The sequence below is a fragment of the Rhodococcus sp. NJ-530 genome (genome assembly GCF_003860625.1).
Taxonomy (GTDB): domain Bacteria; phylum Actinomycetota; class Actinomycetes; order Mycobacteriales; family Mycobacteriaceae; genus Rhodococcus_F; species Rhodococcus_F qingshengii.
Genome location: NZ_CP034154.1, coordinates 1 through 115,343 on the forward strand (window position 1 = coordinate 1; position 115,343 = coordinate 115,343).

The following is a 115,343-nucleotide window of genomic DNA, read 5'->3' on the forward strand; positions in this document are numbered from 1 at the left end:
GCCAGTTCAACGAATTTCGCGAAAATCTTGCCCTTTATCGAGGCCTAAACGGGGGAGCTGCAACACCGCAATCCCCATGGCTGTCACGTTCACGGACAACGTGGCCGTCACCCCGCTACCGCCGAGCACATCGCGATCCTTACTGCACTCGCTGAGCACAAACTTCCAGCTGGTCTTGAGGCCGCAAATCAAGCTCACGAAGCCTTGAATTGGCTCATGGACATGGTGTTCACACTCCAGATTCATATTCTGCGATTGGTGTGGGGACATAGTCGGCTGTTCCGCGGTGCTGTGAGAGTTGGCCCTGTCTACGCGGACGACTGGACGATCATCGGCGACGGCCTCATCGACGCAGTAATGGGTGAGGAAAAGGGAACCGTAGTCCCTGCCATTCAGCTTCCGAATGGATGGTGCAGGCATATGAACTGGATGCCAGCTTCTACAAAGACCACACAGATTCCTCGCTGTACCAGACACTTGGACACACGAAATTCACTGCAGGAGAAGTCGACTACTCGTTCGTGTTCTTGAACTACCTCACATGCCCCGACCGCCGAGTACGCGCTGTGGCGTGACGAGGTCATCCCCGCCCACAAGGACATGGTGATCAAAGGTCTAGACACGACCAACGACAGTCATGTGCGATTCAAATTCCTGTGGACGGCCGTGTACCACAACTGGGTTGTAGCCGACAACGGTCTCGAAGAGTCCCTCCAAATAGATCTCGAGGACGAACTCGCAGCACGCTCCATCGTCGTCCAGTCGCTCGACAAAGCCACGTAACCGCACGCGTTCTCCGCCCGCAAAGAAATCCGGGCAGTTTTCGGGTTGCGAAATAGCCTGTGGACAACGGCACTCGATCTGCCGTTGCCCACAGGCGTCGAGGTGCGTTCTCCAGCCTCAAAGCAGCTACCGGACAGAACACTCCGACGACGGATACCCTCCCATATTGAGCGAACCGCGATAAGCAACTGCCAAGATCAGCCACTATCGGACGACCAGATTGATTCTCTCGCACGCGCCAACTGCCAGATCTGGGCGCCTCACCGGCTGATTCCGCCAGCGTCGATCGCACCGACGAAGGCTTAAACACCACTGCGGGTCCATTGCCGCCTAGGAATCGTCAATGCGACGCACCGCAGCACGAAATCACGAGGCTACCGATTCGACCGCTCGGGAAGCGCTGTGGAACTGCTACCCGTAGTTCACTTCCCATGTGGGCATCCTCATTGGGATACCTAGTTGCCGAATCCACTGATCAGATTGACGGCGAAATCGTAGGCATTATTCGCTGCTGTCGTGGCGATTCGGAGAACTGTTCCAGCGCTGCATCCTGCAGTTCCCCCTTGACGTAATCGAGTGCCTGATCCGCGCCACGAGGACCGCCGCACCGGAATAGGTACAGCGCGCGCTAGGTCTTGGAAAAGTAGTTCCAAGTTCCGCTCGTGACCTCCGCTTTCGGCGTGAAGATGGTCGAGATGCCCGTCCCGTATTCCCCTGGCATACAGTCGCGCAGCGGTGACGGCGTCTGCGATTCGGCTGGATTCGGTTGCGGTGGCCAACGGCAGTCGATTGGCGAATAGACCACGAGGTAGGGAATCGTTGCACGTTCATGAGGTGTTGCGCTTGGCATGTCGTCTGGTGCCGAACGGTAGCCGGTGAGTTCCAGCGCGCGGGGAGATGGTCGTCGACGTACTGTGCGGCACGAACCCAGTCAGTGTCGACGATCCGAATCATTTCCGACTCCAAGAACACGAACATGACGAAATAGTGAGGATCATCGATCAACCCGATAGAGATCGAGTCGAGTGCTTCAGCGAACAGCGGCCGATCTTTCAAAGTGAGTGCTGAGCTTGCGGCCCAGTATCTCATTGAGTATTTCGGGATTGCGGAATGCCGCTCTGCCATGCGGGCAGACTTCATAAACGCCGCATGAGCTTGCAGATGACGCCCAGCTCCGCGCAAATAGCTTGCCTCTGCGACGTAGCATTTTTCTGCCGCAGCGAAGTTGTCATTCGCCTCGAATAGCTTTCCGGCACGGTCGAACACGTCCGATGGTTCGATGCGCGAGGGATCTGAAACGACATTCGTCAAGAGACCTGCACCGAGGCTGTACAAGTATGGCGCGATCTGCAAATCAACTGGTTGAGAATCAGTCGAGGACGTCGTCGCTGGCCGAGCCAGATTTTCGATTTCTCGCGCGTACAGGACTGCTGTGTGCGCAGCCGCCACAATCTGATCGCCGCCTTGAGCATCGATCATCTCTCGCTCTGCGAGACGCAACAATTCCGATCCGCGGTCATACTGACCCGTTGCGAAAGCGATCGCGCTATTGGCTGCAACTTGGCGGGGCACGTACGCCACCTTCGGAACTGGCGTGCGCCGCATCAAGTAGATCGACACGGCATGTGCTCTTGAAGCCTCATCGAATCGACCTAGGTAAGTCGCACTTCGAGCTATTTCAACCCAGTTGCTGATTGCGTCGTAGTCGTTGGCCGGCGGATTTGCGAGCAGTACTGCGGCCATTCGGTAGCGAAAATCAAGCGAGTCTGCGACTCTGCCTTCCGCATAGACTTCCTCGATCCGAGCCTGAAGTCCACCAGCTGAATCAGTCTCTGCAGGTGTCGGACTCACACACGAATGGACATACGAGTTCAGATCGAACGGTCCATGAAACGGATCGCCGGGCGTACTTGGCCACAAGAATGGGCCTGTCTCTGTGCTCATTCGTGATCTCCCATGGACAGCTGCAGGCCTACACCGCTCGTTGAGTGGCTGAGTTTAACGGCCTTCGCAACCTAATCGCTGAGCTTTCGCCAAGTCGTCTAACCAATTCTTTACCGGCTGAAGCGTCGGCGATGAGGCTAAGGGATTCGGCCGGCTAAACAGCAGCGGCCGTGCGACGCTGCTGTCGGCGTCCGCCTTTGCCGTCTGAACGGCGTCGTGCAGGAATCCGGTTCGCTCGCCGGTAAGGCTAGTTCGTGTTGTAGTCGTCCGACAGCTTTCCTGGGCCGTAGATTTTCGATCCGTTCGCGGTTGTGATCGTTGATGCCATCTTGTCTCTCCTTTCGATCTCTCGGTGTCTGCCCAACAGTACGAACTCACGTTCGGACTTGCGGCACTCATCCGCTGGTGGGTCTTACGGTGCTCGTAGTTGTGTGTGTCGAGGCCTTCGCGCCTTGTGTTTCTACAGCGGCCACTCGGCGCATTGCGGCTGACCAATCGCAGTGCCCGCCGCTGTAGGTCGGGAAGCGCCCGTACAGGTCTCGCACCGGAGGACGGTTTCGCCGTGGTGGTGCGCGCCATTCGATCTCGCTGCACCACCACGCCCAGACTTTCGACTCGCGGCGGTACCTGGTCTGTCTACGTTCGAGCATCCCTGAGACACCCAGATAGCCTGCGACACCTGCATACACGCGCTCGCGGTTCACCGCCTGCCCGCGATGGATCAGACGATTCGCCGTCAGCACGGTCAGAACTCCCTCAAACACATCGATCGAAACGCCCGTCGTGTGTCGGAGCCGAGCCCGAGACAATTCCGGGGCAACGCTCAGGGTCCAGTGGACCATCGCGGCTACAGGTCCGAGCTTGTGATGTTGCCAGACGTCCCGACCCAAGTGATTGAGGTATGCCGGGACCGCTCGAGAGCGTGTTCCGGAGCGAGTGGCAGGGGTGGGTAACCTTGTGTCCGACCTTCTGGACTGCAGGTATGACTAACCGGTATGCGGCGGCCTTCGGGCCTGAATGTGGTCGGGTTCTTACGAGCCAGCCGGCATCTATGAGCTCCCAGACCGTAGGCGAGGATAGTTTTGGTGGTGGCGGCCGCGATTGCCCAGCGGCGTACGTCGAGTTCGAAGTCGTCGGTGCTGTCAGCTCGGTACATGAGGTCTGCGATCACTGCGAGTGCTGCCCAGCGTCGGAAGCCTTGTGCAGATCCACGGAAGAATGGCGTGTTCTCGGCGGCCGCCAGCGCGGCACGGACGTGTTTGCGTGCATGACTGAGGACGTCGGCCTTGGGAGTAGCTGGTGCGGCTGCTACCGCGTTCAGGGGCGCTCCCACTGGTGTGCGATGTGATCGTGGGGGTCTTCCGTGTTCTGCGGCCGCCATGTCCGGCGCCGCCAGATTCAGTGCGAAGGTGTTCGAGGCCGGGGAGTTGGTCGGTGAGCGCTGCGGCGGTGATGTCGTCGAGGGACCAGTGCGCGTGCGCGGCGGACAACATGATGGACCACGAGATTCGGGACGTGTCGGCGGATGCGGTTGGGGCGGTGTTTGCGAGAGCCCGAATGTGTTCGGGAGTGGTCGTGTGGTGCCGGGGATCATTCCGCGGGTGCAGTCGATTGTCCGCAGGCGTTTCGTCAAAGTGACGGAATCGCAATGGCGGTCTGTACGCGTGGAAGCTGGGATGGTGCCGCCCGCCCATGCGGTGAGGTTGTCGACGACGCTGGGGTCAGCGCCGGTGTCGGCCCATGCAAGTGCGTCGGCGGCGTTTCGGCCGGCAGTTCTCAGTGGCTGTGATGGCGCGCCGTAGCGGTGGGGTGATCCAGGTGCGCGCGGCGCAACCGGATGTGGGGTTGAGGAGGCCGGAGGCGTCGAAGGTGTCTTTGTACTTCTGCGTGAACGCCGCTGCGAGTGAACGAACTTGTGTGGCAGTGACGGTCTCGGCGAGTCGGATCCACAGGTGCCGACTGTGGCGGCCGCCGGAGGCGCAGAGTAGGTCGGGGGTGTCGAGTTGGTGTAGTCGACGACTGACTTGTTCGGCGGCTCTGCGTGCAGCGCCGGGCTGGTTACCTTGCCTGTCGTCGAAGTCGAGGCACAGCAGCCGGAAGCGGCCGCGCGAGTCTGCGAGGTAGAGAGCCCACGGCCCTCCGGTGCCTGGGAAGGCATCCGGGTGGGGGCGTAGGTGTGTTCGCCGGCGGTGTCGACGCGGATGGTGAGGCGCGGCGACCAGCTGCGCACCGTGTCGAAAACGGTAGTAGCGAATGTGCAGTTGTCGGGGTCGGTAGGTGTGACCGACCCGCCCGAATTGGGCAGGGAAGTGGACGCACACCGGGGTGCTTGTACCCTGGACATCACGTAGCAAGTGAGTCCCTTCTGGTGGGAGGGACACCATGTCGGATCACCGAGCTCCAACTCGGCCGACCTAACTCGAATACTCGAAACCCCGTTCCTGCAAGAGCGGGTTTCGTGCATGTCAGGGTGTGTTTTCTCCCCTGAGATGCTTGATTCTGTGGTGCCCTAATATTGAGTTATTGGGGCGCCGTCATCGGCGCAGAGACTAGATAGCCAGCGCCAATACCCCTGCTCTTCGAGACGGCGGGGAATCGAACTCTCACTCAGCATCTTGCGTGCGAGCTTCGGGTCGAGTGCGAGTTCGTACATGTCGGCGAGCGCACCGGTGAAGGCATCGCCCTCGCAGTTGCGTACGCCGATGGTCAGGAGCGTCGAGAACACGAGCATCATCGGGATCTTCCCGTGAGGGAGAGCGCGGAGCGGATTTCTCGGGCGCGGGTTTCGACGGGGGTCGGAGCGCGGCCTGTGATGCTGGTGATGGTCATGGGCGCTCGGGTCGAACTGCACCTGGCCGTCGACAGTGGTGCGTGTCAGCGGTAGCAGTTCCCTGAAGACTTCGTCGAACTGGTCGATGTGTCGGTGCCGATGAGCAGCATGGTGCCACGACGTCACCGAACGGGGTCTGGTGTGTCGGCGATGGATCGGATCGACGAATCGACATCCGCGCGGACGCGGGTGGCAAAACTGCCGGTCGCCCTTGGACGGGTCGTCCGCGCTACCGGCCGCGCTGCAATTTGCAGGCATGGCACGCCTTCAGATGTGGTTTCATCTCCGATGTCGGTGACTTTACATCATGCCGACACCTTTCGATAAGGCATGGTTGATTTCCGCGCGGGCTGCAGCGACACACCATTATCTGAAAATGGTTCGTGAGAGTGCGGCACGAATTGCCCGGCCCCTCAACACAGGCGGACCAGCAGCGATCGAATCCGCCAGGCACGGAACCTCGTGAATGATCGCGAAATCGGAGACACACCGCATTCGGGAGGTTGCAAATTCATGGGTAAAACGATTGGCGCGGACAGCGATCGGGAATCGGGGTCGAGTTCGAACGCACAGGCACGGTTGATTGCAGCGGTGCTGGCCTCGCAGCTCTCGCCGGTTCCCGGCTTGTCGTGGCAATCGTGTTCGCAGTCTTGGCATTCGAGATCCGGCGTGTCCGAGTCAAGATGTGGACGATATGGCGGCGGTGACCGCCATCATCGGCATGCCGCCGCTGGTTTCTCCCTGACTACTGGTTGTACTGGTCGACGTCCTCACCACCCGGATCTGGCTCCATACGCCGGCCGCAAATCTACCGCAGACAGTTCGGGCTACTCGGTTGGTCGCGGCAAATGCTGACATGAGCATCCTGCAATCATTTGGACCCAGTTGTGGTTCGGCGTGCCAGTAGGTTTCGTGCTCGCCGCCGTCTTGATCGTGCTGTTCCGTAGCCGCCACGCGCACTAAGAGGCCGAATCGAAGGCGCGGAGCACTCCAACATGCGGCCCGTGGGGATCCTCGATCGTCGGCGCCGTGACATCGAACGAAACAAAGTTGCCTCCGGGCACTACCTGAGGGCTGATATGTGGAAATCTCGCTTAGGCCGGTTGTCGCAGTTGGCCTCGGACGGTACGGGCAGCCAGTACTTCGCCCCCTCAATAGTTTTAAGAACGCCACGCTCATCGTCGGCGGATCCCGCACGGGTAAGACCCGACTGGCGTCGTCGATCAGCGATCAGCAAGTTCGGACTTTTGGCGGTGGTTCGGTGACGATCGACTACAAAGCGACGACGCGGTTGTAAAGGAGAAGGCCCGGCTCGCACAGCAAGAGGGCCGATCGTTCCTTCATTTCTCCTGCTTCCACCAATGGCAGCGGCGAGTACCCGCAACTGCATCCCTATGCGCCGCCAGTCCCCGCACCTATGACGGATTGGCGCGGGGCAATGGAAGTCCAAAGCCGAGATGTTTTCAAATCCGTACGCGAGACGGTGACGCCGCTGCCTACCTAAGGTCAGCGCAGGAGGTGAGCGAATTAGCCTGGAACATAGCGGCATTGACTGGTTTCGACAGGACTGTTGGCCAAGACGGCAAGACCGCATCTCTTCGCTGGAAGTGCTGACGAAGATGCTGTCGACGGCGACCGACGGGAGTTGGAGCGGCAAGCACAAGCACTCAGCATCGGCACAGTGCTCAAGTACTACCCGCACCTGTCCGAACGTATGCGGAGGTTCGGATCGACTCGCTTCGCGGACGGGTGCAGGCGGTCAGCGCGGAGTTGAAGAAATCAGGCAGCATTGTCGCGAAAGCCGTCTCTTCCACTCGCGAACTGGCCTCCACTTACGTCAATTCCTCGGCGTTCTATCCCGGAACCTTCGGCACCGGTCGAGCGCCTGCCGGTCAAATCGACCTGATTCGTGCGATTCTGCGCGGTGAAATCGTAGTTTTCAGTTTGCCCGCGCAGATCTATCCGGATTTCGCCGCCATGATGGGAACGATGATCCTGCTGGATCTGCAGAATGCGGTGGCGACCCTACGAGGTCGGCAGGCTGCGGTAGCCGCCTTCCTCGGTGTACCTCTTGGCGGTGCCGACAGCACCCCGTGGCCACCGTTCGTCGTACAGATCGAAGAACTCGGCTCAGCAGCGAATCAAGCATCAGCGGACGCCCTGATCAACCTGATCAACAAGAGCGCCGACGTCGGCATTCGTGTTGTCGTATCCACCCAGTCCCTGTCGGACATCCGCACGATCGATGATGGGAAGGGAGTGTGGTTGCAACGACTGTTGGGGCTGATCGCCAACCTGTTTGTACTGCAGATCGGAAGTCGCGACGATGACGAGGAGGTATCCGACTTCTCAGGGTCGGTCACCAAGCAGTACGCAACGAACGAGACATCAGTGTCGAACAATCGCTTTCGTTGTTCACTGGGGCATCGGAATCGAAGAAGGTGCGTGGCGCGAGCAACAGGAGAATCGCATCCCGGTCGGCACCGCACAAGCCTTGGACCGAGACCAGCGGGAAATGCTGTTCGTGACCAAAGATCCGAAACTGCAGTCCGTGCACACCACCGCGCCGGAAGGCCCGAACAACTGGTACGAGGTGCTGGAGATGGTGACAGTCCTGGAAGCAGCCCATGGCTACAACCCATTCGACGCTGATCCCGAAGTGATCCAACAGATGCGTGACGCTGCCCGCGAACTTGGCGCAGGGCTCAACGCTGAACTGGCAAAGCCGGATTCGCTGCTCTATCAGATCGTCGACAATTCCGATGCGAAGGTGGATGTAACACCGAAGGCCGTACCGACATCGTTCACGGCGGACGTTTCCGCTATTGGTGAGCCGCCACCGGAAGATCTCTACGCCGACCCTTACGATGCCGGCGCCACCGTTGACGTCTACGAAGATGTGCCACCCGCGCCCGACCCGCTGGATGGGATGCCCTGATCGCATCTGACCGCGAGATCGCTGACCTCGCGTTCTTTACCGAGTAGGGCCGGGCCTTCGACGCTGGGCCCTACTGATCTCATACCATTCACGATTCCTCCGCCGGAAAGTCTTGCGCACCAGCAGTTGCGAGGATCGCCGTCTTTCCATGAGGCGTTGCCCGCTCAGTCTCACGTCTTCCGTAGCAATCCGGTCACTCCAGCGACAAGGATCGCGGTGAATATCCAGGAGGAAATCCGTAGGACCGGAAACCCCCAGGTCACGAGGACTGACGCCTGTGAGCTCGTTGTCCAATCAGGTCGCAAGTTCGAGTTCGATGCCGGAATGACCTTTGTCAGTGCAAAATTCACAGGATTGAAGCACGGGTAGTCCGGGTAGTTGGCGCTGTCGTCGTTTGCCGTGATCGCACGCGGGAAGTTCACTCCCTGGGTTGATCGCGTCGTATGCGCTTGCTGCAGCCCGCGCGGCCGCCGGGTTCGTCGGAACGAAATCCGCGCGGTTGAAGGATACGAGTGCGATGCCGAGAACGAGCGTGAAGAGGAGCCACGCCGCATCACCTCAAGCGCAGGCAGTCTGCCTCGTGCAGGCAAGAACCGCAGGTCAAGGAATTCGATATCGCGTGTTACCGCGGCGGTCCCATCTGTGGGAGGGATGGCAGTTACAACAAAATCCGGCGATGACCGGAACACCGTCCTCTATCGTTTCCAGCATCGGAGTTGCATCACAGACAGAGGGCCTAAATTCACGCCTTTACCTGCAGTGATGCCTCATCATGACGGAAGGGGCGAGTGTGTCGCAAGACGCCGAACTGGATGGCCGGCTCGCGGTTGTTCTGCCAGACGGGTTCAATCCCGCACGCGACGACAAGCGGATCCCGGTGCGTCGTATCTACGGCATGTACAACCCCGCACGAGATTCCATTCGGGCTAGTGTCGACCAGCTGCTCGGGAGAAGCCCTGAACCAGTTTCGCAGGATGAGATGCACCGGCCGAGTATGGAGAAGGACCATGCCAGCGTTGTGGCACCCGTGCTCGAATCTGCAATCGCGCCAAACCCGAACTGGGACTACGACGGTGACGAGCGCGTCTACAAGTGGATGCTCAATCACCGCGACGGAGTGTTCGTAGCGTCCGACGAGGCAGGAAACGAGCTGCAGGACTCGGCCGGCAAACGAATCTTCGTCGACGACCTTGGCCGTCGGGTACTTGACCCGGATGCCGACACCGCTGTGGACAGCGCTGCCACGGGAGAGAACACCGACAAGGCCCCACGAAGAAGCGCTGGTTCGGTAGGGGCTCCTCGCTGCTACCTCGAAACAAAGGGAAAACAGACGAAATACCGGATCTGTATGACCAACACGGAGTTCAGCTCGTCGACTTCGATATTGCCAAAGTCGGCAAGTCCGGTGTCCTCGGTAGTCGATACCGTGGCCGGAAAGCTTTGGCGCTCTGCAGCTCAGCCCTCGCGTTCGTTGCAGTTGTCGGTTTGATCATCGGTGTTACCGTCGGGCGTTCAGCAGTGCCGGCCGAAGGCGCGATCTCGCCCTCCGATGCGGCCGCATATCGGCTCACCACTTTCCCTACCAACGCGGCGACAGCATTTGCACAGCAATACCTCACAGTGTGTTTGACCCACGGCGACGTCGAAGCTGTGAAAAAGCGAGAACAACTCCTGAAAGCGATGTCGACGCCGGGAACCGCACCAGGGTGTGGTTGGACATCAGGCGGCCTGCAGCAAGAACCCTCCATGATCGCGTGGACGGGACCGTTACTCCTATAACGGAATTCGCCACCGGTGAGGCCGCCTACTTGGGCTTTATCGTTTCGATGGCGGATGGCCAGTACCAAACCATGTCCGTTCCAGTCTGGGTGAAATCCGGCAAGACCGGTAACGACTTACGGATAGTCGGCGACGTCGGGGTGTCCGCGCCGATGCGACTGGAAAATCCACCACCGGCGAAAGCGAAGCTGACCGAGGACGTCCAACTCGCTGGCCAGGTGAAGGACTCCTTGTTGGCTCCGTTCTTCTCCGCATGGGGCGCCTCGAATGCTGGCCAACTGAACCTCGTCCTTGCAGATTCCGCAGGGCCGCGGGCGCGAACTGGTCTGGGTGGTGTCGTGACGAAGCCGCAGATCGAAAAAGTGACAGTCCGGTCACCGCGCGCTACCAACACGCCCTCGAATCAGTCCATCGTCTACCAGGACGGAGACATCGCAGTCGCCGAGGTTCGAGTCACATGGAATGTCCCGGCATCTGAGTCGATGCAGACCAGCGGATATCGCGTCGACATCGTCCGAAACTCGGGCAAGTGGCTAGTCACCGATATCCGTGCAGGCCTTGTCGACCGTGAGGGCGCAGCGAGTAGTGGATCCGGCCTCGGGTCAGCAACCGACCTCGTACCTGGTGCTGCATCGACCCGAGGATCGAACGACGGCGAATAGAACCGTCGTACAAACGCTTCCGGTAGACGCCGGCAGAGGAGAGAGGAAGATCCATGAAGACACACAGCGCCGCGCTAATCGTGGCTCAGGGAGCCGACGGCATCACCGAGTCCATCGGAAATCTGTCGACGATGTTGAAAGTCATCGGCGGCGCCATGCTCGTTCTAATGATGATCGTCATCGCGATCATGATCGCGGTGGCATCCGCGAAAGAGGGCGGGTGGCGATCGAGCATTCAGAAGCTGATCGGCGTCCTCGCCGCAGGTCTGGTCCTTGGTGGTGGCCCCATCTTCATCGGCTACATGGTCGACGCGGGCGAATCCGTGCCCGGAAACAGTGGTGGCGGAGCAGGTAACAGCCAGGTCGAGTGACAGCACTCTGACAGAACAGCAACGGCAGCGGAGGACAAACATGCCCGAAGGTCGGGAGGCACTTGACCGCACACATGTAATGAATCACCGAAATCGCATGTGGCAGTTAGGCAAAGAACTTTCACTTGTGTCGATCGGGGGTATTGACGCACAGCTCGCAACGGTGTCGGTGTCGGCGGCAGCGGTGGCAGGCGTCATTTTGCTGCCGATCGGATTCGCTATCGGAAAGACATTTCTCACTGTTGTTGTCGGAGCGTTGGTAGTACTCGCCGTGACTTACGCTTTCTGTCATTGGAAGTGGGGCAACAGCTACGAATCGCCCTTCCAGTTCGTTCGAATGTCCTGGGCGCGGATCTTCAGAAATCCTGACCTGATTTCGGGTGGCGCATCGAACAAGAACCCCGGAAAGCTTGAGTGGACTGCGATCGTCTGGCGTCCCGACTGGGCACAGGTCAACCTCGAGAGCCCCTTGCAACGACCAGTCTACGACCCGAAACCCGTTGGCACCGGTGATTTCTTCCCGAAACGGAAAGCGCGAGTGACCTTCGATCAATTGCTCGGAACATCAAACACCACAAACTACGGTCAGGAGACGCAACCATGAAGATCCTCGTCATCATGGTGTTTGTCGGGGCAGTCCTCGCTGGCCTCAGTTTTTGGGGCGTGAATCGGTGGCTTGCGCACAAGAGCGGCAACACAGTCAAAACCCCGAAGAGACGTACTGATCGCCAGCGTCTCGGCATCAGGTACGCCGAGGACGGTCTGTTTCTGATTGGAAACGGCGCGTGGACAGGTGTGATCCTTCCTGGAAACAGTGATGACTTCACCTCTGGCACCCAGCAGGAGTTCGCTTTCGACCGATCCACCGATTTCTACAAGCAACTCCTCATGTGGGTCGAAGCTGAACAAGGCCGCGATGCGTCACTGATCTGCCACGAGTTGGTGCGCTATCAGCCCGTCGATACCTCCCGTTGGGAAGACGAACTCGATCGCGCGATGTGGGATCCATCGAAGATGTTTCAAACGCTTACAGCCAAAAAGATGGCACCACACATTTCGGAGACCACGCCAGAGCCACGGCGCGTGCTGATGATTCGGCTGGGAACATTCACTGGCCCAAGCATGTCCGATCCGATAACAATGATCATCGGGAAGGCCGACCACGTCGCCGAAGAACACTTCCGGTCAAGTGACCTCGATCCATTCCGTGACGCCGCATCCACATTGTTAGACCGACTGTCTGCGTCCGGTGCTGAATTGGTCACCCGAGCCGATCTTGTTTGGCTCACTCGTAAACCGCTCTACGGACACTTCCAACCGCCGACAGAGCGCGACTACCAATCGACACGACCTTGGCGTGCAGGGTATTTCGATCAAATCGTAGATTTCGACGCACACAATCTCACGGATTGCGTCGAAATCACAGAACCGTTCCCGGAAACGGCGGAGGCACGGAAGTCGTACACGACGACCCTCGTTATCGCAGACGGCGACTCCGTCCTTCCCTTCCACTATCACCGCGCATGGGGGCGTGCTCTCCGTGCGATGCCGTTCCAGGTCGAAGTGAGTTGGCGCTACAAACTCATGACATCAGAGGCATGGAAGAAGCTGGCGAAACGTCGTATCGGGCTCATCAAGGACGAAGCCGAAGACCGCGGTGGCGCAGGCAAAATCGAAGATGCAAAATTCTCCGAAGTGCTTGGCGACGCCTTGGACCTCGAACGGGAACTCGATATCGAACCGACGCCCGCGATGATCGGACAGTTACGACTGACCATCTCGTGTCCGTCCCGGAAGGAACTCACCAAAGCCGTCCAGGACGTGCAAGCAGCCTTCACTGACTTCACCCTGCACGTCCCGCTGAACATTCAGCACGCGCTTCTACGTGAACAGATCCCGGGTGACCCGGACCCGACCTACGTCGGCAAGGTCAACCTCTGCGACGACACTTTGGGGTACGACCTCGGCACCCGGTGGACGAACCTCGAAGCCCTTGCACTGGCAAGGCTCGACTCGTCACCGAGTGTGGGAGACGCAGTGGAAGTGGGACGTAGCGGGCAGGCGCTCGGATGGCGCGGCGTTGCCATCGGGTACTGCATGGAAAACGGCGCAGTCGTGCACTTCGACCCGCACGTTCAGGTTGCACGTAACAACGGAGCGGGCATCGGCATCATCGGCGCGTCCGGTGGCGGTAAGTCGGCACTCGCACTGATGTTGTTCTTCTGGATGTCAGAGTCAGGCACTCAGGTGGTAGCTGCAGACCCGAAGAATGACATCGAAAGGTTCTGCTACTACATCTCATTCGGTCCGCAAGTTCTCGACCCGGACTTCGCCAGCCACGCCCGCGCCGGCACCCTCGGTACGCCTGAGTCGAAGTTTCAGCCGATAAACCGTGACTTCTGGGACCAAACTGACATCGTGGACCTCTTCGGTGGACCACGGGGAATGCTGTGCGCGTGGGCGCTGACCGATACCTACGAGGACGGTGAAGCACTGGCACGGGCTCAGCTCGAATTGCTGATCCCTGATCGTGCGGATCGGGATCGCCTTGAGCCAGGCTTCCATGCAATGAAGGAACACTACCGCAGCGCTGAGAGCAGCGGTGAGAGCTACGTCCCGACGTTGACCGAGCTGTCGCAGTCTCTCTACGAAGAGATTGAGACCCTTTCTGAGGCAGCCGGCAAAGATAATCCGGACTGGTCGTCACGACTGCCGGCGAAACACGAGTTGTCACGGCTCCAAGGATTGAAGTCACGCTTGGAAGGTGCTTCCGTAAATCCCTACTCTCGCCTCCTGTTCGGCGAGGCCGACAGGTCTGTTGGCTTCCGAAGCATCAAGAAGCGTCGCACGGTCATCACGCTCTTCCGGTTCACGCCACCCGACCCGGCGAAGACCCCTGAGCAGTGGAGCGATGCTGAGCGCGACGCTGCAGCAGCCATTTTCACCGCTCTGCACCGGATCAACAATTTTTTTGGTGACGTAACGGAATCAGTCAGTCCGCACTCCAAGCGGCGCGGGCGTCGACCGCGAGCGCTGTTTATCGACGAGGCATACATCGTCACGTCGATCCAGGCTGGACGCGAACTGATCTCGAGGGCTCTCCGCCAGGGTCGATCATTGAATTTCGTCGTCGTGTTCATCTCCCAGCAGGCCAAAGACATTCAGATGATCGAAAAGGCGATGACCGACGCTGCAGAGACTGATCAGAACCAGTTCTCTACGGTCTTTGTGTTCATGCAGAAAGGCACTGCAGAAGCCAAGCAGGCGTTGTCGCTGTTGCGGGAACCTTCTGATGCCAACGAGGGGGAGTGGGACGCCCTGGCAAAACGGTTGCTGCCGTACAGCAAGGGCGGTGATCTAGGTAACGGCGTGTGCGTAATGCGAGATGTCGACAACCGAGTGAGCGTGGTTCAGGTCGATCAGATGTTCGTCGAAATCTCGAACGCATCCGAAACGAATGCCACTATTTCCGCCCACGCGCAGTCCACTCCGATCTCGGCGGACGCGATGGATTGGTCCATCGACCCGGCAGCCCGTGATCACGTGCGAAGTGGTGTCAGTACAAAGGCGATCGCTGTCGCCGACGTCGACGACCACAGCTACGAGTTCGACGATTTCGCAGAACTCCTGAGCAACTAATCATGATCGACGAGCGACAGGATCACCCATGGTGACGTTGAGTACGGTGGCACAGGCACCGGCAGCGGTCTATCCATTTTTCGCGCGATACGGCCGAATACTGGAAAAATGGGTGGTCCGCGCGTTGGCGACGCTGTTCACCGTGGCTGGACTGCTCTCGATCGCAGGCATACGAGGATTGGTCGCGTTCGCCATCGTCGGCGGCAGCGCTGTAGGAATCTGGTACGGCGCCAGGCGGCTACCTCAGGCGACCGGCGCTTTGTTGTCGACCCTGACATGGATCGGGTTGATCGGGTCGCTGGCTGTCGCAGTGGGCCCGGTGTACGCAATGGTGCATACCGATTTCCTCGTCCTGTACCCGATCAGCTTGCTGGCGGTTCTCGCCGTGACGTATGTGTTGCACTCTCCGGGTGTGCACCGCGGATGGACCGTCGCAGTAGCGCACGGCACCTTGATGGCGACCTTCCCTCTGTCTATGGTGTGGCCGAGCACGACAGTTTCGGGAACTGGCTTTCTGGTCGGCACATTCGGAGCTCTCGCGATCGTCCTCTGGCGCGACAGGAAAGGCACCCGGATAAGGCCACAGCGCACAGGGGGCCGCCGGTGGGTCACTCGGATGGCCCGTGCGACGGCGTACGGCTTGATCTCGGTCGTTCTTTTCGGATCCATCGCTGTCGCGAATCCGATTCCAGCTGACGCCAGCCCAATCAGTTGGGTCTCGGACAAAATCGGTGGCGCCGCATCCGGCGCTATGTCTGACGTGGTGTGCTCGATCACGCGCCCTGACCTCGGCGGGCAAGGCATCGGGACGGGTCCAGAAGGGTTCTTGTCGAACCGCAACCTCGGCAAGGTCGAGAACCGGAATCGAGAGGTTCCAGACTTCGCCAAGGACGCAACGCAATTCACCCGTGCTGCAACGGCCACCGATCATTCGATGGATTCGTACACGCTCTACGAGATCTCCGGGCTTCGAGGCGTCAAGTGGGTCAACTGGCAGTTGAACGCCGAAGGCGAAGAATCGTGCGCGATGATGCCCTGGATCTCCACGATGGTCGGGAATCTGATCATGCAGGGGAACGTGTACATCCTGCAAGCGACTATCGCCTTGAAAGAATATGCGCAGGCGAAGAACCCGATTCAGGGTGTGTACCAGAATGTTTCACCCGTTGTCTCTAATCTATACAACTACTTTTTCATCCCTATGGCGGGCGTGATGATTCTCATCGCCGCCATTTCCATGGCAGTACGGGCAGCGAGTGCAGGCGGGGTGCGCCAAGGGATCCAAGACGCGGGCCTGACAGCAATGGTCGCGATGGTCGCGGGGTCATGTACGGCGGTGTTGCGGTAGCTTCCTGGGCCAAACCGGACGGCAACGGGTTCTACATGATCGCCTCACTCGGAGACCACATCGGAGGAACGCTCAGCAGCGCAATCGCCAACACCGTATTCGGGACATTGGACCAGCAGGCACAGGGCCTGATGTGCCAGGCACCGCAAGCACTTCCAGGCGCGCAAGCAACCGACCCTGGTCACCGATTCACCTCCTGCGTTCTCGCAGAAACCTTGGTTTACCAGCCGTGGGCCGTAGGACAATTCGGCAAGGCCGGCGAGGAACCGATCACTCCCCCTGCCGAGCCGAACCGCTTCGGCAATCCCATCGCCCGTGAAGGGGCCATCAGCCGCAGCGGCGACGAAGACGGGTTGCCCTGCTACAACAACTACCGCGGCTGCAACGACATGCGGTCCTATCTGCTGGCCCAGACCGGCGGCCCGTCAATCGACCGGGCCCGGGCCGATTGCCTTGACGGCGATGACAGCTTCGAAGCCCTCAGCAGTTGCGATCCGACCTACGCCGTAGCCGCGAGCCTGAACAAGATATCCGGGTCTGACGGCAACGATCCCGTTGGGAAATCGAATCTCACCCCAGACGAGGCGGCGGCGGCGTTGTCAGCGTTCTCCGGCAGCGGCACTATGCCGCACGTCGCGAAAGCCATCTCGGCTCTCTTCGGGACCGTGATCGCTTCCGTCGGAATCGCAGCAATGTCCCTGATTGCCCTCTGGTGGCACGTGATGTTGCTGGTGGCGTTCATCCTCGGGCCGATGAGACTCGTGTGGGCGGCGTTCCCAGGCAAGTCGAAAATGATGAAGAACTGGATAGACGACATCGTCTACGCACTGCTGATGGCCACCGTCTATTCCGTTCTGTGCACGTTGATGGTGTTCATGCTCGGAATCATGTTCACCTCTAGCGTCGCTACAGGTTTCAAGCTGCTGTGGAGCGTCGCCGTTCTGGTGTGCATGTGGGTTGCGATGAAGAAGATCGAAGCCGCAGCCCGGCCAGAAGGTGCTGCACAAGTCGGTGCTGCCTCGACTGTCCAAGGTGCGGCTCTCGGAGCGTTGAGCACCGCAGCGGTGATGTCCGCGGCCGCTCGCCGACGCGGCGGTTCGGGACGTGGAAAGCAAGCGGAGGGCGAGACAGACGAGACTGCGAGCCCTGCTCGCGCACAGCGTCGCCCCAATCGACCGTCCCCGTCGAGGCCGAATGCTTCCGGCCCCGGTAAAACGTCTCCGTCAGGCTCAGGCCAGTCGGGGAGCGCTACGAAGCCCGGCGGTGGGAAGGCTGCTGCGGCCGCGCAGGCAGCGGAATTCTTGTCACGGCCTGTCGTCCAAGGCGTCAAACGTGGCGCTGGACGCGCCGCGGCCGCCACTGGTGCTGCAGTCCGAAACAACCCGCTCGTCGCGGGTGCCGAGCAGCTGGGCGGACAAGTCGTGGGCGGCGTGCGAACAGCCGGCGGACGCATCGTCGATGCGGGCCGTGGTGTGGCACTGCGAACCTACGGCGGACAAATCCCATCGGCGACCAGAGATCGATGGCTTCAGCAGAGCGACGGAAACCTGGCAGGTGCCGGGTCCAGGGCTCGTGCGAGAGCAGTCCGAAGCGCACAAACCAGACAAGCACATGAGCAGGCCATGGCCGGATACCGGGAAGCAATGCTCGGCGCTCGAAACCGGAACGACTGAGAGTAGGCAGCGATGAACGAATACAACCCTGATGACTCACGGCTACCCGGTAACGGCGCGATACCCGCAGATACCGAACTGCATGCCCGTATGGCTGCACTGCAGACCCGGCGAGAGGGGTTGACCGTAGCCGGAACGAACTTCGGCATCTTCTACGACGAGAGCGATCCGCGTGAGGCTGAACTGCAGGTGACTTTCGACGACGGCACCGCCCTCAGCCGTGTCGTGCTCGCGCTCGATCCTGCTGCCCTCGTGGAGCTCTCGGATCAAGCCCGAGAGGTATTGCAGGCGCAACGCGCCGCTATCGAGGCAGACCTTCCGCCTGGCTATGTTCTCGCTGTCGCCGGGCAGGACGCACCTGAGCCCTTGGACGCAGAACATCAGACCGAAGAGGACGAGGAGAACGACGACAATCGCAGCAAGTACGCCCGGGCATCCGATCCCATGAACCTGCGTGGACTCGTTCAGAATCTCCCCCCGATAGCCGGCGTGCCCAGCAGTCGGTGGTTACCGATGGTCATAGGCCTGGTCGTGATTGTCGTCGTGCTCGCCGCGCTCCTGGGCGGCGCTTTGTAGATGGCTGAAAACCGCTGCCACAGCGGTCCCATCGCGCGGTGGCGGGCATGCAGGGAGGTCACCGGAACCGCGACCGCCAGAATGAGGGCTATCGGAGGTGCGTACGAATGAACGATAGGCCGAAGAGCCCAGAGAAAACACTGACGTGGGGTCAGTACGGTCAGTTGCTTACAGCGACGATCGCGACTTGGCTGTCCGCTGCGCCTGGCGGCATCGTGGTTGCTGCGCAAACATTTTGGAGAAGTCGCCCTACACGCGTAGTCGTGTTGGCGTTGATCGCTGGCATTGCACCCGCGTGGACATTCTCCTCCGATATCGCGCAGCACGCGAGCTACATCGTCGCATTGGCAGCAGCTGGATGGCTGGTCCTGACTCTGACAGCAGGTGGCGTTCGCGGGGCATTCAGCGTCACCCGACGACGGGGACGCCAATGAGTAGCGTCAGACGCGCGGCCGCGATTGCGTGCATGGGCGCGTTCCTTACAGCGTGCGGCGGCCAAGCTGCGGACCACCCGGAGTCGTCCGCATCGACCACCGCAACAATTCCTGGCTTCACCACAAGCGCTGAGCCATCGGCGCCGCACGAGTATGAGCCGCCGTACGCACCACCGACAGCTATCCGTGGGAACTCCGTCGAAGCGGCGGAAGCGACTGCGCAACGTTTCATCGTCGGGTGGACCACGTTCGTTCCCTGGGACTTCGAACCTGCTGATGACTGGTTCGCACGCTGGCAAGAAACAGCATCGCCAGAATTTCTGGGACAGATGCAGACGTCGGTGAACCAGATGTGGTCCTGGACATGGAATGAGAAGCGTAAGGCGTTCGATTCTCGAGTCGAGCGCGTCGACAGCACCTCGATCAGTCCGGATGGAAAGTCTGCTGTCACAAGGGTGACGATCAGCCGCTTGATTCTCGGGATGGATCAGCGCGTTGACCAAAGAGAGGAACAGATCCTCACCTACGACGTGCACATGGACCTGTCGCGTTCAGGAAAACCGAAAGTGACAGGTGCCGTCGAGATCCGGTCCGATTCTCCGCCGGCCGCTGCCACTGTTGGCGAGGGCAGGTAAGTGGCGGACAACGGAGGAATCCGGAAGATCCCGTCCTCCGGCGGAGCACGGAAAATCGGAGGAAAAAAGGCGGCAGGTGCGGCTGGCCGTAGAACAGGTGGAACCGGAGGCAACCCGCGCGGAGTCGGGGGGAACACCACCGGGGACCGTGCAGCACCAGGGGCACAGAAGCGAGCCGCCGGCAGAACACCGCCACCACCTAACGCGGCAACACCGTCACAGTCGAACAGCGCCCGGCGACCAGGATCTGCAGGATCACCACCGATCAGGCCCGCCGGTCAACGAGGAAACACTGCCACACCCGCTGGCCGCGGCGGTAGTACTCCTCGACGTGGCCGTCAGGGAGAACGTGAACAGCCCAATGGACCCGCCGGGTCGATGAAGGCCGCCGCCGGCAAAGCGAAAGACACTGCAGGCAAAGCGGTCAACCGCTCAGTGGAGACCGCCCTCGCAGCATCGACAGGCGGCACTGCCTCGTTCCTGTATCGGATCATCCCGAAACCGACGGACAGCAAAGCGGAACGACAGAAGAAGACGCAGCGACTGGTTCTGTTCGGTGGAGGCGCCGTCGCGCTGATTTCGATGTGGATGATTCTGACCTTCATCGTCTCCATGTCGTTCCTCGGACTGCTGAGCGGTACCACCGCAGCGATGGGTGCCGCTGGCACAGCGCAGAACGGGTCATGCACCGATTTCTCAGTTCCTCGGGTCACCCAAGGCGGGCCCGGGGGAGCGGCCGGTGTCCTCGGGTTGCCACTCGACGAAAAGAACATGGTCGTCTCGAGTCCGTTCGGATATCGCGAAATCGGGGTCGGCACAAACAGTCACGACGGAGCCGATCTGGCAGCACCGGGTATCGAGGGTGCCCCGATCTACTCGGTCGGTGATGGCGAGGTCCGCGAGGCCGGACCTGCGAGCGGGTACGGAAACTGGATCGTGATCCGCCACAACGTCGGTGGTCAGATCGTCGACTCGCTCTATGGGCATATGTACGACGGGCATGTTTTCGTCAAACCAGGCGATCATGTCACCGCAGGGCAGCACATCGGGGACGTCGGCAGCGCAGGGTGGAGCACAGGCGCTCACCTCCACTTGGGTATGTACCCGGGTGGGTGGATGGCCGGACAAGGTGTCGACCCGATGCCGTGGTTGAAGAAGTTCCAGGACGGCGCCAGCGCGCAACCAAATGCCCCACCCCCGTCCGAATCCCAGCCGTCAACCGGGGCCCCCGATTCGAAAGCTTCGGAAGCTGATCTCGCCGCGATGCGGCCGTACCCCTTGGACGGCGGCGCACAACAGGAACAAACACTCAACACCGAACAACAGGCCAACGTAGCCGCGCTGATCTCGTCGGCACGCGAATCAGGATTGGACCCCGCCGGCCGTGCCGCGGTTATCGCCACAGCGCTCAGTGGCCAATCCACGAATTTCATATCGCAACCTCGCGACGGCAACGAGCCGGTCGGTGTTTTTGCCGAACGCCCGCTTGGCGATTCGAAAATCGACAATCTGATCAATCCGAAGTACGCGGCCAAGCAGTTCTTCGGGAAGTTGAAGACTTACGGCGAAGCCCATCCGGATTGGGCAACTCAACCGATCGCTGACGTGATCATCGGTGTCATGCCCGAGCGGGCAAGTCTGCGTGATCAGTTCGTGTCGTGGGAACAGGCCGCTGTCGACACCGTTGCTGCCCTGTGGACCAGCGCTGACGCACAGTCCGGAGCGACTTCCCGGCTTACCTCGGCCACAACGAACCCAAATTGTGCGTCAGGTGTCGTCAACATGGGGTTGGCACCTGGTCTGGTGCCACCCGAGTACGTCCAGATCATCACCGAAGCCGGATCGATCTGTGCTGATATACCGCCTGCCTTCATCGCGGCGATCATCGAGCAGGAATCCGGATGGAATCCGCTGGTCACCAGCGGTGGGGACGGCGTCAATTCCGGTGGCGCTCAGGGCATGACCCAGTTCATGCCGGACACATGGACGTCAATGGGGAAAGACTCAGGCCTGGATCGGAACGGTAAGAAAGAAGCCCCCAATGCGCCGGACCCATTCAACGCGTACGACTCGATTCTCTCTGCGGGGCACTACCTGTGCTACATCGCAGACCTCTTGAAACCGAAGATCGCCAGCGGTGAGATCCGCGGTGACCTGCTCGACTTGGCAGCCGCTGGATACAACGCGGGTGAGGGCGCAGTTATGCAATACGGGGGAGTGCCCCCCTACGGGCAGACCCAGGCGTATGTACCAAGCGTGCGCGCCAAGTACGAGAAGTACTCGCAAGCTGGTACTGCCCCAACTTCCGAAGTGCAGTTGGTCAACTTCACTGGTGGTTCCCAATTCGGCCGCGGCGTCGTTGAAGCCGCCATGACCCAGATGGGAAAGCCCTATGTGTGGGGTGGTGGCGACCCGAATGGTCCGACAATGGGTATTTCACATCCCGAGAACCCGGGCACGCCAGGGTTCGACTGCTCCGGACTCGTCGAGTTCGCCACCGCACGGGCATCGAACGGCAAAGCGACAGCGACCGGAAACACCTGGGCACAGCTGTCACAAGGAAAGACAATCGACGTCAAGGACATTCAGCCTGGCGACGCTGTGTTTTCCAACGGAACCGGCCACGTCGCGATCTGGGTCGGTGACGGCAAAGTCATCGAGGCGCCCACCTTCGGACAGAGCGTGTCCATCAACAACTTCGACCTGTCGAAAGCAGAAAACATTCGGAGGTACGGATGAGAAACCGACTACGCGTCGCTTCGGCAGCAGCACTGATCCTGATGTTTCCGATTCTCGGGGGATGCAGCAACGGGAGCACTTCAGATCCAGATGAGACCACAACAACAACAACCGTGGCTGCCACACCCAGCGAGGAGTTGCCCCGGTCGCTGTCGCCTATCGACATCACGACGATCGACGTCCACGATCCCGATGCCGTCGCGGAGGCCGCGATCGCGGCCATGTACACGTATCTGCCTCGGGTGGATCTCAACCAGAATGCCGCCATGCTCCGCGCTGCCCCACTGCTCAACGAGAAGATGGCCGCCGGCGCATACAATTACGACCCACCGACGGGCCCTGGCCGCACCTGGGATCGTTGGGCGGACAGCAATACTCTCGTATCGGCGCAAGCGCAGGTCATACCTCAGCAGAGGCCCCCGGACGACACCTTCGCGTTGCGATATGTGACGGTGCAACAGACCACACGCACTCAATACAGCACGCAGAAACTGGCACCGATCTATCTGGTCGTTTCGCTGGAAAACACTCCCGATGGTTGGAGAGTGGCGCAGACCTTGCAGCGGTGACGGATCGGCGATCAAGCCGTGCCGCACTGGGATTGAGCCTTTCATACCGTGGTGGATGTCAGCTCGCCCCGTGATCGGAAGGATCCACCATGAGCACTCGAACCGCATCCATCCTGCACAACGCTGCGGTCGACCAGGAAGGTCGCCACCTCGGGTTCTTCGGCTACCAGCCGGGGCAGCCAATGGTTGTCGTGTTCAATGCCGAGATCCCCACGGGCATAACGGCTATCCAAGCTCTCGGCTTGTTGTTCGAAAAGATCCTTTTTCCTTTCTGTCCTTCCGATCCTGATCGACGGCGGTCCCGGCGCAACCCCTGGCGGCTTCGCCGGCCTCCGGCTCCGAAAACTTTTTCAAAGACGCTTCGCTGAAAAACTTTGCGGCCCAAGCATTGCGCCGTGCCCTCATACCGCCGATCCGGAGCTCCATGTCAGAACGGAAAAAAATTGTCAGGGGCCACCGAGGGGTCCGGACACCAACGGAAGGTCAAGTCAGTGAACGGTTACGACTTCGAACAAGGCAAAGACCACGACGCCGCGACCATCCACTACGCCGGACTGGCCTGCGGGTGCGGTGACTACTCCTGCCCTCGGATGCATGACAGCGCCGCACGGTGCGTCAACTGGGAGTAACGACGCTTTTCCTGATCACCGAATGTCGAACCAACCGAGAAAGAGGAAAACATGCACAGCACAAACGATTTCATCGTCAACGGAGTCATCACCAACAGCCCCGACGATGCCCGTGCCGAACTGGAACACGAAACCACCATCGAGCGAAAGGCTCTCAAAGTGCACGATCTGCAAACCGTCCTGTACAAGGCTGACAAGTGGGCAGAATCGTTCGACTCCGCACTTTCCCGCTACCACCTCGGTGGAGTGCTGAACTGCGACGAGATCGACGCCACCGCCGAATTGCTTGACGCGCTGGGGAAATCGGAAGAAGCCGAAGGACTGCGCGACCAACACCACGACTGGAGTGGGTGGCTCGGAGACGATCGGTCCGAGCTGGAGAAGGCACGGCACGCTCTCCACGCTCCTCGCAGCGACTAGATCCCCAAGACCTCCCGACACCCCGGAATCACATGTCACCGGGCAGCGACTATCTGCCCGGTGCCGTGAATCCAACCCTGACAACCGACAGAAGAGGAAACCTCATGCACACTCCCTCACTTTTCGACACCGTACGCACACTCGAAATCACCATGAACCAACCCAGGTGGAACACCACCGAACTGGACCCGTTCACCGAAGCGGACTTGGCCCGCATCGCGCAGGAATACGTCGATCACGAAGAGATCCTGTCCGGCATGGACCCCGACGAGGCCCGCAGCTTCTGGAAGCTCGAAGACGGCTATCTGGTCTTCACGGTGGACGCGAACACCATACGCATCGGACACGGTCTTATCGATGCGCAGACCTCGTGGTGGGTGGACCTGCAAACTCAGGTTGCTCCCACGCACGGGCAGCCGACGTACGGGTGGGAGTACCAGTCGCATTTCCCCGGCATATTCACCGCCGACTGGGTGAACTGGCTCTACAACCAATGGCTCGGGTGACCCGCACCGATCACCGACATACCCCCGGAACAGCAAGACACCGGGCAGCGACTATCTGCCCGGTGTCTTGGTTCCGAATCCTAAGAGAGAGAACGCCATGACCGCAATTCACACCGGACCCCGAGTAGTAGACGTCGAAGGTGACGAATTCAACGTCGGAGAGACTTCCAAAGCCGCCGTGGCGTACCGAAAGATCCACGGCCTGCGCTCGCTGTCAGTAGGGGACGTCGTCAAGATCGACGGACAATGGTTTTCATGCGACTCCATGGGCTGGTCGATACTCGACTGATCGTGGCGACTGCTGCGCCTCACGCTTGGAAGACGATGGAACCGTGGGGAGATACGGAACTCGACGGTTTAGCGTGGTCCGCATGAGTATCAGCAGACGCGCGCTTGACCGCACTGGGTCGACGAAAAGCGATCCTGTCGAGTCCGCTGCACGAAGCCTGCGCGGAATCGAGCGGGAACAACAACGATACCGCCGTAACCGCAGCGCAATTCGCGTCTCGGCGATTGTGTTGGGTGTGTGCGGTGCCGCTGCCGTGATCACAGGTTTCGTCGCCGACGCTGAGGTCGGAGCGTGGATTCTGACAGTCGCGGTCCTCGGCGCCGCCGGGTTGAACTACGCGGTGTCTTTGTACGGAGCCGCCGTCATGGTGGCGTCGATGGTCGCAGCGGCAGGCACCACCGTGGCAGTGGGGGTTCATTTCGGGATCGGTGTCGGACAGCTCGTCGCGGTCGGTGCTATCGCGATGGCAACGTGGATCGTCGGCACGTCACGTAGGTTGCGGTTTCCTCGCACACCCTCTGTCGTCGCCGCACAGTGGTGTGTTCCGGTGTGCGTTGCCCTGGCTGGCGTACTCGGACATGCCGCCGCGATCAGTTTGGCTTTGGTTGGTACTGGTGCTGCCGCCGCTCTCAGCATCGACGTGGGGACGGTGATAGCTGCGCGGCGGGCATCGAAGCGATCTGGGATCCCGATGAATCCTGGAAGCAACTTGGCGCGGAATCTGATCGGGTTCGTCGAGCCCCCCTCTATGGATGCGCACAACTTGCAGGCCGGGATCAGCGCAGAGCAACAGACGGCCGCCGAACTCGCCCGTCTCGGCCCGGAATGGACCGTCCTACATTCGCGCTCGCTCCCAGGAACCAACGCTGACGTAGATCACGTGGTAATTGGCCCCCCAGGGGTTCTCGTAGTGGATTCGAAGCACCGCAATGGTGTCCTGACCTACAGCGGCGATGTCGGCCACACTCCGGAGCGCCGGCAGATCGACGAACTGTTCGGCGCAGCAACAGGTGAGCACAGCTGGACTCTGAACGGGCGGGACGCGACGTTCATCGCCGAATCGTCGGTGTTCGAAGCTGCGTGCATCGACGATCTACTGGCGATGCCGCCAGATCGATTGGTTACTCCGACTGTGCTCGCCGTTCATGGCGCGACGATGAACTCTGCCAGCGGGCCGATGGACGTCGCCACCGAAGACGGATTCCAAACGCAAGTGCAGATCGTTGCGGGCCCTCATATCGCAAGTTACCTGCGGTCGTTGCCGACGCTGGGTAGGCCAGCAGAGTTCATCGCGGACTTGGCGGTGGTTGTCGACTATCTGCTGCCGCCCAAGTAAGCCGCGGCTGATCCAACATTCGATGTCGCCCATGTCGCGATTTCGGGTTTGGGGCTGTGCGCAGGTAGCCGTCTGGACAGCAGTTCCAACTGGCGCGCGAGAACTGCGACGCCGACCGCGTAGAACGGCCATGCCACCCACATGCCCCCGTGCTGGTCGCTCCAGCCGAAATAAGTAAGAGCCAGCGGTGCGAGCGCTCCGGCGAGGTACATCAGGGATCGTGCAGCTCCTGAGTTCCAGACGCGTCGGATCAGCCATACGGTCATCGCCAACGCAATGAACCCGAGCACTACCTGCATGGCAGTTCCTTTCCGTTACGCCCCGGGATGGGCTAGCTGACGCTGCCCTTCGGCAACGTCGAAGTTCCGGCGCGGAAGTAGTCACTGATCGCCATTGTGAGATCTGCGGCGGGGCCGCTACTGCTGTCGGGGTCGCCGCCGCCGGAGACGTCCGTGCTGACAAAGTACGCGTCGAGTGCCGGGGCCTGCTGGTTCAACTGACTCGGGGCGATCCGGGCGTACAACAGCCAGTCGTCTCCGACCACTCTCGTCGCGTTGATTTGGTCTTTCGTGCTGCCGGTCGTGGCGTTGACTTTGCGGTATCCGGAGTCGGGTGCTTTACCGACAGTCGTCGACGGGTCGAGGAACGTCTTGCCCGTCGCCGCAATGACCTCTTCCGTGATCAGTCCGGCCTGGTCATAGGCGATGCGGGTAGGACTGCAGGGTGCGGCCGGGTTCAGTACATCGCTGTCGTTACAAGGCCTTTGAATGTCAAGGCCTGCCGGCGCTGGCTCGATCGGTGCAAGCCGCCCGAGGTCGTCAACAGTGGTGGACAGCGGGTTGTCAGCCGCAGGAAGTACTGCGACCGATACCGTGGGCACATTCCACGTCGAGCTTCCGGAGAGACTGAACGTGCAGCTGTTCAAGTTCCCGGGGCCAATCCCCTTGCTGGTCTCGACCTTCAGTGAACTGACGTCGTTGCCTGCCTTCTCGTACTGATATCTGATGATCTCGGTAACCGGGTCGGTGATGTCGCTGCTGCAGGCGTCTTTGCTTGCTGTCGTCGCGAGAGCTGCAAAGTCTGCAAGCGGTGCAGGAAGGCTCGGTGTGCCGGCATTCGACTGACTCGCACCTCCGGCCGACGAGGTTCCACTACCACCGGGGGTTTCTTCGGTGCTTCCACCGCAGGCGGACAGGACCACGGCCGTCACACCGAGGAGTGCGACGGTCAGGGAGGTTCTGGACATGGCCACGGGTGGAGCTCCTTCACTTGGTCGGTAGCAGTTCTAACAGCAAAAGCATCCCGGTGCAGTCGAGAGAGTCCGCGTGTTGGCCAGATCCTCCGGACGGATTTACCCCGGCTTTGGTTGCCAATCTATCCGGGTTGATTTTGCCGGACGTCGATCGGATCGATGCAAGCATGCGTCGAGCGTCACGGCTACGTTCGCTTCTGCGGCGTTTCTGCTCGGTCGCTGTCCGCTTGTTCGCTGTCCGCTTGGGCGCAGTTTCCTCCGCTGTTCGCTTGGTCGCAGTTTCCTCAGTCGCTGGTCCCTTGGTCGCAGTTTGCGTGATGGGTGGCTTCCGGACGGGCCCAATAAAGCCGGCGAACGGTGCGTGAGCGGCGTAGTCGAGCGGATCAGGGAGCGGCTCGTATCCTTCGGACCGGTCTGCGTAGTCGTGAAGGATCTCGTCGATAGGCCGAGGCGCAGCTGGCGTAGTGAAGGAGCCGCCCTCTGCAAGTTCCTGACGCACCGCAATGCGGTCCCCGTTCGACAGTGCCTGCCACGCCCTACCATCTTGAGCTGCTTCGATCACGTGCATGCGTGCGGCGGCAGTATTGGCAGCCTCAGCGCACTTGAAGTGCTCACGGGACCAGTGGTTCCATTCAGCAGGGTTGTCGCCGTTGATGTCCATTCTCACCTTCGCCCTGGCCATGTCGTATCGAGCGTCTCCGAGTTCTCGGTACGCCTCGACTGCCGCGGGGTGAGTTGGCCGGGCCGGCATGGCTGCGACTTGTTCTCGCCGGTACTCGTCCATCAGCCTGCCTTCGATGAGCCTCTTCGACAGCTTTGCCAGTTCTGGATCTTTCGGATCTGCTTCGACACGTCTGTTGATCTCCGATTCCAACTGAGCTCGGACCTCGTCCGTCGAATCGAGCTCGGTTTGCCTCATGATCAGCTCCCGCGCGGAGGACCGGACCTCTGATCCCAGAGCGTCCCGGTCCGCAGCGGATTTGTTCGTAGCAGCCGCATATCTTGCTTGGGCACGGGCAAGCGCGCTACGTTGCGCTGTCACGGCTGCGCCGCGGCACTTGGGGCAGCGGCGGCCCGGCTTGGCCTTACACATGACGCGTAGTCCTTCCGACGAGGTATCCGCATCATTGTTGCCTGGCCGGTTCCGGTGCTCCGAGGTTCGCGGCATGGTGCAGATATGCGAATGGCCCGCTATTGCGGGCCATCACGCCTATCGGAGATGCTCCACATCCATCAGGGGACGCGACGCGAGGGCAACCGTTGAAAGACGCCCGAATAAACGTCCCGGTACCGCACTCGCGATTTTCGGCCTCCCCAAAAGGGGAGGCAGCTTCATGATAGGCATGTAAGTCGTCAATCGACAACGTACCTGGATAAAAACCGACCACATGATGGCAATTTGTTCGCTATTCGAAAAAACTGTCAGGTAGCCAGTCCGCTCCGAACAGCTTCGAAATGGCCCCCAGTGCGCTGGTATCGCCATTCACACTCGTCGATGTCACTACCAATCTGTTGATCATCGTACGGGCCGCATCCTCTTCGACGGTGTCGGCTGAATAGATGACAGACCACGGGCAAACTTGCCCGTCACGGTGTGCTCGACCGATTGTCTGGCGCGCTGCGATCCCGGAATACCGCGGCTGATGAAAGAACCCAATGCTCGGAGTCGCGCTCGCCCGCGTCCCATCCGCAAACATTTCCCGGGCTTGCAGATTAATTGCCGAAGTGGTGTTGAAAACCACGACAGGGTTGCGACCCACCTGGAACGACATCCGCTCAGTCTCGAGATCTCCACCACCAAAGATGCGAGAGACACCCAGCCCTTGTTCCTCGAGGAGATCGGCAACAGGGGCAGCAGCAGTAGTGGTGAGTTCGACAGCCACGAGCACCTGATATCCGCGTTCCACTGTCGCAGCCACCAACTCCGCAGTTTGTGGTGCCCGTAGCAGGCTCGCCTTCTGCCGAAACCGCATCAGCGCGGCGCGACCGCGGGCCGTGTCCTGACCGGTACGAGCAAGTCGCATCTCGGCACGAAACTCTCCCCAATCCTGGTGGTATGACGCCCATTGCGCAGGTGTGAATTCCACAGGGAGCCCGTCAAGGGGAGCGGGCCCCCAAGGTGCATCGCGGTGCAGCAGCACTGGTGGGTTCGTGTTCTCCATCCAGCGGCGGACCCTCGTCACCGCCTGATTCTGTGTCGTCGTGGATTCCTTCGCGTCAGCGGTCCACTGCCACTTACCTTTCTCCCAACCCGGTTCGAGCGGCAAACCCATTTGGGCGAGCCTGGCGCCGAGGTCGGCCCACTGCTGTGGGCGCTCCCCGTGGATCTGAGCGAGCAGCGACGACAGATAGGTGTATTCGCCCGGGTGGTGTCCGGGTGTGGCTGTCACCGACAGTACAAACGGGGCCTGTTGTGGTGGTGAAGAGAGTTTGTTGATCCGCCGCATGTACTGCGTGCGTTGAGTTGTGATGTGTCGAAATTGCTGTGCCTCGTCGTTGATCACGACGGCGAATACATGCTTCGGCTGTCCATTCTTTCCAAGGAGTTTCTTCAGCTGGTCAGGCGACATGATCAACCAGCGAAAGCCGCCATCTCCACCGAATGAAGCGATCGCATCACGCCAGGCACCGATTGTGATCTGCGCCGGTCGGTCCACCGTGATCAAGATCGTGTCGCCGCCGCCGAGATGGCAAATCGCCTTGGCGGCAAGCACTGCCGTACCAGTCTTTCCGCACCCCATATCGTCGCCGAGAAGTATGCCTCGGTAGCCACTCTTGTACGCGGTGGCGATCGCTTTGGCGCCGGAAAGCTGCATGGCCGTAGGGGTCTTCGGGGCGGCCCTCGCGCCTGGCCCTCGCACACCGTTGATTTCATCCTCGATCCACCGCGCGTAGCTGTACGGCTTGGATGCGTAGACCTGCAATATTTCCGGCAGGGTCTCCCCGACATAGGCATGCGCGCGAATTCCCGGGTAGTAGTGAGCGCCGGGAGGTGTCGCTCGGTAGGGAACACCGTCGAGAACCCAGACCCTCTGCCCACGTGCGGCTGAGGGCACTTCCAAACGTTTCGCAGGCGGGGTCTTTCGAGGTTTACTTCGTGCCCGTGTTCGTGGTGGCACGTTCGATCAGCCCCAGGGGTCTTCGGTGGCCACATTTTCCGTCGCCGACGCTGCAGGCGGAGCCGCAGGAGTCATCGCTTCTGCAGGAGCAGGTTTCGGGGGAGTTGAAGGTGCGGGTGCAATCGTCGGCGCAGGTGCCGCTGTCGAATTCTGCTGCGGAACAGCATTCTTCGGAGACGCCGTGTGCTGCGACTGATCGCTACGCGGTGCCGTCGGCTGCGTCCTCATGGGTGGATCCCGCAACTCCAGCAACACGCCTGAACAGCGCAGTACCATCGCGGTATCCCACCGTTTTGCGACGTCGAATAGCGAATCGACTATCGGTCCCGGAGTATCCGCATTGTCAGCGGCTTCGCGCATCGCCCTAGCGAGAGAGCGAAGGTTGTCCGGGTCGGCGGCTACAACCGCACGTGCATCGTTGGGGTCGATCAGCCCGCACAGGTGCCTCTCGGTGTTGTTGGGGCCAGGTGCTACCTGTACTGCGTCTTTGATGTTCAGAGACAGCAGCCACGGCCCGGCGCAGGCACCCTCCGAAACCTCGTTCTCGACCTTTTTCGCCACCGTCGACATGAACAGTCGGCGGCTGTCGTCGGTGTAGCGCACGACCGATGCAGCCATTGTTGAAGCTCCCTACGTTGTCCGCGTGAGCGCGGTGATCACTGGTGTGATTGCCACTGTAGGAAGGCCGGTTCCGGTGTTCGGTGAAACACTGCGCTCGCAACTGCCACCCGTCAGCGGCGTGCCGCACGGCGTCGGGCCTTCATTCGCGGTGCCGCACGGCGGAAGGGCCCTTCGTACCGTCATTGCATCACCAACACGAGATCACAGATTGGAACGATGATGAATGCCCCTACGCCCCTGCAATTGCGTGCCGGCGGTGCCGTACCGCAGCTGAACAATCCACTGACCGCTGTAATCCGAGTCGTGAACCCGCACTACTCACTCGGTGTCGACCACAAGATCATCACCGGAATACTTGCCGACGCAGGCGACACGCTCACCCAGAAAGCGATCTCATCCAGCAACGCTTCCGACAGCTGGCGGGCCAGCATCCTCGACATCTTCGCTGACCTCTACGAACGCGCGAACGCCGCGAATCGAGAACTGCTTGTGTACATCAGTGACCGGCACGTCCGCGACATGCTGATCGAGAGCGCAGCCTCATTCTCACAGGCGGTCTTCGCAACCAACCTCTACGACCAGCTCGGCTCCCGCCTCCGCCTGCTCTATGACGCCGCCGGCCAACTCGACGCTCGTACGGCACGAAATCTGGAAATGCGACGGCCGCTGGTCGTTTACACCGATGGCTCGGTCTCGGCGACCAGATTGGGCTGCGGAATGGGTGTGGCAACCGATACCGAACTGCACGCAACCTACAAGCCCGACGCACCCAACACTCCAATCGTCGCCGAGCTTCTCGCGATCGAGCTGGCTCTGAAAACCTTTGCCCAGAAGCACCTGGTGATTCGAACCGACAGTCGAGATGCGATCGGCCTAATTGGGCTGACGCCAACTGAACTCGACGCTCGCAATCGGTGCGGCGAACTGCACACAGATCGCTACATCTCATCGGTCGTACGACGAATCCACAATGCCTCCGCCGGCAGACAAGTCTCGTTCAAGTGGGTCAAGGGTCACGATGGCGATCGGCTCAACGAGGCTGCGGACCGCGCCGCCAAATGCGTGCGCAGATTCAACTCCTACAGCATCGGAAGTTCCGCCTTGACCCAGGTTCTCGACAACATTCGCCATGACATCGCAGCGTGAAAGGTATGTCGGTTATAGATTCATGACAGTAGACACGCTCGCATTTCAGGAAGTTCCATTGCCTGGCGCCAGCAAGAAGACCTTAGCCCATAGAATTCGACTACCAGTCGGACATAGGCGAGAGCCGTTGTGCCGCAGGTCTAGATTGAACATGAATACTCACAGGGGGTTCGATGACCAGCGATGAAAGTGAATTCAACACAGCACTCAACCGCGGGCGCGTCTATGACTGTGCCGCCCAGTTACGCACCGCCCCGCAGGGAACGCCGATTACCGATGCCACAGGCCGACATTGGATCCGCGGTTTCAACGACCCCACCGAACGCCGGTGGCGTCGCAGAAAAGCACCTCGGCTGATCTGGGTCGGGATCGGCGGCGATCAAGACCGGTGCCCGTCCTCCGAAATCCCTCTACCTGCCCGACATACCACCACCGAGGCCTTCTGGGCACTCGATGGGCTACCCACGACCCTCCTTGAAACCTCTCAGACACCGTTCTCGATCGGCGCGATTGCCGGAGGCTGGGTCGGCGGCACTGTAGACAGTGCGCAGTGGGATCAGGCCAACACCGCTACCCGCGACTACTGGTTGGGGCTCGGGCTGAGCCCGGTTCCAGCCATACCCGTAGCCGGAGGAAGCGTCGGCGGCACTCCCGCTGCCTCACTGTGGGATACGACTCATGCACGCTCCCGTAATGTTTGGGCAGACACCGGGGAATCCAACACCGACAGGTTGGGCATATAACAGCGGAAAACCCGGGACGAGGCCGTCGCCGAAATCGACCGAGGCGACTGGGCATCCGCAAAAGCCGGGTCGCGGTGGTTCATCGAGAACGCGACCGGAGAACAAGACTGGCCCATTCTCACCGAGGGACTGCGCTTCCCGACCAATCTCGCCCCGAGGGAAATCGCAGCGGAGGCGTTGATCAAGCGCTACGGCACCGAAGGTGTCTACGAATGCCTGCGCTACCTCGACAGCGACGACCTCGAGGGAAACGCGTACTGGCACATCCAGTCCGTGTTCGAGGAGCTGTACCTCGTCGAGGACATTCCGATACGCACCATGCTGCTCGAGATCAGTACTGCCGCGAAGTACAACGATCAGAAGGCCCACGCGGACGAACTCTTGGACACGCACAACCTGTCAGCCAACGCGCAGGGCGTCTTGAAGGAAACTACGCAGTGAGCCGCGGAGGGCACCCGTGGGCCCTGGGTACATCGATCTCCGTCTACGTTGCGAGGAACTCCCTTCCTCAGCGCGACGTGTAGCCAGGCCCCGTCAACGAGAGCGACATTCGAATCGCGCTGGGTAACCAGATAGTTGAATGCCGGGCCCCTCGAAACGCGGTAGCGGCACGCAGTTCGCCTCCCAGCGACCGCGTCGTCGATTCGATACGCTGCGAACATGCGGGTTGACGGCATCAGAGATGAGGCTGTAGCAGAGGCATGTGACGCTCTGCTGGAGTCGCTCGACGTGCTGCTCGAACGCCTCGCCAATCGAGTCGAATCCGCGCCGGCGGCCGGCAGCGCCGAATGGAAAAACCAGTGGAGTGCACGAGAGTCCGCAGATGGACGCGAGCGACTCCGACGACACCTTCTGGTCAAAATCGCAATCGCCACCGCAGCACGCGTCGATCCCACCCACGACATCGAAATGGCCCGACAAGCCGGAATCCCAGAGGCCGACATCGCGCGCGCGTCCGGCCGGAAGACGCAGCGACGAGCACCACGCGGAAACGCAGGTCTCACACCCACCCAGACCACTCTCTGGTAGCGCAGATTCGTCGGCGGGGTCGGTGAATGGCCGGGCGAAGCATTGCAGCCTTACCGGGCCTCGCTCTCTACGCATGACCGCACGACTTCGTGCGGGTTCCCGATCGCTTGAGGCGTTAGTCGCACAAATCAGTCAGAGATCTCCGACGAACTGGAGCCATGCCACTGCCGCACGAATCATGGCAGCAAACGATGGGCCGACAAACAACTCCAGATCCAACATCTCAACGTCCCCTCCGGCATCTATCGGCAGTACCCACCAAGCCAGCATGGAGCGTTATCGAGAATTCCTTGCCTGATGTAGTCCGGAATGAGCCAGGCGGGCATGAGTGTCAATGGCCACGAAGTTCTCCCCGTAGGCGGCCAGTAGTTCTCCCCGCTGGTGGCCACGGGTTCTCCCCGGTGGCGGCCAGTTGTTTTTCCCCACCCGCTTTCTGATTTGGGTTAGCTGAAGGGCTTCACCCCCTTGCCGGTGGTGGCTTCGGTGAGGCGGAAGGAGTCGCCGTCGGTGACGACGACGTGCGCATGGTGCAGGAGCCGGTCAACGGTGGCGGTGGCCAATGTTTTGGGCATGATCTCGTCGAAGCCGGAGGGGTGCAGGTTGCTTGAGACGGCAATCGCTCGGCGTTCGTAGGCAGCGTCGACGAGGCGATAGAATCCTTCGGCGGCGTCTTCAGAGACCGGGAGCAGACCGATGTCGTCGACGATGATCAGGTCGGAGCGGATGATCCTCGTCAGGGCTCGGGCGATGGAGTCGTCGGCACGGTGCCGGCGGACCAGGGCACCGAGGTCTTCGATGGTGAACCAAGACACCGCCAGCCCAGCTTCGACTGCGGCCTGCCCGAGTGCCTCGGTGAAGTGAGACTTGCCAGTTCCCGAAGGCCCACAGACGCAGAAACATTCACGCCGCCCGACCCACTCCAGGGTGCGGAGCGCGTCCTGGGTGGCGCGGGGAATCGACGATTTCGTTTCGTCCCAGTCGCCGAAGGTCTTGCCGGTAGGGAAACCCGCGCGTTTGCGGCGAGTGTGCAGGTTCGCCCGGTCCCGGCCGGCGGCTTCCTCAGCGAGGAGAACCCGCACGACTTCGGCGGGGTCCCAGCGTTGGGCTTTCGCGGTCGGGATGATATCGCTCAAGGACCTGCGGATATGGGGCAGTTTCAGGCGTTTAGTCAGGTCGATCGCCTCGGCCAACGGGTCGCCGTTAGCGCTGGTAACAGTGCGCAAAGGGGTGCTCATCAGGCGTCATCGCTTTCATCGTCAGTAGTGGCTGGGCTGGCCGGCGCTGGTGTCTGGCCGAAGGTGGACCAGGCGGCGGTGCCCGGTTGCAGAGTGTGGTTCTCGCTGCGACGGACCGGATCAGCGTGTTCGTGGGTGACTTGGTAGTCGAGGATCGAGATCAGGTCCCGATCGGCGAACCGGCCGGTCATCGCCGCCGTCCCCAACGCTCTGTCGACTGCGTCCGGGGAGTGCAGCTTCGAAAGGTCCACGGCCTCGGCCATCTTCGCCCTGATGCGGCGCGCTCCCGCGGCGGCAGCCTCGACCAGCCAGCTGTTGGCACCCTGGCCCAACTGTAGGAAGGCGAGCTCGGCGGCGGTACGAGGCTTGGGCACCCGGTCGGCGGCGTCGCGGTCTGGGCGGGGTGGGTAGTGGTCGTTGTCGAGGACCGGTGAACCGGGTTGGCCGCGGCGGTGCCGCGCGACTTCGACTGCACCGCCATCATTGTCGACGGCGGTCACGATCAGCTCCTCACCATGGAAGCGGGCCCAGACCCGAGTGTCGATCAACGTGTGCGGCACCGAATACCGCACCCCTTCCACCGAGATCGTCGACTCCCAGTTCACCCGCCGGGTAGTGCCGAACACCGCGGTGAACGGAGATTTCGGCAGCGGATGCAGCCGCTGCAACTCTTCGGCCAGCCGCTCGACCGGCCGCCGCCGAGTAGAGCTGTGGACGCGGGTGTTGACGTCGGTGCAGAACTGCCGGCAAGCCGACTCGAGCTCACCGAAAGAGTGATACTGCTCGCGCAGGTTCACCTCCTTCGGCAACAGGTCGGCTTTGGCGATCCGCACCGTCGCCTCACTTCCTCCCTTCGACTCCGGATCAGCAGGTAAACACGTCCGCAGCGTCGTGCCGTAATGCCGTGCCACCTCCACGATCTCCGGATTGCGGACCGCGATCCCGGCCACGTGATCGATCGTCGCGGTCTTCTCGTTGTCGGTGAGGACATAGACCGGAACCCCGCCCAAGCGGCGGAATGTCGCATCCAAACACGCCGCCACCGTCGGCAATGTCTTGTCCCAGATCGGGATCACCACCCGAAATCGCGACCACGCCAACCATGCGCAGAACAACGTCGTCTTCCGGCCGGAAATCGTTGGCCCGTCACCGAAGTCGTACTGTAACCACAGCCCAGGTTCGGTTACCCACGGCCGATACACTCGCCGCCGACCAGCCCGAAACTGGGCCTTCGCCTCCGCGACCGTCCGGCGCGTGGTCCGCTCACCGCCGGTGAACCCCAGCGCGACGATCCGTTCGTGGATGACATCCGCGCGGACCTTGCCCTGCGAGCGGACCACCAACTCCTCGATCTTCGGCAGAAAGTCGTCGATCGCCCGCGCTCGATGCCGCCGGCGGTCCGGCGGCTGCCCCGCAGCGCGCATCTGCACATACCGGGCCACCGTGTGGTGATCACACCCAGCCAGCTCCGCCGCCGCCCGATAACTACCCGTGAGGTCGTACGCCTCCAAAATTTCCATGATCTCCCTGCTCGATTTCATCCACCCAGCGTTGCCGGGACCGAATCTGACTCACAGCAGGTGGGGAACTATCTGGCCGTACGCGGGGAGAAACCATGGCCACAAAATGCGCCATAAATGGCCGCCAGTGGGGAGCTTACGATGGCCGTCGACAACGCCTCGCTCAATACGTGGCGCGACTTACGGAGATACGTGATATCCGGATAGCGGGGGACCCGATCCTCGGTTTCACGTAGATCAAGATTGGGTTGCTTCGTGCTTCTGAAGCATCTCGAACCGTTCTGTCGAATTGCAGTAGTTGCGTGGCACAAGTGCTCCATGTTGCCTCCGATAACTCAAACTAGGCCGGACATGGGCTAACCGCTGTTTGCAGCTGTGAAGGGTGGATACTTTCTAACTCAAAGCCTGTGACTGGCTACCGCTTTCAATGTCTTCGTTTGAGCGGTGGTCGACACATCGGGATTGCGGAGGCTTACTGCGACGAACAAGGCGTCGAGTACGGTTGTGTGGACAATCCGGCTGCTCATCGCCTCGATGCGGTAGTTGGTCTCTTTGCTGCCTGCGATCAAATTGATGTCGGCAAGGGCAGTGATCGGTGATCGGTAAAAGCTGGTGAGTGCGATCGTATGTGCCCCAGCTTCTTTGGCGGCGGTCAGCGTCATTATCGTTTCTCTCGTCTGACCGGTGTGACTGATGGCAAGACAGGTGTCCTCGTTCGTGAGCAAGCTGGCGCTGACATGCTGCCCGTGACTGTCGATGGGTGCTTCTGTGAGCAGTCCTGCGGTACGAAATCGGTAGGCTGCGTCCTGCACGATCGGCCATGATGTTCCGACACCGGCGATCAGCAACCTCCTGGTCGACGCGAGGACTTCGACGGCTTCGTCGAAGCTGCCCGAATCGACGGTAGCAAGAGCTGTATGCACGGCGTCAGCCGTGCTGCGAACTATTTTCCGCAGTACAGTGTCGGACGAGTCTGTCGGGTTGACGTCTTCGTGGATGGCCTGCTGCGCGGGCAGCGCATGCCGTGCGAGGTTGATCTTCAGATCGGCAAAGCCCTTGTACCCCATGTCCTTGCAGAACCGAACGACACTCGCTAGAGATGTTTCGCTCGCTTCGGCAAGGTCGGTGACGGTCATGTGGATGACCGCAGGCGGATCGGCAAGAATAGTGTTAGCAATCGCCTGCGCGGTTCGTGTCAACGTGGGAAGTCGTGCGCGGAGAACACTATCGAAATCGGACGCCGTGGGACCGGCGTCCGTTGATGCGCTTGTTGTCGTCACCTGGTCGCCTCTGTCTCAGAGTTAGACGAGACGCAGCCCGAGGGGAGGGCGACGATGCTCAATTGGGCGTCTGTCGTGAGGACAGCTATACGGTCACCGCGCAGTACAACCGGTCTGGTGGTGACGTGGCGGCCGAGGGAGGAGACTCGACTGTGGTCACCCGCTGGATCGATTGCCCAGATATCCCCGGAGACAGTGGTTGCAATGACCTGACCTCCGACTGCGACGGGATCTGTCGCTATTCCGATGCCGGTAGATCGGTATGGTCCCCAGCCGTCTATGGGGCCACTTCTGAGCTGCGTCGTCTTTGTCAGTTCTCTGCCTGTTCTCGTATCGAGCGCGTGAACGGTGCCATCGCCGGTGACCACGATGACCCCGGCCTGGGTCGGCACAGCTGAAACTGTAGTGAATCTGCCGCCGACTACGGTGCGCCACACGCTGGATCCGGACTCGAGTTCGATGCATTCGACAGTTTCGGATTCGGCCCGCAGTAGGAGGGCGTGGCGAGTTCCCTGCACGGCGGTCAGGCTACTCGTTGGTGCGGACTTCGAAGTTTGACTCCATAGCAATGTTCCATCGCGGCTGTCCACTGCCGTCAACCCGCGGTAGGGCCCGCTGAACGGGAGGACGACGGTGTTCCCGTAGGTGAGCCCACGCCCGTAGGTCATCAACGTGTCTACGGGCGCAAGTTCCTGACTCGACCACAGTTCGGTGCCCGTGACGATGGACAGTCCAGTGAGGTGGTCGAGTGTGCCTACGACGAGAGTGCCGTCCTCGGTGACGACCGGGGCATTGAGGACGCGAGCGTGTCGAGTTCGCGGAAGTGATCTTGTCCAACGCAGTTCGCCAGTATTCGAATCGAGGCAGCTCAGCATACCTGAGAACGTCACTGCGACAACGGAGTCCGCGCCGTGCGAGGTTAACGACGTGACCTCGTCTCCGTCGAGTCGCGCTCTCCAGACTGTTTGCCCGCTCGTCGTATCGACGGCTGAAAGGTGTGCCTGACCAGCATAGCTAGTGGGAACCATGACGTGATCGCGAGCGCTCGCCACCAGGTTGCCGCCATGCTGGGTATGACCTTGCGGCGCCTGCCACACGGCGTCCGGAACAGATATCGTTTGGTGCCTAGGCCAGGTTGCCTCGGTGTTGCGTTGGAGATACCCGGAAGGTTCGACATCCAGAAGATGCCAGGACGGCGGTGACCATGCGAAACCTCCGAAGCTGGTAGGGGGTGCGCTCAGGAACCGAAGTGGCCCGACCTGCCGGTCGACGACGACATGCCAGTGTCCGGAGAGGATCGAGATTGATGCCGTGGGATCCACCGCGTGCACGATGCGATCTAGAATGCGGGCGGACGGAACGTCGTGACTCAGGACGATCAGGGGTCTATGTGGGTCGCTCCCGGCAAGGTCATCGACGACGAATGCTTCCTGCTCACCGCGGTCGATATCGGCCGCATAGCTGAACCAATCGAGCGCCAGAATATGAAATGGCCCGATGTCGGCAGACCACCATCGCGGCCCCATCGACTGCTCGTAGCGCCATGTAGTTGCAGTACCGAGGAAGCCGTCCCCGATTGGCGCGTCGATGGGCTGAGGGTCGTGGCGGTGGCCGTAATGGTCGTGGTTCCCAGGGATCACTTCCACGGGAATCGGGGATGCCGCCGCGATCTCCTTGAATGCGTCAAACTCCGCAGCGGTCCCGTGATCGGTGAGATCGCCCGTGATGAAAGCAAGTCGGGCGCCGGCGTGGTAAGCCGCGTCGAGTGCTACTGCGAGACCCTGCGCACAGTCTGTTCCGTCCCCGAATCGATTGGCAAGTTCGACTGCGTCCTCTACGCCTCCGTCCGACGCTGATAGGTGTGTGTCCGAGAGGTGCGCGACAGCCGAGACCTCCTGTTTGGCACTTATACAGGTGAAGTCCAGCTCGCGCGATGTCGGCAGCTGCCACCACTGCGAACAAAAGACGCCGGAGGGTCGGCGGATCCACACTGGTCGTGACAACGAGTGCAGCCGGAACCTTCCATCGTCATCGGTGCGGTTCCACTCGATCCCGTTGCTGACGGCGACACCGCTTATTGGCGTTCCGTCGGCCCATCGGACAGTCCCTCGGACAGTCCCCTCGATTGTGTCGTTCATGAAACTATTCCATCATCGACTGGATGGAAATTTCTTCCAAAAATATTCATATGAATGAAACTTTCATACACGAGTCATTGGCGGTTTGCCCACAGTTGGTTTCCGACCTTCAATCTCGTTCGTGCAACATCCTGTTCGCTCCTACATTTGGAGATTTCATGTCCCATGGCCGAATACTCACCACCCACACCGGGAGCCTCCCGCGCCCGGGAAACCTGTCATCGTTGGTTCGTCAGCGCGAGAACGGCGAGCTGACCGCATCAACCGCGTCAGCCATGCCCGAAACTATTCGTGAGGCCGTCGCCACCGTTGTCCGGCGCCAGCTCGATGTCGGCGTCGACATCATCAGTGACGGTGAAATGTCGAAGATCGGTTACGCAACCTATGCAAAGGAGCGGCTGAGCGGATTCGACGTTGATGCAGAGGTCCCCGAGGGCGGCGGGCTATCCATCGCGGATCTCGTCGACTACCCAGATCTCGCCGCAAGCTCGCTCGACGGTCTCGAAACATCGACTCCGGTTTGCGTCGGTGAAATCCGTTACGAGGGTCACGACTTGCTCGCTGAGGATCTCGACAACTTCACCCGCGCGGTCGACGGACAGCAAGTCACGCAGCGCTTCATGAACGCCGCATCCCCGGGTGTGATCGCCCTCTACTTGCCGAACAAGCATTACCCCACCCTCGACGATTACCTGTTCGCGAATGCAGAAGCCATGCGTGTTGAATACGAAGCCATCGTCGATGCGGGCCTGACCTTGCAGATCGATGCTCCGGACCTCGCTATGGGGCGACACATCCAGTACGCCCATCTCAGCGAGGCCGAGTACCTTCACCGACTCGATGTACACATCGACGCCATCAACCACGCTGTCGAGAACATCGACCCTGCGAAAGTTCGAGTGCACCTGTGCTGGGGCAACTACCAGGGCCCTCATCACCACGACATCGAACTCGACAAGATCGTCAGCCGGATCCTTCGGCTTCGCCCGAATGGTCTGGTGTTTGAGTCCGCCAACCACCGCCACAGCCACGAGATCGACGTCTGGCGTGAGACGAACATCCCGGAGGACAAGGTCCTTTACCCCGGCGTACTGGACACTTCGAGCGTCTACGTCGAGCACCCGAAATTGATTGCCAACCGCATCGTCGCATTCGCCGACATCGTGGGACGCGATCGGGTCATCCCCGGTAGCGATTGTGGCTTCGCCTCGTTCGCGACGTTCGTCGCAGTCGATCCCGAAATCGCCTGGGCGAAGCTTCGGACCTTGACCGCCGGAGCGCAATTGGCCAGCGAAAGGCTGTGGAAGTGACCCTCACTCCAGAGCAGCGCTCCGTATACGTCAACGAAAGCCCTGCCGTACCGATCCTCGACATCTCGGAGTATCTCAATCCTGCAACGAAGGGCAGGTTCGTTGAATCATTGCGCAACGCCTGCCATCACGTCGGATTCCTCTATCTGACCGGACACGGTGTAGATGACGACCTCAACACTCGCGTCAGCAATGTTTCCCGGGATTTCTTCTCTCGACCTGAGTCCGTCAAGCGTGAGATCGCCATGGTGAAAAGTCCGCATTTCCGTGGTTACACACCCGTCGGCGGCGAGGTGACCGGTGGCCGAGCGGATGTGCGTGAGGAAGTCGATCTGGGGCCGGAACGACCAGTGGCAGAAGATGCCGATCATCCGTGGCGATGCTTGCAGGGACCGAATCAGTGGCCCGAGTCGGTGCCGGAATTCGAGCCCACCATGACCAGATGGGCCGACGAAATGGACCGGTTGGGCCGCATACTTCTCGATGCCCTCGCCGAGGGACTGGGCATCGACGCAGAACACTTCCGGAACTGGGTCACCCCCGACCCTGAAGCAACGATCAAAGCGGTCCGTTATCCGGCGCCAGTTGCGGGGCAGCAGCCACAGGGCGTCGGTACACACCGAGATTTCGGACTGCTCACCTTCGTTCTACAAGATGCTGTCGGCGGTCTTCAGGTAGAACACGCCGACGGACATTACATGGAAGTGCCTTGCCTGCCGGGGTCCTTCGTCGTCAATCTCGGCGAGATGCTGCAGGTCGCGACCCATGGCTACTACAAGGCTACCGTGCACCGTGTCGTCAGCCCGCCGGCCGGCGTCGAACGCTTCTCCACCATCTACTTCTTCAACCCCCGCCTCGATGCCACGCTCGATCCCGTCGTCCTGCCTACAGACCTCGCTGATAGCGCACGCGGCGGAGCCAGTGACGATCCCGCCAACCCCATCCTCAGCACCTACGGTGAAAACATTCTCAAAGTTCGTCTGCGCGCCCATCCCGACGTGGCCGAACAGCACCACCGTGACCTTATCGACACCACCATCCGATGAGTTCGATCCGAACGAAGGACATGCTGTGACCGCAACCGTTGACACACCCGTCGACGCTCACATGAACCACACCGACTCCCGACCCGTCACCCAGACCGCTCAGCTGCCCGAGGGCAACCCGGGTCTGATTGGACTACCGCTCACCATCGTCGGCGCGTTGGGTCTCGGTTTCACCAACACCGGCATCGTTGATTCCGCGTCGGCCGCAATTCCGATCGTGATGTCAGCGACCTCGATCGGATTGCTCCTCGCAACCATCTGGGCCGCAGCCCTTCGGCAGAACGTCAATGCGGCCCTGTACTCGGTGTTCTTCGGCTTCTACGGGAGCTACGCCATCCTCTCACTCGGCCTCGGGAACGATTGGTTCGGCATCGACCCCGATCAAGTCACCACCACTAGCGCGATGTGGATCGGAAGCTGGTTGGTGACCATCACCATCCTCACCCTGCTCGTAATTCGCCTGCCCTGGTCATTCCCATTCCTCCTCGCCATCGTCGACTTGGCTCTTGTTTGCCTCCTTGTTGGGACACTGACGGCGTCTAGCGCGGCCACCCAGCTCGGAGGGTGGCTTGTCTTCCTATTCGTAGCGGTAGCAATCTACTTCTATGTCGCGGCGATGTGGGAAGAAACCGGCGGCTCTCCCCTGCCGATGGGGCGGCCCCTCATCAGCTGAATTCACGACACACCAGACCGCTGCTGTGGGTCGGCGCCTCTCCCGTGCCGGCCCACAGCAGCACACGATGGACCACCAGAGAAAGTAGAACGACCTTGCGCGACAATGCCACCAGCACAATTGATCTCGACAACTGGAACCGCGATGGACTACTGGTGGTCGAGGACGCCTTGAGCGCCCGCGAGCTCCAAGAGTTGCAGCAGTGGGTGTTCGATATCGAACACCGCCCGGGAACACCGAATCAGTTGCTGCAGTACGACGAAACGATCGCGGACGGCGGCACACGTAGATGCCGAACCGAAAACTTCGTGCCCTATCACGACGGACTACGAACATTGCTGACAGTTGGTCGCATCCCCGATATCGCTAGCTCCCTCTTGGGGGAGACCGCAGTTCTGTACAAGGAGAAGATCAACTACAAGGCGCCGGGCGGAAGCGGCTTCGCAGCTCATCAGGATGCCCCCGCCTACCCCTACGTGTCGAACACGATAGCGTGCATGGTCGCTGTCGATGACTCCACTTTGGCCAACGGCTGCTTGGAGATTGCGCGCAAAATGCACGCCGCGCAATTGCCCACCGATGCTCGCGGGTGCGTCGAACCTGAGGTAGCCGAAAACCTTTCGTGGGAGCCACTGCCCGTCTCCGCTGGTAGTTTGGTGTTCTTTCACTGCTACGTCCCCCACCGGAGCGGAGCGAACACTTCGGACTCCACCCGCCGCGCAATATACCTCACCTACAACGGTGAATCCGACGGTCAGCTTCGAGAGTCGTACTACGCAAAACGTATACACGATCTTGCCGATCAACCGGATCAGTTGAGCCTCATCGGGCATTTCTCAGGTACCGCCAAACCCGCCAGTTCATCGAACAAGGAAGGCCAAGCGTGACGATCACCGCGCAGGAACTGCAAGAGCTCTCGCTCCAAGAGATAGGTGCGTCAGCATTTTGTGATCGTCTATTCGAGTATCTCACTTTGGCAGGGCAAAGCCGCTACGACGAATCAGTCACTCAACTTGAGCATGGTCTGCAGTGCGCGCATCTCGCTGAGCAGGCCGGATTCGACTCCGCTGCTCAAATTGCTGCGTTGCTCCACGACATCGGTCATCTCATCTTGGACGAGCACGCTGGTCACAACGACTTCCTTGAGGACGATCTCGGCCACGAAGTCGTTGGCGCTCGTCTTCTGACTCGCTGGTTCGGAGCAGAGATTGGCCAACCCGTCGCACTCCACGTTCCGGCGAAGCGGTATCTCGTCGCCACGGACAGCGGCTATGTCGATGGCCTCTCTGAAGCGTCTGTGCGCAGTCTTGAGGTGCAAGGCGGACCGATGACACCCGACGAGGTCGACCGCTTCATTTGTCGCCCGTACCACCGACTCGCCGTCGATCTCCGTCGATGGGACGACCAGGGAAAAATTCCCGACGCACCGACGCCGCCATTGACTCATTGGAGACAGGCCATCATCGAGCTTGCGAATGTGGTGCTCCGCTAAAGGTTTTCGTCGATTTCTGGTTGTCGCTTCTTCTGGCCGAGCTGATCGCCTGCCAGAAGTTGCTGACGTGGGACGAAGGGGGTGGTGACGTGGCCTAGGTATCGCGCGGTCGTCTACATGCGATGCTGTTCGATTCGGGTTGAGACTCGGTGGAATAACTAGTGATTCGAGTTCGCCCGTTACATTCCCGTTCAGGAGCCGTAACGGCTCGTGGACACGGACAGGATCCCTGAGAATGCCTACACGGTTCTGCGACACGTACGAATGCTCCTATGGTGATCTGTGGTCGGAGTTGGTGGTGTTACATTCCGGTGGATCGCGGAGCCGCTCGCCTGGTTGTCGAACACGGTCCCCGAGCGGGCGGTTTTCGCCACACGCATCTGCTCGTGCCCCGCTTGTTTCCGCGCAGCGAACGACCCTTTTCGATCATCGAAACTGTCTCTGATTCGACTGGAGACGAGTTGAAACAACCCTGCCCGGAGAGGGGCGCGCCGAAACGCGTCCCCTCTGGACTCCAGAGGCCGTCTGAGGCCTAGTAATCAGGCTTTGGTGAGGGCGATTCAAGAGAAGAGCCATGAGAGGGCCTGGCTCACCAGCTCGTGGACGCCGCACCTCGTGGCGAGTGCCCCGACTATCTCGACGGCCTTTCTCAGCTGGTCCCGGGGCGTGCGAGGATCGCCAGATTCGCGGGTATCTGACGCGTTCGGGATGTTTGCCATTGCGCTGTTCGCTCCTTGGTGTGTTGGCCGGCGGGACTTTCAAGCCCGACGGTTGTCCCCTCTATCCTCGAGCTACAAGGCGGCCTGCCTTAAACGCTCGGTGTCACAAAGGTTCTATCGCTCCTGGTCAGCGGCGTGCGTCAGAAAACAGGTCCTGTGGGTGCGGTGAGAGCGTGGAACCTTCCGAACGCGCGCTTCGAGGTTGCCTCCATCGACATTTCGAGACACCACTTTGAATTGCTGACGAGGTAGCCCGCAAGCCAAGTGAGCATCGCCGGATCAGCTCCGGCATCGAGCTGCCGGGCCAGCGATATTCCCTCTACAAAGTGACAGGGCTTGGAGATGCCGAATTTCTGCTTTGTTTTAGCAGCGATTTTGGAAAATGCAGTCAGATCCTTGGCGTCCATTGCGGTCCGCAATGCCGACGCCTTGTAGCTCTCGTCTGAACTCGTGCGGACCGCAGCGATGACCCTCTCCATCTGGTGCTGGTTGGTTGCGATCGCTTCGTTGATGAGCCGGTCGCGTTCTTCACTGTCGATGAGACCGAGTTTGTGGGCTATCCGCGCCGGCACGGGTATCGGTCGGTCGAAGTTGATGGGGACGCTGTCATCGCCGGGATAGTGGATTGGTTTCGTGACGTACAGCAAGTCGGTGTCCTGCGGGCTGGGGAAGTGACGAAGAATCATCTCGACGAGCAGTTCAGGTTTGAGCGGACCGGCTTGCTTGGTGATGAGCTCGAATCCAGGTACCGGCCGGCGACCTCTCGGCGTCAAGATTGTGGGCCAGAGGAGTCTGTTGCTGCCGGACGTGACGTCGAGGACCCGGCCGGAACTGAGGTGATCCGCCCAGACGTTGTCGAGAGTTTCCGTGGACGCGAGGGTGTAGGGCCGCCATGTTGGCGGCAGGATGAGGGTCCATCCGGGCGGCTCCATGATCAAAGCGTGCAAATGCCTTGGCGGCGGCGCGACCTCGGTGTGGACGAGCCAGGTGTGAAGATCAGCAAGATAGAGCTTTCGGCGTGCCCGCCATACCAGCCCGGCACCACGGCCCTCGGAATCGACTGCACCGTCCGCCCGAAGGAGTCGCTGGTGTTCGATCAGTAGGTCTGGCCATTCGGCGTCCCGGTCATCTTGGTTATAGAGAATTCGGTCCATCTGTTCGGTCTTCGGTCCGGACAAGAGCGCGCGGGCAATGGAATTCGCGGCGAGGCGTCTACGTTCGCCGTGCCATGCCTGATCGCCTTCCTGCAATTCGTGCGCCAGTCTGGTCGCCGGGCCCACTGGTCCGACTGCTCGTCTTTTCCGGAGGTCCTGGTCGCGCTTCTGCTTCTCCGCGTAAGCGTTCTCGAGGATTTTTAACTCTGAACCGGACAAGGTCGAGGCAACGACGAGGCGCCACAGACCGCGTGCAGTGCGTTGACGGATCAGCGGTTTGATCCCCTCGAGGTTGGCATCGGAAAATGGTTGGACCCGTGCGATTGCAGTCATCACGGCATCGGTGAGCCTGCGAGCTTGGTAGTCGCGATGGCCGCGGGCACGTGACTGTCCCGGCACGCTGAAGGCGAGCTGTTTCGCCTTTTCAGCAGCATCCTCGGGCAGTCGCAACCGCAGCTGTACACCGGACTTCGGCTTGCCTCGACCTGCTGGAGTGGGATAGCGCATCACCGTTGCAATGTGAGTCAGCCGATTGTCGCTGTCGTCATAGTCTCCGCCGGATCGTCGTCGTTGATCCTCGATGTACTCAGCCAGAAGTTGTCGAACCGTCGCATCACGCGAGAGCCCGCGGTGTTCTACCACCTGGTCGAGTGCGTCGGCGGCGCACTGAGGAATTCGAACATTCGTCTCCAGCATGAGTGAATTATCCGTCGCGATTCAACAGTCTTGATCAATGCGCGGTGCCGGCGTGCTTGCGCCATCTGTCCTGGGGCGATGACAGGTCCCTGCGGGGTGTGCATGTGGTAGGACCCCGTTTGGTGAGCCACTCGGTATCAGAGAATCAATGCGTGTGAATGCAGCTGGCAGCGTACTCATTCGGGGTCCGGTACGCCAGTGACGAATGACGGTGTCGGTTGTTGTACTCCTCCTTCCAGTCCTCGATGACCACCCGGGCTTCGAGGAGGCTGTGGAATTCGTTCATGTTCAGACATTCGTCACGGACCCGGTTGTTGAACGATTCGATGTAGCCGTTCTTCCACGGTTGACCAGGTGGAACGTATCCGATTCCGACCTGGTCCTCGCAGAATGTCCTCAGTGCCTCGGAGATGAACTCAGGGCCGTTGTCGCACCGCAGCACTTGCGGCGGGCCGCCCCAGAGCGCGAACGCCTTCTCCAAGGCCGCGACGAGATCCTCCGCCGGGATGGACCGCTCGACGATGTTGAGCACCGACTGTCGCGTGTGCTCGTCCACCATCGAGGTAATCTTGAACTTCCGGCCGTCCGTAGTGGAATCGAACTGGAAGTCGATCGCCCACACCACCTTCGGTGCATCAGCCTCGGTGATCGGAGTGGTCGAGGCGCCAGCTCGTTTCCGGATCCTGTGGATCTTCACCCGCAGCCCTTCCTCGCGCCACAGTCGCTGAACTTTCTTCTTGTTGATCACCCAGCCAGTTGCACGCAGATCTGCCCACGCCCGCCGAAATCCCTTGCGCGCATTCGCTTTGGCCCAGTCCCGCAACCACTTCCGCAGATCGGCGTCCGGGTCGTCCGGGGTGTTCTTCGCTGATTCCTTGCGTTGGGTTGATCGTGGCTGCCCGACGACCTTGCAGGCGAAACGCTGCGAGAGCCCCATCGTTTCCTGGAGCATGACGACAGCGTTTCGTTTGGCGGTCGGGCTCAGAATTTTCCCCGAGCGATCTCCTTGAGTGCGGCCTTTTCGAGTTCGGCTTCGGCGAGGAGTTTCTTGAGTTGGGCGTTCTCGTTCTTGAGTTCCTTGAACTCTTTGGCATCGTCGGCTTTCATGCCGCCGTACTGCTTGCGCCAGTTGTAGAGCGTCGGCACTGAGACGTCGAGTTGTCGGGCGATCTCCTCGACGTCGGCGCCCTTGGCCGCGAGTTCGTCGCCGTGGCGCAGTTTTCGGATGATCTGTTCGGGCGTGTGCCGTTTGCGTCCAGCCATGAGTTGTAGCCTTTCATGCCCTTGATCAGGGCGGGAAGGATTCTCATAACCAGCGGGTCACTTAATGGGGGTCATGCCACATGTGCTGACGGTGTGTCCAGTTTTCAGTGCCGCGCTGCTGTACTTGGCGCAGGTCATGGCGTGGAAGCTGTCCAGCGTTGGAGTGGCCATTCAGGCGCGTTGAGCCCTGCCCATCGACCAGGTGGTGGGCGCAATGCCTCCCAAAAGTTTGTTGCGGTCGATCGATCGAACGGAGGTAAGGGAGGCAGTGTCATATGTGCGGAAATGTCGCTGGAGGTTTCCTCGTAAGTGAATTCGATTGCATTGGAGGCGATTTCGAGGTTTTCTGCCCGGGTCTCCTCCGGGCTGAGCGTGAAAGGTGGCCGTAGACGATGACTTTCAGGTGTTGCAAGCAAGAGTCGGTGCGGGCCAATCGGGAACATCACTAGTGCCGCAGTGGCAAGAGCGGGGGCGGGATAGCGTTGCTGCCCCGGCCAGCCGATGAGCACGACGGGTTCGTCGCAGGTCAGTAGCGGTTGCTCGGAGGTCACGAGCCACCAGGTGCGCTGAGCCAGAAGCGGGGCGATGTGTTTCTTCCAAACCTTGATGGCGGTGTCGATCGCAGCTGCTTTAGGCCCCGTGTACTCAGGTTGGAGCATGATTTCGTCGATAATCTGGTGGTGCCGTGCTGGTGTGTAGTCGATACCTGTTGCTGCGCAGAGGATAGGCAGTAGTGCGCGGTGGTCGAGTGCTTCACGGACGTTGAACCGATCGCGAGCACTGCTGATGTCCAGGTTTCCTGCACGTGCTCGGGGCGTGCGCTGGCTTTGAAGGCCGACGAACACGGCTAGATTCCCGCTCAGATTGGGATCGGTGATTTTCCCAGCCGCGCGATTGTCGAGCGATCGAAGCCACCGCGCAGCGGCGTCTTCAATCCTGGACATGTGCGTTTCGAACCACAGGTCCGGCTCCACGTCGGCGTCGATGTCGTCACCGACGATCTGATAGAAGAACTCGTCGTTTGCGATCGCGTCCGGCAGGTCGAGATCGCTGCGTCCTGTCGCGATTTCGGTGAACCGCACTAGCGGGCTTTCGGGTCCGGAGGCCCACCGTCGCAGATACATCTGTGGGACGAAGTGATGTATTCGTGTTCGCTGTGAATTGTTGCGTGTGCGTTCCTTGGATCGTTCGATCTCAGCGTCGCTGAGCCATTTGTTGGCACTGCCCATAGCCGATGACGATAGCGTTTGGGCCAAGCCGTTTTGCGCGGTGTAGATCCCGCGCCAACCCCCTGACATCAAGGAGCGGCCCCGTGCCAACTTCACAGTACGATCCGACCATGCGTACCGACTTTGACCGTGCTGCCGAAATTGCACGCCTGGCAGCAGAATTCGACTGAACCTGGTCAGGAGATGGCCTCGATCGCTAGTCCTCGTCCTCGTCCTCCGGTTCGGGCTCATCCATCCATGCCTGATATCCCGGACTCGTCAGACGCAAGTCGATCGCATTGACACCCAGGTGCAGTGAAATGACCGCTTTCGGCAGATCCCACCGGAGAGCTGCCTTTGGTTCGGGTTCGGCGCTCGTGGCTGTCCCCAGGAGTGCGGTAAATGCCACATCGAGGTTCGTGAACCCTTCGTCCAGCAGCGGGCGCACCACGGTCATGGGCGTAGCATCATCTGCCACGTCCGTGACGAAGATCGAGATCCAATTCATTCTGTGTTGCCGCCCGAACATTATCGATTCGGGCTGACCGACGCGGAGTCCGGTTCGAATCGAGGCGCCGGTTTGATCCAATTCAACGAGTTCCCATCCAGCCTGTGCGCAGAAGGGTTCGAGGTCGTCGACGGCCCAGGTCCAGTCGAATGCTGCGGCGAGGCGGGCGATCCGGGTGGCGCCTTCGATGTCGACGTGCATGTGCGGATGCTACTTCCTTCTTGATCGTTGTTGACGACGGATCAATCGTGGGGGCGTCGAGGTGAGGGTTGGCGGGTTGTCGGTTATCGGATGCCGGCACCGTAGGTCAGCACCTTGCCAGCCTCGCGTGGGTCGACGTCCGTGACGGCCGGTTGCGGCGTGCTGATGTTGACGACCATCGACTGGTCAACCTTCTTGTCGGTGTTCGCGGGCCAGGAGAGAGCGGTGAGGGGGTTATTGGTGGTGGATGAGGTCTGGGAGGGTCTGGGCCATTCGACGCAATGAACGGCATGCGTGGCTGCTCGGCTTATGGTGCGTGGGTGATGACATGCGGGGGAGGGACGCGGTCGTGGTTGGACTTGGCCCCGTCGTGATGTGGGAGGCTACGACCGCCTTGACGGCCACTGCCGAATCACCAACTCTGACTACGAGAGAGCTGTAAAAGATGCGAGCAGATATCGAACGCGCTGCCCAGGCGGTGCGCGTGGCCGCTGAGTTCGACTGGACGTGGACCGTCAATGACCTGCCGCCGTTCTGCGGTCAGGTCGGTTGGCAGTTCAGCGGCCTCGATGAGCAGGTGCCAGCAGCCGTGACCAATCTCGAAGTCAATCGCCCCGATGTGTCGGTGGGCGTCGCGGACATATCGACAACCGACTTGTCGCGAGCAATCGATGAGATCTCCTTCCGTGCCAGTGATGTGGTTCTCGGTCAGAGCGACTTGGAGCCTGAGCTGGATGAAGTTTTCAATGCACTCGTGGACCGGATGTTCGAACTGCTCGGGCAGCGGCCCACGGATTGGTGGATCGAACCGACCCGCGGCCTGCGCTGGGACCTTCCGGGCCTGGTGGTTACGGCCCAGATCGGCGTCTCATCGGTCAGGGTGTATCTGGTCAGTCCTGCGTACCAGCAATGGTGCGACGAAATCGAGCAGAGCGCCGAAGATGAGTAGACGTGAGGTCGGTTGAGGCTGCGGCCGGCCCGACTCGCTGTCATTCCTGAAAATCGATAGCTTGCGCAGCTCGCACTAGGTGTACCCGGCCGTCAGGTCCAAGTGAGCACTTCGAGGTACGTCTGATGTTGTCCCATGCTGGGACAAGCGGTGGAGCGCTAGCTCTCTGCCGCTCGACTGGCTGAGTTGAGCGCGGATGCGAAACTGCGGGCCAGCAATTCGGCATTGCCGGGAACCTCGACCATGATCTCTGTGCCGCTCGGGAACTCGATCGTCAGGTAGAGGTTGTGCGATTGTTTCTTGGCCATCGCACCGATCATGGTTCCGGCGCCCGGGTTGATCGCTGTACCTAGCGCCATGCGCGTGAGGGTCGTACGTTGTTGGGTGCCCCCGATCTCGACGGACGCTCGGATCCCAGCGACTCTGTAGCGCTGTCCCTTGTACGTCAGGATCTTGCCGTCGAGCTTGAACCCGCCGAAGACTGCCTTCTCCGGAGGCGGTGGGCCAACAGCGGGATCCACCGGCACATTGACCGACACCGCGGCCGGCGCCGGCGCCCGCTGCGGAGTCAAATCGTCGCCGAAGCCAAGAATCGGCTCGGCAGTTTGAACGGCTGCATTGAGTGCGGCGACCAGCGCGCCGATCTTGTCCTTGCCAGTGATGTAGTTGAAGTCAGCACGGCCGTCACGGTGATGCCCTTTGCGTCCGCGAAGGAGCAATCTCATCTCGCCGGGTTTGGATGCGGTCGCCTCACGCCAGGAAATGCCCTCGATCGCACCTACTGGGACGATCCAGGGAGACGCTGCCCGCTTATTGCGCGGTTGACGCCAGTGCGTGTGCTCGAATGTGACGGTCCCCGCCACGTCGTCGAACTCGACTGTGGACCCTGCACCGGCGTATCTGTAAGCGGCCATCGGAATATCAAAGCAGACGCTCTGGTGGCAGAACGCTGGACTCACGGCAATTGGGCGGTCCGGGTGATTCCGTTGGATGCAAACACTTAACTTTCCACTACGTCGTTGCCTTCACCAGAATTCTCGAGCAGTAAGGTTCTCTCCCGGCGGTCATCTCTGGTCGCAACTGACTTCAGGAGTGCCGCCATGATCGTCGCCAGGGCTGTCTCGATATCCACGCTTCGTACGACTGCATTCTTTGCCGCTACCGCGATCGCGATTTCTACCTTGGCTGGATGCAGTACCGGACCCAGCACTGGTGACGCCGAGGTCTTGTCTTTCGAGGGACTCGAATTTCCGAGCAATATTGCAGTCGATTCGGCCGGAAACGTATTCGTGACGGACTGGGGCCACGATCGTGTTGTCAGGCTCGACGACGCGACTAATGAGCAGTCAGAGGTTCCCTTCCGAGATCTCACCGACCTTGCCAGTATCACGGTCGGGAGCGAGGGAAGCGTGTACGTCAGCGAGGGAGAGGGAACCAACTCGCAGGGACGGATTCTGAAGATGCCAGCTGGTGGCACCTCGCAGGAGGTTCTGACAACGCGTGAGCATCCAGGTGCGCTCGCTGTGAGTGATTCCGGGGTTGTCTACTTCTACGACTTCGGTAGCCCAGTCATCTACAAGTTCATTCCTGAAACGAAGTCAACCGAAATTGAAGTAGCTCTCGTCCATACAAATTTTCCGGGATTCGATCAGTACTTCAACGATATTGCTCTCGGAAATGACGGGAAACTCGTTGCGATCACGGGGCTGCCCGATCCTCGAATCCTCAGGGTCCTGTCATCGCAGATGCTGGAGGAGCTTCCGTTCCTCAAAGGCAAGGAACGATTTCCCACCTCGATCGATATCAACAAATCCGGCGATATGGTCATCCTCGACGGAAAGCTCGGCGACCACATCCTCAAGGTGCCGAACGGATCGACTGAACCCATTGAGCTCTCATTCGGCGAACTCAACCAGCCGTCCGATGTCGCTATCGACGATTCCGGCAACGTGTACGTCGCAGACCGGAACAATCATCGAGTTCTCAAGCTGCAAGCAAACGACTGACCTGGCCAGCGCCCCTGCACTTCAAAACGACGACCACGGTGTGACAGAAAAGGCTCGCATCGATCAGTTAGAACGCCCGGACTGCCCCGATTCCGTCATTTCCGGGTGATGATCGTCCGCAGTACGAAGCGGAAGACCACGGCGGTACCAGCTCCGACCGCGACACCGGCAATCGCGTCGGCTAGGAGTACCCCGACAGTGACACCGAGGACCGCGGCGGCCGCGATCGCCAATGCGACATCTGCAGGCGCCGGCCGAGGACTGGTGATCGCAAGGCCCCTTTCGCGACAACCGACGACGTACTCGCAGAGAGCATGACACGGCACCGCAGCACGCGGGACTCGGACCATCGCTGTTCAATTGGGAAAGTGACGTACCGACCAATTGCCGCGTCCACTATCGGAAAGAGGCTGTGATGGCTGGGACGATCTTCTTCGCGTCGGGAGCTCGCAGGACTGCCAGTTCGTCAGTCTTTGCTCTCGCTCTGGAGGCGCTGATTCCGATGATCTCGGATCCCGACACTCAAGGGCTCGTCGTTGCTCTCAGCGAAGGCAACGTCGGACTGCTCGACGTCGAGGATTTGCCGCCGCGCGGAAGAGTCGAGGTGTTGCAAATTCTCGAGGACGGGCGGCATTGGGAATCGGTACAGACGATGATCACCGGTGGACAAGAGTGGATCGATGCCGTCGAGAAACCGATAGCGGAACTGTCAGCCCTCGCGGCCGCAGCTATGGCGACGTGACAGTTAAATTGACGACTCATCAGCGGTAGCAGAAAGTGCCCTGGAACTACTCGCACCGGTTGGCATCGAAAGACTTGTGCGGGTGTCGGTCCTACGCTGTTCAATAGAGGCAGTAGTCGAGGATGAAGAGGTCAGACCATGTGTGGGCGCTACGCACGAAAGAGCACAGATAAAGAATTGCAGTCATTCTTCGACACCATGCACACCGTCGGCGACGAACTCCCCCCGTCCTACAACGTCGCACCTACACAACCGGTCCGCGTGATCCTCGAACGAACCCCACGCGAGGAACCCGACTCCGAGCCCCAGCGCCAGCTCAGAACGGTCAAATGGGGATTGCTCCCGGCCTGGGCGAAAGACCGGAAGATGGCGTCCAAGTTGATCAACGCCCGCAGCGAAACCGTCACGGAGAAGCCGTCATTCAGAAGTAGTGCTTCCAAAAGGCGCGCCATCATCCCGGCCGCAGGATACTACGAGTGGATGAAAAGTGAAGCAGGGTCGAAGATTCCCTATTTCCTTCGCGGCGAGGACGATATTCTCGCGATGGCCGGGCTTTACGAATTGTGGCCCGATCCTGAACTGCCCGAAGATGATCCGAACAAGTGGGTATGGACCTGCACAGTCTTGACCCGGCCAGCCTCAGATTCCTTGGGACACATACACGACAGATCCCCGCTGATCCTGCCCGAATCGTTCTGGGAACACTGGCTCGACCCGAACCTCACCGACAAAGGCGAGGTCCAGGCCATGATCAACTCAGTTCCGGAGCCGCATCTCGAGCCCTACGAAGTTTCGACTGCGGTGAACAGCCCTCGCAACAACAACCCGTCACTATTGGAGCCGGTCTGACCACACGTCCATTGGCGCACAACGCGACCGGCAACTGTCGTCTGGCCGCGGTGAGCCGACGGTCACCGCGGAGCGTCGTGGAGCCGAAACAGAGCTGCCGCTTCGAGCCCATCCTGCAGGTACTCGTACTCCCCCACCAGCGCTGAGCGCAGAGTCAGCTCGTCGAGGTCCGATCCAGCATTGAGCAGCGCGCGGAGGGCTGTGTCATCTCCGCGTACCGGTTGCCCGAGAAGGTCTTCCGAAGCCTGCTCGAGGAAGTCCGCGAGGGAGGAGAGCGCTGAATTCGGCTCCCCCGACGGCCCCGGCGCAAGGACGAAAGGCAGAACCCGTGTCGGATCATGGCCAACAGCTCTCCACCTCCCGGACTCGTATCCGTAGGCGAAGTTCAGGATTTCGTCGTTGCTGGCGGTTTCGAGCCACCAGGGTTCGGCACCGTGATCGCACAAAACAGCGCGGCCGCCCTCCACAGCAGGATCAGGGTCGTGCCGATCGAAACCGAAGATCGCAGCACGGCCCCCCGAAAGCGAAATGAAGTCGAAGTGTGATCCGCCGCCGTCACGGTAGGTGACTCGATTGTTTTCGATGGTGAAGGTCGAATGGAGGTCAGAGAAGGAGAAAACTGCCGCGTACGCTGCCGCCCATCCTGCGAGCATCCGATGTGCTGCAGCCGGATCCGGAAGGTCGATTTCAATCGGAGTCATCGTCAGACCGTAACGCTCACCCCAAGTGCGCTCGGCCCGACGTGCGCCGCACCACAGGATCACCTGCCAGCGGAAGTCCGCGGCCACTGGAAGCATGAGGACATGCTCACTATCCGGATCACCGACAACGCCGCAGCATTCCTCGGTCTCGGCGTCGGGTTCTCCACGATCGACCCCACCGACGGCCTCACACCGCAGCTCAGGGCGAAATTGAATCACGGAATAGAACGCCGCGGAAAGCTTCTGGTCTGGGCGGACTCACGCGCCGACGACGAGAGCCCGCCGGCAAACTTCTTCGACTACACCGGGTGGGAATGCAACGACAGTTCATTCCACCTCGAAGACTATGTGCCACTGCGCGCCCCGAATGCCGTCGCTGAAGACTTCCTTCCCTCCGGCCTTCCGGTCGAGTCGATGGGACCGTTCATCACCAGATCCGATCAACGCGCGTTGCTCGAACAAGGCATCGCGTTCGCCCGCGAATTCGCCCAGCTTGTCTACGATCTGCCCGAACCCACCCCCGTTCGTTGCATGATCTTCGTCAACAGCAATTGCGGCACCTTCCGGTTTCACCAGATCGAGCCCGGCGTGGAGTGGACCGCACTCGACCGCCTCGAGGACGACTACCCCACCAAGTTCAGCAGCAAGGGCGTCGTCGTCGACATCATCCCCTCCACCACCAGAACTTATCGGTGCCAAGCCTGTGGATACCCTGGATTACGCGAGCGGCCCTATGCCCGAGATGGTTCGGGTTCCGGCGAGAGGTGTCCAGCGTGCGCGTTCACGTTCGACGCGGCCCCCGGCGCCGACCCGCAGCGCCGGAACGCGCAATCGCGCACGCAAGAACAGTGGCGTGAACGGTGGATCTCCGGCGGGATGCGGTGGCAGAGCGCCCCGGAGGTGCCTCAACCAGTGATCTGGGAGCCGGTGAACGAACTCGCCGAATTACTCACCATGCGCCAGCGACCACCACAATGATGCAACGAAAACAGTGTGCCGTTACGATCCGGTCGATCCCAGGAACGGCGTGGGCTCGCTTGTTGCACAGGTGCTCAGTACGCGGTTGATGGCATCCTTCTCTGCCTGGGTGACCCACAGGTTGTAGGTGGACTTCACGTCGACCTGCGTGGCGACGTACCGGCAGCGGAAGTCCTTGTTGGGTGGGAGCCAGGTCGCGGCGTCGCCGTCACTTTTCTTCTGGTTTGCCGGCCCGTCGACGGCGAGGAGGTTGCGGGGGTCGTTCGCGAGATTGCGTCGTTCACGCTCGGTGAGTTTCTGAGCACCAACCTGCCAAGAGTTGCTGAGTGCGACCACGTGTAATCCGTAGCTAGTAGTTAGTGCCGTTGACATCATCCTGAGCTTCCTTCCACAGATTCGGGACATGTGGGCGACGGTGTTATCTGCAGGTAGCGAAGTACGCCGATGACACCGCAGACACGCGCCGTTCGGGTGCCTCGAATTAGGCAGCGCCGGGCGTAGCTTCGACTTCAGACGAACGGGAGCGGGCTGATGGCTACAGCGCAACGTGTCACTCTCAACGACGGTACAACGACCTGGACGGTGATCGACAGATCGTTCGGTCTCGTTGAGCCGGTCGAGGCCTACCTCGAGTACGGGCGGCAAATCGACTTCCGGCCGAACACCACCCGCGCCTACGCACAGAGCCTGGCCCAGTGGTGGTCGTTCCTGGAAGTGACCGGCACGTCGTGGGATGCGGTGAAGCTGCACGACTTCGGCGACTTCATCTCGGCCCTGCGCTACGGCGAGCAGGACTCGCCGATCCGCGAACTCCGCCCCCGACCGACGCTCAGCGACAGCACGGTGAATCTCCGCATGCGCGCAGTGATGAGTTTCTACCGCTACCAAGCCGACAGCGGAACAGACGCTGCGCCGTTCCTGTGGAAGCAAGCCCACGTCCGATCCGGCCGCTACCTCTCGTTCCTCGAGCACGTGGCCAGGCGAGCGCCACAGAAGCGCGCCGCCATCCGAATCCGCGCCGCCCGCAAGGCCATCCCGGTTCTGGCGCCGACCACGATCGACGCCCTCCAAGGCGCCGAGGCCACCTACGACCCAACACTCGAGGAGTGGAGAGGTGACCTGCGATATCGGTTCCTGTGGGCAGTCCTGGCGGAATCGGGCATGCGGATCGGCGAAGCCCTCTCGTTGGAGCACCGCGACTGGAACACCGGGATCGGCGGCAAGAGCGCCCGGGTCGCGATCGTGAGCAGGCCACACCCGTACGGCCTGTCCGCCAAGTCCGGGGAACGCGAGGTCCACATCGGGTCGCGGCTCGACCGGCTCTACGCCGACTACGTGTGGTGGCTGTGCGACCGAGGCGCCGATGTCGCCCTCGATGATTGGGACAGCAGCTACATCTTCTGCAACGTGATGCGGAACCCGCTGTTCGCGCCCCTGCGTACCGAGTCGGTCTATGCGCACCTGCGCTCGATGAAGCATCACGACACCGCCCTCCCGAACCTGATGACACCGCACTGGTTTCGGCACACCCACGCCACCGCGCTGTTGCTGGCGGGGAGTCCCGTCCACACCGTCAGCCGCCGCCTCGGACACGCGAGCGTGCAGACCACGATGAACATCTACGGCCACGTCACCGAGGACGCCGAGCTGGCCTCGGTAGCGAATTGGCGCGAATACGTCGCCGGATGGGAGTACCCGAATGTCTAGCCCAGCAACCGATCCCGCCATCACGTCATGGTCGCGCAGCCCCAAGAGACTGCACCAGATCGACCCGGGGTTGGCACTAGCGGACATGTTCGACCTCACCATCGCCCGCAGGCTCTGGGACTCTCTGCCCGAAGAATGCCGCAGCGATCACTTCGACAAGAAGACGATGCCGGCGCACTACCGACCGGCGATCCGCGAAGTCAACGTCGGCGGGAGCTGGACCTCCTGCTACCTGAACTTCCGCGGTTTGCCGGAGCCGATGACCTGGGAGATCGCCTGGATCATCCACCGGCGCATCGAGCTGGGTCACTTCGTCCGCGTCATCGAGACGAATGCCGCCTTCATCCTGCTGCGCGCCGCGATGAATCACGACGACGAGTGCCGGTCGGCGCAATCGCTGCTGCACCGTTCGCCTGACGAGTGGGTGCGATCCGCACGGAAAGCACAGATGCGCGGTGCGAAGATCGGCGAATCTGCGTTCAAAGGCGGCACCTACCGCCTCGGGCACATGGCCGCCGTGCTCGGGTACGCCTATCACCGCGGCCCGTGGTGGGAGCTGAACGTCTGGAATCCCAGCCTCGACCCGAGGGTGCCCCAACGCGACCACGAACCGCAAGGTCGCACGACAATGCACTTCACCAACCTGACCAGCCTGTGGTTGCGTGAAGGAGCGAAGTACTGGCTTTCGGCGGGCCTGACCACGGAGCGGTACTCGTGGAGCACGGTCAAATCGCGCCTGGACGCCCTGAAATGGCTGCAACGCTACATCGACACCACCGCCGATCAGGGCCCGTGCCTGACAACGGACCCACACCGCCTGCGGGACTTCATCCGCGGCTTCTGCGACATGCTCCTCGCACACCGCATCGAGTCCGGGGTACGCGCGGGCAAGGCGCTGGCGACGAACCCACGCCGCCAGATCATGACCGCGATCGAGCAGTTCTACCAGTTCATGTATGACCACCGGGATGAAGCCGCCACCGAACTCGGCATCAGCGCCTGGGCCACTCTGCGACCCGAGCACTGCGTGCTGTTCCGCCCCGAGGACAAGCCCCGCTTGGCCAACGTCAAGGCACACGACATGGTCCTCGAAGAGGATGTCATGCAGCAGATCGCCGAGGGCAGCGGCCTGCTCGCACAGCCTGTGAAGGAGGGCGGGCTCGGCGACCTGCAAGCCTTCCACATCCTGATGCTTCTGCTGCGCACCGGACGTCGCGCCAACGAGGTGCTGATGATGGACTTCGACCCGCTCGAACCGATCCTGCACAATCGCACATACGGTGATCCTGACAGCGCGGGCTTCGTCGCCCGGATGCGGTATCAACAGACGAAGATCGAATCGAACGTCGCACCCACGATCCCCGTGGACGAGGAGATCGTCACGATCATCCGAGCCCAGCAAAAGCACGCCCGAGACATGATGGCGCACTTCGGAAACTCTGACGTAACGCCGAAATACCTGTTCCTCTGCGCGAGCCGAAACCGACTGGGCGACAAGCCTTACCCGCTTCCGACAATGCATCTGCGGTTCAGCAGGCTCACCAGACTGCTCAACATCAGAGACTCCGTCGGCCGTCAGGTCGCGGTCTCCAAGACACACCGCTTCCGGCACACCGCCGCGACCAACCTGATCAACGCTGGAGTGCCGCTTCACGTCGTGATGCGCTACTTCGGTCATGTCTCCCCGGACATGACCTTGCACTACGCCGTGACCTCTGCGCAGACCATGGAGGAGGAATTCCTCCGATACAAGAAAGTCACCCGCGACGGCCGCACCGCCTCGATCGACAGCTCCGACCTCTACGATCTGATCCAGCTCGACAAGCGAGCTGACCGCATTCTGCCCAACGGTTGGTGCACGCTCCCACCGAAACAATTGTGCGATAAGGGAAACGCCTGCCTGTCCTGCTCGAAGTTCGTCACCGACTCCACTCACGCCCCGCAGTTGCGGACCCAGCTCACCGACACGGAAACCCTGATCGAACACCGGCAAGCAGTGTTCACCGCGAAGTACGGCGCCCCGATGGACGAGACGAACATCTGGCTGCAAGGCCGCCGGATCGAGGTCGACTCGCTCAACCGGATCCTGCTCTCGATCAACGATGTTTCCGCCGCCGACAAGGCCGTTCGCGGCCCCGGAACCACCACCTAGAGCAAGGAGAACAAGCCCGTGCCCGAACACCTCACCGCCGCAGCGCGACAACGCCACACCGAGACCAGAGCGCGCGCGGAAGCGGCTCTGCTGGCACTCAGCAATGCAGGCGAGCCGGTCACCTTCGCGGCCGTCGCTCGCCGCGCCACGGTCTCCACCGACTTCCTCTACAACCAGCCCGACCTGCGCACAAAGATCAACGACCTCCGCACCAGGCGCCCGCACCACCGAACAACTCCGGAACAGATGTCCGAACGCGAACGGCAGTCCGCATCGTCCGCGGTCAGAGCACTGTCCTCGCAGCTCAAGGAACTCAAACGCCGGCACGCCGAAGAGCTCGGCGAGCTGCGCAAGGCGCTCGCGGTCGCCCACGGCGAGAACCTCGCGCTGCGGCGACGACTCGCCGACTCCCGCTAGCGCCCTGAGGGTAATCGGTTTCGCTGCTCGTCCACGAAACACGACCCGCCGCCTCGGCATTGGAGGGAAGCGCCAGGCCGGGACACGTCGACAGGACAGCGGCAATCGCGTCTTTCTCCGCCTTGGTCACCCACAACCGATACCGGAGTTTGACCGCGACCTGACGAGCCACATAAGCACATCGGAACGCCTTGTTCGGAGGAAGCCACGAGGCGGCATCGGAGTCACTCTTCGCCGAGTTCGGAGCCTGCGTAGTGGCGATGAGATTGAGCGGATCATTCGCCAGGTCGACACGTTCGGCGGCAGACAACTGCTGCGCGCCCTTCTGCCACGAATCACCAAGGGCGACTACATGCTCGATCGGGACGAGTGGCGAAGTCGTCTCCCCGCGAACGAAATTCACCGTGGTCCCGGTATACGGATCGTGAAGGACTCCCGACTGCACCACGCACGGCGGCGCGGCCACACCTGAGCGGCCCTTGCACGTGACGTCCATAAGGTCACGGGAGAGTATGTCCTCGCGAGTGCTCAGCGAGTTCCCGCCCCACATAGCGGTGTTCGTATCAGTCCACGCGGCACCGAACTCGCTGCGCGCATACCCCGTCTTCGGCGCACGACCCTTCACCGCAAGCTGCTCCAACGCGGACAGTGCCTCTTCAACCTGCGCACCAGGCGCAGCGGTCTCCGACACCGGAGCGGCGAATACCGTCCCGCCATCAGCAGGAAGGGCCGAGCAACCAGAAACAGCGACAACGAACGCCGCAGCCACCGCCGCGACGCCGCTCACGCTCTGGCCCATCGCACTGCCACCACAGCCATCAGCGGCATGACATCGACATAATGACCAGCAGAAAGAGGAAGACTCCTTGACAAAGCTGCTGATAAGACATGGTCGATCTGCACGGCGGAGGATGTTGTCTGCCCGCGTTGGAAGTTGATCGTCGTCGCAGTGTACGGGTCATGGAGTACCCCGGAGAGCACTGTGCATTGCTTTTCGCCGTTCTTGAATGCGACGTTCGCAAGATCACGGATCAAGACGTCATTTCTTGTTATCTCTAGCGCCGCATCAGGATGAAGGCACGGTAGGCACGGCGTGTCGGTCGCCCTGTCCCTCATGGTTATCTAATAGCGTCTATGTCACAGGTGGGACAGCCATAGGAGTGGCGATGTCGTGTGCTGTAGAGAAGGTCATTTCACCGACGACGGGGCAGTCGGGTTGGGTGATCGTGGACGAAGAATCCATGCGCCCGGTCGCGGAGGCTTCCGAGTGGGTGCTGTTCATGCAAGGCGCCGGAAGGTCACCTCAAACAATCCGCGCATACGTTCCTCGGGTCTGTTGGTTCTTGAACTGGACTGCCGGTCGCGGACTGGATTGGCACGAGATTCGTGTAGGTGAACTCACTCGTTTCAAATTCGCCGTCGAACACACCCCAACCGTCCACTACCGGCTGCGCTCCGGCAGATCGGTCAACGCAGTGATGACCGCTGTCGTCGAATTCCTCAGGTTCTGCGGAATGCGTGGATTGGTCTCCGCAGATGTTGTTTCTGGGCTGTCCCAGCCCAAGTACCTGGCCTACGCACCCCGCGATTTCCACGAAGGTGAATCCGGTCAGCATCGGCTGATTCGTGCCAGAACCCTCAAAGCGCCGGAAGTCGTAAAGCCTCCGGAAATTATTACTGAAGAACAGTTTTCGCATGCTCTGAACTCCGCGAACACCGAACGAGACCGTTTTCTGGCGCTGTTGCTGGTTCGTTCCGGACTCCGAATCGGAGAGGCATTGGGTTCGCGCCGTAGCGACCTGCATTTCCTTCCGACCTCGGTTCATCTGGGATGCCAGGAACGTGGACCTCATGTTCATGTTGTTCGGCGTGAAGGCAATTCGAACGGTGCCCGCGCTAAAGGACAATCCCGAGTCGTACCGGTCAGCGACGAGGTGGTCACTCAGTATCGCGAGTACCTTCTCGAACGAGACAGCGTGCCCACCGCAATGACCTCGGACTTCGTGTTCGTCAACCTTCTCGGGCATCACGCCGGTTCGCCGATGTCGTATTCGAACGCAAAACAGATTGTGGAAAGGATCGGCAACCGTGCCGGTTTCCGATTGCGGCCCCATATGTTCCGGCATACGGCAGCCACAATCTGGACGCGCAACGGCACCGGTATCGACGTGGTTCAGTCGTTGCTCGGTCATGTGAGCCGAGCATCGACCGCGATCTATCAACACCCCGACGCGGAGGACCTGAGGGCGGCAGTGGAAAGAGTGGGCATATGAGCATCACCGCTCTACCCGTCGAGTCAAGTGCCCTCTCGACTGGAAACGAACAGACCTGGAAAGCGTGGTTGATCGAACGAATCGACCCGCAATGGCGAGTCGCGGAATGGGATTCACGCCGACAGGTATTCACCGGAGACGTCGACAACGAAATGACAGCGGTCTATCTGTGCCGAGTCGACCGATGCATGACGGTCGTGGAAATCTTCGACCGCCGTTGCAGGCGGTGCGAACGCCACCGCAAGCTCAACGGGACCTCACCTTCATTCTTCGACCGGACATTCGACCCCGATTCGGTTCCACGAAGAGACGAAAAAGCCTTTTCGAAAGTCGATTTCGAACTCAGTGAGGTGAACGGCACTGTTGCGGCGGAGATTATTTACGGAGTGCAGCAGCGTGACCGTGATCAGATCATCTTGGTTCCGATGCGGATCCGCAGCATAGTTTCCCACCTCCCACCGGATTGTCGCTCACTGCTCGATGTCGCCGGAAATCGCCAGTTCGAGAAGGCACTCGGAGCTGCAGCCGGTGGTGTGTTCCGGTCGTTGGTCACACATCTGCAGCGGGCGCACGTCGTGTACTCCGGTACTGATCCCACCATGGCCGACGTGTGGAAACCTGCCGTCGTGGGCCTGCAAGCTGCTCCGGACCGGCGATACAGTGCGGCCGGTGGCGTTGTGGACTTCCGAGAGATCAGACAGCGATGGCTTCGAGAGATCACCAAACAATTCGGCCGCGAGGTACGCCCACCCGTGACGACACTGCGGCACACCGTTCATGCCGCCGAAATCGCTTCACGGCAACTCTCGCTGCGCACGAACGGCGATCACCCCGAACTACTCGACCACGGTGACATGAGCGCTGTCGTCGAGGGTTTCCGCACCAGCGCCGATCGAGAGGGCAAGCCCCATTCCTTCACCCATCGACGATCATTGCTCGGGTGGTGGCGCCGACTTCTCGAGTTCTCACGCCGCACGGGCGCAATGGATGACATCCCCGGCTCCTTCGCACTCGATCTGCGTTCGCACACAATTGCCCAGGTCGAGACCAGCGAGGACGACTTCGGACGCACGATCCCCGAACATGTCATCGCACAACTCGATCAACACCTCGAGCTGCTGGGTAGGCACTCCACGTACTCCGCGCCGGGCTGGAACCCTGACGACTACGCCATGATGTATCAGACGGTCTACCAGATCATCCGGGACACCGGTCGACGCCCGAGTGAGATCGTCGGGCTCAAACGCTCATGCCTGGACTGGGTCGACGGCAAGCCCACACTCGTCTACGACAACCGTAAACGTCGCAGAATGGGGCGTAGATTGCCGATCAGCACTGCAACGGCAACCGTGATCGACCAATGGCTCGACCACCTTCAATCGCTGTCTGTTCCGGACACACTGTGCGACTGGCTCTTTCCCACGCCGGGAACCCGCAACAACATTCGCCGCGGGCACTTGAGCGGTGCGCAGTTCGGGTCCCGGGCCTTCGCCATCTGGATCGATGCAATCCCGGAACTTGTCGACGAAAGACTCGACGATGACGGAAACCCAGCTCTCTACGACAGATCAATGATCACTCCTTACGGATTGCGGCACTCCTACGCTCAGCGGCACGCTGACAACGGCACACCGGTGGACGTCCTACGCGAATTGATGGATCACCGCAGCGTCGACACGACCATGGGATATTTCTCCGTCACACTCAAACGTAAACGCCAAGCCACCGAGGAGATTTCGAAGTTCGCGATCGACAGGCACGGACGACCGGCGGGATTCACGTCGGTAACGGAGTACGAGCGACAGTCGGTGGCCGTGCCCTTCGGAAACTGCACCGAACCCTCGAACATCAAAGCCGGCGGCCAACACTGCCCGATCCGATTCCAGTGCGCAGGATGCTCCTTCTACCGACCGGACCCGTCCTACCGGCCCGCAATCGAGCAGCATCTCGCAGAGCTGCGCACAGACAAAGAAACTGCAATCGCCACCGACTCCGCGTCGTGGGTGATCACCAACTTCGACGCCCAAATTCACGCGTTCACGGACGTCATCTCGTCGATGGACGCAATGCTTGCCGACCTGCCCGCAGACCAACGCGCGGTCATCGACAACGCCTCCCGCGAACTGAGGAAAGCGAGGACCGCAGCTGCCTTCATACCGCTCGAGTCCGTAACCACCCACACGAACGAGGACGAACAACGATGACTGCCGATGACCGTGACATACGAACCCAACGGCTCATCGCCTCCCGTCGACGTGACAGCGCTGACAAACAACGCAGAACGCTGACAGTCATCGCCGACCTCTCATCCGCTGGCGAACGCATCAACATCAGCGAAATAGCGCGTCGCGCAGGCGTTTCTCCATGGTTCATCTACAACACCGCAGCAATTCGAACCGCCGTCGAACGCGCCACAGAAGAGCACTCCCACACCGCCACCAGAAGCAGCGCCGGACGCACGTCCGCTACGGCGGACAGTCTTCACGCCGAACTGTTGATGGCGCGTGAGGAAGTTCGGGCGCTACGAACGGACCGAACCAAGCTCGAGACCAAAGTGCAACTACTACTCGGCAACCAACTCGAACACCTGCCGCACGACACACTGCTCGCCCGTATCCACGAGCTCGAACAGATAGCAGCCGAGCTGCGCTCGGACCTCGACTCCGAACGCAGACGCGCCGACACCATGACAACACGAACCGAAGAACTCCAGGACGAGCTCACCGCCGCCCGCGCCTCACTCAAAAGGATGGTTCAAAGCGTTTCTCCAGCACGACGAATCGAAGCAATCGGCACATAAGAACACACCCCAGCAAGCATCGGAATCTACGCGGAACTGTGAATCAACACGCGGACAATACGGCAGACATCGCATCCTTCTCTGCTTGAGTCACCCACAGGCGGTAGACCGACTTCACCGTGATCTGCTTCGAGACGTAGGTGCATCGGTACGCCTTGTTCGGGGGAAGCCAGGATGCGGCATCGGAATCAGACTTCTTCGCGTTCGTCGGTCCATCCACCGGGATCAGATTTCGGGGATCGTTCGCCAGATTCGTGCGCTCCTGAAGACTCAATTGTTGCGCACCCTTCTGCCACGAATCGCTCAACGCGACCACATGGTCAATCTGAACTGCAGTCGAAGTATCCTGTCCCCGAACAAAATTGATCGTCTTTCCAGTGTAAGGATCAGCCAACGTGCCAGAGAGAACAACACATTGCTTCTTTCCTTCTTTGAAGACCACGTCAGTCAGCCGCGAAGCCAACAGATTATTGCGCGTATCGCACCCGTCATGCCCGAACTCCACATCGACATCATCAGACCATGCCTGACCGAACTGATCTCTGCTGTAACCAGTTTTCGGAGCACGCCCCTTCACCGGAAGCGTCTCCAACAGCGCAACGGAAGAAGCCACATCAACATCGTGCTGACCAGGGCTATCCACAGACAACGATCCTGCTGGGATCACATCCGCCAACGTCGTACTGCAACCGGAAATCGACAACCCGACCAAGGCAGTGACGGCAACCAGGAGGGAACGGGAACGCACCAAGCGACTATGCAACGTGAAACTCCTAAATCATATGCAGTGCAGAGGATCTGCACTCTTATCAACAAAACTCATGAGGATGATTGTCGGGAAATCCCGACATCAGACCAGGTGTGCTACACATCCACCGAACCCAATCAACCGGCCACGTGCGTGATTGAACATGCCATCGTCCCTATCCGTGCGGTCGAACCGGTCGACCGTCACACGAACTGACCATCGTCACTCACATAACTCACACCGTCGACATCGAACAATGGGGGCCTACCAGCAAGGTTTTGAGATATGTCAAAACTGCGTGCAGATAATTCGGGTGTCACAACCATTGTGGCCAAATTCGACGTCAACATCATCTGTCCATGCGACCCCGAACTGATCACGGGAATAGCCCGTCTTGGGTGCGCGCCCCTTCACAGGAAGCGTTTCGAGAAGAGTCGTCGCGCGGTCGAGTTCTGTGCCGGTCAGCTGCCAATTCCGAGGTGCTGACCCGTCGCTCGTGGCGTTGAGTGCGCTCGGTTCGACCTCTGCTCCTACAGGATTCACGATGCCCGGGTCAGCGGCGATGGGCGCATTGAACTCGCAACCGCTGATCGCCAACGCAAGGATGCCTGCGAAGGCGCCGGCCACGAAGGACGACGCTACATGGCGGATCGGTTTGGGTGAGTGTCGAATTCCGAACACTTAATGTCCTTTCGGTGAAGTTGTTACGTATCGGGTTTGGGCAGTATCAAGTTGTACGTTGATGAGTTTCATCAAGTGAGGTGGTGGATGCGGCACGCACGATTCGGCGGGCTGATCGCTGGGCCACTGATGGGTTCAAACACACAGATGAGTCGGGAGGTAAGCGCGCTTCGGCATAGTGTCGAGGTCAGTCAGCGCTCCAGCCTTTCGGTTTCGTTGGTTTGTAGATGTTCGCCCCAGGTTTGAGTGCGTACGTCGGCGCATATCGGGCAGTAGGTTTCACCGCGGGCGCAGGTCCACCCTGCTCGCGTTTCGTATTCGTCTCCAGTACAGTAGCTTTCGCTCATTACTTCTCGAAGATCCGTTGTTCCGCACGCGTCGCAGGTGAAGTTCGCCGACATTGCCGCTGGCATTCCCGTTCGGGTTGAGTCGTATCCGAGCGGTTCGCCTTTCACACGTTCGGGCAGGGCTCGGTGGTCAAGGAATACGCGAGTGTGGGCGATCGCAAGACATATGCCGACAAGGATGGCCACTGGCACAGCGGCGTGGGTTGTCAAGAAGGTCTGGATAGTGGTCGGGCACATCGGAGATCCGGTGCCGCCCAGCAGGGTTGTGTAGCACTCGGCGGCAGGTTCGAGCTGTTCGACAGGGGGCAGGGCGAGCATCCAAGTCAAACCCGCGACCGCAATCAGGTCGAGCAGCAGTAGCGTGCAGATCTGACTTCTCATCGACGTTCCCTATTCGTGTTGGAGCAGTTCAACGGTGATCTCGGCGTGCTCGGGCAGAGTCGTCAGAGCGAGTCCGAGGGCCGGCCATCTGGTTATTTCGTCGAGCGTTCGTCGCGTGGGGTCCGCTCACGCTGCTGCAGGCGTTGTAGTCGAGCGGCTGGCGCTGTGGTGCGTCGCTGGTTGATCCAGGTGTGCACTATCGTCTTGTAGAGCGCTGGTTCTGTGGTGGTAAGGAGTCGTTGGGCGGCAGGTAAGCCTGCAGCGCTGGTTGCTTCGCTGTCAGCTGCCCATGTCCTGTCTTGGAATCGCCGGCGTCGATACCGCAGAAGCCACAGACCTGCAGGGACGAGCATCGCGGCGGCGACGAGTGCGGTCAGTCTGGAACTGCTGTCGACGTCGTGGCTGAATGCAGCAGGTAAGAGGATGAGCACAGCGGCGAGCATCCCGAGCGGTGTGCCGTATCCGGGTTTGTGTTGGCGCGGAGGGTATTGCGCCCAGGACAAGGTGTTCGTGACGATCCAGCGTCCCGCAGCAGTGTCGGTGTGGGTGTCGATGTCCGTCGCTGATACGGCGAGCACGGGGACGGGATCACCGTCGACGCGGTGGTGGTAGACGCGGGTTTCGCCGACGGGGACGCGTTCCGCCGACGCCACCTTCGGGTACCGCCGGTTCACTGTCTGCAGGTCGGCGGCGGTGTTCGACCACCAATCGAGTTCGGTGCGGGTGAGCGTCGTTCTTCCTGTGGCTCTGATCTTCGTCATGAGAGTGCCTTCCGGATTGTGTATCCAGGTCGGACGTTATCGGGCGCTGTTCCGGTGTAGTGGTGCTCGGCTGTGTCTTGAACGGGTGGTGGGGTTCCGATCGCGGCGGTCGGTGCCGGTGGGTCTTGATGCTCGCGGGATCCCTGATGATTCGACCGTCGTGGGTGGACAGCAAGGCGCCTGTGGAACATTCCACGGGCTCTTGGTGGTTCGCAGGCGCTGGCGTGGATGCCGCCTAGAGGGAGGGCTGACCGATAGCGTTTGGATATGACCAAAGCATCCAGTTTCCTCTTTCAGGCGCAGGACTTGGCATCCGACGATGATGCGCCGCGGTTGCGATCAGCGTTGACGGCCGCGCGTGAGTGTGAGCAGAGAGGGGGGCCGTACCCCGACGAAGTGCAGGAGGCTGCACAGTTGGCGTACGAGTTGTTGGAGATCGCTGCTCCCGAGGTTGTTGCGGAGCTCGGTCCACCGTCGTGGCCAGCGTAGTAGCGGAATGGTGAAGGCCACGTCAGCAGAAGCGAACTCGTTCTGGTGACGTGGTCTTCCTGTGTGGATCCCTCTTGCATCGGTAGACCTCGAAAACCGCACATCCTGGCCTTCGCTACCTTCGGAGTCATTACTGTGAGCGGCGCCGTCGGACTGGGCGCCTCTAGTGCTCCTTTGTACAGTTCGGGGTGAACCGATCGGGGTGGGTCGACGACCTGCGAGCTACTTGGTTCCGCTACGCAAAATGTTGCGGCGGAGACCCATTGCGTCGAACCGGTCGTTGAACTTGCGGAACTGTGGGCCGAACACCTTCGCGAATCGTGACGTGACCTGAACGGGGAATGACGTAGCAAGCAGCACAATCGCTGCTGGGATCACGTCGCTCGCCGACGTCGATGTCAACAGGGCGATCGGAAGCCCAGCGTTGTGCGCTACGAGGGCCGTCGAAACCAGAACTGCCACATACAAAGACAAGAGTCGCTGAGACATGGATCCCACCGTCCGCGCCCAGCTGATGACGTATTCGAGATCGCTTCCAGTGGCGGAAGTTTTACTCCGCGCGCGCGAGATGAGTTTCGACGCCGTAGCTATGAGGGCCACGACGGCGATCAAACCGACGAGTGACACGACGACCAGCAAGGTAATGACTGCAACTGCATTGACGCTGCTACCTGCAACTTCTGCGGTCCTGGTGAGGGCGGAAGCCAAGTCCTCCAGTGCGTTGATGCCCTGCGAGCTCGTTTCGGCGGTCGGGGTTTGCCACCACGATCCCGCGAGAATGAAGGTGAAGAGAAACGTGAGTAGCGCCGTTGTTGCAGCCAGCCTCGTGGCTTGTGGCCACGGACTCTTCGTGGATCGAGCAGATAGTTCTGCGGGTGCGGTGGGCCCTGTTTCTGTTGGATGGGACATTGGGCTTTCTCCTGTTCTCGGTGTGCAATTCGAAGTCGGCCCCGGAATGGGACTGGCTGGTAGTGGGTTACTGGCCTTTTAGTGCGTTTGCCGGCGACGGGGGCGGGGCGGGACACGGTCGATTAGGTGGCGATGTGTCGGGACTCAGCGCGCAAGACGACTTTGCGCATGATCGACGTAATCGTCTGCATGAAAAGTGATCCCGTCTGGGATGGGTAAGCGCACAGGACTAACAGGAGCACCCACACGATCGCTGACACGGCTCCCTGCACTGTGAGGATCGCTACAGAGTGGCCGGCGCCTCCGGCAGTGACGGCCGTCGAGATCAGCAGCGCCACGTACCACCGCAACACGGGGCCGACCGTCCGACTGAGGCGCAGCGAGAATCTGCGCCAGGATTCGGCGAAGTTCGTGAATACGCGTGCCCGTAGGCCGTATGTGGCGACGGAGAGGATGAGTGCAAATGTGAATGCGCCGAGAGTGATGCCTGCGCCGACTCTGTCGACTGCTGCTGTGCTGGCGCCAGTCTCCTCCGCGAACGAGGTCAGGGATGTAGACAGGTTGTAGAGCGATCGGGTCCACGCGTCGGTGGTGGTCTCGTCGAAAGACACTCGCTCCCGAGGCGACTCGGAGAATGCGGCAGTCAGTATCGCTGCTGGTACAGCGAAGCTGGCGATCGAGCCGCAGACGGCCCGACTCACAGTCCCCGGACGCCGAGGGTGGGAGTCGGGAAGGTTCGACTCGATCGTCGATTGTTCGGACACGAATGGCTCCGCTTCTATTTGTGTTGATCACGCCAGAACCCGAGTAGGGCTCGAGCTGTCATATGGGCGTCTTTGAATGCGTTGTGAGCATCGCGGTACTCGACTCCGTGTGCGGCAGTGAAGTCAGCGAGGCGAGCACCGGTGCTGTTGTGGTCGAATCGCCTGGAGAGCGTCATGGTGTCGATGACGCGGTCGGCGGAGACCCCGTTTGCGGCGAAGTATTGGCGTTCGAAACTCGCGTTGTGCGCGACCATCGTGGTGTTTGGATCGCTCAACAGTTCCTGCAGTCTTGTTTTAGCCTGGGACTGCGCAAATGGCGGCTTACCGTGGATGTCCTGGTAGTTGATGCGGTGAACGTCTTTGGCGCCCGTTCCGATCGTTCGTGCTGTGCGAGCATCGATTCCGTGAAGTTCGTCGATTCGTTCAACGACCTTGCCTTGCCCGTTCATCACGACTGCGCCGGTTTGGATGATCTCGCCACGTCCCGCTGACAGAGAATTCGTTTCGATGTCGGCAACGACGAAACGACGGCGGGTATCTGCGGCTGGGTTGTACGACTTGTAGAGGCTGCGGACGGCGTCGTCCGCGGATCTGCCGGATGCGACTTCGGCGCTGATCATCTCGTGGGCTTGTGCGGTGCTGATGCCACGGTAGGCGGCCAGTTCGGCTGCGGTGGCCCGGTTCTTCGCGTGTCCAGATTCTGCGCGCGGCGCTTTCGTCCAGGTGAAGGTGCCGTCGTTGTGGGCGGGTTGGGGTGGGTTTGTCTTCTCGGTCTGCCAACTGTTCCAACGGTTGTCGAGTTTTTCGCGTAGCTCGGGCATGGTGGCGGGTTGTGTGAGGCCGGTGAGGGGTTCATCGGCGTGGATTCGGTACTGCCGGTAGGTGTGACCGTCGATGTTGACGGCGATGTCGGCGTGTTTGAGCCCGGTTGCGTCGAGCGCGTTCGCAGCTTCGGCGCGCACGTGTGGTGGGATATCCGCTCCGTAGCCGTCATTTGCCGTGGCATGTTTGACGATCAACGCACCATCGGGGGTGTTTCCGTCGCTGCTGGTCACGGCTGTCAGTTCTGCCTGCTGCCAGGGGCGTTCACTGTTTCGCCAGATCCCGGGGGTTGATTGGACCGACAGTCCGGGGTTGGCGGCCGCGAAGTCCGCTGCGGTGGTGTGTTCCCAAGCTGCGGCCCGGCCTTCACGTCCGGTGTGCTGTGTGTGGGCGAGGTGAGCGCGGCTGATGTCGTCGTCGGTGACAGCGTTGATCGCGGACAGCTTCGCACTTGTCGCGGTGTGGGGGCTGTTGGGGTCCTTGACGCCGGCGGCGGCACCGATGTGGGTGCCGGGGATTCCGTCTTGCCGGGCGCGCAGTTCAGCTTCACTGCCGGGAACGTGTGTGCCGATATTGATGCTGTCGCCGATGGTGGTCCCGGAATATGCGGGCGGGGTGGAGAGTTCGCTGACTCTGGCCGCGTATTGCGCGCTCTCGTTGGCGTAGGCGTTCAGGTCGTCGTCGGCGATGAGACGGTCACAGTGCGCGTCGTGAAGGCTGTCGCGGGCCGCGGATACCGTTTCGATGTCTGTGCTGGTTTTCGCCGCTTCCCAGCCCCTTTCGGCGTCGTGTTCCGCGGCGTGGGCGTAGTCGCGTGCTTTGAGGAGCTGTTGATGCTCTGCCGATTGGGCACGTTCGTCGAGGACTGCGCGGGCTTCGTCCACGTCGAGAGTGGCGGCGTGTTCGCGTGCCTGGTCCAGCTCGTCGGATCGTTGACGTCGCAGGTAGTAACCGGAGGCGGTGTCCGCGGTCCATTCGCGATACGACGCCTGCATTTCTTCTTCGAACTGGTCGTCTCGCCATTCTTCGTATGCTGCTTCGGCAGCGTCTTCGGAGCTCGCGTACTCGGCGAGGGTGCTCGGCGCGAAGCCTGCGTCGATCATGTCCTGGCGATGCTTCGGGTACTCCGCGGCGTAGTCGCGGCCGAACTCGCTTCCATCGGGGATCGCCGATGCGGGTGGCTGAGCGCCTGCACGGAGCTGGGCTTGTTCGGCGGCGGTCAGGGTCTCCCCCATCACGGCTTTGCGCTGCAGTTCTAAAAGTTCCAGATGCTCGGTGTCATAGACCGATTCGGCGGACAGCGCATCGGCATACGCGGCCGCGTGGTTGGCGGCTCTACCGGTGCGGTTGCAGCGGGCAGCTGCATCTGCCGAGCACCGACGTGGACCTCCCGGTTGGTTGGCTCCGATGCACACTCTGACCTCACCCCCAATTCGGCGCCCTGATCAGACCGCCTCGCTTGGGGCGGTCTGATCTGGACGCGGATTGTGTCGCTCCTCCGATAGGTGAAAACGTAACTTGCACGGTTCCGGTCATCGAGGTGCTGGGATGGAAGGCGACTATGCGTGAGACAGCGGGGTGTGCGCGGCGATGGAATCTGCCTCTCACGATCTGCGCCGGACGGGGGCGGGATGGAGGGCGGCCTCCGCCCAGACGGTGACAGCCGCTTGACCGGGCTTGGACGCTGTCACCGTCCTCGAGCTAGGCAGCTCGGCGCTCACCGCTTTCCCGGAACACATCTTCGCCAAAGATGCTTGTGACCTCAGTCATTCGCAGTTCCTGGCGGATCTCCTCTGCAACAGCTGTCTTGAGCAGTCGAGAGATGTTGTTCCGCCCCCACACCACTCTTCCTGCCGGCGTGGGAATCCCCTCGTCGTTGAGTTCGTCGCAGATGTATTGCATGGTTTTCCCCTCGTTTCGCAGCACCAGAATTCTGCGGAGTACGGGCAGAGGGCAGAGCATCGGCCGCCCGACACGGCCGCTCACTGCTCGCCACCTCCCCCGAGGCGGTTGAGCAGGACGTCCAAGAGCCGAAAGGCGCGCTCGGAGCGATCCGGGGACCCGAGTAGGGCAAGGAGCAGTGTGCAGGGGACCACGGTGAGCATGATGATGCCTCGCCACCGCGTCAAGAGGAAAGCAACTGCCCAGATAATCAAGGCCGCAGGCGAATTGGGTACAGCTTCGGCCAGTGTCGTGAGAATTTTCACGGAGAACAACCTTCCACGCAGATTGCGTGATCGGCGGGCCTCGTCTCCGTCGTTTAGACGTCCAGAAGGCCCGTAAGAGGATTGGGGACAATCGACTTACGGGTGTTGTTGGGGCCACGGGTGACCTGCGGCTTGGTTGTGACTGTCCGCCCGGGGTTCTCGCCCTGTTGCGACCGTCGAGCAAGCAAGGCCCTCATGCGCGCAAATCCAACCGTCTCGATTTGGATCGCTCGGCGACGCATGGACCCAGTGGATTCTTCGACGCCGGTGACCTTCGGCGTCGGCGTGGGTAGGAGAGTGGAAAGCCACTCTCCGGCCTGCCGACGCGCTTCCGTGAGCTGTTCGAAGACTCGACGTAGGGGTGAGACGGCACGGTACAGGTCCTCGTGGACCCGTGACACTGTGCGATAGGCGTCGGCAAAAGGATCCAACAGTTGTTGGCTCATGATCCACTGAGCGTTGGCGACTGCAGGTGAACGCAGCACTCGTAGCGCTTCGGCGCGGGCGTGATAGTCGGCAGCAGTCAGCATCGGATCTCCCATGCTGGTTCGGTTGCTGCTGTATCCATAGTTGCGAGAATAGTCGGGCTGCGAAATGTCCGTATATTCCAGCGGGCAACCACTACCTGGCGTATTCGATTTGCCAAGGCCAGCCCGCCGGCACATCAGCTTCCACATCACCTCCGTCGGACTTAGGACCACTGATGACATTGCTTTTCGAACTGGCAGGTCGAGTCAGGCGGACAGGCTCCTTTTGATCGGGTTGTAGTGCTCGTCGAGCCAGCGACGCAGCTTCGCGTCTTCGATCGGGTTGGCGAACGCTGCTGTGAATACGACTGCCAAGGTCAGCCCTTCTGCATCGATCAGAGCTGTCCGGGCATTGATCTTCGTTCGCAGGTTTCGGCTTCCATCGCCAGGGCGAGTGAGTCGAACGGCGACGGAATCCGATGGGTGGTCGATGCTGTAACGGTAGGTGCCGAGGATATTCAGGTGCAGGGCCCAGGAGACGAACGACTCGCAGCCTCCGAGAGGGCAAGCCTGCAGGGGGCCGTCACCGGGGCTGTGGCCCCAGCGGGCGACGCGCGCACGGTATTCGGCTGCTGCGTCGATCTCTGCTTGTACGTGGAGGCGTTGGAGCTTCCGCAGTTCGGCGGGAGGGCGGCGATGCAGTAGCGCGAGCTCGAGTGTTCGCATGGAGGTGGACAGGCCTTCGGGGGTGGCTCGTTGTTCTGCGAGTGCGGCGGTGTGGGCTTCGGCTAGTCGCTGACTGCGTGTGTTGGCGTCGGCGATGTCGCGGGATCGGTTCTGTATTCGTTCCCGGGTTTCGGCGATTTCCTGGTCCAGTGCTGCCAGCGCGTGCGCGTTGTCGTCGTCGGCGGATGTGTCGAGTGCTGGCATCGGCAACTTTCGAGGTGCGGCGGGCGTCGGTGCGTCTCACCTTATGGCCCGGGTTTCGTCCGTTCTCGGGTTCGGCCGCTTCTGGTGCCTGCGCTGGTCGCAGCAGTAAGGGTCGTGAACGCAAGAAACCCACCCCGGCGACTATGCCCGGGGTGGGTTGGTGTTCTCGAGCCTATGCGTGCGTGAGCATGCGATAAGCGGCCTGTTTCGTTCCCGCCGAGTCAGTGTTGGTGAACTGGCGGGCGGCTCGAGCCTGGTCGACGCTTTCACCGGTGCTGGTGCGGACGCCGCGCCCCCAGTCTTCCCACTCCACTACTGCGTTCAGTGCGCCCCACCGCGTCGCGCGGCCTTCGGATTGGGTGTTGGCGATGTTGAACAACTGCATGAGTTCGCCTCGACGGTTCTCCCACCGGGTGCGTGCGGCTTTCTGCGACTCTTCCGGCTTCGGGTAGAGGGCATCGATGTAGTCCGCGAACTCTCGACTGGTCATCGGCTGAGAGATCAGCATTTCGCCGACCGCCGCGAAACTCTTCGCGTATCGAAACGCGCCCTGCAGCAGGATTTCGGCCATGCGGCTGTGCGCGGAGGCGGTATGCGGGATGGACCAGCGTTGCGCTTCGCCGATACCGACTGTCATGCCGTTCATGCACACCAGCCGTTTTCCGCTGATCTCACCGGAGATGGAACCTGACCCGTCGTGCGAAGTCCGGATAACGATCCCGAAGTCCACGACGTCCTTTCCTCCGATACGAACGCGTGCCTCCGGGAGATCCATCGTCAGAAACGTCTTACGACTGTGGTCGAGTGACCCTGCGTGGGCGAAGGTGGCGCCGAGATCCCTTGCGTTGTCGGCGATTGCGAACGCGTCGGCGTTGGTCACCGGCGTGTAGCGGGAACCGACGACGGCAAGCCCCTGGTACGTGTCGTCACGCATGATCAGTCGCTGCCCCGGAAGGGAGGTGTTGATCAGGCCAGACTCGCCCATCAGGGTCAGGTGGTCGGTGTTGTGCACGGTCAGGCCCCAGTCCAGTCCGGCGGTGCGCAACGCTTCTGCAGTGTCGCGGGATCCGGCGACATCGGTGCCGAGCACGGCCTGAGCGGGCAGGCGGTGAGCGGGGCGGGGAAGGGTGGTCGATGCGGTCATGATGTCCTCCAAGGATCGGCCCCGGTGGGGGCGGTGTGTGCAGCTCCGATGCCATGAAGTTATTGAGATCTCGTAGTGAGTGCGGCACGGGCGCAATCGAATAGCGTCGACAATCCGCAGGTGGGATCCTTTGGCCGGCGGCGACTGGGCCGGACAGGCTCGCGGTGTTTTTGCAGGGCTGGCGTGTGCGGTCAGCCCGGCGACGACCAGCGATAACAGTGTTGAGCGGGCCTTTTACTGTTGGCGCAGCGGTAGGGATTGTGGGGTGGAACCGCCAGCGTCGAGCACTTGGTGTGCAGCGGAGATGCGAGCGGCGAGTTCATCGCCTCCGCTAGCAGTCGTGGGTGGTGTGTCGACGAGGCTTCGAAGGTGTTCGCGCGCTGCGGGAGTGAGAAGTCGACTGTCGAGTTCGGTGACTTTCTCGGCGAGGGCCACTAATTCGCTGGTTGCCGTGTCGATCGATGTCTGTCGGGCGGTAATCGACAGCTCTGCGTTTCGCGATTCGAGTTCCACCGCTTCCATTGGAATCTGTCGATCGTTCAGTGTCGCTGACAGATTCGCTCTAGCGATCAGCGTTTTGTCTAGCGCGGCGGCCGTCGACACTGCTCGCCACGTCGTCACGGCGACGTTCCTCGCAATCGGTTCCTGATCTCCGAGACTGCCGTGTTGGAAGGCCACCGAGCCGATGATCCGACTCTGTGCGGTGACGGCCCGGTCCGCGTGCGATCGCAGGACAGGGTCGAGGATGCTGCTGCGCGTGATCTCGATCGGCCCGATTGTGTCGTCGAGTTCTCTGGCGGCGGCGCGGGCTTCGCCGAGTTTCGCTCGGTACTTCACTCGTGCTGCGTGTACTGCGGCGATGGTGATGATCGCCATGATCGGGGCGGCCACCACAGCGGGCACGAGCAGGGAGAGTATGCCCGCGCTGATGGCAGCCCATATGACAGCGGCAGTCAATAGATAGGTGTCGAACCTGTCATGTACTCCGGACAGCCGTGCGTATCGGCGGTCGATGGGGTGGTCGACGCGGTCCGGGTTCACCAGGACGTTCCAGGTGTGGTTTCGGTTCATCTGCGACTGTTCCCCTTCCCGTGTAGTGGTTTCCGATGTGGTGGTGTGTCTTCACGACGCGCTTGGCGACGGGCTTCTTCGATCAGCATCGGGTAGGTGTTGGCGATGGATCGGAGAACGCGGCCCTTGATCACCGCACCGATCTCGGCGCGGTCCTTCGGGCTAGCCATCTGACGAATGAAATCTCGGTGGCTGTCGTAGCCACTGCATGCGTGCCTGAGGTAGTTCACGCAGATTCGGGTCATGAAGGCTTCGTCGGAGGCGAAATCTGCTGCACGCTTGCCGGGGTTGAGTTCGTTGTAATGCGCGGTCGAGAGGCGGATCAGGCGAGGCAGCGACATCGCGGGCACACTCACGTCGACGATGTTGGCGGCAGCGATGAGTTCAGCGCGGGTGGCCAGGGCTGCCGTACGGCTTTGGCCTCGGCCCGCCGATCCGGAGCGGTCCCGAATCTGCGGGTTATGTTGTGCATTCACTCGCTGTCCCTTCTCCGTAATGACGCGCATCGTCATCATGCAGACCCCGGTTCCGGTGCTCATGCTCACTTTCCGCGTCGATGACCGGAACCCCGCCTGCCACGATGTCTGCGAAGGGCTTCGCCGTCTTCACTGGCGGTGCAAGAGAAGTTCCTCGGGCGCCGCAAGGTGACGAGTGCACACCGTCCTGAACTAGTAAGCGGGAGAAGGGAACAGCATGAGCGAGTTGGCCTCAACTGCAGGGAGGTGGGTCAGCGAACATCGGAGGCCGCTGACAATCGGCGGTGTCGTTGTCGCGGTATCAGCTCTGATCATCGGCATCGTCTCCGTCGTCGCTCAGCGCGATGACCCTGTCGACATGCAGGCTTACGCTGTGCCAATCGTCTCGATCAACGACATCCCTGCCCGAGAGTTCATCGGCTGGTCTCAGCAGGCCGTAGACGTTCGACCTCAGAACTCTCCGGTACCGGAGAGGATGAGCGCTCCAGACAACGGACAGTGTGTGCCCGGGGGGAAACTCCAGACCGCTGTTCAGTCCATGGTGTTGTCGGGATCGCGCTGGTCGGGAAACAAGTTCGTCAATCCTGGCGGAGCGCAGATCATGAATGTTCAGTTGTCGAACTCCCCCAACACCAACCCCGATGTAATCGATGATTGGTTGTCTTCCTGCGCGCAGACCCACTTGGTGGTGGACGGCGCCGGTGATCAGGAACTGCGTTTAGCATCGCTTCCCGTTACCCCCGAGTTCTACCGACTCGACGACGCCAGGGTCTATACCGCCACGCTTGAGGGCGACCGAACAATGACGACGATGACCGGATGGGGAATCGCTGACGGGATCACCGTCCAGGTCGATTTCACCTTTGTCGGACAGCCCAGCGACGAAGCCATTGCACAGTTCGACGTGGTGTGGCGAGCGCAGGCAGGCAAGCTCGTTGGTATGCAAGAGGCCGGGGTTCTCTAGCAAATCATCACCGACGGTCAGATCGACGAGCGCACTTCGACAGTCGCATCGTTTGCCGAAGTGCGCAGGAACTCCTTCTCGAAGCCTGAATACCCTGCCGCCGATCTTTCCATCTGCGAAACTCGCAAATGACGTTCTCGCTGCGCGCCTGAACCAAACCTACGTCGACCACCATGGCGTCGTGGATTGACTGGCCAGTGCTCGCGATGGTGGGACCGCAGCACGATCCCACCATCTGGCGAAAACGTAGTGTGCCGATGAATTACTAACCCGCAGAACCGATTTGGCGATTTCTCGGCTCCGATGTTCGGGCAAACTCTCCAAGGAAGGAGCGCGACAAAATGCCACCAGCACGCCCCTGACGATGCTTCAAAATGAGTACATGCAAATCGTCTGGGGTCTCGGATGATCCCTGCGGATCGATCGCGTACGGCCGGTGCAAACCGATGACGAGGTCCGCGGCTTCTTCCAGGCCGCCAGAACCCTTCATATCGCTCAGTTTCGGAGGCCGGTCGCCTTCAGTAGGACCACGGTTGAACTGAGCTGCAACGACCACGGCGATGCTCATGTCCTTGGCCATCGCCTTAAAACCGTTCGCGATCTCGGAGAGCCGTTGGGCCTGATTGAGAGATGCCTGTTGTTGATCGCCGGCCTCCGTGAGCTGGATGTAATCCTCGAAAACGATGCGCAAGTCTGTGCCTTCGGCCTGAAACTTGGTGCGCGCTGCGGCCGCGACCCGACGCATCTGAGGCAGGGTACGTGCTGTGTCGTCGATGACGAGGTGCCACGAGGCGACTCGTGCCATGGCTTCGGAAACTTTGTCCCACCCGAGATCTGTTAGTTCGGTGGGGTTTTGCAGTTTGTTGCGGTGCATGTTTCCGCATTCTGCGACGACGAGTAGTTCGGTGATCTCTTCGGCAGGCTGTTCGAGGGAGAAGAGAACTACACCGGCCCCGGAATCGCAGGCGGCTCTCACCCAGTCGATGATCGCGGTCGTTTTTCCTGTCCCGGGTCTTGCCGCGAGGACGGTCAGCCGTCCGTCTTTCAGGCCCTTGACCAGAGCCATCGAGTCTTTGCCTCCGTCTAAGTCTCTCCATCCGGTCGGTACGCCGTCGATGCCGTCGACCCCGTTGACCAGTCGGACGTCGAGTGAGTGTTTCAGTTCCTCGATTTGAGATCGGATGTCAGGCAGCGTCGTCGACTGAAATGATTGGGCATCGAACAGTTTCGCAAGTCGTGAGCGGGCTTCGTCGACAGATGAGAGTTGACCATCCCGAATCAGATCGAGGGCGAGTTCCATCTCTGATTCCAGGCGGCGCAGTTGTTCTCGACCTGCCATCGCTTCGAGATGAAGCTGCGGGGCCCGTGCAGACGCTGACAGGGAGGCGTGGGTCATCGCGGAGAGGCCGCTGGGACCACCTGCGACGTCGAGTTGGTCTCGCCTTCTCAGCTCCGTCACCACTGAGGTGAGGTCCACGGGGTGGCCTGTGGAGACCAGCGTGCTGATCGCTGCGAAGACAGCTTTGTGTTTGTCTGTCGAGAACGCATGCGGTGACAGTGCAGAGACGGTCGACGCCACGAACGCTTCGTCGTCGCCTTCGAGGAGACGTCCAAGTAGGACTTGTTCAGCGGCAGAGTTGTTTTCGATCACACCTTCACCTTGCTCCCGCAGGTGCGCGCTTGCGGCACGGATAGTCGCGTACCCACCATGTCCACCAGGTCACCGACATCAGAGGGGAATTCTCCGGGCATCCGGAGCGTCGAGTTGGGAAACATCGGGGTGTCGACGTCGAGCGACGAGATCCTGATGACTGCTCCTGGCCACGGCAATGCCCACGGATGTGTGTGCCACGGTGTCGGATACGTTTTCGCGGCCAACGAGTCGACGATCCGGGAGTCGTCGGTGAGGAGTTTGAACCGACGCGACGCCGAGCTGCCGGACTTGTGTTCAGCCGGCGACAGCGCATCTTGGACAGCACGCAGCAGCTTGTCGACGTCGGGTTTCGTCATCGGCGGGCATCGGGGCGTGGTCCGCTCCGAGACGGGAATAACAGCGGATGTCCCGATGCGATCGGGCTTCGGCACAGTCAGCGCGACATGCAGTCGAACCGGACCGTCGATGGGTACCCACTCGGTTCCGCCGATCCGGAGTGCTTCCCGGGTGATGGTGTCACGCCAGGCACGCAGTGCTGGGCCTTTGTCGTGTTTGATCACGCCGGCCGCGACGGCTCTCATTGATCCTTGGGTGATTGGCTTCCCCTCAGCGACAAGCCACATCGTGTGGTCAGGCAGGCGCGCGAGGCCTCCACGATGGCTTTCGCGCACGACGGAGTCCTCGGGGGTCTTCGACGACGACGCTGTTTGCACCGCGACCGGTACCGCGGCGAGGGCGTTCTCCGGGACGTGCGTGCAGCTGCTGCACCGCGTCCGGCTGATCGGGATGAGTGCGGCCCGACAAGCCGGGCAGTATCGGTGCGATCCACTGGACAACAGCGCGTCGGCGTTGATGCTCATGATGCGGACCCTATGACTGCCGGTTCCGGTGTTCGGGCGGGATTGATGCGTTCGACGTCGCCGCAGAGGCGACGTGGCGGGCCGGTGACCGTAACCGGTTGGTGTTGGATCGGACTCAGAATGTGCGGTTGAACTGCTCGGATGTTGCTTCGTGCCGCACTTGTCAGTCGGTGGCGTCAGTATTTGGTCATCGGAGATCACCACGCCAAGGCACCTACGGCGCAGCGAATCAGGAGAAAGCCATGCAGAGCACATTCACCCGACAGACGCACAACACCTCTTATGTCGCGTACAGCAAGTCGGCGTCGAAGCCCATTCAGGTCCAGGTTGCTGGTCAGGATTCGACGGTGCCTGTGCACTCGCAGGTTCTGATTCGCGAGTTCATCTCGATCGAGATCGACAGCATCGACGACGCTCGGGCGACCAGTCAGCGCCAGCCGACTCTGTACGTCAAGTTCAATGCCCGATCCGCGAAGAACCCAGACGGTGAGTCCGTCGGTCTCAGAGAGAATTTCGGTGCGTCGATCCAAGCAGGTGGCGACCTCGAGAAAGCAGTTCGGCATGCACTCACCGCAGGAAAAGCGGTGTACGTGGCGATCGAAACGAAGCGGCGATACAAGAACAGCGCTGGTGAGATCATCTCGTACTTGACGCCGATCAACGAACTGCGTGGTGCGACGAAAGACGGAAAGGGCGGCTCGGCGTCCGCGACCCGTGAAAACTGCGCAAACGTGATCGCAGCGATCGGCCCTGCTGACGCTCCCACGACCAACTTGATCTCCGACGAAGTGACCAGCGACCCGTCGAAGTGGGCCACGTTCCGGAGCAATCACGATGGCACTCAGGTGCCTTCGGGGTTCGTACGCGTGAACACACCCGAAGGTGATCCGACTGGAGCGATCACCGCCGCCGAGAGCGCCCCAGCCGCCGCGCCGGCATCGGTCGACGTCGATGCTCTCGCCGAAGCCGTCGCTGCTCGTCTACACGGCGCCGCTCCCACCAACGGAACGCCCGCCGTATCCGGAGCGGTTCGACGTCCTGCGCTGAGGGAAGCGCACTCGGTGGAAGCGAAGCCGTGGGAGCCGTACAACTCCGACGGCCGCGCCAATGCAGGTTCCTACCTGACCGCAAGCTGGCGAAACACTTGGTCTGGCGCCATGATCCTGCTGACCACAGCCGCATATGAGGAACAAGACGCAGCCGAGCGCGCAGGTAGGGAACCTCGCCTGCTGGAAAGCTCTGCCCTCGCATCGACGGCTACTGATCTGACCGAAGTACTTCTCTCCATGGCCGATCAGGTTCAGACCGCCGTTGTCGGCCGGATCAACCGGATGGATCGATCACACGGTGAGGCCGGAAAGTGGGTCCACCAGATCGCTTCTCGTCTGGTCCCGATCACTCTTGAAATGCTTAGCGAAGAGCACTCGGAACAGCGCGAGATGTGGCGCAAGACAGTGATCGCTCAGGCGACCGCAGTGTTCGCGGGCGCCTTGCATTCGGTCGAAAGCTACCTTGACGGGCAGTATGACCAGCCGACGCCGATCAACGATGCTTCCCGTAAAGCCCGGGAGCAGGCCGGTAGGCAGGCGCAACAGGGGAACGCTGCTACCTCGACGTCCGGCGCTCAGATGACGTCGACGTATGCTGCCATCGGCGATGCGGCCACCGGAGACGACGCACTCATGCAGCGTTGGAACGCTTTCCTACAGCAGTGCAAGCTGACCGGTCACGAGGACCGCGTCAAGCCGTTCCTCGCCGCTGCCTGCGGAACCGCTGATCTCGCACAGATCCAGGCGCAATTGTTCAGCGAACGACTGTCAGCGTGGGAGGCCGAACCCCAGCGGTTCGTAGAAGCCGCCGCCAGCGCCTACCGGGCTTCTCAGCCCGTCGCACGACAGTCAGCGTGACCACAGCGCGAGGCGCTCGCCGTGCCGCGCACCGAAATCGTCTGTGACAGCGTCGACTACGAACCCACTAGCACCAACCCACCCAGCGTTTACAGAAAGGTAGTCCCATGGCAGGCGACACCGTAATCACCGTGATCGGCAATCTGACCGCAGCACCCGAACTTCGCTTCACTCCGGCCGGCGCAGCCGTCGCCTCCTTCACCGTTGCCTCGACGCCCCGCGCGTTCGACCGCAACTCCAACGAGTGGAAAGACGGCGATGCACTGTTCATGCGTTGCAATCTGTGGCGGGAGGCAGCCGAGAACGCCACCGAGAGCTTGACCCGGGGTTCACGCGTCATCGTCAGCGGCCGCTTAAAGCAACGCTCGTACGAAACTCGTGAGGGTGAAAAGCGTACCGTCGTCGAGCTTGAAGTCGACGAGATCGGCCCCAGCCTCAAGTACGCCACCGCCAAAGTCGTCAAAGCCAACCGAGGTGGTAACAGCGGCCAGACCAACAACGGCGGCACCACATCCCAGTCCACATCGCGCCCGCCGAACGCTGGAAACGATCCATGGGGAAGCGGCGCCCCCAACGAAGATCCGTGGGGTGCCGGTGCCGCCACATCCCCCGCGAGCGACGAACCGCCCTTCTGACGTACGAAACTCACTGTGGCCCCGACATCATCCGTCGGGCCACAGCACATTGCCCAACCCAACACCGCCGAAGAGCTGTCACGACAGCCATGACACCGGAACCGTCACTGCAATCATTCCCCTATCGGAGACCACGAAAGGGGGAAGGGTGCCACGCACACGCCGCGGAACCGCCTTCTCTGCCCAACTGCAACAGCAACTAGCTACATGGGCAAGACGACTATTGAACGACTGGGCGGTGTTGACCTGGACAGCTGACAGCGCCCGTGTCGGTCCCGTCACCGTCACTGCACTGAACTGGCTTTTCCTCATCGGCATCTCGGCATTCGGGTTCCTGACCAACGGGCACTTGATGTGGATCGGCGTCGCCGCGGCCGCGTGGTTGGTGGTGACTATCGTGCGTGCCAGCATCGTGATGCCACGGCGCCGCAACACACTTGAAGCGATCTATTCCGGCTTGCAGAAACCGGCGGGGCTTCCATCAGGGACCGTCAGCCGACCTACGACCCCCTCCAAACACATCACTGCAATTCGATGGTCGTCATCGCAGTCCATTCGCGCGGCCCAGCTGTCCGTTGGTGCCAGCAGTGCCTCGGTGGGGGCACCAATGCGACGACTGATCGTCGAGAAGGCCATTGAGCAGAGCGTTCCTGCACCGGCCGACATGGAGTGGGTGTTCAACTGGACTAAGTCGAGCACTGTCGAGTTCGAAGCGGTCAACGGTGACGATCCACGGGTCGCGAAACAATTGATGGCCCGGAAGATCATTGCGACTCTGCGGTCCCTCTTCAAGATCACCGACCGGAATGCAGCAGATGGATACGCCCTCGACATCGCCGAATGGGCTGACGAAACTCGCGCAGACGGCGCAGTCGTTCCGATACCGACGCAGCTTCGTTTCGCAGCTGGAAGCCAAGACCTGACTGATCCGGGTTTTCGAGACACCCTCGAGCGCAGCTTCGACCGATCTGTGTCGTGCCCGGGCGAGTGGATCTACTTGTGGAACAAAGACGAGCAGGCCCTCGAAATCAGCAGGGCCGCCAAAGGATCTCTGGAAGCTCGTAGGAAGCTCAACGAACGAAAGTTCGCCGACGAAATCCGCTCCGCTATAACGAAACCAGGCAAAGACCCTGTCGTCGCCGTCGTCGAGACTTGGGCCGACGACGAATCGGACCAGCCGGCAACTATAGACGTGGACTTCGGAACACTCCCCCTCGGTGAACGCCGCCTCCGCGACAAGCTCGAGGACAGCCTCGATACCTCGATACACACGCGCTGGCCTGACGTCCGCTTGCTGTTCGACTGGAAGTTCGAGGGCGGTTCAACGCAACTCGCAATCATGTCTGTCGATCACAACGACGTCAGAGCGAAACAGAAATCGGTCGAAAAGAAGCTCCGCAATGTTGTGGAGTCGAAGTTCGGAAAAGCCAGTACGCCAGTCGACTGCGACATCATCGAATGGCAGGAAGGCCTATCGCCCACAGGCGAAGCCCTCCCTCAGCGAGCGCGAGTGAACTTCGGATCCATCGACGTCAACAAACGCGAAACCAGGGACGAGTTCCAAGATCACTGGGACTCCCTCACCACGAACAACGACTGGGCATACTCATGGTCCACCGCAGATGGAATAGTCACGATGACCGCGGTTCCGCGCCTACCAGATCAGCTAGCATTTCCGATGCCTGGCACCACCGCATTCGACGAAGCGATCGCGCTGGCCCGCAAGGGAGTTCTACGTTTCGGCCCGCAGAAGGGCGGCGGCTGGCTCGACTGGGACCTCAACGAAACACCGCACGGATTAGTGGGAGGAAAAACCGGCCAGGGAAAATCTGTAGCGCTGTCGATCGTCTTGTTCTACGCGATGCTCTTGCCGGACGTCTACGAAGTTATCGTCTGTGATCCGAAGCGCACAGACTTCACCTGGACTCCAGAATTCCCCAGTGTCGTCCACTTCGCTGCGACCGACACTGAGATCGTTGACGCCGTGGCGCGAGCCAAACGGAGGATGGATGCCGGCCAAACGCTATTGAACAAGCTACAAGTCCGGAAGCTGTCCTGGCTACGAGAGAAGTACGCTTCGGATCCAGAGCTCGAGAAGGCACACGGACCTGTACCTCGCCGCCTGATCCTTTTCTTCGACGAGCTCGCCGACTTCCTCGCGAAGGGCGCGAACAGCGACGTCGAGGAGCTGAAGGACGAAGCACGCGCCAACCTGGAGTCCATTGCTCGATTGGGCAGGGCGATCGAAGTGAACATCGTTGCGGCCGCTCAGAAGCCGGACGCAAAGATCATCTCAACACAGCTGCGTTCCCAGCTCGGCTTCAGGCTCGGTGTCGGTCCTCTCGACCAGTACGAATCGCAGCAAATCCTCAACTCCGACCATGGCACCCGTTTCCCGGAAGAGGGAACACCGAAGGGTCGATCGTGGGCGTACGACCCCAAGAACGGCTATAGGCAAGTTCAGGTCATGTTCCTGCCCGATGACTCGATGGTGTGCCCGTGGGATGCCTCCATCATGTTGACGGGGTCGAAAGAGTTGGCGCGGGATCGCCTGATTGAGCTCGGGTTTGCGCAGACATCGATCACCAACTCCGATGGCGGTATCGAGCCGCGGTGGATCAGGGTGGAAAACGACGATGCGTGGCCATCAATCGACGTTCCCACCAACGCGGAGCACGACTCCGAATCCTCAGACACGAAGCCTGAACTGGATTTTGGTGCCGGTCTCGGCGACCAGGAATTGAACGATTCTGATGATGTCGATCCGTGGAATCAGTAGCGAACAAACCACATTGAAGGAGGGCAGGACATGAAACGGATAATCGCGGTTGTGGTCACGCTGGGAGTGCTGTGGGGGGTAGGTACGTGGTTCGGGGACGGGCAACTGATGTTCTCGCCTAGCTGGTTTCAGGCTACGAATCAGAAAGTGTCCGGATTCGTAAACAAGAGCGAGGACACTGTTCGAGACAAGCTTCCTGAACCGAACTTCACTATCGAACTTCCCACCCCCAGCCCTTCGCATGGGTTCGCTCCACGTGAATCTGAGGGTGTCGGACCTTCGGTGGTGCCGTCATGAAGCTGATCGGGTATGCACTCGCAATCCTCGTAGTGATTGGAATTGTGAAGGGCACCATCGATATTGGCGATGGAAGCCAGTCAGTCGCTGACATCGCTGGCAGCATCCTCGGTGGCATCCGCGATACGACGGTCATGCTCATTCCCAAACTGATCTCTTTGGTGACCAGCCTGGTCGACCAGATTCCTGACGCCAACGAGCTTCCCCCGCCGAACTAGACCCGCCATCGAGGGCAGCTCGCGAGGTAGACGCGGCCACCGATGGGCGTCTACCTCGGGAAGAGTTGACCAGCGATCCGGCCGGCCAGTTCAGCGCGGTTCCCCCATCCCCGGGATGTGAGTGGACAGGCGATGCGACATGCCCCGCGTCGTGGGCCGCTTAGACGGCTACAGCGCATCAGGGAGGCGGGCATCCGGTGCCGTTGAGGAGAGTTACTCAGCCAGCCGTCTCCGCAGGAGCAACCGCCCTCGTCTCGGAGTAATTTTTCCGACAAACACGCTGATGGCGTGTCTTCACGAATACCTGCAGATCAGAGCGCCAACCAATAAGCCATGACTGTTTCCCCAGGTAGACAGCTGTTTATTTGCACTACCGTCGAAGTGTCCAGCCAGTCGATCACAAGGGAGACATCAAATGTCAAGAACCGTCCCATGCCCCCATGCAAGTTCCGGCCACGGCCCACACGAGGCAGGCTCTCGGGAGTACCGAAAGTGCCGCGAAATTTCGTCGCAAGAACAGATACAGCGCACTGTCCGCGAGGACATCCTTGCGGGCAAACACGCCGAGATCTCCCACACCCTCACCGCCGGTTCCGCACCTACGCTCAAGCAGCAATTGGAGGCGTTGGCGAATCGACCTGCACCGAAAGACAAATCAGGTGAGCGATCTTTCGGCGACTGATTTGAAGAGGCACCAGGCGCACGGGCCAGAAACGTCAACTGGCGAAGATCGAACCCAACGAGCCGAGGGATCCCCGACGGTGCCGAAGACCTGCGGTCATTTTCGACCGTAGGTCTTCGGCGCACGCGGGAGACTGGCACCTGCGAAACAGGCCCATGCGAAATAGTTCCGCTACTGGCGATGGCGCATAACCAGAGGGCGCGCAGTTCATATTCGGGCCAATCAGCTGTAATTGCAGTAGCATTCGTAGCAGCGCGGCCCCATCGGGGGGAACTACCGTGCAGCACAATGCACCTATCGGAGGTAATTGAATGCCGCTTAACTCAACAGCTGCCCATCTTGCTGCAGAGATCGCCGCCCACGACTGGAGTGACGCTCCCTACAGGATCGACCGCGCAGGGCACAGCCGAAACGATGACAGCGATTCCAAGCGGACCAAAGACTTACCTGCGGACGAAACTGCCAAAATCAAGACAAATGTTATGTGGAATGTCGCGCAGGTCATGGCCTATTCGGATCCGAAATTCGACGTCAACGACTTCGCGAAGGCGTGTGGCATCCCGGACTCAATCAGGCTCCGCCACGACGGTTCTCCCAGCGGAACGATCGAATCGGGACTCCGATCTCACCAGGTTTCAGGCGGACGCCGTTACGCAATGCCCGGTTCCTCAGCCAATCCTGCAGTGCGAATCGCAATGAACTCTTACGGTAAAGACGCTGCGATCTGCGGAGAAGTGAAACTCCACCAGAGCAACTCTGGGTTCAAACACAACGAAGCCCGTATGCAGCCCCGAACATTCGCAGTCACTACATGGGATGGAATGGCGTACGGCGAGGGCTACATTCGGAAGCTCGTTCGGCGCGGCGACTGGTATGTCGTCGAATGGGACTCGTTCTGGGCGGTCGATACCCCGTACCCTTGCACGGCTCCGGGCGGCCGGCATTACGTTGACGTTTTGATGTGAGCCGAAGTTGAGGTTCAGCGATACACATCGGTTGCCCAAGTGAGTGATTGGCGTCAAGTGTTCGTCGCAACCTCTGAGGGCGACCCAAGTCGCGTGATCTTCGCGACCCAATCGTTGATTGGGTCGCGAAGATCCAGACCAAAGCAGCGGTCGTACCGTAGGTCGATCGTCCTTCGACTCCTCCAGCTCGCCAGCCACGAACCACCCCGCACGAACTAATCGCTCCCTGACGACGCCGAAGGGCCCGCGGGCCCTTCGCTCGCACAAGACCTTCGTCTCTGGCGCACCAGGCTCGACAATCCCAGAACTCAGACTATGCGGCCAGATCCGATACCCGCAGTTGTCCCAATATCGACAAAACCGCAGGTACTTGTCCCAAAATCCCACAATGTCCGATTTTTATCCCATTTCAGGCGATCGCGGCAACGATTGCCGCGATCGCTGTGAGATGAGACATGCTCCTGGGGAAATGCGGTCCGTGAGACAGGATCTCGTACCGCGCATGGCTCTTCTCCGAGCCCAGGAGGGCATCTGAGCTGTACGTCTCAACGAAACCTGCCGTTGTCTCATTTCCAGGCGATGGCGGCAACGATTTCTTCTCTATCACCGGAAGTCATGTCCCTAGGCTCACCTCTATCGGAGATGACGAAAGGCACACGACATGGTGATGGGGCCCACGCACGCAATGAGCGGCGCAGCCACCGGATTGGCGATAGCTGCGGTATTACCGCCCGAGTGGGGAGGTCCGACGTCCATTCCTGGTGCATTCATATTCGCCGGCATTACAGCTGGCGCTGCCCTCCTCCCGGACTTGGACAGCCCACAGGCCACAATTGCCCGTAGTTTCGGACCGCTCAGCCAGGCAGTCGCTCATGTGGTGGAACGGATCTCGTTGGCATTCCACTCTTTGACGTCGACGAAGCGTGACGACAATCGGGAGAACGGCCATCGCACCACCACTCACACTCTCGGGTTCGCTGTGCTTGCCGGCTTGGCGGTGACAGCGTTGGTGACAGCGTTTGGGAAACCTGCGACGATCGGCGTTTTGTTCCTGATGCTGGGGTTGGCGATCCGAGGGCTGTTCCCTCAATGGGTGAAGAAGAACGATTGGCTGGCTGTGACCGGTGCAGCAGCGGGGTTATCGGTATTGACCTGGGTGGCGGCACCGGAGTCTGTGTCGGGGGTAGCGCTGGGCGCGGCCGTAACGGTCGGTGTGATCACACATTTGCTCGGTGATGCCGGCACGAAGATGGGTGTGCCGATGCTGGCGCCGTTCGTGAAGATCAACGGAAAGCGTTGGTGGGATGTCGCTCCGCCTGCAGCGGTGCGTATCAAGGCGTCGGGTCCAGCGGACAAAATTCTGCTCGGTGCGTTCACATGCATTGCGGTCGCCTTGGCGTACGTGGTTGTGTTCTCCCCGGCATCGGTCGGGATGGGCTGGTCGTAGAAGCGGCATCACCCCGGCTGCATTTGCGCTGCCGGGGTGATGCTTTCGTTCTTTCGCTTTCAGCTGGTTTCCGTTCCTACAGTTCTGCGGCGAGGTCGCGGAGTGGCCTTATCCGGACCTTGCCGTGTTCGAGGAGTTGTCCGCCCCAGACCCCTGTTTCGCGGGATTGCTGGGCGAATTGCAGACATCGACTTGTGAGGGGGCACTGTGCGCACACCTGCTTCGCGATGGCGATTGCTTCGTTGTTTCGCGGAAACCAGAGATCGGGGTTGGCTGCATCTCGGCACAGCGGTGCGGGCTGACTGTCTTCGCCGGAGACCAGATCGCCGTACGTCGTTGGAATTTGCTTGAGTTTCATGGTTTTGGCTCCTTTCTCGTCCGGTGAGGCCAGTCGGAGGTAGCGGTTAGTACATATCGTCGATGCGGAAATCTGATTCCTCGAGCACCGCGTCGAGCGCCGACTTCGCTGCTATGGCCTCTTCGAGGAAATCTTTCGCAGCCGCGACTTGGCTGCGGAACGCATGGAGTTCGGTGTCGTCCACGGCGTCGAGGAAGTCCGGCAGTTTGCTTCGGACGGCAGCAACGTCGGGTAGGCGTTCGCCGATCGAGTTGATGTCCTGCAGGTGGCGGACGAAGTCTCCGTGCTCCCGGAGCGCAGTCATCGCCGACTTCATGTCCAGGTGAGTGCCGTCGTGGGCCCCTGGCGGTACCGGCGGCAGATTTTCATTGCCTCCGCCCTCGAATGCTGCTGTCGCTGCTCCATTTTGCCCGCCGCCGTGAGCTGGTTGAGGGCCGCTGTCCGGAGAGTAAGAACCGTCAGTGTCTTCATCGTTGGAGGTTGCAGGTTTGCGTGGTGAGACTGCTCTCCCCCCGAATTCGCCTTCGCCTTGGATGGAATCGAAGTCGCCTGATGGTGCTTCGGGCGGCACATCGTCGGGGTCCGGTTGTGCTCTCGGTTTACGTCCTGCGTTCTCGTTGATGACGTCGTCGATTACACCGCTGACGTCGTCGGCCGTCGCGTGCTTTCCTCGCGCGATTTGGTCGACTCGGTCGGCTATCTGATCGACCAGATCGCGGTCCCCTGCTCGATCGACGCCTGGCGAGATTTCTCGCAGTGGCCGCTCCGGGATTTCGAGTTCAGTCATGTCGACACCGGTGCGCTCGGCGACTGCCCATGTCAACCAGGCGACACGCGCCATCCGGTGAACGTGCGAGTCCCCGTACGGCGCACCGGTCCGCGGATTGATTAACGATCCGCGGAACTCGCTGAGCAGCATCTCTCGTGGCGTCGGGTACCCCAATGCCTCGTGGGCACGCCGTACGAACAGTTGTCGCATCGTCGACTGAAACGTGTCGGCTGCGTGGATCGCCTTGCTGATCAGCTCGCGCGCTTCGTCAGGGCTGCATGGGCCCTCACCGGCGGCCCGTACGTCACCTTCCGCGATGTCGAGCCCACCAGCTGCTGCGGCGACGGCTGCGTCGATCTCGTCTGTCATGGACATGATCGTTCCCCGCTACCGTGCTGCGGCGCTTTGGCCGGCGATTGCCGGGTCAGCGCCCTGGTTGTTCTGTCCACGAGTGGCTGTCTGGCGTTCCCGGTTCGCTTCTGCGCGTTCCGGATCGATGCGGGTGACCCATTCGGAGGGCCGGATCCGTTCGGGGTCGCCTGCTGCCCGTTCGAGAGCTGAATGGCGGGCGGACGGAGTGGGCGCGATGTAGAAGCCACGTCGGCCCTTGAGCGCAGGTGTGCCGAGGAGTGTTGCCAGCTCTTGGCGGTAGTAGCTTTCCTGGCTCGTTCCGCGGTGCTTGGGCGGAATATCGACGGTGATGCCGCCGTCCTTGTCCGGGCGCACCGAGAATGAAACACGCGGTGGTCGGCCGGCGAGGAGCTTACGGACTCGGTAGGTGACCTGTTTAGTGTCGTCGAGGTCTACAGGCTTACCGGTGCGCTTGGACTGCTCCAGTGACCGATCCCATTGTGCTGGTTCGGGGATCGGGTTTCCGTTGGTGTCGCGGGGAGGCAATGCGGCGGGCGCTGCCATGCTGGCGCCGCTGCTGGGTCGGGCTTTGTAGGCTTCGGCGAACTCCGCGTTCGCGCTGGCCCTCATCTTCTGAATCTTCCCGTAGGACAGTCGTTCCTGGGCCCCGATCGGTGCGTCGGCGGCTACGTTGTCCGCAACGGTGGGGCCACCTGGCTGCGATTTTCCGGCGTTCCCGGCTTCGTATCGGCGTGCGAGGACGTTGCTGGTTGCCGCGATGTGGCGGCACCAGGATCGTTTGGAGTAGTCCTCGCAGCTGCATTTCAGGCCGCGTCCGCCCGCAGCGGAGTGTGGGGAGAACACTCGGCGGCCGTCGAGGTCTTCCCACACTGCGACGGTGCCGGACACTGTGGCGTCTGGATAGCTGGCGCGGACGGGTGGGTTGGCGATGTGTCCGCCGTTGGACGTGCTGAGGACGTCGGCTGCGCGCGCGGTGACGATGGTGCCTTCAACGGGCTCGTTGTTTTCTCCGCGAACCCGGATGGTGCGACTTTCGGTGGTGAAAGACTGTCGACGGTGCATCGGCTTCGCGACCTGTCCGCCGTCGTTGCCTTTCGTCTTCGCCAGAAGGGTCCGATAAGCGCTGCTCGCTGCGAGTTCGCGGGCCTTGTATTCCTCGCTTGGGCTACCCGGGACAGGGCAGCGGTGCCCGCTGTTGAGGGATGCGAATTGACCGCAGGAAGGGCACTTTCGCTGTACGAGAGATTCGGCGTAATCGTCTTCGTTCTCGAAACCGTAGTTGTCGAGTTTCGCTCCCCTGATCATGCCGAGATCGTTGATGGCCTGCCCGAATGCTTCATCGCTGTCGAGCATTGCCTGCACGTTCTCTGGAGATACTCGCCGCATGAAGGGTCTCGCTGTCCGCCGTTCACCGGACTTGGTGGTGTAGTCATGTGGGCGTACGACCAGAAGCCCGTTCTCGGGGTTGTAGGAGACGTCTTTGATCCACGACGCGGATCCCCCGCGTGCTTCGAGTTCCTTGTCGAGTCGCTTCTCCTGACGGCTGATCTGGCGTTGTGCGTCGCGCAGCTCCGCATCGTCCATCTCGGGGTTTCCGGCGAGTACTCCGCTGAGGCGCTGTTCATTGGCGGCCCTGAAAGCGGCGACGTCCTCGTACTGGCCGGGAAAGTGGGTATCCATGCCGGCCTGCAGTTCCTTGTCGGAACGCGAGAGCATCTTGCGGATTCGTCCGGCTTCCGCTGTGCGGTTGATGATTTCGGTCTGCTGCTGGAGCGACTTCTTCTTGCTGACGATGTCGCCGTTGGGGCAGGCCGCGCCGAGGTGCCCGAATTGGCCACACTGTTCGCAACGTATCTGTGCGCCTTCGGATTTGGGATCAATGAAGGAGCGCAGTTTGTGCTCGGGGCGGATCGCGGGTCTGGTCTCATGTGAGTGGACAGCGGCAAGTCGGCGTTGTTCCATCTGTCGCATGGTGTCGCGAGCACGACCGGAAATGCCCAGGTCGGACTGGTCTCGGGCTGTGATGCCGGCGCCCTTCATGCTGTTGCGGTAGTCGTCGGTGAGGCTGATGTTCGAGAAGTCACCCTTGCGGTTCATCAGAGTGTTCCACTCGCGTTGAGCTTCTCCCATGCTGATTCCTCGGTGGCGGGCGTTCATTTCGAGGAAATTGTCTTTCGCGGGTCCGATGCGTTCGAGGATTCCGCCCATGCGCATGACTGATGCCAGCTGCGCCGGGGTGTTCTGTTGTTCCGGCCCCAACGGCTTACCGTGTTCGTCTTTCCCGGTTTTCAGCCGGTCGAGTTCTTGGTCGATCCGTGTGATGTATCCCGGCTGTCCACCGCGTCCAGGGGAGACACGGTACTTCGACTCGTCGGAGAACGCAGTGGAGTCGGCGACGTCTTGACGGACGGCCTCCCAGACCTTTATCTGGGTTTGGCGCCACTGTTCGGGGTCTTGGGTGAACTGCCGATTCATGTCTTCGAGTTGGTGCGTGAACTCGTGCTGGGTCGACTGAACCTCAGCGTCGTGGAAGGCGCTTCCGCCCATCTGCCGTTGCAGTGCTTTCGTGAACCCGATGGTGAACGAGCGGCCCTTGTTTTCGCGGCAAACCATGCCGTTACCTCCCTGTGAGGTGGTGGATGTGGAGATCTCCGATAGGTGACATCATGCCGCCTTTGGCGCGAGTGCGCCAGCACCCTGTCCGGCTATAACTGCAGGCCAGACCGTTGTTTTTGAGGCGCGACGGGTGCTGTGTTGTATGTGTAGTACAGATATCGCAGACACTTCGTGTGCCAGTAAGTACCTCATGAATCATGGTGCGATTGTGCTGGGGATCCTTCGGCCAAACGCGCCTCGTTTGCCGCGTCGACAAGGATCGATTCGGCGCCTCGAAAGAAGTCGTCCGGTTGTTCGGTCGGGGTGACTTTCAGGTGTACGAGTCCTGCGTCACTGAGCGATTCGAGGTAGTCGTCCGGCGTGTCGATACGAAGGATCACCAGGTTGCTCCGGGTCTGAACCTCGACCTCTTCGTCGTGCTCGTCCAGTCGGATGATTGCTGACTCCGGGAAAGGGATCGGCTCCCAGGGTGAGTAATCACCAGTGTTGACGACAAGGCGTGTGTCAGCTGTCCAGACCCCTCGTTCCACGGTCGTCTGTATGAGGGTGCCGTCGACTCCGTCGATAGAGATCGGCACTTCTTCGATGACGCCTGCCGGTGACTGCCCATTCGGGTCGCCGGCGGACAGGAGAAGTGCGCGCTGCTCATCAGTCATGACAAGCCAGCTGCCATCGGCATGGGCCTCGTCGTTGATAGCGCTTTGCAGACGGACGCGTTGACCATCCGCATGACGCCGTCGAATCAGCGCCATCTCGTACTTGATGCGAGCTTGCTTGTCCTTGTATGCCATGTGAGCGGCGAACACAGCCAGCTCAGCTTCCGACACAGATTCACCAAGGTCGTCGCCTGGCGGCAACCCAGCGACTGCTGCGATCTCGTCGACGGGTTCGAGGTCGGACTCGTCAGGTGCAGGGACTGGGTGCAGATCGAGTTCGTCTAGGGCTGCAGTCAGTTCGGCATATCGGTCACCGAGCATCACCGCCAGGACGTCATCGACTCGATCTGCATAGACGCGGACACCTTCGAAAGCTGCGTCGTACAAGAACGGTCGAATCTGACCGACCATCGGGACTAATCGCCCATGCGCTTCGCCGACCGCGTGAACGTGTCCGTCGTCGATGACGAGCGGTCCGCATGTCTTGGTCGGATCCGCGGCCGCAGCGTCCTGGCGACTGATCGGGGTGATGCGGGGTGGTGTGTGAGTCATGGGTGACACCTTCCTGCCGGCGATGCCGGCAACCGTGAGTACAGATCACGGTAGAGGTGGGTGTTCCGGTCATTGATGGCTCACAAACAGCCCCATTCTCAGGCTCGTTCGAGCTCGTCGATCACTGCCTGGGAAACGACGGCGATGAATGATTCCGGTGTCACCGAGGTGAGGACCGTTGTGCGCTCGGGGATCACAGGGGCCGTCACCTTCGCTGAGGGCAGCACCCACAACACGATCGTTCCGGAGTCTCGAAGCAGGTCGATCGCGTTGTCAATGGCTGCGGCGTCGTCGGCCGGCAGCTTCCCGTCCGTCAGTACGACGACGATCCGTGCCCCGGTCCTGTTGAGAATGTCACTGTCTGCGATCACCTCGGTCAGCGCGATGTCGCAGCCGTCGGATCCGGATCCGCTGTCGACGACACGGGGCACCTGGGCGGGGGCCGTTCCGGCCTTGATGACGTCGAAAGTGCCACCGCCGAACCCTCGCACCGTGCAGGTACCGCCGAGTTGATGCACTGCGGACGCTGTCGCCCAGCCCAAAGGTCCGGCGTAGTTCGCCCACCGCGCCATTGTCAGTGACGCGTCGAAGACCATCGCGAAGGTCAACTGCACCCGCGCTCGAGGTGCGATCCTCTGCTGAGTCCATGGCTTCGCGGTCGCTTGCAATCCCAGTTGGGTTTGCGCGCTGTAGCGGACCAGTTCCCGGGGGTTGAGACGACCAGCTGGATACGCCACGGGCACCGAGCGCACACCCGGCGATCGGTAGCTTGCTTCAGACAGCTTGTCGGCGAACAGGTCCCGTGCTGTGCGTTCGGAGTCTGTGGGGTCGGAGTAGCTGAGCATTCGACTACGCGGCAATCCGATCCCGGCGGCGTCGAGAGGTTCGTCCACCAGCTTCGACCGGTTTCCAACGATTTCGAGTCCGGTTCCGTTGAAACGCGCTGCGATATCGAGCGCTTCGGCGACAGCGGCCTTGATGGCGGTCTCGATCGGCTCGATGATCTGTTGCACCACTTCGGCTGTGAGGGCCGTGTTTGGAATACCTTCAACTGCAGCGTCGACTGCTGCGCTGAAATCTGCGCCGACTGATTCCCATCGAGCGTGGTCGTGAGCGTCGAGACGCGTTGCCGTACGCCAGATTTTCACACAATTGGCTAACCCGTCGTGCCCGCAATGGTGCACGATCCACTGTTTCGCTCGCCGTATCATCAAGCCCGGCACAACAAGTAAATCCACTCGCGGGAGAACACCGGCGAGTAGGACACGCGCCAACTCCCTCTGAGTCAGCAAAGGTGGCATGGGAGCGAGCATTCCGAGTGCAGCGTGCAGGATGGTGCGCTCTCCGTCCCTCGCTACTGCCAGCTTCGACTCACAAACGATCTGTGCCAGGTCTCGCGCGGCCGCCCATGCCTCGGTTCCTCCGTGCTCGGGGTTCTGCCACCATCCGTCCACTGCGAAGACACTGAGTCGGGAGGCGATCAAGCCCGACGCCTCTGGATGCGCCATGCGATGCACCATCGAATCCATGCGGGTATCAGGGCTGATAACAGCGCCCATCCGCGCGACGTCGATGAGTAAACGGTTCGGGGAGAAGGCTGACAGCACTGGCGTTTCGAGCAATGCGGTGCCGTCGATGCCGAACAGGTGGACATCGACGGTGGTGTCCACGAGTTCGCGTGAAGCTGCTCGGATGGACTGCACCGTACGAATCCAGATGTCCGGAACTGTGCTCAATATGATCACTCCAATGTCTCGACCGCGGGCATCGTCAACATTGTGTCTGTACCGGTTCCGGTACAGGCAACTGCCGGATCTACTCGGTGGACTGAGAAAGGGCTTCGTGTGATTGTCTACGGGATCTCGTACACCACGGACCGATTTGCGCATGAGGTCAAAGAGGCGCATGTCGCCTTCGCTACGGATGCCGGAGTGTATGTGTCCGGTCACGTCGACGATCTGGTGATCGAGAGGACTGAACCGACTGTTGAGGCATTGACCGCTCTCGGGTTCCGGGTGCAGGAAGCCGCGGAGAAGGCTGCGGCTGATGCTGAACGGAATGTGCCCGGCGGTGTTCCGTACCAGCCGATGATCACTTCGATGCCAGGAGACAGCGACGCGATCCCCGATGACAACACCCAAGCCTGGCATGCGATCGCGCTGCGTCTGGCTGACCGATACGCGGGAATGGGCGGCCAATACGGCAGCGTCGAGGAATTCGTGGAAAAGGCCCAGTGGGCCAGAAGGGAAGTTGAACAGAACTCGGAAGGCCCCACCACCCCCACCTTTGTCGACGGCTACATCCCTCGCAGCGTTGACGGCGTCCACACTGACATTGAGATCTTGCGGCAAGCCCGCACATACGGGATGCACGTCATCCAATCCGGTCCGCCGGGGACCGGGAAGTCAACGTCAGCGACCGCTGCGCACGGCGACCATCTCCTTACCATCGCCTGCTACGACGGAATGACTTTCCAAGACTTGGTCGGGCAGTACCTCCCAGTGCCTGGCGAGGCAGGCGTGTTCCGGTACGTCGACGGCGCTCTGGTGACAGCGATGCTCACTGGCCGACCACTATTGCTCGATGATTTCGGGTGGATGCCGTCGGGCGTGCAGGCCACGCTGCTCCCTGTTCTCGATCACCGACGGACCTTGACGGTGCTCGACCGCCCCGACGAGCAGGTTATTACGGCGGCAGAAGGATTCTGCGTGATCATCAACCTCAATCCCGGTATCGGGTTCGGGGTGACCAGCCCAATCCGGGACAGGTCGGCGTTTGAACTGCACGTACCTGTGGACCTCAAGGCCGCCTCGAAACTCGGTATTCCCGCAGGGTTCATCGAGGTGGCTCAGCATCTGCACACTCTGGCTGACGGCGAAGCCGCCAATGGCATTCGCCGTTGGGTTCCGTCGATGCGATCTCTGATCAAAGCGCGTGATCTCACGATGGTGTTCGATGAGCATTTCGCTGCGTGCGCAATGTTGGGCGAATGCCCGGATGGGGAACAGCGGATGAAGTTGCAGTCTCTGCTCACGACAGAACTCGGACTGGGTATTGATGTCCCTGAACCGTTGCAGGCACGGTCACTCTAAGAAAGCCGGCAGGGCGCTGCAGGGAATGCTCCCCGCAGCGCCCCGAGGTGCATCGAAGAGTCCGCGATCCGTGGCCGGGCCTCACACCGACCACGTGCGACTACAACGAGCCACGACCGACGACGCGGAGGGTTTGCGTCGATCTGTCGTGCGCACCAGCACCGAAAGGTGCCATCGTGCTGCAACACCATCGTAGGGCAGTCGGCGGCGGTGTCGCACGATCTCTGGTTCGTACGACCGCTTGAATCTGGTGTCGGTGTTCGTTTGGCTCGGCGGGGCCCAAGCCGTGATGAGCCGTCTAAAGGAGCGCTACTTCCTTTTGAAGTGAGGACTAAGGTCCTAGTACTTTTTGATGAGACATCTAGCCCAATTGATGAGTGGGCACTCCCTTCAGAATTAGACGCAGAAAAGCGGTCGGGCCCGCCAGTTTCCTGGCTGGGCCCGACCGCTTCACTTCTACCTGCAATAACACTCGTATTCGGCGTGCCGAGTACGTGGCTAGATGCAGTTGGCGTTTGCCGCCGCGGTGCGCATCTCCGATGTCTCGAAAACCTAGCCGAACAAAATTGGGTTTGCAAGCCAACAAATCTACAACTTATGTGCTTAAACCTTGCATTAAATCTACGTCGAATTATGCCGTCACCCAACAATTTTAGAATTCACCCCACCACCCTGACGACGCCCGCAGCCAAAGATGGGCGATTCCGGTTGGGATAAGTTGGCCCGCAAGGTAAAGTTTCGGCGGTGACCAGCCCTGAGAAGCGATTCGGAGACATCGTCGCCAAGCGACGGTCAGCTCTCGGGCTCAATCGCAAGCAAGTGCAGCAGAACGGTGGCCCCTCCGACACCAAACTCGCAGCGATCGAATCAGGCGACTCGGACGCCCGAATGCACAGCTCAACGCTTGAAAAGCTCGACACCGCACTGCAATGGGTGCCAGGCAGCGCATCGCGAGCACTCAGCGGCGGTGAGCCAACACCGCTCTCCTCCCAAGGGGAAGCCTTACGTTTTGGCCCCAACGAGGTCGCGGTGCCGATCGTCGATCTCACGTCCCTGATACGTGCCACGGACACACTCAACATGGCGCTACTCGATCTCGACTCCCCTTCGGACGACGTCAAGAGTTCCTTCGCGGAGCTCTCCGCCGTCGTTTCCAGACTCACCCTGATCAAAGTCATCGACTTGTTCGAGCGGAACGCGGGCCCCGATCATCCACCGCCGCCGAATCTGGATCTCATCTTCGGCACTCATCTCAACCAACCCGCGGAACGACAAGGTGCAGATCCGACAGATCTCGAAGACCGCCTGTACCTACGCTGGTTGGCCCATCGCCGCGTCAACATAGATGCAGCCACCGAACATCGGTTCCGGCAACGGTGGTTCGATCACCAACCACTACAACCATCGAACATCAGCCAGCCGTTCACATCAGAGAGCGGTGGAGAATGAGCGCCATGAGTCTATCCGCGCGAGTGCAGAAGCTGTTCGACGCAGCCAATTCGGCTGGACGTACCGACACAGCAGAATCGGTCGCAGCCGCAGTTGGCGCCGCGCTGAGCCGAACCCTCAGCAGGGCAGACATACAGGCGTTGCTCGACGGTGCAGACACACCAGACAACGAAGTCCTGGCCGCCGTCGCTGCCCACTTCGAGGCGCCGGCCTCCTATCTGACCGGCACTCCCGAGGAACAGGCCGACTACGACGCACAGCTGGACTTCTACTTCAGTTTGACCACCAGCCAGCTCTCCACCATTGCGCTACGCGCGCGCAACGCGAACATGCCGTCTGCGGCGGTCAACGCGTTGACCAATCTGATCAACGAAACTCACGAAAAGTACGGCGATCCTAACGGCCAAGTCTCGTAGACATGGATGCTCTCGAAGACGCTCCCACCCCCGAGGAGCTTGCCCGCAGGGCGCTCGCAACCCTCCCCTTCTCGCGGCCGTGGTCAATCGAATCGTTCATCGCCGAGCTCGGGCTTCGCATCAACCGCCTGATCATCGTCGAGGATCTTCCGATCGATCTTCACAGTGAGATCACCGGGCTCTGGATACCCGCCAAACGACGGGACGTGATCTACGTCCGACATGACGCCGAAGGCAAATACCGCGAGCACATCATCTGCCATGAACTCGCACACATCGTCATGGCTCATCAGAAGAGCAACAAACAGGACTTCCTTGAGTACCTACGCACGAATATTCGCCGGGTCTCACCGCAGCTGCCGGACTACATGATCCACCGACTTGCGTTGTCACAGGTCTGCTTCACCCGTTCGACCCACACACTCCACCCGGTCGAAGTAGAGGCTGAGGAGCTGGCGACACTGATCATGGCTAAGGCCGACGAGATGCGTGCCCCCCTCTACCCAGACGATCTGCCGGAGACGCAGAAGAACCTCCTCCTACGTCTCGCAGGGATGATGGGTTGGCAAGTGCAGTGACTCTTTACAACTTCGCAGGCACACTCGTCCCGATCGCGCTCTTGACGTTTGTCGCGTTCAGAATCCCGATGTGGAAACGGAACCCGGACAGTCGGCCCCTCACAAAAGTGTTGGCCGCCCTCGGTTTAGGTCAAGCCGCGCGCATCCCCGTACTCTCCGACGACTACGTCGATGTTTGGCTTCACGACCTGACAGGTATCTGGAACATTCCGGACGCCACTGCGGTTCTGCTCGGAACTTTCGCCTTCTGCTGCATCGGCGAAGCCGTGGCAACTGTCGTTCAAAGCCCGTCATTCAACAAGACACGCCACCGACTGTTCACAGCAACTATGGTCACCGTTGCCGGCGTCGGGTTCCTGCTGTCGCCAGCGACTGACACGCCGACGAACTTCGTCTCGCGTGATTTCCCGCCCACTGGACCACTTTTGCTCTACTGGGGCGCGTATCTGGGGACATTGCTTTACGCGTTGGTGTTCGCGCTGTACTACCTCTTCGGGTTGCTCAGGGAACGCAGAGTGCGCAGCGGGCCGCTCGGTCGAATAGTGGCCGTTCTCGCCGCAGCATGTTCTCTCGGGTTTCTCTACGGGATCAACAAATTGCTGTATCTAGTTCTCCAAGCCGCTGGCGTCGAGAACTGGTACACCGATCATGCCCAGACGATCACATTGGTACTTGTCCTTGGCCCGATGATCATCGCGGGCTACGCACTTCTCGTGTTTGCGACCGCGATACTTCCGGACCGGTTGCGGCGCTATCAAGCGATCCGCGCCTACAGCGCGGAGTACGAAAAGATCGTTGCCACAGGAACAAACATGCTCATCCCACGCGACGCGGCCGTGTACAGCACCCGCCGCGCCGCGTGGAAAGGCAGCCGAACACCTGTTGCTACGCACCGCATGATGGTTGTGTTGTCCGACGCTGCGAAGGGCCCAGTCTCGGCGTAGTCGAGTTGTCAGTTACTCGGCGCGAATTGCATGGACAAGCCAGGTAACCGGCCCGAACTGTGCCTCGTCGTAAGGAACGTCACGGCCGATTGTCGCTCCGAATTCCTTGATCGTGGTTTGGTCCGCGATCACCCACCCGCGTGCTCCTACCCACGCAACCGGGTCTGCGACATGCGATTTGAATCCGATGCCCGCCGCTGTCGCCATCCCGGCAAGTTCCTTGGTCTGCTCTTCGGCGATCATTCCGGGCGCAAACGAGACGAACAGCAACTCGGATCCAGGCGCGCTTACCGCGGACAGTTCATCGAGAATCTGATCGTTCTGCTCGTCGGTGAGGTACATCAGAATGCCCTCCAAAACCCACACTGTCGGAACGTCGGCGTCGAATCCCGCTGCGGTCAGTTGTTTTACCCAATCGCCGGTCAGATCTGCGGGGACCACTGAGCGCGGGCCTGTCGCCTTCGCATTGGACTGTTCGAGAACCGGTTCTTTGAATGCGAAGACGTTCTCCAAGTCAACCTCGAAGAACGCGACGTCGTCGGGTAGGCCCAGGCGGTATGCCCTTGTGTCGAGGCCGGCCGCGGGCAGCACGACCTGGCGGGCACCTCGTGACACTGCAGCTTCGATTCGGTCGTCCAGGTAGCGGGTACGCGCCGCAACCGATTCGTATACGCGACTGGTGATGACGTGCTCGAGCTTGGCTTGTCCGACTGGCAGCCCTGATGCCTCCACGAGCGCGGATGCCAGCGGATCTTCGAACAGGGCATCGTCGCGAGTCGATTCAAGAGCCCGGAAGTGCGCGATCAGAACCGACGTTGAGGAGACATCTCCGGTTGCGTTGAATGCACTCATGTGTAGTGTGCCTGAGCCTTTCGTATGTTTTGGTCGTGAGCGCCGTTCGCGCGGCACCCTCTTCCGTGAGCGAACTATTCGGCAGGGTACGAGAGATCAGCTGGCAGCGCGAAGGCGACACCGGCCGGCCATCTCAGTGAGTAGCCGTCGAGATGCGGTCGTAGTCCTCGTGTGGCGCTGCCACCTGCACATCCGATCCTGCCGTCGAATCGATCTGACGGTTTCGCCACAACATTGCCGCACCACCGAGCAACGCGATCACGCCGACTGCACCTAACCCCATGGGCGCGTACTGAGTTCCCCACACGATCAGCCTCTTGTATCGGACGGCTTGTGCAAGCTGCTCGGACTTCGTCTGCGCATCCAACGCCGGGGCCATCTCCACAATCGTCACCGACTCCGGATCGTCCGCCGTGCGGGCGTAGTACTGCCGCGCGTACTGATTGCCGGCAACGATTGCCCCGGTGACGGGCTCAACCCACAAGTCCCTCTTCGCGGTGTAGAAGCGGTGCATCAGCACCTGTGCGTCCGGATCACCGGACAGCCCCCACACGGACGCGGGGAGGGTGAGTTTGCCTCCAGTGTCCATGGGGTCGATCGTGTGGGAGAAGTGGAAGACCTCGGTGCCGTCGATCTGGGTCGTTTCGACGAAGTCGATCGGATACGTTTCGCGGGCCAACGTGTCGAAATATGGGTAGGACTGCTTCTGCAGGTGGAAGGGGAACTTGAAGTTGACGCCTTCCGCGACGACTTCCTCTCCCGGTTTGTCTGCGTATCTCTGGATGGTCGCCGGCGGATCCTGGACCGGCAGTGCTGTTGCCCTGTCCACAGTGACGCGATAGACGTTTGCGCTGACAACAGCAGCGTCGCCTTCGCGGTCGTCACGAGTTACTTTCTGTGTCGACTGGATCGTCACGATGTCGGAATTCGAAGGTTCCTCGCCCGTGACGTATTGCTGGACTGTCACAGCCACGCCGGAGTTGATCACCACTTTCCCGGTGTCGATCGCGCCCATATCCAACAGGGTCGCGTTGTTGTCTGTGGCCACGGTGGGCGCATCGATCGACAGCGGCGTTTTCACGAGTTTCGGTGCAGCATAGGTCGGAATCAGCACGGCCACGGTAGTGAAACCAGCTCCCAATCCGATCAAACCAAGAGCAGCAGCACGCTTCGTTCTAACAGTTGCCATTTCACTTGCCTCCCCCAACGGATCTTGAGCGTCTCGATCGTCATGTGCAGATCCGCGCCGGGCAAGCCTATCGAGGCCACGATTCGCGAACATCTGCGACCTTCTCCCGCGCGGAACCTGCGATCGAATCCGCATTCCGATGCTGCGGCGGAGGACGATCACTCCGCCGCAGCATCGTGGCTAGCTGGCGAGCGGGAGAAGTTCCGTAACGCCCAATGGATTGCGGTTCAGCTGGTGCACCGTTGTCGCATAGTCGAGAACCTCGTCGGTGTGCGAGATCAGGATTGGCGCTGCGAACAGATCGCTTATGGTTTCTACGATCGCCCGACGACCTTCGTCATCGAGATACTGGGTGATCTCGTCGCCGAATATCTGATCGGGCAACCCGCCGTCTGTGACCTGCATCGAGATTCCCAATCGGAAGGCAAGCCCGGCCCGCGCTTTTTCGCCTCCGGAGAGCAGTTTCGTCTTGCGGAGTCGGCCATCGGCAAGTTCCACGCAGGGAACAAAATCTGTACCGAGGTGGAAGGCGACGTGTTCTCCACCGAAACGTTGCAGCAGTTCTGTCGCGGCTTCCGAAATCTGTTGGGTGCATTCGGCGAGCAAGTCTGACCGCAGAGCGGTGAGAGCATCCGCAACTCCGCGTGCGACTTCGGCGACCCGTAGCGCTTCGCACTTGCGTGCCCACTGATCGCGGGCGATATCTGCTTCGTTCGCCACCTGCGCAAGTCCGGTGCGCGCGCTCGAGAGCACTGCCCATGCCTCGCTCACGGTCCTCTCTGCTTCGTCGAGCCGGGTCCGTGCATCGCTGGCTGCCGTTTCGGCCGCGTGAACGATCTGTGGATCCGGGGCGTCGACAATTGCGGATTCTGCGTTGTCGACTGCGCCGTTCGCTGCCTGAAGATCGTGGGCTGCTTTGTGCTCGTCGATGAGCAGCCGGTGTTCTGCCCGTAGCTCTGTCGATCGGCTGTCTACGGTGCCGTGGACGACCCGTGCGGCCTGTAGGCAGGATTGGACGTTCGTGCGGTCCGTCAGTTCCGGGGCTATGTCGTTGTCCAGGCTGGCAAGCAGTTCTACCAGTACATCGAGCTTCTCGGTTTCGTTCTGGAAAGCTGCTTCGCCGCGTTCTCGAACCTGTTCGGCATGGTGTTCGGCTTGTTCAGCGCCGGTGAGTTCTTGTCGTGCTGAGGCAACCTGAGCGTCGATCTCCCTTCGCTTTCCGGCTAGTGCAGCAGCCTGTTCCACCGCTTTCGCTTCGGCCGACTGCGCGGCGGTTAGTTTCGCCTCCAAGTCGGTGATGAGCGCATCGAGATCGTTGATCGATTGACGGCACGTCGGGCAATGGGCTTGGCCAATCGACTGGCGCAACGTGTGCAGCGACTTCGTGAGCGTTACCGCATCCTTGCGGGCGGCGGCCTCGTCTCCATTTGCAGTGCGTATCGAATCGACAACTGCAGCTAGTTCAGTATCTGCCCGTTCCAGTCGTGATTGGGCGGCGACGACATCGAAACTGTCAGCTGCCTTCTGTGCCCGTGCAGTGTCAGTGATGGCTACAGCAACTGCCTCTGCTGCGCCAGCAAGACTCGCGCCTGCTTCCGTGATCCTGCGCAACGAAGTCTGTAGCCCGGTGATCCTGTGCTGCAGCTGATCCGGATCTACGCCAGTGAGGTTTCGATCCGTGACAGTTACGTGTAGTCGTTCCCATCGATCTCGAGCGTTGTCCGCGAGTGCTTTGGCTGCGACTACGGCGTCACGAGACTGTTGTGCGCTTCGCTCCGCGGTTCGCAGCTCGTGTGCCCTTGCGTTGCATTCTTCCCAGTCTCTGCGCGCCCGCTTTGCCTTCGCGTCCGCTGCACCATGAGCAGCTTCGGCCTCACCGAACACCTTGCCGGCCTCCATCTCAAGCTCCTCGGCAGTGGTCACTGCCTCCGGCGATCCCACCGTGCCGTCGGCGACCGCCTGTTTGTCGTTCGCGGACTTGCGTGCCTGTTCACGGAGTTTGGTTACCTGCGATACACCGGTGTGTTCTTCGACGAGTGCGGTTACTTCGGTGGGCGTGGCCGTGGCCAGGGCGTCGACCTCGCCTTGCGCGATCATGTTCGCGCCGCGAAATGCACGGCCTGACATACCCAGAATCTTGGTGACCTCACTCGTCATCAATGTCGGACTCATGCCTTCGATCTCGACACCGTTGCGCCACATGCGGGCACTGGTCTTCTCCACTGGCTTGCCGCCACGATTACCTCTGCGCATCTCTCGCACGGTTCGGTAGGTGTCCTGTCCGTGGCGCCAGGTCACGTCTGCTCCGGCCAATTCCTTGTCGTCGGCTTTGTCATGCCGGAGGTCGATCAGGTCGATACCCGGACCGGGGTCTCCGTACAGTGCGAATCCGAGGGCTCCGAGGAAGGACGACTTTCCGGAGCCAGGAGGGCCAATCAGTGCGTGAATTCCGTTGGTATCGAAGTCGATCTGCAAGTCTTTAATCGATCGGTAGTTATAGATATGTCCGCTGGTGATCTGCATGGTCTACGTCCTCGTCTTGTCCGCGTGCGGGTGGAGCGAATTTGATAGACCGAACCTAAAAGTGGGCGGTCAGGCGTGCGGCACGCCTCGTGATCGGGGTTGGTTGACTCTTGTCAGGCTGATTCTTCGGCAGGGGCCAGCTCGGCCAGTGCACGATGCGCATGGGCGATGACGGGGGTTCGGATGTCTTCGGCCATTGCCCTGAGCATCGCGCCGAGCCTGCCTTCGTCGGTGCGGTCGGTAAAGGCTTGGGCTAGATCAACTGTTCGGCGCCGGTGGTCGCTGCCAGTTCGGGTTTCTGGTTCGGTTGCCAGGCGTGGACCACCGTCACCGGGTAGCGGGTGTTCCCACGCGAACGCCCAGTAGGCGGCGCGGCCGGCGGCTGCCGCCCACTCCCCTGCCAGTGCACGCAGGCCATGTCGCTGCCCGCCGGTTGTGTACGAAATCTTCTGCCGGAGAATGTATCCTCCGTCGCCACTGATCTCGGCGGATTCATCATCCCACCAGTCGCTTTCGGCGAGGCGTTCTCGAATGATCGTGTTGATCTGTTCGATCGTCTTTCCACGTGCGTCTATCGTGTCGAAATCGATCTGGGGACGACGCCACACGTACTGAGGGGTGACGGTGACCCTGCCGTCGGTGGTCAGTTCGAGCAACAGCCAACCTCGCGCGCATATCTCGTCAGAGAATCCTCGTCCGATGAGCGAACCCGTCATCCAGACTTGCCCGCGTTCGCGTCCGTCATCCGGTCCGAAACCGGGGATCGGACCCGGGGTGTGGTAGTCCGACAGGATGCTCTGATCCCAGCCTCGGTTGACCCATTCCTCCGGGATCACTCGCTCGGCGCCGTGGCGGTCATCTGCACCGAACAATCGCCCATCCGCAGAGAAAATACCGTGCGACACAAGGATGTTTACCCCACCTTCGATCGGTTGTGGGTCGACGATGATGCCGCGTTCTGGTAGTCGCGGATCCAGTCCGTTGTGTGAGACAACATGCAAGTAGAACGGCACATCGGGGATCGGTTGGTGCACTTCGTAGTAGCCGGGCTGCGGGCCGATCAGGTCGTCTACTGCTCGTCCCGGATCGGGAAAAACCGCCAAACGACCCAGGTCGGGTTGGTGCAGCAACGCGGCTGCCGAGACCGAAGTCCCGGCGCCGGCGTCATGGTTGCCGGTGTTGACGACAGCGGGGATACCTGCAGCGATTCGCAGGGCGTCGACGCGGCGTTCCTCGTTCACTGCCCGCACCGATGGGTGGTGCACATGGAATCCGTCGCCCCCGTTGATCTGGCAGTCCACCCCTTTGCTGATCATGTCGCGCTGTACCAGTTCGTAGGTGACGTATCCGTCAACTTCGCGGATGTTCGGGCCGGCGGGATGTTTTCGGGCCATTCCACGCATCCCGTATCCGGCATGTGCGCACCCGAAGAATCCAGCTTTCAGAATCACGTCGTTGGTCATGCGCACAGTCTCGCGGTGGGGTTGTATGTGTGCGGCACGCTCGTCGAGGGAGCAACCCGGCGGTGGCTCACGGTCCGTCTGCGCAGTTCGGGGCAGGATTTCGCTGGTCATCGTTGTCGCCGGACAGCGTTGTCACCCATTGGTGCGTCTCGGTGGGGCCGGGTAGTTACGCCCAGACTGGTTCTATCTACCGGTGACGTTCGCGTCTCGATTTATGAATCGGTTGGGGCAGAGGGCCCGATCGTCTGCCCCGTCGTGCTCGACCAGTTCGGGGCGCGTATTTCTGGCATTCTGCGGCTGCTGTTGATGGGATTGGGCTATCGGGGATCAGTTCTGGCCGCTGGTATGCCTGTTTCGTAGCCCACATCTCGTGGTGAAATCTCGGGCTTGATACCGCAACACACCCGCCGGACGTGCTATTTTTTCCTTATCGGAGATGTTGTACACGCTTGAACTCGTTTCGGGCACCATTTGGAGGGACCATGTCATCCACAGTTTTGCCTACCTCTACGCCAGGCCAGATCCGGCCGGCCGGCGTCAACGCGGGATCTTCCGCCCCTTCCTCTCAGCGGAACGTCGCCAGCGAGCTTGAGCGTCTGCGTGCTCGGCACGCATTGCAGGTCGCTCATCGCCGTCGCACTGGTCGACCCATCGCTTCTCCTGCTACCAACAGGGCTACGCAGGACGCGTGGAGACAGGCAGCGACTCGTGTGTCGAAAACTCGCCTGTGCCAAGATGATCCGGATTCCTTCATGCTTCCAGATCCCCGAGTCTCGCTGCAAGCACCGAGGAACGGGTCCCCGCCGCCACCTTCGCGGAATTGGCTGCAGAACGTCGGTTTGTCAAAGCCCGTATCCGAGTGGCGAAGTCAGCGATCGCGGCCTGCCACGAATGCCCGCTTCTGCAGCAGTGCCGACGCGAGGTCCTTGAGGAGGTGAAGTTGGGTAGGCAACCGACGAACACCGTGGTCGCTGCCACCGCATGGAACTCGCGAGGCTTGCCCGACATGCACATCCATGATCCAGGAAGCAACGCTGAACTCGAACACCACACCCTCGATGTCCTCGCTGGAACCAAGCTGTACCGAAATATTCCCGACATCAGTTGGATTCCAGCGGATCTCGATCCGGTACCTACCATCGACGAACATCTCGTCAGTGATGTACTGCATCGCTACAAGTCCGAGGCAGCACTCAAAGAGCTTCCTAAGCGGTTCGTCACGCAGTCCCTTCTCGACCGGAAGCCAAAGGTTTCGGCTGACGGCCGAGCTGTGATCACTTACGGTGAGGAGCGCGAGATCGTTCGTCGCGCGGTCAAACAGCAGATGGTTCCGAATACGTTGGCTACGATCCTCGGTTGCGGATGGGATCGGGCTGCAGATCTGTTGTGCGCGTACGGCGGTGAAGTGCAGGACTACACCCCTGGCCCGCAGGCCGCTCGCCATCGCGATCTTTTCGCAGCCCGCGAGCGCGACACAGCGGCACGCAAGCAGCGGATCAGGGATGCGCAGGCCGCAATGAACTCTACTGGCAGTCACCGCATGTCTGCCTGATTTAGAACCGAAAAGCGGTCCACGCCATTGGCGTGGACCGCTTTTCGTCGATCAAAGGTCAAGACGGGAGAATTCCGCGCGCCTCGTCGATGATCGCCTGAGCGCTATCGAGCTGCTCGTCCGCCTCCTTGCGGGCCTCGCTCTGAGGGAGACTCGTCAGCAGCCCCTTCAATTCGGTGACCGCGGCGTCAGCAGCCTTGAGATCATCCTCGTTCGGTGATCCCTTGCTCATCGCGGCTAGCGACTTCGCGTGCTCTTTCAGCGACTCCTGGAGCGGTTTGACTGCGTTCTGCAGCAGTTTGCCCGTACTCGCATCCTTGAACACCTCCTTCTCGCTGTCGTCGAGCACCAGCAGTGTCTGCGTCCTTATTTGCGCCACAGCGCATCTCCTTAATGTGAGGCGGAACAACGTGTGCGGTCAGTGTAGAAAGCCCGGTTCCGGTGATCGTGGTGCCCGAGACAATCAGAACGGCGGGGGGTCGTCATCTAGGCGGTTCGTCCATGTACTTGTGGTGTTGTGGGCAAGAGAATTCCGGTCACGGCGTTGAGGCCGTCCTGCGAGCGCATCTGCCACTGAGGCGACACCGGTTGCGCTGGCGCGACCATCCACAACTGCTCGGCGCCGAGCGTGCACCTCCATCGCTGGATCGTCGTACCCTGGTCTCGACGGCAAGTGGGTGAGTCTGCCGCCCGTATCCCCAGCGGGGAGATGCTGGGAGAACTCGCGCCGAATCCTGGTTATCCACGCGTCATTCCAGTTCAGCCACGCCATCGGGTCGGTGACACTTTCCAAGAACACTGGGTTCGCGCCGAACGACAGACCTGTCACTGCGCCACCCACGCACATCCAGGTGTAGCGACCTGTCGCCTCTGGCGGTGGTGCGGCCCGGTACAGCGCCAGGTGGGAGTCGGAGACCCTGCCGGCCATGCGTTTGATGTCGGATTGGTCGTGAAGTCCGTATCCAACTAAGAGCACCGCGAGTTGGCGCCAAATGTCGTCGCGTAGGCCTGTCGCGGATTGCAGGATGAATGCGAATCCGATGCCGAACTTTCGCACATCACGGCAGTCGCCTGCGAACTGGTTCGAGAGCGACACCAATGCGTCTGGTTGCGTGCTATCGGCAGGTCCCGCGTATTGCCATGCTTCGTCGACGACGACCTGCACGTTCAAGCTTCCGCCAGCCGTGAACTGCTGTTGGCCTGCCAGTTTGAGCGTGTTGAGCAATTGCGACATGATGCGGGCTTTCACCTCCGCGGAGTCCAACAGCCGAGTCGCCGCCATTACGTCGCCCGTTGTGTCGGCATCGTTGCCGTCGAGGTTCAGTTGTGACAGGTCGGCGGAAAGGTCAAGCACCAGCCAGGGCGCAGGTTGTCCTGCTTTCGGGGCCATGACCTGCCTCATCAATCCCCAGGCGTCACGCCGACGATCCGTGGCCCCGAGCGATTCTGGATCCGCGCCGGCCGCGATCTTCATGGCACCGGTGGGGGAGTACGGCGACCACAGAGAGTGCAGGGCGGAAAATACAGCCAGCAGTTGCTGAAACTTTTGATGCCCAGAGGGGTCGAGCGCTCCGGGCGGAAGTCGATCGAGGATGTGTTCGGCGATCGGTTCGCCCTCGGAGTCGGAAGTGGGTCGATAGATGGTGCGCGCCACGCGATTCTGTTGCTCGGTTCCCGCGTAGATTGTGCCGGCGGGAAGAATCCCGTGGAGGCTGTCGAGGAGGTATGTCATTACCGCCTCTGGTGCCGATTCGGTCCAATCCTCAGTCCCGCAAGCTGCTTTGAGCGCTTTCTTGTCCTGCAGTGCCGCGTGCAGCATGTCGCGGGCTTGAGCGACGTTCTCGTCTGCACCTGCACCGAAGGCAAGGTTCCGAAACCATTTCGATTCCTCGAGGAGCCGTAAGAAGAGTGGCGCGTCCTTTCGGAGTCGCAACGATTGAGACAATCGGGCCACGAAAACGGTGCGGCCGCAGGCTGTTGCGAGGCCTTGCAGCGAAAACGGCAGTCCGTGTTCTGTTGCCCACTGCCCCTGCGGGTCCAGGATGATCTGTCCCATCCCTGGCCAGCGAAGTTGTGATGCGAGCACGTATTCGAAGCAGACGGACTTTCCGGATCCTGTTGCACCGAGAACGGCCAGATGCCGAGATCCGCGGGGACCGGAGAAGTCCGGCAATGTGAACGGGATTCGGACGGAAGAGCCGCGCAGAGTCCCGATGTATGCCGGCTGATCGGTATCTGCCATCAGTTCGTCTGCGGTCTGTTGGTCCAAGAGCGCGACTGGAGTGCCTGTCGCCGGCGAATTTGACAACACCGCAGCGTGTTTCCGCCACTTTCCATCCCAGTTCCGGAAGACCGCTTCGACCTTGATGGTGACAGCGCGGGTGTCTCCGCTGTCACCTGACTGGTGTTCGATGGCGCCGTTCGTCGCTACGTGCATAGCTTCTCGTGCGTTGGCGGTGTGCACAGGATTGATCGTTTCGACTTTCGTGACCGTCCCAAGCGCCAACTCCTCGGAGCCGTTGTCGAAGACGATCGTGAAGGCAAGCATCGATCCGAGTAGCGCGAGGTGGTAGGAGCGACTGCTCAGATTGAGGACCGCCGAATCGCATGTTGAGGGTGAGCCGATAACGGCAAGGCCACCAATGTCCACAGTTCCTCATTTCGGTTCGTTGGTGCGGTGAGAGCGACGGTATCTGCGGCGATTGCCCTGTGCGGCACCTGTCTTCTGTGTAGGCGGGGCCGCCGAAAGCCACTGGCGCTGTTGCCGGAAAGTGAGAAAACAACAGGTTATTGAGGTGTGGAGTGGTGTTTGACCCTGCACTCAGCAGGTGTGTCCGCGTCAAGGGGAGGAGCACCGGAACCGCCCAGTTTACGATTTCCATCGTCGGAGAAACTCACACATCCCGTAGGGGCTCAGGCCCATGCGTGAACGTAGTTGGACTGCACCAATGTCCTGCTACGCAGCAGAAAGGAGCAGGGCGCTACTGCGCCCGACGAAGCGAATGGGCAAATCAAAGGGAAACCACCGGCGGGTCACTAACCGCCAACGCACGATCGCCACGGCCGCGACAGTGAGCGTGCTTGCTCTCGCAGCTCTCCCCACCGGGGTGGCTTACGCGGCCCCCCAGGGTGGCGTGACCACTCCCGGTGCCGGCGGCGAGCAGGGAACCCAGACGCAGAACAACGGTGGTGGACAGGCCGGTGTTTCGACGCCGAAACCAAATCCGGCACCGACACCACCGGAAGAGCGCACCTATTGGGTTCCGCCGTCACAGCAGGCACAGCAGGCACCGTCACGCCCGATCCCGACGACCAGTCCTGATGCGGACTACTCACCCCCGTTGCAGCAGCAAACGTTCCGGCCGCCGACCGCAGTTCCCACAGTCGCACCAATCGAAGCCCCTGTCGACGAAAAGGGTGAGCAACTGCTCCGCGCCGGTGACCGCATTGCGAAGAAACCGAATTGGATGACCGATCAGGTCCTCGACACGACGAACTACACACTCGCGGGTTGGGAATCGGATGCGTCCGGGTTCTGGCGTTCCGTTGGTGTCGACGACAACCGCTCTGATCGAGTTGCCGCGTCGATGGTCTCCGGAGCAGCGGTCGGCGCCGTCGTCACTGCAGTGCCGTTCGCAATCGCAGGAGGCGCTCTCGGCGGCCCGGTGGGTGTTCCCTTCGGAGCCGCTGTTACACAGGCAATTCTGCCATTCGCCCCCGGTATCGCGGCCGTTCCGGGTGCCACAGTGGGCTACACAGCGGGCGCTGCAGGTGGTGCTGCATTGGGCGGTGCAATCGGCCTCGTAGTCGGCGGCGTCGGTGGGGCGATCACTGGCGGGCTCATCGGAGGTGGCGAGGCCACCGATGACGAACTCGTCCTTACCGAGCTTCCTCAGCTGCCGGATCCGGACCCTGTCCAGATCACGAAGGACGTGTCGAACTCGGCTCAAGGCCTTGCGAGCACCCCGGCCGGTGCGGGCGTCGTTCAGGCAATTGCCGATGCTCCGGCGAATTTCGAGCACGCCAACGAGCAGTTCCGGCAGACAGTCGTCAACGTCGCGGGACAGCCTGCGCTGGACGTGATCGACCAGGCGGCTACGGCGCATGCAGAGGCTGTTGCGCCGATCAACGCAATGCTGACGCCGTTCACTGACCGCATCAATACTGCGGTCGGCGCTGCTCAGCAGGGCATTGATCAGGTCATCGCTCCGTAGTCGAACCACGATTTCATCACATCCTGCCGGGGAGGGCGCTGAGGCCCAGCACCCTCCCCGGCCCGATCGGTATCGGTAGGTAATCTGCATGAACGACTGGGACACTCGGGGATCAACAGACGACGACTATCTCGATCCGCAGCTCGGCAGCGACGTCGACGACAGTACGTCCGGTCCGCTCCCCTCTCCGCACACGGAGCCAGTGACATTCACCGCACCCACTCACGCTGAGCTTTTCGACTCCAACACCGCCGAGTCCGAATCATCAGGGCCATATGTTCCCCCGCCGAACAAATCCTTGTACCAGCGAGCTCCACGCAAGCCCCGTGTCGATCCGCCGGTATCCGCCGGTATCCGCCAGGGCACGCTGCCGTCCAAGCTCCGCGACCGCAAGACTGCAGTAATTGTGGGATCTCTGGTTGTTGCCGCGCTCGCTGTTGTGGGCGCTGGAACTTTCGCTCTCACAAATGCTTTTCCGCAAGACAGCACTCCCTTGGCGGAGGCCTTCCCAGAGACGAGCAGCGAGGTTGCCACCATCCCTCCAGCACCGTCCACGACGCCCCCACCCACCGCTGTCACACCGCCCTTCTGCACCGATCCGAGCCCGGGGGACATCGTTTCGGTGACTAATAGCGTCGGCGACAGAGCAACCGGACCAGGCACGATCGCCGCATTCGAATACCACTATTACGTGGATCGCGATGGGACGAAGGTGGCATCTACTTACGACCCTTCCTTGCAGATGGATCCGGCAGGCATTCAGCCCTACATCGACAAGATTGCCTCTGATACCGTGCACTGCACCACAATTGAGCCTACTGATTCACCGGACAAATATCGGGTGTCCGTCGCGTTGAAGCCTTCGAACTCGATGCGAATTGAGCAGGTCGACCCGATGCTGATTTCTGTGGCCCCCGGTCCGGGCGGATGGATGATCACCCAGATCGTGCCGGCCTGACAGGAGAATTGTCAGGTCCGGTAGTGCCGGATCCCGGCAGGATGCGTCTCACTGAATGTTCTCGATGCTGCGCCCATCAATTGTGTAATCAATGATGTCACTTCTCGTTTGGCGAAGGTGTCGGCCTGGTGTTGAGGGAACGGCTCGATCACTCGGGT

102 protein-coding genes and 3 pseudogenes (1 of these 105 running past the window's edge) are annotated in these 115,343 nt (G+C 60.7%); 57 read left to right on the top strand and 48 right to left on the bottom strand.

What is annotated here, in order from left to right:
* Positions 1-6 precede the first annotated feature (6 nt).
* Complete coding sequence (locus EHW12_RS30425) at positions 7-420, bottom strand: hypothetical protein (protein ID WP_125052987.1); 414 nt, start codon at positions 418-420, stop codon at positions 7-9.
* A 219-nt stretch (positions 421-639) separates the two neighbouring features.
* Between EHW12_RS30425 and EHW12_RS34800 the strand changes: the two genes are divergently transcribed.
* Positions 640-783: a hypothetical protein gene (locus tag EHW12_RS34800; protein ID WP_164490646.1), complete on the top strand. Its 144-nt coding sequence runs from the start codon at positions 640-642 to the stop codon at positions 781-783.
* Between the two features lie 4,453 nt (positions 784-5,236).
* Here EHW12_RS34800 and EHW12_RS30430 read toward each other — a convergent pair.
* Positions 5,237-5,683 carry a hypothetical protein gene (locus EHW12_RS30430; RefSeq protein ID WP_125052989.1) on the bottom strand — a complete coding sequence of 149 codons (447 nt, stop codon included), beginning with the start codon at positions 5,681-5,683 and terminating at the stop codon, positions 5,237-5,239.
* A 2,398-nt stretch (positions 5,684-8,081) separates the two neighbouring features.
* Between EHW12_RS30430 and EHW12_RS30435 the strand changes: the two genes are divergently transcribed.
* The 19 genes from EHW12_RS30435 (at position 8,082) to EHW12_RS30520 (ending at position 26,100) form a co-directional block, all read left to right on the top strand.
* Positions 8,082-8,495: a hypothetical protein gene (locus EHW12_RS30435; protein ID WP_125052991.1), complete on the top strand. Its 414-nt coding sequence runs from the start codon at positions 8,082-8,084 to the stop codon at positions 8,493-8,495.
* Between the two features lie 790 nt (positions 8,496-9,285).
* Positions 9,286-9,984, top strand: a complete 699-nt coding sequence (locus EHW12_RS30440) for a hypothetical protein (RefSeq protein WP_125052993.1) — start codon at positions 9,286-9,288, stop codon at positions 9,982-9,984.
* A gap of 265 nt (positions 9,985-10,249) precedes the next feature.
* A complete protein-coding gene (locus EHW12_RS30445; protein WP_277426217.1) occupies positions 10,250-10,936 on the top strand; it encodes a conjugal transfer protein in 687 nt (228 codons plus the stop codon).
* A gap of 53 nt (positions 10,937-10,989) precedes the next feature.
* The gene (locus EHW12_RS30450; protein WP_047269206.1) at positions 10,990-11,307 is read left to right on the top strand and encodes a hypothetical protein; all 318 of its coding nucleotides are present in this window, start codon (positions 10,990-10,992) and stop codon (positions 11,305-11,307) included.
* A 127-nt stretch (positions 11,308-11,434) separates the two neighbouring features.
* Entirely contained in the window at positions 11,435-11,911 is a 477-nt protein-coding gene (locus EHW12_RS30455) for a hypothetical protein (RefSeq protein WP_058228333.1), read from the top strand.
* Positions 11,908-14,946, top strand: a complete 3,039-nt coding sequence (locus tag EHW12_RS30460; protein ID WP_047269208.1) for an ATP-binding protein — start codon at positions 11,908-11,910, stop codon at positions 14,944-14,946. The genes EHW12_RS30455 and EHW12_RS30460 overlap by 4 nt, the downstream gene beginning before the upstream one ends.
* Positions 14,947-14,974: 28 nt before the next feature.
* Positions 14,975-16,294 carry a hypothetical protein gene (locus EHW12_RS30465; protein WP_125052996.1) on the top strand — a complete coding sequence of 440 codons (1,320 nt, stop codon included), beginning with the start codon at positions 14,975-14,977 and terminating at the stop codon, positions 16,292-16,294.
* Positions 16,273-17,967 (top strand): hypothetical protein, encoded by a 1,695-nt coding sequence (locus tag EHW12_RS30470; RefSeq protein ID WP_125052998.1) that lies wholly within the window; start codon positions 16,273-16,275, stop codon positions 17,965-17,967. The genes EHW12_RS30465 and EHW12_RS30470 overlap by 22 nt, the downstream gene beginning before the upstream one ends.
* Before the next feature lie 12 nt (positions 17,968-17,979).
* Complete coding sequence (locus tag EHW12_RS30475; RefSeq protein ID WP_047269210.1) at positions 17,980-18,543, top strand: hypothetical protein; 564 nt, start codon at positions 17,980-17,982, stop codon at positions 18,541-18,543.
* Positions 18,544-18,650: 107 nt separating this feature from the next.
* Complete coding sequence (locus tag EHW12_RS30480; RefSeq protein ID WP_125053000.1) at positions 18,651-18,977, top strand: hypothetical protein; 327 nt, start codon at positions 18,651-18,653, stop codon at positions 18,975-18,977.
* Complete coding sequence (locus EHW12_RS30485) at positions 18,974-19,612, top strand: hypothetical protein (protein ID WP_047269211.1); 639 nt, start codon at positions 18,974-18,976, stop codon at positions 19,610-19,612. Before EHW12_RS30480 ends, EHW12_RS30485 begins: the two co-directional genes overlap by 4 nt.
* A 378-nt stretch (positions 19,613-19,990) precedes the next feature.
* Positions 19,991-22,351, top strand: a complete 2,361-nt coding sequence (locus tag EHW12_RS30490; RefSeq protein WP_052959785.1) for a peptidoglycan DD-metalloendopeptidase family protein — start codon at positions 19,991-19,993, stop codon at positions 22,349-22,351.
* Positions 22,348-22,920 (top strand): hypothetical protein, encoded by a 573-nt coding sequence (locus EHW12_RS30495; protein ID WP_052959786.1) that lies wholly within the window; start codon positions 22,348-22,350, stop codon positions 22,918-22,920. The genes EHW12_RS30490 and EHW12_RS30495 overlap by 4 nt, the downstream gene beginning before the upstream one ends.
* Before the next feature lie 89 nt (positions 22,921-23,009).
* Entirely contained in the window at positions 23,010-23,288 is a 279-nt protein-coding gene (locus EHW12_RS30500) for a hypothetical protein (RefSeq protein ID WP_125053002.1), read from the top strand.
* A 123-nt stretch (positions 23,289-23,411) separates the two neighbouring features.
* On the top strand, positions 23,412-23,549 hold the full coding sequence (locus EHW12_RS34805; protein WP_164490647.1) for a hypothetical protein: 138 nt from the start codon (positions 23,412-23,414) through the stop codon (positions 23,547-23,549).
* A gap of 51 nt (positions 23,550-23,600) precedes the next feature.
* A complete protein-coding gene (locus EHW12_RS30505) occupies positions 23,601-23,969 on the top strand; it encodes a hypothetical protein (protein ID WP_058228326.1) in 369 nt (122 codons plus the stop codon).
* 104 nt (positions 23,970-24,073) lie between these two features.
* Entirely contained in the window at positions 24,074-24,475 is a 402-nt protein-coding gene (locus EHW12_RS30510; RefSeq protein WP_230691584.1) for a hypothetical protein, read from the top strand.
* Between the two features lie 97 nt (positions 24,476-24,572).
* Positions 24,573-24,764 carry a hypothetical protein gene (locus EHW12_RS30515; protein WP_125053004.1) on the top strand — a complete coding sequence of 64 codons (192 nt, stop codon included), beginning with the start codon at positions 24,573-24,575 and terminating at the stop codon, positions 24,762-24,764.
* A gap of 82 nt (positions 24,765-24,846) precedes the next feature.
* Positions 24,847-26,100 (top strand): nuclease-related domain-containing protein, encoded by a 1,254-nt coding sequence (locus tag EHW12_RS30520; RefSeq protein ID WP_047269216.1) that lies wholly within the window; start codon positions 24,847-24,849, stop codon positions 26,098-26,100.
* Here EHW12_RS30520 and EHW12_RS30525 read toward each other — a convergent pair.
* The 5 genes from EHW12_RS30525 to EHW12_RS34810 all read right to left on the bottom strand — a co-directional run bounded on the left by EHW12_RS30525 (position 26,079) and on the right by EHW12_RS34810 (position 31,089).
* The gene (locus tag EHW12_RS30525; protein ID WP_047269217.1) at positions 26,079-26,399 is read right to left on the bottom strand and encodes a hypothetical protein; all 321 of its coding nucleotides are present in this window, start codon (positions 26,397-26,399) and stop codon (positions 26,079-26,081) included. The two genes, EHW12_RS30520 and EHW12_RS30525, sit on opposite strands and share 22 nt — an antisense overlap.
* Before the next feature lie 32 nt (positions 26,400-26,431).
* Positions 26,432-27,352, bottom strand: a complete 921-nt coding sequence (locus tag EHW12_RS30530) for a hypothetical protein (RefSeq protein ID WP_196305122.1) — start codon at positions 27,350-27,352, stop codon at positions 26,432-26,434.
* A 13-nt stretch (positions 27,353-27,365) separates the two neighbouring features.
* Entirely contained in the window at positions 27,366-28,271 is a 906-nt protein-coding gene (locus tag EHW12_RS30535) for a hypothetical protein (RefSeq protein WP_047269219.1), read from the bottom strand.
* Between the two features lie 487 nt (positions 28,272-28,758).
* Positions 28,759-30,408 (bottom strand): DEAD/DEAH box helicase family protein, encoded by a 1,650-nt coding sequence (locus EHW12_RS30540; RefSeq protein WP_241199207.1) that lies wholly within the window; start codon positions 30,406-30,408, stop codon positions 28,759-28,761.
* A gap of 69 nt (positions 30,409-30,477) precedes the next feature.
* The gene (locus EHW12_RS34810; protein WP_047269221.1) at positions 30,478-31,089 is read right to left on the bottom strand and encodes a hypothetical protein; all 612 of its coding nucleotides are present in this window, start codon (positions 31,087-31,089) and stop codon (positions 30,478-30,480) included.
* Positions 31,090-31,308: 219 nt separating this feature from the next.
* On the opposite strand from EHW12_RS34810, the gene EHW12_RS30550 reads away from it, so the two are divergent.
* From EHW12_RS30550 to EHW12_RS30565, 4 genes are all read left to right on the top strand, one after another.
* Entirely contained in the window at positions 31,309-32,238 is a 930-nt protein-coding gene (locus tag EHW12_RS30550) for a ribonuclease H family protein (protein ID WP_047269222.1), read from the top strand.
* 173 nt (positions 32,239-32,411) lie between these two features.
* The gene (locus EHW12_RS30555; protein ID WP_047269223.1) at positions 32,412-32,981 is read left to right on the top strand and encodes a hypothetical protein; all 570 of its coding nucleotides are present in this window, start codon (positions 32,412-32,414) and stop codon (positions 32,979-32,981) included.
* A gap of 177 nt (positions 32,982-33,158) precedes the next feature.
* Complete coding sequence (locus tag EHW12_RS30560) at positions 33,159-33,422, top strand: hypothetical protein (RefSeq protein ID WP_047269224.1); 264 nt, start codon at positions 33,159-33,161, stop codon at positions 33,420-33,422.
* Positions 33,423-33,641: 219 nt separating this feature from the next.
* Positions 33,642-34,010, top strand: coding sequence for a hypothetical protein (locus tag EHW12_RS30565; protein ID WP_047269225.1), 369 nt, complete (start codon positions 33,642-33,644; stop codon positions 34,008-34,010).
* A 443-nt stretch (positions 34,011-34,453) separates the two neighbouring features.
* Here EHW12_RS30565 and istB read toward each other — a convergent pair whose 3' ends face one another.
* The 4 genes from istB to EHW12_RS30585 form a co-directional block, all read right to left on the bottom strand.
* Positions 34,454-35,245, bottom strand: coding sequence for an IS21-like element IS1415 family helper ATPase IstB (gene istB, locus EHW12_RS30570; RefSeq protein WP_003944771.1), 792 nt, complete (start codon positions 35,243-35,245; stop codon positions 34,454-34,456).
* Positions 35,245-36,786, bottom strand: coding sequence for an IS21-like element IS1415 family transposase (gene istA, locus EHW12_RS30575; RefSeq protein ID WP_030538069.1), 1,542 nt, complete (start codon positions 36,784-36,786; stop codon positions 35,245-35,247). The genes istB and istA overlap by 1 nt, the downstream gene beginning before the upstream one ends.
* 377 nt (positions 36,787-37,163) lie before the next feature.
* A complete protein-coding gene (locus EHW12_RS30580) occupies positions 37,164-38,045 on the bottom strand; it encodes a MurR/RpiR family transcriptional regulator (RefSeq protein ID WP_047269992.1) in 882 nt (293 codons plus the stop codon).
* Positions 38,042-40,183 (bottom strand): PQQ-binding-like beta-propeller repeat protein, encoded by a 2,142-nt coding sequence (locus EHW12_RS30585; RefSeq protein ID WP_047269993.1) that lies wholly within the window; start codon positions 40,181-40,183, stop codon positions 38,042-38,044. The genes EHW12_RS30580 and EHW12_RS30585 overlap by 4 nt, the downstream gene beginning before the upstream one ends.
* Before the next feature lie 158 nt (positions 40,184-40,341).
* On the opposite strand from EHW12_RS30585, the gene EHW12_RS30590 reads away from it, so the two are divergent.
* From EHW12_RS30590 to EHW12_RS30610, 5 genes are all read left to right on the top strand, one after another.
* On the top strand, positions 40,342-41,493 hold the full coding sequence (locus tag EHW12_RS30590) for a cobalamin-independent methionine synthase II family protein (protein ID WP_047269999.1): 1,152 nt from the start codon (positions 40,342-40,344) through the stop codon (positions 41,491-41,493).
* A complete protein-coding gene (locus EHW12_RS30595; RefSeq protein ID WP_064112239.1) occupies positions 41,490-42,539 on the top strand; it encodes a 2-oxoglutarate and iron-dependent oxygenase domain-containing protein in 1,050 nt (349 codons plus the stop codon). The genes EHW12_RS30590 and EHW12_RS30595 overlap by 4 nt, the downstream gene beginning before the upstream one ends.
* A 25-nt stretch (positions 42,540-42,564) precedes the next feature.
* Positions 42,565-43,212: a GPR1/FUN34/YaaH family transporter gene (locus EHW12_RS30600; protein WP_052959898.1), complete on the top strand. Its 648-nt coding sequence runs from the start codon at positions 42,565-42,567 to the stop codon at positions 43,210-43,212.
* A 95-nt stretch (positions 43,213-43,307) separates the two neighbouring features.
* Positions 43,308-44,099 (top strand): phytanoyl-CoA dioxygenase family protein, encoded by a 792-nt coding sequence (locus EHW12_RS30605; protein WP_052959900.1) that lies wholly within the window; start codon positions 43,308-43,310, stop codon positions 44,097-44,099.
* The gene (locus EHW12_RS30610; RefSeq protein WP_230691656.1) at positions 44,096-44,704 is read left to right on the top strand and encodes an HD domain-containing protein; all 609 of its coding nucleotides are present in this window, start codon (positions 44,096-44,098) and stop codon (positions 44,702-44,704) included. Before EHW12_RS30605 ends, EHW12_RS30610 begins: the two co-directional genes overlap by 4 nt.
* A gap of 859 nt (positions 44,705-45,563) precedes the next feature.
* On the opposite strand, the gene EHW12_RS30615 is transcribed toward EHW12_RS30610, so the two are convergent.
* From EHW12_RS30615 to EHW12_RS30630, 4 genes are all read right to left on the bottom strand, one after another.
* Positions 45,564-47,273 (bottom strand): hypothetical protein, encoded by a 1,710-nt coding sequence (locus tag EHW12_RS30615; RefSeq protein ID WP_058228385.1) that lies wholly within the window; start codon positions 47,271-47,273, stop codon positions 45,564-45,566.
* A gap of 145 nt (positions 47,274-47,418) precedes the next feature.
* A protein-coding gene (locus EHW12_RS30620; protein ID WP_125050763.1) for an IS3 family transposase occupies positions 47,419-48,536 on the bottom strand; the annotation gives its coding sequence in 2 pieces (ribosomal slippage) (positions 47,419-48,260 and positions 48,260-48,536; 1,119 coding nt in all).
* A gap of 134 nt (positions 48,537-48,670) precedes the next feature.
* Entirely contained in the window at positions 48,671-49,765 is a 1,095-nt protein-coding gene (locus tag EHW12_RS30625; protein WP_064112237.1) for a DUF4238 domain-containing protein, read from the bottom strand.
* 196 nt (positions 49,766-49,961) lie between these two features.
* Entirely contained in the window at positions 49,962-50,453 is a 492-nt protein-coding gene (locus tag EHW12_RS30630) for a DUF6301 family protein (protein ID WP_058228384.1), read from the bottom strand.
* A gap of 445 nt (positions 50,454-50,898) precedes the next feature.
* Between EHW12_RS30630 and EHW12_RS30635 the strand changes: the two genes are divergently transcribed.
* Complete coding sequence (locus EHW12_RS30635) at positions 50,899-51,402, top strand: DUF6301 family protein (protein WP_047270429.1); 504 nt, start codon at positions 50,899-50,901, stop codon at positions 51,400-51,402.
* 158 nt (positions 51,403-51,560) lie between these two features.
* Here EHW12_RS30635 and EHW12_RS30640 read toward each other — a convergent pair whose 3' ends face one another.
* Positions 51,561-52,316: a DUF4429 domain-containing protein gene (locus EHW12_RS30640; RefSeq protein ID WP_125053008.1), complete on the bottom strand. Its 756-nt coding sequence runs from the start codon at positions 52,314-52,316 to the stop codon at positions 51,561-51,563.
* 186 nt (positions 52,317-52,502) lie between these two features.
* Between EHW12_RS30640 and EHW12_RS30645 the strand changes: the two genes are divergently transcribed.
* Positions 52,503-53,408 (top strand): hypothetical protein, encoded by a 906-nt coding sequence (locus tag EHW12_RS30645; RefSeq protein WP_125053010.1) that lies wholly within the window; start codon positions 52,503-52,505, stop codon positions 53,406-53,408.
* 95 nt (positions 53,409-53,503) lie between these two features.
* Here the strand turns inward: EHW12_RS30645 and EHW12_RS30650 are convergent, their stop codons facing one another.
* On the bottom strand, positions 53,504-53,758 hold the full coding sequence (locus EHW12_RS30650; protein WP_125053012.1) for a hypothetical protein: 255 nt from the start codon (positions 53,756-53,758) through the stop codon (positions 53,504-53,506).
* A gap of 65 nt (positions 53,759-53,823) precedes the next feature.
* Between EHW12_RS30650 and EHW12_RS30655 the strand changes: the two genes are divergently transcribed.
* Together EHW12_RS30655 and EHW12_RS30660 are read left to right on the top strand one after the other, a co-directional pair.
* Positions 53,824-54,150 (top strand): hypothetical protein, encoded by a 327-nt coding sequence (locus EHW12_RS30655; RefSeq protein WP_125053015.1) that lies wholly within the window; start codon positions 53,824-53,826, stop codon positions 54,148-54,150.
* Positions 54,151-54,288: 138 nt separating this feature from the next.
* Positions 54,289-54,999, top strand: coding sequence for an SOS response-associated peptidase (locus EHW12_RS30660; RefSeq protein WP_125053016.1), 711 nt, complete (start codon positions 54,289-54,291; stop codon positions 54,997-54,999).
* 62 nt (positions 55,000-55,061) lie between these two features.
* Here the strand turns inward: EHW12_RS30660 and EHW12_RS30665 are convergent, their stop codons facing one another.
* Positions 55,062-55,796 carry a hypothetical protein gene (locus EHW12_RS30665; RefSeq protein ID WP_047270435.1) on the bottom strand — a complete coding sequence of 245 codons (735 nt, stop codon included), beginning with the start codon at positions 55,794-55,796 and terminating at the stop codon, positions 55,062-55,064.
* 6 nt (positions 55,797-55,802) lie between these two features.
* On the opposite strand from EHW12_RS30665, the gene EHW12_RS30670 reads away from it, so the two are divergent.
* Positions 55,803-56,678 carry a hypothetical protein gene (locus tag EHW12_RS30670; protein ID WP_052959923.1) on the top strand — a complete coding sequence of 292 codons (876 nt, stop codon included), beginning with the start codon at positions 55,803-55,805 and terminating at the stop codon, positions 56,676-56,678.
* Between the two features lie 66 nt (positions 56,679-56,744).
* Here EHW12_RS30670 and EHW12_RS30675 read toward each other — a convergent pair.
* Positions 56,745-57,017 (bottom strand): annotated as a pseudogene (locus EHW12_RS30675) (HNH endonuclease family protein); the annotation flags it as partial.
* Positions 57,018-57,209: 192 nt separating this feature from the next.
* Between EHW12_RS30675 and EHW12_RS30680 the strand changes: the two are divergent.
* Genes EHW12_RS30680 through EHW12_RS30690 form a run of 3 tightly spaced genes read left to right on the top strand, consistent with a single transcriptional unit; the run spans position 57,210 to position 60,954 of the window.
* Entirely contained in the window at positions 57,210-58,385 is a 1,176-nt protein-coding gene (locus EHW12_RS30680) for a tyrosine-type recombinase/integrase (protein WP_058037612.1), read from the top strand.
* Positions 58,378-60,537, top strand: coding sequence for a site-specific integrase (locus EHW12_RS30685; protein WP_083291452.1), 2,160 nt, complete (start codon positions 58,378-58,380; stop codon positions 60,535-60,537). Before EHW12_RS30680 ends, EHW12_RS30685 begins: the two co-directional genes overlap by 8 nt.
* Before the next feature lie 18 nt (positions 60,538-60,555).
* Complete coding sequence (locus EHW12_RS30690) at positions 60,556-60,954, top strand: DUF6262 family protein (RefSeq protein ID WP_047270891.1); 399 nt, start codon at positions 60,556-60,558, stop codon at positions 60,952-60,954.
* Here EHW12_RS30690 and EHW12_RS30695 read toward each other — a convergent pair.
* The gene (locus EHW12_RS30695; protein ID WP_070160272.1) at positions 60,851-61,753 is read right to left on the bottom strand and encodes an HNH endonuclease family protein; all 903 of its coding nucleotides are present in this window, start codon (positions 61,751-61,753) and stop codon (positions 60,851-60,853) included. The two genes, EHW12_RS30690 and EHW12_RS30695, sit on opposite strands and share 104 nt — an antisense overlap.
* 68 nt (positions 61,754-61,821) lie before the next feature.
* Positions 61,822-62,004 (bottom strand): annotated as a pseudogene (locus EHW12_RS35590) (hypothetical protein); the annotation flags it as partial.
* Between the two features lie 116 nt (positions 62,005-62,120).
* On the opposite strand from EHW12_RS35590, the gene EHW12_RS30700 reads away from it, so the two are divergent.
* From EHW12_RS30700 to EHW12_RS30710, 3 genes are read left to right on the top strand one after another with little or no spacing between them, the layout of a single operon-like run.
* Entirely contained in the window at positions 62,121-63,227 is a 1,107-nt protein-coding gene (locus EHW12_RS30700; protein WP_125050376.1) for a tyrosine-type recombinase/integrase, read from the top strand.
* The gene (locus EHW12_RS30705) at positions 63,224-65,431 is read left to right on the top strand and encodes a site-specific integrase (RefSeq protein WP_052959762.1); all 2,208 of its coding nucleotides are present in this window, start codon (positions 63,224-63,226) and stop codon (positions 65,429-65,431) included. The genes EHW12_RS30700 and EHW12_RS30705 overlap by 4 nt, the downstream gene beginning before the upstream one ends.
* On the top strand, positions 65,428-66,027 hold the full coding sequence (locus tag EHW12_RS30710) for a DUF6262 family protein (RefSeq protein ID WP_047269065.1): 600 nt from the start codon (positions 65,428-65,430) through the stop codon (positions 66,025-66,027). The genes EHW12_RS30705 and EHW12_RS30710 overlap by 4 nt, the downstream gene beginning before the upstream one ends.
* Positions 66,028-66,070: 43 nt before the next feature.
* On the opposite strand, the gene EHW12_RS30715 is transcribed toward EHW12_RS30710, so the two are convergent.
* The 3 genes and pseudogenes from EHW12_RS30715 to EHW12_RS30725 all read right to left on the bottom strand — a co-directional run bounded on the left by EHW12_RS30715 (position 66,071) and on the right by EHW12_RS30725 (position 68,945).
* Complete coding sequence (locus tag EHW12_RS30715) at positions 66,071-66,775, bottom strand: HNH endonuclease family protein (RefSeq protein WP_174519535.1); 705 nt, start codon at positions 66,773-66,775, stop codon at positions 66,071-66,073.
* A gap of 309 nt (positions 66,776-67,084) precedes the next feature.
* Positions 67,085-67,204 (bottom strand): annotated as a pseudogene (locus tag EHW12_RS30720) (HNH endonuclease); the annotation flags it as partial.
* Positions 67,205-68,276: 1,072 nt separating this feature from the next.
* Entirely contained in the window at positions 68,277-68,945 is a 669-nt protein-coding gene (locus EHW12_RS30725) for a hypothetical protein (protein ID WP_047269068.1), read from the bottom strand.
* Between the two features lie 267 nt (positions 68,946-69,212).
* Here EHW12_RS30725 and EHW12_RS30730 point away from each other — a divergent pair, with 267 nt between their 5' ends.
* Positions 69,213-69,434, top strand: a complete 222-nt coding sequence (locus EHW12_RS30730) for a hypothetical protein (protein ID WP_047269070.1) — start codon at positions 69,213-69,215, stop codon at positions 69,432-69,434.
* A 222-nt stretch (positions 69,435-69,656) separates the two neighbouring features.
* Here EHW12_RS30730 and EHW12_RS30735 read toward each other — a convergent pair whose 3' ends face one another.
* The 10 genes from EHW12_RS30735 to EHW12_RS30780 all read right to left on the bottom strand — a co-directional run bounded on the left by EHW12_RS30735 (position 69,657) and on the right by EHW12_RS30780 (position 78,287).
* On the bottom strand, positions 69,657-70,343 hold the full coding sequence (locus EHW12_RS30735) for a hypothetical protein (RefSeq protein WP_047269071.1): 687 nt from the start codon (positions 70,341-70,343) through the stop codon (positions 69,657-69,659).
* Between the two features lie 122 nt (positions 70,344-70,465).
* Positions 70,466-71,107: a hypothetical protein gene (locus tag EHW12_RS30740; protein ID WP_058228308.1), complete on the bottom strand. Its 642-nt coding sequence runs from the start codon at positions 71,105-71,107 to the stop codon at positions 70,466-70,468.
* 14 nt (positions 71,108-71,121) lie between these two features.
* Positions 71,122-73,344 carry a 3'-5' exonuclease gene (locus tag EHW12_RS30745; protein WP_058228307.1) on the bottom strand — a complete coding sequence of 741 codons (2,223 nt, stop codon included), beginning with the start codon at positions 73,342-73,344 and terminating at the stop codon, positions 71,122-71,124.
* 286 nt (positions 73,345-73,630) lie between these two features.
* The gene (locus EHW12_RS30750) at positions 73,631-73,915 is read right to left on the bottom strand and encodes a recombinase family protein (RefSeq protein ID WP_058228306.1); all 285 of its coding nucleotides are present in this window, start codon (positions 73,913-73,915) and stop codon (positions 73,631-73,633) included.
* The gene (locus EHW12_RS30755) at positions 73,912-74,136 is read right to left on the bottom strand and encodes a hypothetical protein (RefSeq protein ID WP_047269075.1); all 225 of its coding nucleotides are present in this window, start codon (positions 74,134-74,136) and stop codon (positions 73,912-73,914) included. The genes EHW12_RS30750 and EHW12_RS30755 overlap by 4 nt, the downstream gene beginning before the upstream one ends.
* Before the next feature lie 53 nt (positions 74,137-74,189).
* Positions 74,190-74,678, bottom strand: a complete 489-nt coding sequence (locus EHW12_RS30760) for a hypothetical protein (RefSeq protein WP_047269076.1) — start codon at positions 74,676-74,678, stop codon at positions 74,190-74,192.
* A gap of 192 nt (positions 74,679-74,870) precedes the next feature.
* Complete coding sequence (locus tag EHW12_RS30765) at positions 74,871-75,533, bottom strand: hypothetical protein (protein ID WP_047269077.1); 663 nt, start codon at positions 75,531-75,533, stop codon at positions 74,871-74,873.
* A 172-nt stretch (positions 75,534-75,705) separates the two neighbouring features.
* A complete protein-coding gene (locus EHW12_RS30770; protein WP_058228304.1) occupies positions 75,706-76,677 on the bottom strand; it encodes a DUF932 domain-containing protein in 972 nt (323 codons plus the stop codon).
* Positions 76,678-76,911: 234 nt separating this feature from the next.
* Complete coding sequence (locus EHW12_RS30775) at positions 76,912-77,748, bottom strand: hypothetical protein (protein WP_047269079.1); 837 nt, start codon at positions 77,746-77,748, stop codon at positions 76,912-76,914.
* Positions 77,745-78,287, bottom strand: coding sequence for a hypothetical protein (locus EHW12_RS30780; protein WP_047269080.1), 543 nt, complete (start codon positions 78,285-78,287; stop codon positions 77,745-77,747). Before EHW12_RS30780 ends, EHW12_RS30775 begins: the two co-directional genes overlap by 4 nt.
* 154 nt (positions 78,288-78,441) lie before the next feature.
* On the opposite strand from EHW12_RS30780, the gene EHW12_RS30785 reads away from it, so the two are divergent.
* A complete protein-coding gene (locus EHW12_RS30785; protein ID WP_047269081.1) occupies positions 78,442-79,188 on the top strand; it encodes a hypothetical protein in 747 nt (248 codons plus the stop codon).
* A 265-nt stretch (positions 79,189-79,453) separates the two neighbouring features.
* Here EHW12_RS30785 and EHW12_RS30790 read toward each other — a convergent pair whose 3' ends face one another.
* A complete protein-coding gene (locus EHW12_RS30790) occupies positions 79,454-80,839 on the bottom strand; it encodes a DnaB-like helicase C-terminal domain-containing protein (protein ID WP_047269082.1) in 1,386 nt (461 codons plus the stop codon).
* A complete protein-coding gene (locus tag EHW12_RS30795) occupies positions 80,836-81,702 on the bottom strand; it encodes a RusA family crossover junction endodeoxyribonuclease (RefSeq protein WP_052959765.1) in 867 nt (288 codons plus the stop codon). Before EHW12_RS30795 ends, EHW12_RS30790 begins: the two co-directional genes overlap by 4 nt.
* A gap of 242 nt (positions 81,703-81,944) precedes the next feature.
* On the opposite strand from EHW12_RS30795, the gene EHW12_RS30800 reads away from it, so the two are divergent.
* The 7 genes from EHW12_RS30800 (at position 81,945) to EHW12_RS30825 (ending at position 90,632) form a co-directional block, all read left to right on the top strand.
* Positions 81,945-83,609: a hypothetical protein gene (locus EHW12_RS30800; protein ID WP_047269083.1), complete on the top strand. Its 1,665-nt coding sequence runs from the start codon at positions 81,945-81,947 to the stop codon at positions 83,607-83,609.
* Between the two features lie 107 nt (positions 83,610-83,716).
* Positions 83,717-84,244, top strand: a complete 528-nt coding sequence (locus EHW12_RS30805; RefSeq protein ID WP_047269084.1) for a single-stranded DNA-binding protein — start codon at positions 83,717-83,719, stop codon at positions 84,242-84,244.
* A 148-nt stretch (positions 84,245-84,392) separates the two neighbouring features.
* Positions 84,393-87,023 (top strand): FtsK/SpoIIIE domain-containing protein, encoded by a 2,631-nt coding sequence (locus EHW12_RS30810; protein ID WP_125053024.1) that lies wholly within the window; start codon positions 84,393-84,395, stop codon positions 87,021-87,023.
* A gap of 293 nt (positions 87,024-87,316) precedes the next feature.
* Entirely contained in the window at positions 87,317-87,538 is a 222-nt protein-coding gene (locus tag EHW12_RS30815) for a hypothetical protein (RefSeq protein ID WP_042953407.1), read from the top strand.
* 415 nt (positions 87,539-87,953) lie between these two features.
* Positions 87,954-88,220: a hypothetical protein gene (locus tag EHW12_RS34815; RefSeq protein WP_141695829.1), complete on the top strand. Its 267-nt coding sequence runs from the start codon at positions 87,954-87,956 to the stop codon at positions 88,218-88,220.
* Between the two features lie 311 nt (positions 88,221-88,531).
* Positions 88,532-89,185, top strand: a complete 654-nt coding sequence (locus EHW12_RS30820) for a hypothetical protein (protein ID WP_047269087.1) — start codon at positions 88,532-88,534, stop codon at positions 89,183-89,185.
* Between the two features lie 661 nt (positions 89,186-89,846).
* Positions 89,847-90,632 carry a metal-dependent hydrolase gene (locus EHW12_RS30825; protein ID WP_047269089.1) on the top strand — a complete coding sequence of 262 codons (786 nt, stop codon included), beginning with the start codon at positions 89,847-89,849 and terminating at the stop codon, positions 90,630-90,632.
* Positions 90,633-90,708: 76 nt separating this feature from the next.
* Here EHW12_RS30825 and EHW12_RS30830 read toward each other — a convergent pair whose 3' ends face one another.
* The 5 genes from EHW12_RS30830 to EHW12_RS30850 form a co-directional block, all read right to left on the bottom strand.
* Positions 90,709-90,990 (bottom strand): WhiB family transcriptional regulator, encoded by a 282-nt coding sequence (locus tag EHW12_RS30830; protein ID WP_052959766.1) that lies wholly within the window; start codon positions 90,988-90,990, stop codon positions 90,709-90,711.
* Positions 90,991-91,036: 46 nt separating this feature from the next.
* A complete protein-coding gene (locus EHW12_RS30835; protein WP_047269090.1) occupies positions 91,037-92,134 on the bottom strand; it encodes a hypothetical protein in 1,098 nt (365 codons plus the stop codon).
* Between the two features lie 12 nt (positions 92,135-92,146).
* The gene (locus tag EHW12_RS30840) at positions 92,147-94,744 is read right to left on the bottom strand and encodes a hypothetical protein (RefSeq protein ID WP_047269091.1); all 2,598 of its coding nucleotides are present in this window, start codon (positions 94,742-94,744) and stop codon (positions 92,147-92,149) included.
* Positions 94,745-94,935: 191 nt separating this feature from the next.
* Complete coding sequence (locus EHW12_RS30845; RefSeq protein WP_047269092.1) at positions 94,936-95,955, bottom strand: hypothetical protein; 1,020 nt, start codon at positions 95,953-95,955, stop codon at positions 94,936-94,938.
* 98 nt (positions 95,956-96,053) lie between these two features.
* The gene (locus tag EHW12_RS30850; protein ID WP_125053026.1) at positions 96,054-97,691 is read right to left on the bottom strand and encodes a hypothetical protein; all 1,638 of its coding nucleotides are present in this window, start codon (positions 97,689-97,691) and stop codon (positions 96,054-96,056) included.
* A 42-nt stretch (positions 97,692-97,733) separates the two neighbouring features.
* Between EHW12_RS30850 and EHW12_RS30855 the strand changes: the two genes are divergently transcribed.
* The 5 genes from EHW12_RS30855 to EHW12_RS30875 all read left to right on the top strand — a co-directional run bounded on the left by EHW12_RS30855 (position 97,734) and on the right by EHW12_RS30875 (position 102,434).
* The gene (locus EHW12_RS30855; RefSeq protein WP_125053028.1) at positions 97,734-99,047 is read left to right on the top strand and encodes an AAA family ATPase; all 1,314 of its coding nucleotides are present in this window, start codon (positions 97,734-97,736) and stop codon (positions 99,045-99,047) included.
* Between the two features lie 744 nt (positions 99,048-99,791).
* Positions 99,792-100,496, top strand: a complete 705-nt coding sequence (locus EHW12_RS30860) for a hypothetical protein (RefSeq protein WP_052959768.1) — start codon at positions 99,792-99,794, stop codon at positions 100,494-100,496.
* Between the two features lie 5 nt (positions 100,497-100,501).
* Positions 100,502-100,912, top strand: a complete 411-nt coding sequence (locus EHW12_RS30865; protein ID WP_125053030.1) for a hypothetical protein — start codon at positions 100,502-100,504, stop codon at positions 100,910-100,912.
* A 2-nt stretch (positions 100,913-100,914) separates the two neighbouring features.
* Entirely contained in the window at positions 100,915-101,490 is a 576-nt protein-coding gene (locus tag EHW12_RS30870) for a hypothetical protein (RefSeq protein ID WP_047269095.1), read from the top strand.
* Positions 101,475-102,434, top strand: a complete 960-nt coding sequence (locus EHW12_RS30875; RefSeq protein ID WP_164490648.1) for a hypothetical protein — start codon at positions 101,475-101,477, stop codon at positions 102,432-102,434. The genes EHW12_RS30870 and EHW12_RS30875 overlap by 16 nt, the downstream gene beginning before the upstream one ends.
* Before the next feature lie 12 nt (positions 102,435-102,446).
* Here the strand turns inward: EHW12_RS30875 and EHW12_RS30880 are convergent, their stop codons facing one another.
* From EHW12_RS30880 to EHW12_RS30895, 4 genes are all read right to left on the bottom strand, one after another.
* Positions 102,447-103,286 carry an SAM-dependent methyltransferase gene (locus EHW12_RS30880; protein WP_052959769.1) on the bottom strand — a complete coding sequence of 280 codons (840 nt, stop codon included), beginning with the start codon at positions 103,284-103,286 and terminating at the stop codon, positions 102,447-102,449.
* A 133-nt stretch (positions 103,287-103,419) separates the two neighbouring features.
* Positions 103,420-104,475, bottom strand: coding sequence for a DUF3068 domain-containing protein (locus tag EHW12_RS30885; protein ID WP_164490649.1), 1,056 nt, complete (start codon positions 104,473-104,475; stop codon positions 103,420-103,422).
* A 180-nt stretch (positions 104,476-104,655) separates the two neighbouring features.
* Positions 104,656-106,998, bottom strand: coding sequence for an SMC family ATPase (locus tag EHW12_RS30890; RefSeq protein ID WP_047269097.1), 2,343 nt, complete (start codon positions 106,996-106,998; stop codon positions 104,656-104,658).
* 113 nt (positions 106,999-107,111) lie between these two features.
* Positions 107,112-108,461 carry a hypothetical protein gene (locus tag EHW12_RS30895; protein ID WP_125053032.1) on the bottom strand — a complete coding sequence of 450 codons (1,350 nt, stop codon included), beginning with the start codon at positions 108,459-108,461 and terminating at the stop codon, positions 107,112-107,114.
* 940 nt (positions 108,462-109,401) lie between these two features.
* On the opposite strand from EHW12_RS30895, the gene EHW12_RS30900 reads away from it, so the two are divergent.
* Positions 109,402-110,013, top strand: a complete 612-nt coding sequence (locus EHW12_RS30900) for a hypothetical protein (protein WP_125053034.1) — start codon at positions 109,402-109,404, stop codon at positions 110,011-110,013.
* 58 nt (positions 110,014-110,071) lie between these two features.
* Here the strand turns inward: EHW12_RS30900 and EHW12_RS30905 are convergent, their stop codons facing one another.
* Positions 110,072-110,392 (bottom strand): hypothetical protein, encoded by a 321-nt coding sequence (locus EHW12_RS30905; protein ID WP_047269100.1) that lies wholly within the window; start codon positions 110,390-110,392, stop codon positions 110,072-110,074.
* A gap of 84 nt (positions 110,393-110,476) precedes the next feature.
* Entirely contained in the window at positions 110,477-112,663 is a 2,187-nt protein-coding gene (locus EHW12_RS30910) for a DUF87 domain-containing protein (RefSeq protein WP_047269101.1), read from the bottom strand.
* Between the two features lie 352 nt (positions 112,664-113,015).
* Here EHW12_RS30910 and EHW12_RS30915 point away from each other — a divergent pair, with 352 nt between their 5' ends.
* Both EHW12_RS30915 and EHW12_RS30920 read left to right on the top strand, forming a co-directional pair.
* The gene (locus EHW12_RS30915) at positions 113,016-114,227 is read left to right on the top strand and encodes a hypothetical protein (protein ID WP_052959771.1); all 1,212 of its coding nucleotides are present in this window, start codon (positions 113,016-113,018) and stop codon (positions 114,225-114,227) included.
* Between the two features lie 88 nt (positions 114,228-114,315).
* On the top strand, positions 114,316-115,185 hold the full coding sequence (locus EHW12_RS30920; protein ID WP_125053036.1) for a hypothetical protein: 870 nt from the start codon (positions 114,316-114,318) through the stop codon (positions 115,183-115,185).
* A gap of 11 nt (positions 115,186-115,196) precedes the next feature.
* Here the strand turns inward: EHW12_RS30920 and EHW12_RS30925 are convergent, their stop codons facing one another.
* Positions 115,197-115,343: the final stretch of a hypothetical protein gene (locus EHW12_RS30925; RefSeq protein WP_047269103.1), read on the bottom strand. 939 nt of this gene lie beyond the right edge of the window; the window shows 147 of its 1,086 coding nt (coding positions 940-1,086); its start codon lies off the right edge, out of view; it ends in the stop codon at positions 115,197-115,199.

Coding starts and splice junctions, on each gene's coding strand:
- EHW12_RS30680 (WP_058037612.1), top strand. CDS start 57,210: ATGGCTACAGCGCAACGTGTCACTCTCAACGACGGTACAACGACCTGG.
- EHW12_RS30505 (WP_058228326.1), top strand. CDS start 23,601: ATGCACAGCACAAACGATTTCATCGTCAACGGAGTCATCACCAACAGC.
- EHW12_RS30485 (WP_047269211.1), top strand. CDS start 18,974: ATGAGTAGCGTCAGACGCGCGGCCGCGATTGCGTGCATGGGCGCGTTC.
- EHW12_RS30475 (WP_047269210.1), top strand. CDS start 17,980: ATGAACGAATACAACCCTGATGACTCACGGCTACCCGGTAACGGCGCG.
- EHW12_RS30890 (WP_047269097.1), bottom strand. CDS start 106,998: ATGCAGATCACCAGCGGACATATCTATAACTACCGATCGATTAAAGAC.
- EHW12_RS30760 (WP_047269076.1), bottom strand. CDS start 74,678: ATGGGAGATCCGATGCTGACTGCTGCCGACTATCACGCCCGCGCCGAA.
- EHW12_RS30495 (WP_052959786.1), top strand. CDS start 22,348: ATGAGAAACCGACTACGCGTCGCTTCGGCAGCAGCACTGATCCTGATG.
- EHW12_RS30705 (WP_052959762.1), top strand. CDS start 63,224: ATGAGCATCACCGCTCTACCCGTCGAGTCAAGTGCCCTCTCGACTGGA.
- EHW12_RS30565 (WP_047269225.1), top strand. CDS start 33,642: ATGCGGGTTGACGGCATCAGAGATGAGGCTGTAGCAGAGGCATGTGAC.
- EHW12_RS30520 (WP_047269216.1), top strand. CDS start 24,847: ATGAGTATCAGCAGACGCGCGCTTGACCGCACTGGGTCGACGAAAAGC.
- EHW12_RS30585 (WP_047269993.1), bottom strand. CDS start 40,183: ATGAACGACACAATCGAGGGGACTGTCCGAGGGACTGTCCGATGGGCC.
- EHW12_RS30685 (WP_083291452.1), top strand. CDS start 58,378: ATGTCTAGCCCAGCAACCGATCCCGCCATCACGTCATGGTCGCGCAGC.
- EHW12_RS30450 (WP_047269206.1), top strand. CDS start 10,990: ATGAAGACACACAGCGCCGCGCTAATCGTGGCTCAGGGAGCCGACGGC.
- EHW12_RS30700 (WP_125050376.1), top strand. CDS start 62,121: ATGTCGTGTGCTGTAGAGAAGGTCATTTCACCGACGACGGGGCAGTCG.
- EHW12_RS30845 (WP_047269092.1), bottom strand. CDS start 95,955: ATGACTCACACACCACCCCGCATCACCCCGATCAGTCGCCAGGACGCT.
- EHW12_RS30840 (WP_047269091.1), bottom strand. CDS start 94,744: ATGGTTTGCCGCGAAAACAAGGGCCGCTCGTTCACCATCGGGTTCACG.
- EHW12_RS30465 (WP_125052996.1), top strand. CDS start 14,975: ATGGTGACGTTGAGTACGGTGGCACAGGCACCGGCAGCGGTCTATCCA.
- EHW12_RS30865 (WP_125053030.1), top strand. CDS start 100,502: ATGAGTCTATCCGCGCGAGTGCAGAAGCTGTTCGACGCAGCCAATTCG.
- EHW12_RS30735 (WP_047269071.1), bottom strand. CDS start 70,343: ATGTCCCATCCAACAGAAACAGGGCCCACCGCACCCGCAGAACTATCT.
- EHW12_RS30480 (WP_125053000.1), top strand. CDS start 18,651: ATGAACGATAGGCCGAAGAGCCCAGAGAAAACACTGACGTGGGGTCAG.
- EHW12_RS30895 (WP_125053032.1), bottom strand. CDS start 108,461: ATGACCAACGACGTGATTCTGAAAGCTGGATTCTTCGGGTGCGCACAT.
- EHW12_RS30765 (WP_047269077.1), bottom strand. CDS start 75,533: ATGCCAGCACTCGACACATCCGCCGACGACGACAACGCGCACGCGCTG.
- EHW12_RS30800 (WP_047269083.1), top strand. CDS start 81,945: ATGCAGAGCACATTCACCCGACAGACGCACAACACCTCTTATGTCGCG.
- EHW12_RS30920 (WP_125053036.1), top strand. CDS start 114,316: ATGAACGACTGGGACACTCGGGGATCAACAGACGACGACTATCTCGAT.
- EHW12_RS30645 (WP_125053010.1), top strand. CDS start 52,503: ATGATCGTCGCCAGGGCTGTCTCGATATCCACGCTTCGTACGACTGCA.
- EHW12_RS30660 (WP_125053016.1), top strand. CDS start 54,289: ATGTGTGGGCGCTACGCACGAAAGAGCACAGATAAAGAATTGCAGTCA.
- istB (WP_003944771.1), bottom strand. CDS start 35,245: ATGAGCACCCCTTTGCGCACTGTTACCAGCGCTAACGGCGACCCGTTG.
- EHW12_RS30525 (WP_047269217.1), bottom strand. CDS start 26,399: ATGCAGGTAGTGCTCGGGTTCATTGCGTTGGCGATGACCGTATGGCTG.
- EHW12_RS30490 (WP_052959785.1), top strand. CDS start 19,991: ATGAAGGCCGCCGCCGGCAAAGCGAAAGACACTGCAGGCAAAGCGGTC.
- EHW12_RS30780 (WP_047269080.1), bottom strand. CDS start 78,287: ATGAGCACCGGAACCGGGGTCTGCATGATGACGATGCGCGTCATTACG.
- EHW12_RS30425 (WP_125052987.1), bottom strand. CDS start 420: ATGCCTGCACCATCCATTCGGAAGCTGAATGGCAGGGACTACGGTTCC.
- EHW12_RS30830 (WP_052959766.1), bottom strand. CDS start 90,990: ATGAAACTCAAGCAAATTCCAACGACGTACGGCGATCTGGTCTCCGGC.
- EHW12_RS30805 (WP_047269084.1), top strand. CDS start 83,717: ATGGCAGGCGACACCGTAATCACCGTGATCGGCAATCTGACCGCAGCA.
- EHW12_RS30535 (WP_047269219.1), bottom strand. CDS start 28,271: ATGAGGCAAACCGAGCTCGATTCGACGGACGAGGTCCGAGCTCAGTTG.
- EHW12_RS30655 (WP_125053015.1), top strand. CDS start 53,824: ATGGCTGGGACGATCTTCTTCGCGTCGGGAGCTCGCAGGACTGCCAGT.
- EHW12_RS30730 (WP_047269070.1), top strand. CDS start 69,213: ATGACCAAAGCATCCAGTTTCCTCTTTCAGGCGCAGGACTTGGCATCC.
- EHW12_RS30670 (WP_052959923.1), top strand. CDS start 55,803: ATGCTCACTATCCGGATCACCGACAACGCCGCAGCATTCCTCGGTCTC.
- EHW12_RS30650 (WP_125053012.1), bottom strand. CDS start 53,758: ATGGTCCGAGTCCCGCGTGCTGCGGTGCCGTGTCATGCTCTCTGCGAG.
- EHW12_RS30880 (WP_052959769.1), bottom strand. CDS start 103,286: ATGAGTGCATTCAACGCAACCGGAGATGTCTCCTCAACGTCGGTTCTG.
- EHW12_RS30695 (WP_070160272.1), bottom strand. CDS start 61,753: ATGGGCCAGAGCGTGAGCGGCGTCGCGGCGGTGGCTGCGGCGTTCGTT.
- EHW12_RS30630 (WP_058228384.1), bottom strand. CDS start 50,453: ATGCACGTCGACATCGAAGGCGCCACCCGGATCGCCCGCCTCGCCGCA.
- EHW12_RS30510 (WP_230691584.1), top strand. CDS start 24,074: ATGCACACTCCCTCACTTTTCGACACCGTACGCACACTCGAAATCACC.
- EHW12_RS30460 (WP_047269208.1), top strand. CDS start 11,908: ATGAAGATCCTCGTCATCATGGTGTTTGTCGGGGCAGTCCTCGCTGGC.
- EHW12_RS30710 (WP_047269065.1), top strand. CDS start 65,428: ATGACTGCCGATGACCGTGACATACGAACCCAACGGCTCATCGCCTCC.
- EHW12_RS30515 (WP_125053004.1), top strand. CDS start 24,573: ATGACCGCAATTCACACCGGACCCCGAGTAGTAGACGTCGAAGGTGAC.
- EHW12_RS30795 (WP_052959765.1), bottom strand. CDS start 81,702: ATGAGCATCAACGCCGACGCGCTGTTGTCCAGTGGATCGCACCGATAC.
- EHW12_RS30550 (WP_047269222.1), top strand. CDS start 31,309: ATGATGAATGCCCCTACGCCCCTGCAATTGCGTGCCGGCGGTGCCGTA.
- EHW12_RS30835 (WP_047269090.1), bottom strand. CDS start 92,134: ATGTCCATGACAGACGAGATCGACGCAGCCGTCGCCGCAGCAGCTGGT.
- EHW12_RS30625 (WP_064112237.1), bottom strand. CDS start 49,765: ATGGGCAGTGCCAACAAATGGCTCAGCGACGCTGAGATCGAACGATCC.
- EHW12_RS34810 (WP_047269221.1), bottom strand. CDS start 31,089: ATGGCTGCATCGGTCGTGCGCTACACCGACGACAGCCGCCGACTGTTC.
- EHW12_RS30615 (WP_058228385.1), bottom strand. CDS start 47,273: ATGCTGGAGACGAATGTTCGAATTCCTCAGTGCGCCGCCGACGCACTC.
- EHW12_RS30775 (WP_047269079.1), bottom strand. CDS start 77,748: ATGAACCGAAACCACACCTGGAACGTCCTGGTGAACCCGGACCGCGTC.
- EHW12_RS30885 (WP_164490649.1), bottom strand. CDS start 104,475: ATGGCAACTGTTAGAACGAAGCGTGCTGCTGCTCTTGGTTTGATCGGA.
- EHW12_RS30825 (WP_047269089.1), top strand. CDS start 89,847: ATGGTGATGGGGCCCACGCACGCAATGAGCGGCGCAGCCACCGGATTG.
- EHW12_RS30500 (WP_125053002.1), top strand. CDS start 23,010: ATGAGCACTCGAACCGCATCCATCCTGCACAACGCTGCGGTCGACCAG.
- EHW12_RS30590 (WP_047269999.1), top strand. CDS start 40,342: ATGTCCCATGGCCGAATACTCACCACCCACACCGGGAGCCTCCCGCGC.
- EHW12_RS30770 (WP_058228304.1), bottom strand. CDS start 76,677: ATGACCGCATCGACCACCCTTCCCCGCCCCGCTCACCGCCTGCCCGCT.
- EHW12_RS30665 (WP_047270435.1), bottom strand. CDS start 55,796: ATGCTTCCAGTGGCCGCGGACTTCCGCTGGCAGGTGATCCTGTGGTGC.
- EHW12_RS30635 (WP_047270429.1), top strand. CDS start 50,899: ATGCGAGCAGATATCGAACGCGCTGCCCAGGCGGTGCGCGTGGCCGCT.
- EHW12_RS30725 (WP_047269068.1), bottom strand. CDS start 68,945: ATGACGAAGATCAGAGCCACAGGAAGAACGACGCTCACCCGCACCGAA.
- EHW12_RS34815 (WP_141695829.1), top strand. CDS start 87,954: ATGTCAAGAACCGTCCCATGCCCCCATGCAAGTTCCGGCCACGGCCCA.
- EHW12_RS30870 (WP_047269095.1), top strand. CDS start 100,915: ATGGATGCTCTCGAAGACGCTCCCACCCCCGAGGAGCTTGCCCGCAGG.
- istA (WP_030538069.1), bottom strand. CDS start 36,786: ATGAAATCGAGCAGGGAGATCATGGAAATTTTGGAGGCGTACGACCTC.
- EHW12_RS30470 (WP_125052998.1), top strand. CDS start 16,273: ATGTACGGCGGTGTTGCGGTAGCTTCCTGGGCCAAACCGGACGGCAAC.
- EHW12_RS30820 (WP_047269087.1), top strand. CDS start 88,532: ATGCCGCTTAACTCAACAGCTGCCCATCTTGCTGCAGAGATCGCCGCC.
- EHW12_RS30815 (WP_042953407.1), top strand. CDS start 87,317: ATGAAGCTGATCGGGTATGCACTCGCAATCCTCGTAGTGATTGGAATT.
- EHW12_RS30915 (WP_052959771.1), top strand. CDS start 113,016: ATGGGCAAATCAAAGGGAAACCACCGGCGGGTCACTAACCGCCAACGC.
- EHW12_RS30640 (WP_125053008.1), bottom strand. CDS start 52,316: ATGGCCGCTTACAGATACGCCGGTGCAGGGTCCACAGTCGAGTTCGAC.
- EHW12_RS30555 (WP_047269223.1), top strand. CDS start 32,412: ATGACCAGCGATGAAAGTGAATTCAACACAGCACTCAACCGCGGGCGC.
- EHW12_RS30785 (WP_047269081.1), top strand. CDS start 78,442: ATGAGCGAGTTGGCCTCAACTGCAGGGAGGTGGGTCAGCGAACATCGG.